The 115,343-nt window shown below is 48.3% G+C and carries 112 protein-coding genes (2 of these 112 cut by a window edge); 40 read left to right on the top strand and 72 right to left on the bottom strand.

The window, feature by feature from the left end:
* The 23 genes from RSC70_RS07450 to RSC70_RS07340 form a co-directional block, all read right to left on the bottom strand.
* Positions 1-349, bottom strand: partial view of a zinc ribbon domain-containing protein gene (locus tag RSC70_RS07450; RefSeq protein WP_332542130.1) — the 5' portion only. Its footprint begins 290 nt before the window's first position; the window shows 349 of its 639 coding nt (coding positions 1-349); the start codon lies at positions 347-349; its stop codon lies beyond the left edge, outside the window.
* Positions 350-367: 18 nt separating this feature from the next.
* The gene (locus RSC70_RS07445; protein ID WP_332542129.1) at positions 368-697 is read right to left on the bottom strand and encodes a phage tail protein; all 330 of its coding nucleotides are present in this window, start codon (positions 695-697) and stop codon (positions 368-370) included.
* Position 698: 1 nt separating this feature from the next.
* On the bottom strand, positions 699-3,770 hold the full coding sequence (locus RSC70_RS07440) for a phage tail tape measure protein (protein ID WP_332542128.1): 3,072 nt from the start codon (positions 3,768-3,770) through the stop codon (positions 699-701).
* A complete protein-coding gene (locus RSC70_RS07435) occupies positions 3,751-4,014 on the bottom strand; it encodes a phage tail assembly protein T (protein WP_046358682.1) in 264 nt (87 codons plus the stop codon). The genes RSC70_RS07440 and RSC70_RS07435 overlap by 20 nt, the downstream gene beginning before the upstream one ends.
* A 62-nt stretch (positions 4,015-4,076) precedes the next feature.
* Positions 4,077-4,577: a phage tail assembly chaperone G gene (gene gpG, locus RSC70_RS07430; RefSeq protein ID WP_442904262.1), complete on the bottom strand. Its 501-nt coding sequence runs from the start codon at positions 4,575-4,577 to the stop codon at positions 4,077-4,079.
* Positions 4,537-5,274, bottom strand: a complete 738-nt coding sequence (locus RSC70_RS07425; protein ID WP_046358684.1) for a phage tail tube protein — start codon at positions 5,272-5,274, stop codon at positions 4,537-4,539. The genes gpG and RSC70_RS07425 overlap by 41 nt, the downstream gene beginning before the upstream one ends.
* A gap of 11 nt (positions 5,275-5,285) precedes the next feature.
* Positions 5,286-5,687: a phage minor tail U family protein gene (locus RSC70_RS07420; protein WP_332542127.1), complete on the bottom strand. Its 402-nt coding sequence runs from the start codon at positions 5,685-5,687 to the stop codon at positions 5,286-5,288.
* Positions 5,684-6,250: a phage tail protein gene (locus tag RSC70_RS07415; RefSeq protein WP_046358686.1), complete on the bottom strand. Its 567-nt coding sequence runs from the start codon at positions 6,248-6,250 to the stop codon at positions 5,684-5,686. The genes RSC70_RS07420 and RSC70_RS07415 overlap by 4 nt, the downstream gene beginning before the upstream one ends.
* Positions 6,251-6,253: 3 nt before the next feature.
* Positions 6,254-6,529 carry a DNA breaking-rejoining protein gene (locus tag RSC70_RS07410; RefSeq protein WP_332542126.1) on the bottom strand — a complete coding sequence of 92 codons (276 nt, stop codon included), beginning with the start codon at positions 6,527-6,529 and terminating at the stop codon, positions 6,254-6,256.
* Positions 6,522-6,845 (bottom strand): DUF2190 family protein, encoded by a 324-nt coding sequence (locus RSC70_RS07405; RefSeq protein ID WP_193065814.1) that lies wholly within the window; start codon positions 6,843-6,845, stop codon positions 6,522-6,524. Before RSC70_RS07405 ends, RSC70_RS07410 begins: the two co-directional genes overlap by 8 nt.
* A gap of 90 nt (positions 6,846-6,935) precedes the next feature.
* Positions 6,936-8,990 carry a ClpP-like prohead protease/major capsid protein fusion protein gene (locus tag RSC70_RS07400; RefSeq protein WP_332542138.1) on the bottom strand — a complete coding sequence of 685 codons (2,055 nt, stop codon included), beginning with the start codon at positions 8,988-8,990 and terminating at the stop codon, positions 6,936-6,938.
* On the bottom strand, positions 8,953-10,476 hold the full coding sequence (locus tag RSC70_RS07395; RefSeq protein ID WP_332542125.1) for a phage portal protein: 1,524 nt from the start codon (positions 10,474-10,476) through the stop codon (positions 8,953-8,955). The genes RSC70_RS07400 and RSC70_RS07395 overlap by 38 nt, the downstream gene beginning before the upstream one ends.
* On the bottom strand, positions 10,473-10,679 hold the full coding sequence (locus RSC70_RS07390; protein ID WP_279204328.1) for a primosomal replication protein PriB/PriC domain protein: 207 nt from the start codon (positions 10,677-10,679) through the stop codon (positions 10,473-10,475). The genes RSC70_RS07395 and RSC70_RS07390 overlap by 4 nt, the downstream gene beginning before the upstream one ends.
* A complete protein-coding gene (locus RSC70_RS07385; RefSeq protein ID WP_332542124.1) occupies positions 10,676-12,808 on the bottom strand; it encodes a phage terminase large subunit family protein in 2,133 nt (710 codons plus the stop codon). Before RSC70_RS07385 ends, RSC70_RS07390 begins: the two co-directional genes overlap by 4 nt.
* Positions 12,777-13,313, bottom strand: a complete 537-nt coding sequence (locus tag RSC70_RS07380; protein ID WP_332542123.1) for a DUF1441 family protein — start codon at positions 13,311-13,313, stop codon at positions 12,777-12,779. The genes RSC70_RS07385 and RSC70_RS07380 overlap by 32 nt, the downstream gene beginning before the upstream one ends.
* Before the next feature lie 498 nt (positions 13,314-13,811).
* Positions 13,812-14,366: a hypothetical protein gene (locus tag RSC70_RS07375; RefSeq protein ID WP_332542122.1), complete on the bottom strand. Its 555-nt coding sequence runs from the start codon at positions 14,364-14,366 to the stop codon at positions 13,812-13,814.
* 79 nt (positions 14,367-14,445) lie between these two features.
* Positions 14,446-14,703 (bottom strand): hypothetical protein, encoded by a 258-nt coding sequence (locus RSC70_RS07370; protein WP_332542121.1) that lies wholly within the window; start codon positions 14,701-14,703, stop codon positions 14,446-14,448.
* Positions 14,687-15,016, bottom strand: a complete 330-nt coding sequence (gene lysC / locus RSC70_RS21025) for an Rz1-like lysis system protein LysC (RefSeq protein WP_442904260.1) — start codon at positions 15,014-15,016, stop codon at positions 14,687-14,689. Before lysC ends, RSC70_RS07370 begins: the two co-directional genes overlap by 17 nt.
* A 192-nt stretch (positions 15,017-15,208) precedes the next feature.
* On the bottom strand, positions 15,209-15,823 hold the full coding sequence (locus RSC70_RS07360) for a glycoside hydrolase family 19 protein (RefSeq protein WP_332542120.1): 615 nt from the start codon (positions 15,821-15,823) through the stop codon (positions 15,209-15,211).
* Entirely contained in the window at positions 15,820-16,101 is a 282-nt protein-coding gene (locus RSC70_RS07355; RefSeq protein ID WP_193065818.1) for a phage holin family protein, read from the bottom strand. The genes RSC70_RS07360 and RSC70_RS07355 overlap by 4 nt, the downstream gene beginning before the upstream one ends.
* Positions 16,098-16,466: a phage holin family protein gene (locus tag RSC70_RS07350; protein ID WP_193065819.1), complete on the bottom strand. Its 369-nt coding sequence runs from the start codon at positions 16,464-16,466 to the stop codon at positions 16,098-16,100. Before RSC70_RS07350 ends, RSC70_RS07355 begins: the two co-directional genes overlap by 4 nt.
* 142 nt (positions 16,467-16,608) lie before the next feature.
* Positions 16,609-17,664, bottom strand: coding sequence for a DNA-methyltransferase (locus RSC70_RS07345; RefSeq protein WP_332542119.1), 1,056 nt, complete (start codon positions 17,662-17,664; stop codon positions 16,609-16,611).
* Positions 17,665-17,822: 158 nt separating this feature from the next.
* On the bottom strand, positions 17,823-18,020 hold the full coding sequence (locus tag RSC70_RS07340; protein WP_193065821.1) for a hypothetical protein: 198 nt from the start codon (positions 18,018-18,020) through the stop codon (positions 17,823-17,825).
* A gap of 163 nt (positions 18,021-18,183) precedes the next feature.
* Between RSC70_RS07340 and RSC70_RS07335 the strand changes: the two genes are divergently transcribed.
* Together RSC70_RS07335 and RSC70_RS07330 are read left to right on the top strand one after the other, a co-directional pair.
* Positions 18,184-18,444: a type II toxin-antitoxin system RelE family toxin gene (locus tag RSC70_RS07335; protein WP_046358698.1), complete on the top strand. Its 261-nt coding sequence runs from the start codon at positions 18,184-18,186 to the stop codon at positions 18,442-18,444.
* Between the two features lie 63 nt (positions 18,445-18,507).
* Entirely contained in the window at positions 18,508-18,876 is a 369-nt protein-coding gene (locus RSC70_RS07330) for a helix-turn-helix domain-containing protein (RefSeq protein WP_046358699.1), read from the top strand.
* A 120-nt stretch (positions 18,877-18,996) separates the two neighbouring features.
* Here the strand turns inward: RSC70_RS07330 and RSC70_RS07325 are convergent, their stop codons facing one another.
* The 12 genes from RSC70_RS07325 to RSC70_RS07270 all read right to left on the bottom strand — a co-directional run bounded on the left by RSC70_RS07325 (position 18,997) and on the right by RSC70_RS07270 (position 28,352).
* Complete coding sequence (locus RSC70_RS07325) at positions 18,997-19,650, bottom strand: bacteriophage antitermination protein Q (protein WP_332542118.1); 654 nt, start codon at positions 19,648-19,650, stop codon at positions 18,997-18,999.
* Positions 19,647-20,666 carry a DUF968 domain-containing protein gene (locus RSC70_RS07320; protein WP_332542117.1) on the bottom strand — a complete coding sequence of 340 codons (1,020 nt, stop codon included), beginning with the start codon at positions 20,664-20,666 and terminating at the stop codon, positions 19,647-19,649. Before RSC70_RS07320 ends, RSC70_RS07325 begins: the two co-directional genes overlap by 4 nt.
* Positions 20,667-20,795: 129 nt before the next feature.
* On the bottom strand, positions 20,796-22,685 hold the full coding sequence (locus tag RSC70_RS07315) for a replication endonuclease (RefSeq protein ID WP_332542116.1): 1,890 nt from the start codon (positions 22,683-22,685) through the stop codon (positions 20,796-20,798).
* Entirely contained in the window at positions 22,682-23,530 is an 849-nt protein-coding gene (locus RSC70_RS07310; protein ID WP_332542115.1) for a DNA adenine methylase, read from the bottom strand. The genes RSC70_RS07315 and RSC70_RS07310 overlap by 4 nt, the downstream gene beginning before the upstream one ends.
* A gap of 1 nt (position 23,531) precedes the next feature.
* Positions 23,532-23,804 (bottom strand): hypothetical protein, encoded by a 273-nt coding sequence (locus tag RSC70_RS07305; RefSeq protein WP_332542114.1) that lies wholly within the window; start codon positions 23,802-23,804, stop codon positions 23,532-23,534.
* A gap of 322 nt (positions 23,805-24,126) precedes the next feature.
* Positions 24,127-25,161 (bottom strand): phosphoadenosine phosphosulfate reductase domain-containing protein, encoded by a 1,035-nt coding sequence (locus RSC70_RS07300; RefSeq protein ID WP_332542113.1) that lies wholly within the window; start codon positions 25,159-25,161, stop codon positions 24,127-24,129.
* Positions 25,161-25,739, bottom strand: a complete 579-nt coding sequence (locus RSC70_RS07295) for a hypothetical protein (RefSeq protein ID WP_332542112.1) — start codon at positions 25,737-25,739, stop codon at positions 25,161-25,163. Before RSC70_RS07295 ends, RSC70_RS07300 begins: the two co-directional genes overlap by 1 nt.
* 173 nt (positions 25,740-25,912) lie before the next feature.
* Positions 25,913-26,494 (bottom strand): 3'-5' exonuclease, encoded by a 582-nt coding sequence (locus tag RSC70_RS07290; protein WP_279204256.1) that lies wholly within the window; start codon positions 26,492-26,494, stop codon positions 25,913-25,915.
* Between the two features lie 191 nt (positions 26,495-26,685).
* Positions 26,686-27,513, bottom strand: coding sequence for a ParB/RepB/Spo0J family partition protein (locus RSC70_RS07285; protein WP_332542111.1), 828 nt, complete (start codon positions 27,511-27,513; stop codon positions 26,686-26,688).
* The gene (locus RSC70_RS07280; protein WP_046358709.1) at positions 27,513-27,788 is read right to left on the bottom strand and encodes a hypothetical protein; all 276 of its coding nucleotides are present in this window, start codon (positions 27,786-27,788) and stop codon (positions 27,513-27,515) included. The genes RSC70_RS07285 and RSC70_RS07280 overlap by 1 nt, the downstream gene beginning before the upstream one ends.
* On the bottom strand, positions 27,782-27,967 hold the full coding sequence (locus RSC70_RS07275) for a hypothetical protein (RefSeq protein WP_193065725.1): 186 nt from the start codon (positions 27,965-27,967) through the stop codon (positions 27,782-27,784). Before RSC70_RS07275 ends, RSC70_RS07280 begins: the two co-directional genes overlap by 7 nt.
* Before the next feature lie 10 nt (positions 27,968-27,977).
* A complete protein-coding gene (locus tag RSC70_RS07270; protein WP_193065726.1) occupies positions 27,978-28,352 on the bottom strand; it encodes a hypothetical protein in 375 nt (124 codons plus the stop codon).
* Positions 28,353-28,449: 97 nt separating this feature from the next.
* On the opposite strand from RSC70_RS07270, the gene RSC70_RS07265 reads away from it, so the two are divergent.
* The 3 genes from RSC70_RS07265 (at position 28,450) to RSC70_RS07255 (ending at position 30,339) form a co-directional block, all read left to right on the top strand.
* Entirely contained in the window at positions 28,450-28,740 is a 291-nt protein-coding gene (locus RSC70_RS07265) for a helix-turn-helix transcriptional regulator (protein WP_193065727.1), read from the top strand.
* Positions 28,737-29,039, top strand: coding sequence for a helix-turn-helix domain-containing protein (locus RSC70_RS07260; RefSeq protein ID WP_193065728.1), 303 nt, complete (start codon positions 28,737-28,739; stop codon positions 29,037-29,039). Before RSC70_RS07265 ends, RSC70_RS07260 begins: the two co-directional genes overlap by 4 nt.
* A 289-nt stretch (positions 29,040-29,328) precedes the next feature.
* Positions 29,329-30,339: a phage integrase gene (locus RSC70_RS07255; RefSeq protein WP_046358714.1), complete on the top strand. Its 1,011-nt coding sequence runs from the start codon at positions 29,329-29,331 to the stop codon at positions 30,337-30,339.
* Between the two features lie 112 nt (positions 30,340-30,451).
* Here RSC70_RS07255 and serC read toward each other — a convergent pair whose 3' ends face one another.
* The 3 genes from serC to ansB form a co-directional block, all read right to left on the bottom strand.
* Positions 30,452-31,540, bottom strand: coding sequence for a 3-phosphoserine/phosphohydroxythreonine transaminase (gene serC / locus RSC70_RS07250; protein ID WP_282806745.1), 1,089 nt, complete (start codon positions 31,538-31,540; stop codon positions 30,452-30,454).
* 285 nt (positions 31,541-31,825) lie between these two features.
* Entirely contained in the window at positions 31,826-32,518 is a 693-nt protein-coding gene (locus tag RSC70_RS07245; protein WP_282806746.1) for a DUF421 domain-containing protein, read from the bottom strand.
* Positions 32,519-32,609: 91 nt separating this feature from the next.
* A complete protein-coding gene (gene ansB / locus RSC70_RS07240; RefSeq protein ID WP_025800963.1) occupies positions 32,610-33,656 on the bottom strand; it encodes an L-asparaginase 2 in 1,047 nt (348 codons plus the stop codon).
* 143 nt (positions 33,657-33,799) lie between these two features.
* Here ansB and ycaO point away from each other — a divergent pair, with 143 nt between their 5' ends.
* The 5 genes from ycaO to RSC70_RS07215 all read left to right on the top strand — a co-directional run bounded on the left by ycaO (position 33,800) and on the right by RSC70_RS07215 (position 41,327).
* A complete protein-coding gene (gene ycaO / locus RSC70_RS07235; protein ID WP_332542110.1) occupies positions 33,800-35,560 on the top strand; it encodes a 30S ribosomal protein S12 methylthiotransferase accessory factor YcaO in 1,761 nt (586 codons plus the stop codon).
* A gap of 518 nt (positions 35,561-36,078) precedes the next feature.
* Positions 36,079-36,936, top strand: coding sequence for a formate transporter FocA (gene focA, locus RSC70_RS07230; RefSeq protein WP_025800961.1), 858 nt, complete (start codon positions 36,079-36,081; stop codon positions 36,934-36,936).
* A 61-nt stretch (positions 36,937-36,997) separates the two neighbouring features.
* Positions 36,998-39,280: a formate C-acetyltransferase gene (gene pflB, locus RSC70_RS07225; protein ID WP_332542109.1), complete on the top strand. Its 2,283-nt coding sequence runs from the start codon at positions 36,998-37,000 to the stop codon at positions 39,278-39,280.
* Between the two features lie 298 nt (positions 39,281-39,578).
* Complete coding sequence (gene pflA, locus RSC70_RS07220; RefSeq protein WP_025800959.1) at positions 39,579-40,319, top strand: pyruvate formate lyase 1-activating protein; 741 nt, start codon at positions 39,579-39,581, stop codon at positions 40,317-40,319.
* A 552-nt stretch (positions 40,320-40,871) separates the two neighbouring features.
* Entirely contained in the window at positions 40,872-41,327 is a 456-nt protein-coding gene (locus tag RSC70_RS07215) for a PTS sugar transporter subunit IIA (protein WP_025800958.1), read from the top strand.
* 75 nt (positions 41,328-41,402) lie between these two features.
* Here RSC70_RS07215 and RSC70_RS07210 read toward each other — a convergent pair whose 3' ends face one another.
* The 11 genes from RSC70_RS07210 to lrp form a co-directional block, all read right to left on the bottom strand.
* Positions 41,403-42,542: an MFS transporter gene (locus RSC70_RS07210; RefSeq protein ID WP_040045898.1), complete on the bottom strand. Its 1,140-nt coding sequence runs from the start codon at positions 42,540-42,542 to the stop codon at positions 41,403-41,405.
* Between the two features lie 116 nt (positions 42,543-42,658).
* A complete protein-coding gene (locus RSC70_RS07205) occupies positions 42,659-43,246 on the bottom strand; it encodes a 4Fe-4S dicluster domain-containing protein (protein WP_282806749.1) in 588 nt (195 codons plus the stop codon).
* The gene (gene dmsD, locus RSC70_RS07200; protein WP_130997779.1) at positions 43,246-43,860 is read right to left on the bottom strand and encodes a Tat proofreading chaperone DmsD; all 615 of its coding nucleotides are present in this window, start codon (positions 43,858-43,860) and stop codon (positions 43,246-43,248) included. Before dmsD ends, RSC70_RS07205 begins: the two co-directional genes overlap by 1 nt.
* Positions 43,861-43,997: 137 nt before the next feature.
* The gene (locus RSC70_RS07195) at positions 43,998-44,858 is read right to left on the bottom strand and encodes a dimethyl sulfoxide reductase anchor subunit family protein (protein WP_063587453.1); all 861 of its coding nucleotides are present in this window, start codon (positions 44,856-44,858) and stop codon (positions 43,998-44,000) included.
* A gap of 1 nt (position 44,859) precedes the next feature.
* Positions 44,860-45,480, bottom strand: coding sequence for a DMSO/selenate family reductase complex B subunit (locus RSC70_RS07190; RefSeq protein ID WP_025800953.1), 621 nt, complete (start codon positions 45,478-45,480; stop codon positions 44,860-44,862).
* A gap of 10 nt (positions 45,481-45,490) precedes the next feature.
* The gene (gene dmsA / locus RSC70_RS07185) at positions 45,491-47,935 is read right to left on the bottom strand and encodes a dimethylsulfoxide reductase subunit A (RefSeq protein WP_332542108.1); all 2,445 of its coding nucleotides are present in this window, start codon (positions 47,933-47,935) and stop codon (positions 45,491-45,493) included.
* Positions 47,936-48,418: 483 nt separating this feature from the next.
* Entirely contained in the window at positions 48,419-49,711 is a 1,293-nt protein-coding gene (gene serS / locus RSC70_RS07180; protein ID WP_025800951.1) for a serine--tRNA ligase, read from the bottom strand.
* A gap of 108 nt (positions 49,712-49,819) precedes the next feature.
* Positions 49,820-51,163, bottom strand: a complete 1,344-nt coding sequence (locus RSC70_RS07175) for a replication-associated recombination protein A (protein WP_040045894.1) — start codon at positions 51,161-51,163, stop codon at positions 49,820-49,822.
* A 26-nt stretch (positions 51,164-51,189) separates the two neighbouring features.
* Positions 51,190-51,801, bottom strand: a complete 612-nt coding sequence (gene lolA, locus RSC70_RS07170) for an outer membrane lipoprotein chaperone LolA (RefSeq protein WP_040045893.1) — start codon at positions 51,799-51,801, stop codon at positions 51,190-51,192.
* Between the two features lie 289 nt (positions 51,802-52,090).
* Positions 52,091-55,888, bottom strand: a complete 3,798-nt coding sequence (locus RSC70_RS07165; RefSeq protein ID WP_332542107.1) for a DNA translocase FtsK 4TM domain-containing protein — start codon at positions 55,886-55,888, stop codon at positions 52,091-52,093.
* Positions 55,889-56,088: 200 nt separating this feature from the next.
* Entirely contained in the window at positions 56,089-56,583 is a 495-nt protein-coding gene (gene lrp / locus RSC70_RS07160) for a leucine-responsive transcriptional regulator Lrp (RefSeq protein WP_008812989.1), read from the bottom strand.
* Positions 56,584-57,375: 792 nt separating this feature from the next.
* Between lrp and trxB the strand changes: the two genes are divergently transcribed.
* The 5 genes from trxB to infA all read left to right on the top strand — a co-directional run bounded on the left by trxB (position 57,376) and on the right by infA (position 63,211).
* Entirely contained in the window at positions 57,376-58,341 is a 966-nt protein-coding gene (trxB, locus tag RSC70_RS07155; protein ID WP_040045891.1) for a thioredoxin-disulfide reductase, read from the top strand.
* A 268-nt stretch (positions 58,342-58,609) separates the two neighbouring features.
* Positions 58,610-60,382 (top strand): heme ABC transporter permease/ATP-binding protein CydD, encoded by a 1,773-nt coding sequence (cydD, locus tag RSC70_RS07150; RefSeq protein ID WP_130997783.1) that lies wholly within the window; start codon positions 58,610-58,612, stop codon positions 60,380-60,382.
* Positions 60,383-60,384: 2 nt separating this feature from the next.
* Complete coding sequence (cydC, locus tag RSC70_RS07145; RefSeq protein ID WP_282814875.1) at positions 60,385-62,106, top strand: heme ABC transporter ATP-binding protein/permease CydC; 1,722 nt, start codon at positions 60,385-60,387, stop codon at positions 62,104-62,106.
* A 59-nt stretch (positions 62,107-62,165) separates the two neighbouring features.
* Positions 62,166-62,897 (top strand): leucyl/phenylalanyl-tRNA--protein transferase, encoded by a 732-nt coding sequence (gene aat, locus RSC70_RS07140; RefSeq protein ID WP_332542106.1) that lies wholly within the window; start codon positions 62,166-62,168, stop codon positions 62,895-62,897.
* A gap of 95 nt (positions 62,898-62,992) precedes the next feature.
* The gene (gene infA, locus RSC70_RS07135) at positions 62,993-63,211 is read left to right on the top strand and encodes a translation initiation factor IF-1 (protein WP_002211347.1); all 219 of its coding nucleotides are present in this window, start codon (positions 62,993-62,995) and stop codon (positions 63,209-63,211) included.
* A 174-nt stretch (positions 63,212-63,385) separates the two neighbouring features.
* On the opposite strand, the gene clpA is transcribed toward infA, so the two are convergent.
* Both clpA and clpS read right to left on the bottom strand, forming a co-directional pair.
* A complete protein-coding gene (gene clpA / locus RSC70_RS07130) occupies positions 63,386-65,662 on the bottom strand; it encodes an ATP-dependent Clp protease ATP-binding subunit ClpA (protein WP_332542105.1) in 2,277 nt (758 codons plus the stop codon).
* A 26-nt stretch (positions 65,663-65,688) separates the two neighbouring features.
* Positions 65,689-66,012, bottom strand: a complete 324-nt coding sequence (gene clpS, locus RSC70_RS07125; protein WP_004095820.1) for an ATP-dependent Clp protease adapter ClpS — start codon at positions 66,010-66,012, stop codon at positions 65,689-65,691.
* 587 nt (positions 66,013-66,599) lie between these two features.
* On the opposite strand from clpS, the gene cspD reads away from it, so the two are divergent.
* Positions 66,600-66,821 (top strand): cold shock-like protein CspD, encoded by a 222-nt coding sequence (gene cspD, locus RSC70_RS07120; RefSeq protein ID WP_025800942.1) that lies wholly within the window; start codon positions 66,600-66,602, stop codon positions 66,819-66,821.
* A 360-nt stretch (positions 66,822-67,181) separates the two neighbouring features.
* Positions 67,182-68,132 carry a VirK/YbjX family protein gene (locus RSC70_RS07115; protein ID WP_130997786.1) on the top strand — a complete coding sequence of 317 codons (951 nt, stop codon included), beginning with the start codon at positions 67,182-67,184 and terminating at the stop codon, positions 68,130-68,132.
* Between the two features lie 61 nt (positions 68,133-68,193).
* Here RSC70_RS07115 and RSC70_RS07110 read toward each other — a convergent pair whose 3' ends face one another.
* Positions 68,194-69,864, bottom strand: coding sequence for an ATP-dependent endonuclease (locus RSC70_RS07110; RefSeq protein WP_040045886.1), 1,671 nt, complete (start codon positions 69,862-69,864; stop codon positions 68,194-68,196).
* A gap of 223 nt (positions 69,865-70,087) precedes the next feature.
* Between RSC70_RS07110 and RSC70_RS07105 the strand changes: the two genes are divergently transcribed.
* The 7 genes from RSC70_RS07105 (at position 70,088) to RSC70_RS07075 (ending at position 80,040) form a co-directional block, all read left to right on the top strand.
* On the top strand, positions 70,088-70,987 hold the full coding sequence (locus tag RSC70_RS07105; protein ID WP_040045885.1) for a lysine exporter LysO family protein: 900 nt from the start codon (positions 70,088-70,090) through the stop codon (positions 70,985-70,987).
* Between the two features lie 212 nt (positions 70,988-71,199).
* Positions 71,200-72,852 (top strand): hydroxylamine reductase, encoded by a 1,653-nt coding sequence (hcp, locus tag RSC70_RS07100; protein ID WP_234618996.1) that lies wholly within the window; start codon positions 71,200-71,202, stop codon positions 72,850-72,852.
* A 66-nt stretch (positions 72,853-72,918) separates the two neighbouring features.
* Positions 72,919-73,920, top strand: coding sequence for an NADH oxidoreductase (hcr, locus tag RSC70_RS07095; protein ID WP_234619167.1), 1,002 nt, complete (start codon positions 72,919-72,921; stop codon positions 73,918-73,920).
* Between the two features lie 260 nt (positions 73,921-74,180).
* Entirely contained in the window at positions 74,181-75,902 is a 1,722-nt protein-coding gene (gene poxB, locus RSC70_RS07090) for a ubiquinone-dependent pyruvate dehydrogenase (protein WP_234618997.1), read from the top strand.
* A gap of 245 nt (positions 75,903-76,147) precedes the next feature.
* The gene (gene ltaE, locus RSC70_RS07085) at positions 76,148-77,200 is read left to right on the top strand and encodes a low-specificity L-threonine aldolase (protein ID WP_063587462.1); all 1,053 of its coding nucleotides are present in this window, start codon (positions 76,148-76,150) and stop codon (positions 77,198-77,200) included.
* Between the two features lie 87 nt (positions 77,201-77,287).
* The gene (locus tag RSC70_RS07080; protein WP_332542104.1) at positions 77,288-78,733 is read left to right on the top strand and encodes a DUF2867 domain-containing protein; all 1,446 of its coding nucleotides are present in this window, start codon (positions 77,288-77,290) and stop codon (positions 78,731-78,733) included.
* Positions 78,734-79,020: 287 nt separating this feature from the next.
* Positions 79,021-80,040 (top strand): NAD-dependent epimerase/dehydratase family protein, encoded by a 1,020-nt coding sequence (locus RSC70_RS07075; protein WP_025800933.1) that lies wholly within the window; start codon positions 79,021-79,023, stop codon positions 80,038-80,040.
* Here the strand turns inward: RSC70_RS07075 and RSC70_RS07070 are convergent.
* On the bottom strand, positions 80,034-80,894 hold the full coding sequence (locus RSC70_RS07070; RefSeq protein WP_130997791.1) for an N-acetylmuramoyl-L-alanine amidase: 861 nt from the start codon (positions 80,892-80,894) through the stop codon (positions 80,034-80,036). The genes RSC70_RS07075 and RSC70_RS07070 overlap by 7 nt on opposite strands.
* A gap of 174 nt (positions 80,895-81,068) precedes the next feature.
* Between RSC70_RS07070 and RSC70_RS07065 the strand changes: the two genes are divergently transcribed.
* On the top strand, positions 81,069-81,389 hold the full coding sequence (locus RSC70_RS07065; protein WP_025800931.1) for a heavy metal-binding domain-containing protein: 321 nt from the start codon (positions 81,069-81,071) through the stop codon (positions 81,387-81,389).
* Between the two features lie 44 nt (positions 81,390-81,433).
* Here the strand turns inward: RSC70_RS07065 and RSC70_RS07060 are convergent, their stop codons facing one another.
* The 3 genes from RSC70_RS07060 to RSC70_RS07050 form a co-directional block, all read right to left on the bottom strand.
* A complete protein-coding gene (locus RSC70_RS07060) occupies positions 81,434-82,834 on the bottom strand; it encodes a M24 family metallopeptidase (RefSeq protein ID WP_234618998.1) in 1,401 nt (466 codons plus the stop codon).
* A gap of 162 nt (positions 82,835-82,996) precedes the next feature.
* Positions 82,997-83,365, bottom strand: a complete 369-nt coding sequence (locus RSC70_RS07055; RefSeq protein WP_040045877.1) for a helix-turn-helix domain-containing protein — start codon at positions 83,363-83,365, stop codon at positions 82,997-82,999.
* Positions 83,366-83,390: 25 nt separating this feature from the next.
* Positions 83,391-84,005 (bottom strand): FMN-dependent NADH-azoreductase, encoded by a 615-nt coding sequence (locus RSC70_RS07050; protein ID WP_234618999.1) that lies wholly within the window; start codon positions 84,003-84,005, stop codon positions 83,391-83,393.
* A gap of 135 nt (positions 84,006-84,140) precedes the next feature.
* Between RSC70_RS07050 and RSC70_RS07045 the strand changes: the two genes are divergently transcribed.
* The 7 genes from RSC70_RS07045 to RSC70_RS07015 all read left to right on the top strand — a co-directional run bounded on the left by RSC70_RS07045 (position 84,141) and on the right by RSC70_RS07015 (position 90,026).
* Positions 84,141-85,058: a LysR substrate-binding domain-containing protein gene (locus RSC70_RS07045; RefSeq protein ID WP_234619000.1), complete on the top strand. Its 918-nt coding sequence runs from the start codon at positions 84,141-84,143 to the stop codon at positions 85,056-85,058.
* Positions 85,059-85,268: 210 nt separating this feature from the next.
* Complete coding sequence (gene artP, locus RSC70_RS07040; protein WP_234619001.1) at positions 85,269-85,997, top strand: arginine ABC transporter ATP-binding protein ArtP; 729 nt, start codon at positions 85,269-85,271, stop codon at positions 85,995-85,997.
* A gap of 70 nt (positions 85,998-86,067) precedes the next feature.
* Positions 86,068-86,799: an arginine ABC transporter substrate-binding protein gene (gene artJ, locus RSC70_RS07035; RefSeq protein ID WP_025800925.1), complete on the top strand. Its 732-nt coding sequence runs from the start codon at positions 86,068-86,070 to the stop codon at positions 86,797-86,799.
* 248 nt (positions 86,800-87,047) lie between these two features.
* Entirely contained in the window at positions 87,048-87,764 is a 717-nt protein-coding gene (gene artQ / locus RSC70_RS07030; protein WP_063587469.1) for an arginine ABC transporter permease ArtQ, read from the top strand.
* A complete protein-coding gene (gene artM / locus RSC70_RS07025) occupies positions 87,764-88,432 on the top strand; it encodes an arginine ABC transporter permease ArtM (protein WP_040045874.1) in 669 nt (222 codons plus the stop codon). Before artQ ends, artM begins: the two co-directional genes overlap by 1 nt.
* Before the next feature lie 230 nt (positions 88,433-88,662).
* Positions 88,663-89,394: an arginine ABC transporter substrate-binding protein gene (gene artJ, locus RSC70_RS07020; RefSeq protein WP_046358732.1), complete on the top strand. Its 732-nt coding sequence runs from the start codon at positions 88,663-88,665 to the stop codon at positions 89,392-89,394.
* A 143-nt stretch (positions 89,395-89,537) separates the two neighbouring features.
* The gene (locus tag RSC70_RS07015; RefSeq protein ID WP_234619002.1) at positions 89,538-90,026 is read left to right on the top strand and encodes a methylated-DNA--[protein]-cysteine S-methyltransferase; all 489 of its coding nucleotides are present in this window, start codon (positions 89,538-89,540) and stop codon (positions 90,024-90,026) included.
* Here RSC70_RS07015 and rlmC read toward each other — a convergent pair.
* The 7 genes from rlmC to RSC70_RS06980 form a co-directional block, all read right to left on the bottom strand.
* Complete coding sequence (gene rlmC, locus RSC70_RS07010) at positions 90,014-91,147, bottom strand: 23S rRNA (uracil(747)-C(5))-methyltransferase RlmC (protein ID WP_332542103.1); 1,134 nt, start codon at positions 91,145-91,147, stop codon at positions 90,014-90,016. The genes RSC70_RS07015 and rlmC overlap by 13 nt on opposite strands.
* A gap of 108 nt (positions 91,148-91,255) precedes the next feature.
* Positions 91,256-91,747, bottom strand: coding sequence for a YbjO family protein (locus RSC70_RS07005; protein WP_282814881.1), 492 nt, complete (start codon positions 91,745-91,747; stop codon positions 91,256-91,258).
* Between the two features lie 110 nt (positions 91,748-91,857).
* Positions 91,858-92,703 (bottom strand): putrescine ABC transporter permease PotI, encoded by an 846-nt coding sequence (gene potI, locus RSC70_RS07000; RefSeq protein ID WP_332542102.1) that lies wholly within the window; start codon positions 92,701-92,703, stop codon positions 91,858-91,860.
* Positions 92,703-93,665, bottom strand: coding sequence for a putrescine ABC transporter permease PotH (gene potH / locus RSC70_RS06995; RefSeq protein ID WP_130997798.1), 963 nt, complete (start codon positions 93,663-93,665; stop codon positions 92,703-92,705). The genes potI and potH overlap by 1 nt, the downstream gene beginning before the upstream one ends.
* Before the next feature lie 10 nt (positions 93,666-93,675).
* Positions 93,676-94,809 (bottom strand): putrescine ABC transporter ATP-binding subunit PotG, encoded by a 1,134-nt coding sequence (gene potG, locus RSC70_RS06990; protein ID WP_130997799.1) that lies wholly within the window; start codon positions 94,807-94,809, stop codon positions 93,676-93,678.
* A 153-nt stretch (positions 94,810-94,962) separates the two neighbouring features.
* Positions 94,963-96,069 carry a spermidine/putrescine ABC transporter substrate-binding protein PotF gene (gene potF / locus RSC70_RS06985; RefSeq protein ID WP_442904258.1) on the bottom strand — a complete coding sequence of 369 codons (1,107 nt, stop codon included), beginning with the start codon at positions 96,067-96,069 and terminating at the stop codon, positions 94,963-94,965.
* A 400-nt stretch (positions 96,070-96,469) separates the two neighbouring features.
* Complete coding sequence (locus tag RSC70_RS06980) at positions 96,470-96,961, bottom strand: YbjN domain-containing protein (protein WP_025800914.1); 492 nt, start codon at positions 96,959-96,961, stop codon at positions 96,470-96,472.
* A gap of 142 nt (positions 96,962-97,103) precedes the next feature.
* Here RSC70_RS06980 and RSC70_RS06975 point away from each other — a divergent pair, with 142 nt between their 5' ends.
* Complete coding sequence (locus RSC70_RS06975; protein ID WP_234619005.1) at positions 97,104-97,298, top strand: DUF4250 domain-containing protein; 195 nt, start codon at positions 97,104-97,106, stop codon at positions 97,296-97,298.
* Here RSC70_RS06975 and rimK read toward each other — a convergent pair.
* The 3 genes from rimK to RSC70_RS06960 are packed head-to-tail and all read right to left on the bottom strand — an operon-like array spanning position 97,295 to position 99,222.
* Entirely contained in the window at positions 97,295-98,182 is an 888-nt protein-coding gene (gene rimK, locus RSC70_RS06970; protein WP_115103120.1) for a 30S ribosomal protein S6--L-glutamate ligase, read from the bottom strand. The genes RSC70_RS06975 and rimK overlap by 4 nt on opposite strands.
* A 27-nt stretch (positions 98,183-98,209) precedes the next feature.
* Positions 98,210-98,932 carry an oxygen-insensitive NADPH nitroreductase gene (gene nfsA / locus RSC70_RS06965; RefSeq protein ID WP_040045863.1) on the bottom strand — a complete coding sequence of 241 codons (723 nt, stop codon included), beginning with the start codon at positions 98,930-98,932 and terminating at the stop codon, positions 98,210-98,212.
* Positions 98,929-99,222, bottom strand: coding sequence for a DUF1418 family protein (locus tag RSC70_RS06960; RefSeq protein WP_130971517.1), 294 nt, complete (start codon positions 99,220-99,222; stop codon positions 98,929-98,931). Before RSC70_RS06960 ends, nfsA begins: the two co-directional genes overlap by 4 nt.
* A 155-nt stretch (positions 99,223-99,377) precedes the next feature.
* Between RSC70_RS06960 and RSC70_RS06955 the strand changes: the two genes are divergently transcribed.
* Positions 99,378-99,641, top strand: coding sequence for a GrxA family glutaredoxin (locus RSC70_RS06955; protein WP_004095905.1), 264 nt, complete (start codon positions 99,378-99,380; stop codon positions 99,639-99,641).
* A gap of 71 nt (positions 99,642-99,712) precedes the next feature.
* On the opposite strand, the gene ybjM is transcribed toward RSC70_RS06955, so the two are convergent.
* A complete protein-coding gene (gene ybjM / locus RSC70_RS06950) occupies positions 99,713-100,105 on the bottom strand; it encodes an inner membrane protein YbjM (RefSeq protein WP_040045861.1) in 393 nt (130 codons plus the stop codon).
* A 331-nt stretch (positions 100,106-100,436) separates the two neighbouring features.
* On the opposite strand from ybjM, the gene RSC70_RS06945 reads away from it, so the two are divergent.
* The 6 genes from RSC70_RS06945 (at position 100,437) to RSC70_RS06920 (ending at position 109,549) form a co-directional block, all read left to right on the top strand.
* Positions 100,437-102,125 carry an aspartate:alanine antiporter gene (locus tag RSC70_RS06945; protein WP_025800908.1) on the top strand — a complete coding sequence of 563 codons (1,689 nt, stop codon included), beginning with the start codon at positions 100,437-100,439 and terminating at the stop codon, positions 102,123-102,125.
* 456 nt (positions 102,126-102,581) lie between these two features.
* Positions 102,582-103,826, top strand: a complete 1,245-nt coding sequence (locus RSC70_RS06940; RefSeq protein ID WP_332542100.1) for an MFS transporter — start codon at positions 102,582-102,584, stop codon at positions 103,824-103,826.
* Between the two features lie 342 nt (positions 103,827-104,168).
* Entirely contained in the window at positions 104,169-104,777 is a 609-nt protein-coding gene (ybjG, locus tag RSC70_RS06935) for an undecaprenyl-diphosphate phosphatase (protein ID WP_063585529.1), read from the top strand.
* Between the two features lie 258 nt (positions 104,778-105,035).
* Complete coding sequence (gene deoR / locus RSC70_RS06930; protein WP_040045855.1) at positions 105,036-105,800, top strand: DNA-binding transcriptional repressor DeoR; 765 nt, start codon at positions 105,036-105,038, stop codon at positions 105,798-105,800.
* Positions 105,801-106,721: 921 nt separating this feature from the next.
* Positions 106,722-108,011, top strand: a complete 1,290-nt coding sequence (locus tag RSC70_RS06925) for an HAAAP family serine/threonine permease (protein WP_040045854.1) — start codon at positions 106,722-106,724, stop codon at positions 108,009-108,011.
* Positions 108,012-108,181: 170 nt separating this feature from the next.
* Positions 108,182-109,549, top strand: coding sequence for an L-serine ammonia-lyase (locus RSC70_RS06920; protein ID WP_282814906.1), 1,368 nt, complete (start codon positions 108,182-108,184; stop codon positions 109,547-109,549).
* Between the two features lie 113 nt (positions 109,550-109,662).
* Here RSC70_RS06920 and RSC70_RS06915 read toward each other — a convergent pair whose 3' ends face one another.
* The 5 genes from RSC70_RS06915 to RSC70_RS06895 form a co-directional block, all read right to left on the bottom strand.
* Complete coding sequence (locus RSC70_RS06915; protein WP_332542099.1) at positions 109,663-109,815, bottom strand: Hok/Gef family protein; 153 nt, start codon at positions 109,813-109,815, stop codon at positions 109,663-109,665.
* A gap of 400 nt (positions 109,816-110,215) precedes the next feature.
* Positions 110,216-111,424 carry a serine hydrolase gene (locus RSC70_RS06910; protein ID WP_040045852.1) on the bottom strand — a complete coding sequence of 403 codons (1,209 nt, stop codon included), beginning with the start codon at positions 111,422-111,424 and terminating at the stop codon, positions 110,216-110,218.
* 261 nt (positions 111,425-111,685) lie between these two features.
* Entirely contained in the window at positions 111,686-113,014 is a 1,329-nt protein-coding gene (locus RSC70_RS06905) for a c-type cytochrome (RefSeq protein ID WP_130997803.1), read from the bottom strand.
* A gap of 12 nt (positions 113,015-113,026) precedes the next feature.
* Positions 113,027-114,811, bottom strand: coding sequence for a GMC family oxidoreductase (locus RSC70_RS06900; protein ID WP_234619014.1), 1,785 nt, complete (start codon positions 114,809-114,811; stop codon positions 113,027-113,029).
* Between the two features lie 3 nt (positions 114,812-114,814).
* Positions 114,815-115,343, bottom strand: the 3' portion of a protein-coding gene (locus RSC70_RS06895) for a gluconate 2-dehydrogenase subunit 3 family protein (RefSeq protein WP_025800877.1). It continues 209 nt past the right edge of the window; only the last 529 of its 738 coding nucleotides appear in the window; the start codon falls outside the window, past its right edge; it ends in the stop codon at positions 114,815-114,817.

The following is a 115,343-nucleotide window of genomic DNA, read 5'->3' as shown; positions in this document are numbered from 1 at the left end:
TACACTTGATAGCGTCTTTATTGATTAATTCCGCACAGAATGGGCACTTTGCTTCGTTATCTGTTGCTGTTTGTTTCCCTTTACTCAAGAGAACCATAAGTAAACCACACACAATAACTATGCCGCCAACAATTGTGCTATTTTGCCTTGCAGACATTAACCCAATATTGTTAACCCTATCTCCGTATGACGTCAAAACGCTGACATTCATGTTTAAAGCATAAATTATCAATATTGCGCCTACTATCAACAGCAAAAATCCTATAAACCTCATATCTATTGCTCCATCGGTACGATTTTGACTATATCGTAACAAAGCCTGCAATTTAGTTATTGGGATATCAATCAAAAAGTGACCATTATCAAATCACAAAATAACTTGCTCAAATGTCGTTGTGAATGTCACGTTCAGCATACCAACTTTCGATGACCACTTACGACAAACTACCTTTATAGGCTGGTAGCTGTAAGGCGGTGTCCATATAAATGATTTAACCCCAGCATGCCGATTAAGAAAATCGCGTAAATACCTCACTTCACTTCTCTTAACTCGGATCGTTACACTGTATTTCTCCAAGTTGTTATTCAATCCGGCTGGTCTTCGCTGTTCATATCCATCACCGAACTTTGCAACACTAACTAGAGGTTCAGACTCAACGCCCATGTCAGGATCTATTTTCCAACGGAAAGTTTCCATATCAACGCGCCCCGCTCATTTGCCCGCCATCTCGACGCTGCTGCTGAAAGAAGTCCGCCGCTGCCTTTTTTCCTACTGCATAAACAGCTTTTAGCGCCTCTGGACCGACCTGCCCATTGCTTCCGTCATTTTGAATATTGACGTTATATTGGGGCGCAAACATAGCTAATCCCTGTCCACCAGCAGCAACTACGCCCAACTTGCCATCACTACCACGCTTAAGGGGTAAAATGGCCTCTGGACCTGCCTCTCCCATCACTCCTGCACCTTTTGCAAAGGCAAAGTATGTCGGGCGATCAACAACCTGCCCGCTGTAAGCGCTAAGACTTGAAGAAGTGTAAACACCCCCTAACGCATTTTTTTCCCCACCAAACCCAAAGGCACTGCCGATCCCCTTAACCGCCTGCATCATTGCCATTTGCGCCATGATTTTAGCCAGATCGGAGAGGAGGGAGGCAGTAAAAGATTTAAAGTTCAGCTTTCCAGTAGTAACGAATGTCGCCAGACCATTACTCATACTATTGAATGACGACATAAACGCCTGTTCCGCAGTCCCAGCAGCATCGCCAGCATTTGCAGCAATATTCTGATATGCACGGATAATACCGTTCATCCAATCACCTTGCGCGGCATCTAACTGTGCATCGAACCCTCTCTTACTAGCCAATGCTCTATCAAGATTCTCCTGATTAATCTTTATCGCCTCGTCATACTCAGGTGAACCCTTCGTTCCCTTAGCAGCACTATCTCGATCAAGCTGTGCCATTTTTTCATGATAGTACTGCTTGATAGTAAACTCTTCCTCATAGCGCGTCCTGAGTTTGTCCCCCATCCCTATTGTATCCAGTGTTAACGCTTGTTTTTTCTTAGTGTTTAACTCTTCCTCCGCATATTCCCGTGACAGTTGGACACTTTTTTTCTTAAGTTCATTGATGGCGCTTTGTCGATTAAACTCTTTTTCTTTCTCAATATTTGCTTTAAGCGCTAACTCTAGCTCCTGTCGATGAGCCAAAATACTTTTATCAGACGAGGTAAGTGTTTTGCCCTTCATCAGGCTAATTCGCTCTTCCAAGGCCAGATATTGTTTTTCTGACTCCGTTAATTTCTCATTAACACTGAGCTTTGATGCGTCAATCTGTCCTTGGAGCTGGGCTTGCTTCTGGCGATACTGCAAAAGTAACCTTGTCGCCTCATCATCCTGATAGGCTTTTGGCTGCTTGGGTTTAGCTGGCGGTTTATTGTCAGCGTTCACCTGTGCGACAGCACGTGTTCGCTGTTCTTGGCTCCAGTCTTTCGGAGCAAGACGAACTTTCTGCCACAGCTCGGTAAGCGCTGCTGAGCGCTTTTGTTGCCATGACATATTTTTAGACAGAATGTCATTTTGGTAAACAAGTGATGTAGTGCGCTTTTCGTCAGCTTTACGAGCCTCATCTACCGCTACGGTCATGTCATTTTGCAACTGTAAAGCTTGCTCATTGACCTTAATTTTTGCTACCAGCCCATCCTTATCGACAAGTGAGGCATTATTTTTAAAGCGCCCCCACAACCCTCCACCGCTATTTTGCTCTATGTCTTTTAATAGTGCTTTCTGTTCAGAAATCACAACTTCTAAGGCTCTGGCTCTTCCAATATCTAATGCGGCATCCCAAAACTTACCCCACCACCCGATAGCCGCCTTTATGGCTTTCTCGATAGAGCCCAAATTCTCTACAACTCCATCAGAACGCTTAGCCATTGCCTCGCTATAAGCTTTTGATGCTGCCTCACCTGCCGCCTCTTTATAACCACGGCGCTCTAGGGAAGAAATATATTCATATTGTGATGATGTGAGATAGTGAAGCTGCTTATTAAGCTCAATGGAGCCTTGCGTTGGATCTTGATATAACCGTTGGAAATTTTTTATTGTCTCACTAACGGCCTGCCCCGTTGCTTTCTGCATCGCAAGGGCTGCTTTTGTGACCGATTCAATTTGATTAGATTTAAATGCGCCTGAACCAATAACGGCGGCTAATGCACCAGCTGCGTCATGTTCAGTTATACCGTTCCCCGATAGAGATTTGGCAAGTTCCTGAAGCTGCCCTGCCGTTTTTCCCGCATAGCTACCCGTTAGAATGAGCTGCTTATTGAACTCAACAGCCTCTTGCGAGCCTTCATACCACGCCTTACCTACTCCATAAATCGCGGCAGTAATTCCACCAATAACACCACCAATGGCTAGACCTCGCAGGGACATAAGTTGCTCAATCCACCCCGCACGGTTTGCCAGCGTGATACTCGATCCCCGCAATGCACCGAGGTTCCCTCGCGCTAGCTCGCCAAATAACACCCCAAGCTCACGTCTGGCCGCTGCACTCTTTAATCCGAACGCCTGAGTGCTTTTCGTCGCCCCCTCCATCTTACGAATATAGATATCCGCCGCATCTGATACACCAAGCTGAGTCGCTTTGTATCGCAGCATTTCTGTATTGGAAAGTTTCTGCTGTGTAACCTGTGCTTTTAAGCGCTGGAGAAATTGCGTCTTTGCTGCTTGTGATTTGTTCTCCGCCTGCGTTAACTCATTGACTCTAGCGCGAGTAGTCGTCAACAGTGTTAAATAATCCCCCTGAGAAATATTACCCGCGTCTCGGGACTGGCGAAGTTGAACCTGAATGTTATTGAGCTTTTGCAGCCCCGTATCAAACTCTTTCACCCCTTCAATTTGACGAAAAAATGATTGCGCGGCCTTATCCTGAGCAACGCCAACGGCGCGAGTTTGTACCGCCTCCTCTTTAAGTCGTTTACTGTATTGTTCAACTTGTTGATGCGCCTGAGAGACAAGTGCACTTGCCGCCGCCATTCTGGTATTGAGTGAATCAGCGAGCGCTTTTTGCTGCGTCACAGAGGAAGCACTAGCACTTTCAACACCCTGTGCGCGGGCGATCCCCTCTTGTACCAAGCGACGCATTCGGTCTGCATCACTCTCTCCCTTCTTCACCACCTCGCTCAGGCCATTACTCACGCCTGAGAGTTTTTGATTGAAGGTGGCAGTATCAACGTCCATGCCAATAACGATATCAGCTACTTTCTGGCCCAAATCTCACCCCCCCACATATTCCGCTACCCGCTTCAATCAACTCCTCGCCGCTTTTCTCTCGCAAGGGTTCCGAGTCATCTATAAAGCTGAAATCCTCCACCGGAACTTTTTCACCTGTTACCAGCGACACCATTAAGGATTTAAGCGTTGCAAAGTGTGCATCCATCAACGCATCACTCATGCTATTTTTCGTAAAGAACCGCCCCCAATCGGACAGCTCTGATGCACTCATTTCTGAGAGCATTCGACGCCAATCAGGACGTTTAAATTCATGAGCGAGACGTTGGGCAAACAGAATTTCGGAGGCTAAGGCTTTTCCGGCGATAATGCTTCTGTTTGTTCTTCTGAGGTTTCAGATTCAGCATTATTACCGAGTGGAATATTCATCCCACTAAGTTCCAGCACCTTATCAGAACCAAAACTGATAGCAGCATAAGACCATCCACTTAACACCTGTTGATAAAGCGTGTTTTCATCTTTCGACTGATCTAGATGAAACAAAGATCGAGAAACTAACCATGCATTAATCTCAATATTGAGACGCATAAAAGCGCCTGCATATTCCTGAGTTTCTGCATCCTTAAATTCGCTATCAAAGGCCTCCGTTTTCTGCGTAACAAATGACAAATAATCAATACGCTGTAGCGCTGATAACTCAGAAAGCTCGACCTCTTCACCGTTATAATTAAAGACTTCTTTTTTCAAAAACATGATTTTTACCCATAAAAAAGCCCCGTTTCCGAGGCGCAAAATTGGTGTGTTGGAATTACTGGACGGTAATATCTGAGCTGGCAACAAAATCGCCATCGCTGGTCATACCGATGACCTTTACAGCACCCGCTTTAATCCCTTTGATTGTCGCAACGTTATCCACCAGCGTGACAGTTGCAATAGCCTTATCCGAAGAGGCAACCCGCAATGTTTTATCCGTGGCATCGTCAGGTTTTACCGTAAACGTCACCTTAGTCGTTGCACCAACAGCAACATTAGCCGAGGCGGGACTTGCCGTAATTCCCGAAACACTCACGGGTGGAACGGTATCTTCTTCCGCTAAACGAGGACGGCCTACGCCAGTGATTTTTACTGATCGTGTGATCTCTTCTTTTGCTTGTACCGTTTTCCCTAGAGAGCTAATCCAACCATTAAAAAGGTCGACCGTGCCATTTGGGTACTTAATTTTGTAGGTACAAACTTCACCGCTATCAAATAACGTTAAAAGTTTTTTCTGTACATCCTCTCCCGGTTTCCACGCGAGCGTCACTGTGGTATCGCCAGCTGATTTTTGCCCCTGAGCGGTACTCTTCCAGTCGGCGTTTTCATCATCAAGATAATTGTTATCTTCGGCGTCTGCGCTCAATTCTCCCGGCTGCAGGTCTTTGATATTCGCCATTCGCGACCAGTCGATATCAACGAGCGGATTGGCAAAAGGGTCGCCATTCCCTGCATACAGCCAAAGCGTCGTTTTTGCGCCCTTCACGGGCTTTAATGGGTTTGGTGCTGCCATAATAGTTTGCCTCACATTTTATAAGTGATGCCGTAGGTGAGATCGGCTGATCCCCACGTCACCATATCGTTGTCACGTTGATAATCGTAACCCTGCTGAGTCATTGTATTAATCAATGCATCAAGTTCAGGGACGCTCTGTAACGCGGGATATATTTGATTCTCCATCCATTCGTCCAGCGCACTATCTGGCTGATTGGCTTTTAGAAAGACCTCAACATGGAGCGTGGCCTCCCACGAATCGCCATCAAGGTCTTCTGCCGTATACTGCGCATCGGTGAGATAAACCGCTACAGCAGGTAAATCCGCCGCCTCAATAAAAACGGGACGCCCGTCAAAGTAGGTTGCATCGATATTGGCCCCCTCTTTGATTCGGTTAATGATGGCTTTACGTATTTCACTGTGTCGATTCATCGTACTTGCAGCCCTCTCAGCTGATTATTTAAGGCATACCCCAATTCCTTTGGCATTTCGCTTTTCATCTGCTCGGTGGTTTGAGCGACGAATGTTTCACTCAACACTTGAGCAACATCAATCTTAATGACGCGGATCGGATTCCTCGCCTGCCCCACACGTTCGAAAACCTGCCAATATCCGTTGGGTGCCTGTGCGATAAAGCCTGCTTTAAATCTATAAGGGCCAATTTTAAGCGCCTTACCTCGTTTTCCTCTCATTGGCATCGATGGGGATTGGCTCATCAGATTAATAGCCGGTAGGGGTTGGCGGTTGACAAAAATATGAGCGCGAGGCTTCGCTAAACTAGCCTGCCTTAGCCGCGCTCTACGCCTAATAGTTCGTAACGGTATCCCTTTGCGTTCGTTGTCCCCCGCCACAATGTCTTTCGCTGCCACACGTAATGAACGACTGACAACACGCTTTGCTACTCGATTGACCGCTTGGCTTTTTGCCTGTGGTACGGCAAATCTGCTGATACGTTCAAGAGCGGCAACGGCCTCTTTCAATCCCTTCACACTCATGGCTTACTCCAACGTAATTTGGGGTTTTCCGTTAAACCACTGAATGGTAGCTACCACATAATCCTTACCATCCATAACGACCTGATCATTACGCCGAGGTCGGTAACTTGACGTAAACACAACAAGCCTAATGGCATCACCACTTAACTCCCCCATCTCAGCAAGATAATGAAACTCCACCACCGTGCATGGATTGCCATTAATTTCTATAGTTTTGCCAAAACGTGACGCAGTGAGCGCATCCATGCGCGAGGACAACCGATCAAATGGACTAGCCATTGATTTTAACCGCAACAAATTCGGTATTTGCTGCCGCATCTGCCCATGTCACTCCGACAAGTGGCAGGTTTCCGGTAGCATCCAACTGCACCTTTCCATCTTTGAGATAGACTTTTTTACCTGCTGCCATCTTGTCACTGGCAAGTTTTGGCAGAGTGAATACACCGCCTGCGAATCCGTCTCCGATGGCTCCGGTGGCAATATCGGTAATAGCAACGGTGAAGATGTCGCCCACTGCCACCAGATCGCCGCTCTTTACCTCGGCAGTTGCCTTAATCTCGATGGTGTCACCCGCTTGAACGTAATTTTTAGCCACAATGATGCTCCGCTGGCTCCAACGAGCCAGATTTTAGGTATAAAAAAAGCCCGATAGGGCCGTAGGTTGGGAATGTGAACTAAAGAGAGGTTAGCCTGCGCATTTCACCAAGCCACGATAGTCAATAGGGGAAACACCCGCATCGATGCGAACCTTGGTGGTTACACCGTCCGATTTAAAGCCCTCCTGCTGGTCGATGTATGGCGTATCAACACCGTTTAAGTACGCCACTTCGATGGTATCTGTGCCTTTAGCTGCTGCCAGATAGAAGGTTGTAGCACTCTTATCATCCAAGCGCGGCTCGGCAATGACGGTGGCGAAGTCTTTCACGGGGTTCATAATACCCGCGTTAATATCCGCACCCTTGACACTAACTGACTTGATTACTTGGTTGGTGGTCGCTTCCAATGCGGTTGGAACCAGCACGAATGCAGGACGAATATTCAAGTGGCGATCACCTTCTTTTTGCTGGCGCATCATCTGTCGGGCCTTATCAAGTGTCGCCACATCCATCACCACACTGTTGTCGAGTACGTTACCGTGTTTGGCCTTATCAAACAGCGCAATACCATCCGTGCTCATTTTGTTGTTGTCGATCAGGATGGCATATACCAAGTCGGCAATGGTCGCCTTCGCCGCTTTGCCTAACTTCATCGGCACGTCAGTGAGCATGCTCAAATCATCATTGATAATAGCCTGACGGGTAATGCTAAACAGCTCGCCGTAAGTGGCTAGCGCAATCGTGGCCTGTTTGTCATTGAGAGTGACATATTTATACTCCGCCCCCTCACGAACCTGACGCAATGACTGGAAACCACCCAAGCCAACACGATGCGCGGTTTTGAAGTCTGATAACTGCCCCTTTTTAGTCCATTCCTCAAAGGTTTCAGGTGCTTCTTCCCATCCTTGCAAAATGGATTTATTGGCAACATCCAGCAGAATATTGCCAAAGTCCGAGGTGCTGTGGGTGAATGCCATGCCAACCATCTGCATTGGGTTATAGGAGGCAACGCCCACACCACGTTCGGTTAATGACATACGCGCCATTTCACGCAATGTCATGGCATTGTACGGATTATCACGCTGGGACTCTTCGTATCCTGCTCGCGCCATCAGTGAGGCGCGGATACCATCACCCGCAAAGTTACCGTTACCTGCATAGATGTGAGAGAGCATCGGGTTATGAGTGTTTTGTGTGCCGCCATGCGTGTTGCTTGGCGTAGAATTTTTCCCCAGCGCTTCCAGCAGCTTATCTTTTGCGATATCAACCGAGCACTCAACATCGACGATACAGGCGTTCATCACATCACCATGACGATTGCCAAACATAGCAAACAGATTTTGAATATCGCTAACACGCTTTTTCTGCGCCTCACGTTCTTGAGCGCGAATAGCATTCTCATCAATAGCGACAGGCACTGGCTGTGTCACAACTGATTGAACAGGCGTTTGTGCAACAGGCAGAGCTGGCGCTGCAGGTTGATTAATCGCGTTACCACGCGGTGCGGTGATCATATTCTTGATGCTATTAGGCATATGGTTAAATTCCTCTAAACGTTTTGATTGTATTTGTGCCATCGCCTTCACAGGTGATAACACTTTGTCTGCAAATCCCATCTCGACACATTCACTGCCGCTCATCCACGTTTCAGCAGCAAGCATGGCGGCTATTTCCTCCGGTGTTTTTCCTGTTTTTTCTGCATACGCAGGGATCATTACTGTTTCTAATTTTTCCAGTAATGCCGCGTAATCGCGCATATCTTCCGCATCGCCGCCCGCAATCCCCCACGGTCGGTGGATCATCATCATCGCGTTTTCAGGCATGATTACCGGATTACCGACCATTGCGATAACGGACGCCATCGATGCAGCAAGGCCATCGATATAAACCGTTTTAGAGGCGGTGTGATTTTTAAGGAGGTTATAGATGGCGATACCATCAAAAACGCTACCACCTGGAGAGTGAATATGCAGATTAATACTGGTGACATTGCCTAGTGCGGTGAGTTCTTCAGCAAACTGGCGAGCACTAATCCCCCAGCCACCAATCTCGTCGTAAATGCTGATATCAGCGGTACTATTGGCACTTGCTTTAATGCTATACCAGCTACCATCCCCCGCGCTGACGGGTACGGTTGCCCCCATCGGGTTTATCGTCAGGCTTTTCTTCCCCATATTGAGGTACTCCTTTGTCGTTGGCGGGATCGGTATCAAACACCAAGCCCTGTTTGCGGTTTTCATCTATTTCCGCCTTTCGGCGTCGCTTCACTTCCGCAGGCGCACCACTCCGAGCCCGAACCCAATCACTCTCGGTTGCAGCACCACCACGGATCAGCACTTTCCACGCATTGGCCTCTTTAAGCGGGTCAATCCACGGCATAACGGGACCGGAATATACCGCGTTAAAAAGCGTGTTTTTATCAATATCAGGAGGAACATCAATCACGTTGGCTGCAATAGCAGCCGCTAGCCAGCGCCGATACAGAGGGCGAGTAATAGCCGCAATAAAAGCATCCTGCATAATGGCGTACCCTTCCTGCGCCTCCACCAGCTCTTGTCTCTGTGCGCTATAAGTGCCATCGTAATTACGCGCGACTGAGGAATAGCTGCTGCGCAATCCTGCCGCTACAGCGCGAAGCTGCCCCATGCGGAAGCTTTCAAGGTTGGTATTGGGACGCTCTGATTTAATCATGCCCACATCTTCACCCGGCCTCAGTCCATCAAAGACCGTTCCGGGCTGAATATCTAAGACACGCTCCTTATCTTCATCAAACTTGGTTTCATCGTAGGTCGTCGCGTCGCCACGCTTGATGTACATACCAAATGCAGCAGAGATCCTAGCTTGTACTCGCTCACTGTCTTCATAGTCTTTCAAGTCAGACAACCGAATAATGACTGGGGCCAGTAGAGACACCCCGCGCACCTGATTGAGACGCCTAGTAAATTTCAGATGCAGCATATTTTCGGCGGAAACATCTTTTGTTTCTCCAGTAAGCGTCCCTAACCCCGGAAAGCTTTTATAGACCGCATAGGCTTTAGGCCGACGCCACCCATCAAAGGTGATGCCTTGGACAAGGTTTTTACTGTCATCGGTATCCATCGGCACAAAATCAGGCTCTAAGGCTTCCACCCAAAACGGGACTCCCGAAGTCGGTGTGATCCCTGCGGCCTTACCCTCAATGGTTTGAGAAAAAACCTCTCCATCGCGCAACCACGTTCGTAACATCAAACGTTCAAGTACGGGGCGTGTATATTGTCCGGTAATATCGGGGCTTACCGACCATGCCGCCCATGCGCTGCGTATTTTTTCAGCAAAAACACTATCAAGCTGTCCTGCTATCGTGAGTGGCTGGGGTTCAACGATGATCCCTTTTGCACCAATAATGCGCTCTTCAAGCTTATCTAACGCCCCGACCACTAAATCGTGATTATTGTCTAGCCATCGCGCCTGCTCACGTAGTGATTTTCCGCCAAACTGAGTCAACTGGTTGGCATTACGGTTTTCACGTTTGGTCTTGTGTGTTCGTGTTGGCGTGGCGGCCTCATATGCCATAATTTTATAACGCGCCCGCGCACGAGATTCGCCCCACACTGGCATCACGACGCTAATCGCTTTTTCAATCAGATTCATGTGAACCTCGCAAGCGAGAACAGACGCCGTGGCCTGTCCAGCGCAGATAATCGCTCGTCAATGTCCTGCCGACCTTTGCGGATATCCGATAAATTCTCCATCGTCATGGTCTGCCCGTTCAGCGATATTGATTTCCCTTTCAATACAGCTAATTCAGCCTCGATATAGGCTTGTTGTAACGTCAGTAGCTCTTCTCGCGTCATAGCCACCCCCCGCCAGATTGCCCACCCCAAGGCGTAGGCTTGTGCCTTTCCTCTACTTTCATCGTATCCTCGCTTCCCTCTCGGGGAGTAACTGGTGCTTTAGGCTCTTTCTGTATGCCTACAGTCTGAACGTCGTCTTCATCCGGTAATCTGGCCCATGCTGGCGGCTTATCCCAATTGATGCGTTCATAGCCGCGCAATATCACTAATGCGTGGGCATAACACATCAAATCCAACGCTTCGTTTGCTCCTTTACCGGGTTTGCGCCATTTGCCATCGGTGCCACGCTCTTCGTAAGTCAACTCTTCATAGAACCATTCACCCAACCAATCAGGAAAATGCACATAGTTCGGCCCCGCATCTTGACGCCCAAGAGCAGAGGCGATCCGGTCTTTCAACGCATTTGTTTGTAATAAATAGAGAGGAACATCACCACGAGCACGGGCACGGCGCTCAGAACGCTCGGTATTATCGGGGTAGGTTTTATTTATCAGTTTCCCTTTAGCTAAACCGTCACCTTTAAACAGATAAACACGATTTCCTACCCCATCTTTGCGGCATTGCCGCCAAAAGGCATAGGCGTTATCGGTGACGCCATCTTCCCCACCGCTATCGACCGCCATCGCCAGTATTGGCATTACCTGATTGTCACTTCCTTCTAATGGGTAAACTTTGTCTAGGACATCGGTGCGCAGCAGTTGCCAATCCTCAAGGTATGATGCTGGATCGATAGGGAAACTTTCACCATCCCCATTTGTGCGCAGGGAGCGACGAATGTTGTAGCGGTCAATTATCCATCGCTCCCCGTGACTGCCATATCCCATTATCTGCACCACAAAGCGTCGATTCTTTCCACCCTGCACATCCACCGTGGCAACCATAAAACGAACACCAAGAGGTACATTGCATTTATTGGTATGCTCTGCTCTTTCCATCAAGACATCGCCGCGACGCCCTTCCAGTGATAAGCGCGGCTGATAAGGTAACCCCCAGTCAGTATTGATCACCGCTTTGAGCGTTTCCTCACTTCCTGTACGCTCATACTCCTCTTCAGCTGCAAGTAAGTTAGAAACCAGCTTGTACCACGTCTGATAGCCCGCAGCAGGACCTTCAAACCAAAATGATGCGATGCGTGAGCGCCTAGCCTCTCCGGTAATATTGCCAGTTTTATCAATATGCATTCCTTCCTTTAGCCATACCCCGAGATTATTCAGATCACGCTTTTGGCTAGGCTCAATGAGAGTCAAACAATGAGGACACTGCAGCCTCGCTGCTTCGCTGGCGGCTTCATGATCGGAGTTATCACGGTAGCCTGTCATATTTTCCATGCTAGGCTGAAAATACTCACCACACTGTGGGCAAGGCCAATACCAGCGACGCCGATCGCCTCGATTGTAAAGCGATAAAATACCCGTGGTGGGTGGTGCCTCATGAAGAGACGAGCGTTTCCATTTTGTATCTACAATTTCACGCCCCGGAGAACTCTCCACCAGCGTCATGCCTGCCGACATAAATGTAGTTGTACGCTTAGACGCCAGTGAAAACGCATCCCCCTCACCATCAACATCAGAGGGGAAACGATCATAATCGGTGAGCGCAACACGCTTATAGTCCGATGATGAAAATATACTGATCGAGGGCCAGCCAATCTTAAGAAATGACCCATCACGAAACATTTTATCGTGAACGTTATTATCATTTCGTCGTGGGCTTAGCCGCTTCTTCACTTCACGGCTAGCACGGAATGTTCGAGCAAGACGTTTTTTTGAATGTTCTGCCGCTTTCTCTTGAGTCATTTGCACTAACAACATATCGCCCGGATCGCATGTGATGCTGTAGACAATCCAGCCATCAACGAGCGCTTGAGTTTTTCCGGTTCGTGCTGGAGAAACAAATACCACAGCATCAAATTCACGCGAAGAAAGCAGATCCATTGGCTCTATCAAATAAGGTGTTAAATCAGGCTCCCAAGGCACGGAGTTTGCTGCGCCTTTAGGGACGCGCATGAATTTCTCTACCGCTTTTGATATTTTCATTCGTCTGGGAGGTCTAAATAGTGCGGATACATCCAACCCAATCTTTATGGCTGATGCATATTTATTCTTCACTCTGGTTTTCCTCTTCCCCATTCATTGCCGACAAACAGGCTTGATAAGTGCTTTCAGCAAGCTCAACACGGAAATCATCGACAACCTTCTGCACAACCTCGACGGCCTTTGGGAGCATTCCGGCATCACGTTCCAATTTGTCAGGCAAGGTTTCTAAGAGTTGAACCGTTGTTTTTACCGTTGCCGCATAAACCCCAAAAACCTCACTTTCTGGTATAAGCAGTCGTTGCTTTTCCTCCAACCAGATACGCCCCTTTTCAGAGTCGAACCAATCCTTACGTTCCTTTGGCATCATTTTTTCTGGATCTTGAAATCCTTCAACACCGTCACTACACCCTTGTGGGGCAAACAAAGCTGGCCCAACATCAGATAATGCGTAGACAGGATTTCCTCGCATTTTTCCAGCTACCGGAATATTTGCTTCAAGAAGGCGCTTCTTTACCACCTTGCGATCAAGCCGAAATGCTTCAGCAATCTTGGCGATGCTCCAGTGATAAACGTCGCCAATATTGCTGATATTTGACACATCATGCTCCTTGGGACAGGTCTACTTCCCAGCTCAAATCGCTATAAATTGTTTATTTTCATTGGGTTAAGCTGACCTCACCTGTCCCATTAATTCGAAATCTCCCCATATGAAATAGGTTTTTTATATTTTAATTCAATGAGTTAGAACAGGAGGTGGTGTCCCATGAAAAATCAAAAATGTGCCGAATCCCGCGTGGCCAAGTCCCCCGTGGGGAGGCCCCCTTCCGGGAGTACCTTTTGATAATGATTACCATTTAGCTAATCGAGATGAAAATTGTCGTTCAATTCACGTCGGTTGGCGCTGCTGGCATTATGAGGGCAAGCTTTTGAAGTATGATCTTGAGCACCACAGAACCCGCACCGCAAGTTATGGCGGCGTGTTGAGCCGCCCCACGTCTCTGGGCAATTGGCAACAGTGCGCAGTCGTGAGCCGCAATAGGTACAGCGTTGATAAGCCATTCTCTTTTTCCTGCAACAAAAAACCGCCCGTAGGCGGTTACTTTTGCTCAAATACAAATCTAGTTTCCGTAATCATTTTAAGTAATTCAAGTGATGATGATCTGCTAGCATCTCCAGAAATGTATTTTTCAAAGTCTTTTTGAAATGATATCCAGATTTCAGCTAATTCTGTATTGTCAAATAAATGCTCTGTAGCGAGCCAAGAAGACTGACAATTATCATATAGACTTATGAGTTCATCATACCTTTTAACATTTTTCTCTCCAGCTTCAATTTTCTCAAACAATACATCATCATCTTTAAAAACCCACTTTGCAATTACCTGCTCTCTTTCCTGCTGAATCTCTTTTGGGTCAATCCTTAAAGGCATAAAAATTAGAGCCGACTTCAATTTCTTTAGTGCAATTCTAAAATCTAATTTGACTCTTATTTTCTCTTGCTCTCTCCATGTGGATAATGCTCGATAGGCAAAACATAAAGTAATAATCGTTGCTAATACACTCATCCAAGATGCAAGCATTGTCCAAAAAGCCCAGTCAGCCGCATCCCTGCTGGCTACAAGAGTTTCATACACGATGTAGTTAGCGTCCATTTTCCCCCCAATTATTTATGAGGGGATTGTAGCTTAAAGCATTATCACAGGCACTTAGTGAATGCCTGCTATAACGCGTTTAACCTTCCACTACTGCACCGTCTGGCAATTCCGTAGCAGCATAGACAGGACAACCGGGGTGAGCATCATCTTTAACAGCTTCCAGATCGGACTCATCAAACCACTTACTAACTGCTCGCCCATCCGCTGCCTTATAGTGCACAAAGTAACTGTTTTCATGCGTGGAGTATTCAGCGCGTCCCTTGACCTCACCGAATTCATTACTAACACGAAGTTCAACTAACTGATTAATTCCAAATTTAAAAGCTGATTTCATTTTTTTCCTTTTCGGCTTTGCGGATAGAGGCTTTATCTTTATTGCAATCCCCTAGCGCAGTTAATAGCCTCTCATTGAGAAGCAAAGAACCAGCCCACGTTAATGGGTTCGGTATTTCAGGATATAGACAATCAGCGGTTAAATCCGCTGGCAGTGGAACTACTGGTGCTGGCACGTAGACTATTCGCTCTTTCGTGCAACCGCTTAACTGCGCCAAGAGGCACAAGCCGATTAGCACAATCATCATTCGCAACAGCAGCTTTGATGTCAGTCTGGGCTCTCTGTGACTCCAGTGCGTCCTGAGCTTTTGCATTCTGGTTGGCCTCGGAGATTTGGTTGAATATTGCCACTGTGGAAAGTACGTTCTTCGTAATGGACTCCGTGGCGTTAAGTTCTTTCTGTGCTTGGTGGTATTTATCGCGGTAATGGCTCACCATTTTCCCAGCAACGACCAAAGCCACCAGCAGCCCCCCTATTGCCATAATTCGCCAGCTAAAATTGATATTCATACCAATAACGCGGCCCGCGCTTTTTTGTAGCGTAAATTGCGGTCATCAAGCCCATTGATACCGCCATTAATTAGCTGTGTTACCTTCACAAGGTCGCTTGGTGAACGCCCGCAACCATATGAACGCCATACCCATCCTGCCGAACGCGCAGCATGTAAATCTTGCTCTAAGAGTTCTGGCTGTGACACAAGGTCAATCCCAAGCGCGTTGCCGCAATTTAAGTAGTTATTGAGAAACGTCACTTGAATAAGGCCACGACCGCGATATTTCCATCCATCACCAGCCGATTTATTACCGTAGCGATTGGCATATACCAGATTAGCAATCGCCTTGTAATCCGCTGGGCGGTTTTTAGTACGCCCTAACATTTCAGCCTGATAAGGAGATAAACGTTTTGAAAACGTTTTTTTCAAACCTTCAACGCTATAATCGAATGACTCCACCAGCTTAGTAAAACCGGAAGATTCATGTCCTACCTGAGCAATAAACATCGCTTGTGCTACAGGCTCATTAATTCCAAATTCATTCATTGCAGTGGTCATTGGCTGAAACCAACGCGCAGCTAATCCGGCGCTTAAATTAGCCGCCGTTTGAAACTGATCTAGGTTCATAAAATAGGATTCCTGAATAGTTGCATGAAATTACCACGGGCTCTTAATACAAGACCGCAGAACATCATATTAATAAGAGTTTCCGATATATCCGCTGAGACGTATGTACCTGTAATAATCCGAATAGGAACAGAAGCGGCAGCAACAATAAGAATATAAGCGCCAAGAGCACCAACCCATTTATGTTGCGCCCCTTCTCTTTTGAACAACATAAGCCGTAACGCAATAACACCACATACAAAAGCATTGATATGAAGTAAAACGATCTGGAGTGTCATTTGTCACCCCCTTTAAAGTTCAGCGTCGGATTGCTGGACTTTGAGATAATAAACATCAGGATTCGTACTACAGATGCAGAAGCTACCAAGGCTCCAATTGGTTTTTCTACTGACACTGAATCCGGTGTCACCGTACTTATCATCGATGCTGCGAAGCCTGCCGTCAGAACGCCTAAAACAAATGAAATACCGAAAAAAACTAAACGCTTCCAGATAGGGAATTCAGATGCAGACAACACAAAAACCACTGCACCAGCAAAAGAACCAATCACAACACCAGCATCCAGTCCAGACAACAGGCCTACTAGCGTTACACCTGTGACAGCAAGTGTCCCTGCTCCTACGCCAGTAGTCGGCTCTAACATTGGGTTTACTCCATTTTATTAGTGGAATAGCGCCCAGCCTTACCTATCTCAGTAAGAAAGCTTTTATCTGGTCTGGTTTGGATTAAGCGCTAAACATAAAAAAACCACCGAAAGGTGGCCTCATTGAAATGAGATATCAGCATTAGTTACGCCTCACTACCGATATCTCGGATTGGGTCTGCTTAAAACGTTCCTCTTCTAATTCAACACCTAAAGCTCGACGTCCTAACTTTATTGATTCTTTAATAGTTGAACCCGAGCCCATAAAGAAGTCTGCGACAACATCACCCGGTCGACTACTCGCCGCAATAATATCGCGCATCATTTCAGCAGGTTTTTCGCAGGGGTGTTTGCCGGGGTAAAACTGGACGGGCTTGTATGTCCAAACGTCCGTATAAGGCACTAAAGCAGTAACAAAAAATTGGCGGCGTAGCGCTTTGAACTCTTGCGATAGCTCCAAATATTGCCGTGATAACGTTTTATACTCAGCTACGAGATTGTGATGCGGATCGTTTAATTCATTACGCTTGTGTTTCTCTTTCGCTATACGCTCAAACAGCGCCTGAAGCTTTAAATAGTCCTGCTCGTTAGGTAACTGCCATTGGCTGGCGCTAAACCAATGTGACGCCATGTGCTTACCCGTAGCGGCATATATTTCTTTACTTGATACCCCTAAATCTTTTCTAGCATCGCTAAAGTAATCAATTAAAGGTTTTAAAACGTTTTGTTTTAGCTCAGTGCATTTCAGCGCATACCCGTCTTGCTTCGGTTTATACGGCCCTTGATAATGCTCCGCAAACAATACGCGCTCGGTAGCAGGGAAATAAGACCGTAAGCTTTCTTTGTTGCAGCCGTTCCAACGCCCCGAAGGTTTAGCCCACACAATATGGTTCAGCACGTTAAAGCGCTGCCGCATGAGTATTTCAATGTCTGAGGCAAGACGATGCCCTGAGAACAGGTACAAGCCCCCTGCTGGCTTCAATACACGCCAAAACTCTGACAAACAGCAATCAAGCCACGCTAAATAGTCCTCATCACCACGCCACTGATTATCCCAACCATTAGGCTTTACTTTGAAGTATGGCGGATCTGTAACAATGAGGTCTATGCAGCTATCTGGAAGGGTTTTAATAAACGCTAAAGCGTCGTCGTTAATCAGTTTTACATTCAGTCCATCTAAAAAATTATGTTCGGTCATATAGATCGATCACCACATTTTTGATAGGCTCCACCTGCTTTGTGCACACAAGCGGTGGGCCTTGGTGCGTCCGTGACCTATGCTACGGGCGTGTGATGTGTTGAGTGTTGACGCACTCAACACATCGCCCATTCCCAGCAAGAAAGCCACCAGCGGCGCTAGCAGCGTTTAAATTTGTTCTCTGTCTTATCCTCTTCAACTAAACCCGCCATCGCCAATTGAGTCAAAATAAACTCACAGCGTGCTTCGCTAATCTTTAACAAGTCCCCAAGGTAAGCCGCTGACCACCAACTTAGACGGCTCAGACAAGCAAGCACTACTGATGCCTCTTGTGTCATATCATTCTGATTTAGCATGTCTTTTTCCTCTTTTAGCCTATAGCTACAGAGATAACTCTTGTCGGCGGCGATAGCAAGAGAAAAATGATTAGATAATAAGATTATTTGCTTGCATAAATCTAATATAAATCTTATTATCTAATCATCCCAAGCGGATATGCTCTTTAAAAAGTGAGGAAACATGGTAGCGGTTCAATGGACTAAGAAAGCAACGAAGCAGCTGCTTTCGATTGACACCAGATACCGGAAAGCCATTAAAGAGAAGGTCGATAAACTGATAGCCTTCCCCGCCGTTGAATTGGATATCAAAAAGCTCAAAGCTACTGACAACCAATACAGGATGAGGGTTGGTGATTATCGGGTTATCTTCCAGATTGAAAACGGTGAACCGGTTGTTTGCACGATACAAGAAGTTAAGCGCAGAACATCAACAACCTACTAGGCGGGGAAACCCGCCAGTTTCCTTGTGACATTAGCCGCGACTCTTAGATACCCGGAACGATACATGTCAAAAATTCAATACATAAACGATAATGCAGGAAAACCACAATTTGTGGTGCTCCCTATCGGTGAATACCAAGCCCTGATCAGCGAAAGCGATCAAGGCTGGGAGGATGTGCCGTATACAGCTGGTGAAGATGATGATGTAACAATCCCCAACGATGTTGTTGGGATCATGGTCAATCAGGATGTTAGCTTGCTGGCAGCATGGCGCATACATACAGGCTTATCTCAATATGATGTAGCTGAGAAGTTAGGAACGACTCAATCAGCCGTATCGCAATGGGAAGCCCAAGGCTCAAAACCTCACAAAAAAACCCGTGAGCGCCTTGCTGCAATTTATGGCTGCAAGCCTGAACAGATGATTCCATAAATGACAAAACCCGCTCAAAAGGCGGGTTTATTTTTATCTTTACAATTTTGGCAACATATCAAATTAGCTCTTAAAATACGCCATTTAGTTGACTTTTGCAAGAAGTATGCAGTTAACGTGCTATAAATCACATTTTACCAAAATGCTTTTCAATGCCTCCGCATCTAATTCTTCACTTATCCGATGGAGCATCCACCAATATTTTTTGTAATTCTTAGACCAATTATCGAGCGCTACCCCGATCTCTTTAGCTGCATCAATTGGTTCGTAAGCTATAGGGTTTTCTGGGTTTCTGCATTTCTCCTCCGTATTTTCTACGGCTAATTCCACTAGCCTAATAAGTCTTTCAACCATCTTATGACTTACCCGCTTACCTGCTAGCCGCTGCCGCATCCTTTCCCAAACCATCTCGCATATTAATAAATAGTGATCTAGCCCCATATCATAACCATAGCACCGCAAAACCCATGCCCTTTCGGGCGCTCGCAGTTCGTTAATAACTCTTCGCAATCCTGCTGTTTCGTATGTTTCTGGAGTTATAGGTGTGTATTGGTTTTTACGCGCCATTGTTGGCGTCACATGTACCGGATCGCTTGCTCGACAGTAAAGTCTTCCGTCAATATTTACCGCTCTTGGACGCTGCCTACCGTATCTCGACGTTCTAGCCAGTGCGAACCCTTCAAAGCCCTCTAGCTGTCCCTTAGCTGTCTGAGCGTTGCAAGTAAGGGCGAAAATGACATTGGTTCGAATACATACGATTTCTAAAGGTGTCATTTTTCAGCCCTCCCAATTACGCCTAATGCCGCCGCTTTGTTCTGCGTCTTTAACACCCACGATGTTTGGCTATCATGCTTGGCCTCCCAGCCCTTGACGTCCCTGTGTAACTCTTCGTGGCATATCCTACATAGTGGCATCACTAACAAATCATTTGCTTTAGTTCCCATCCCACCAAACCCGTGATTGATAATGTGGTGTGGATCGTCTGCTTGCTGACCACAGCCACAACATGGCTGCGTCTTCACCCATTGCAAATATTCAGGCAGTTCCAAACGTATCGCTTTAGGTTTCAGCATAAAACTCGCTGGTGGTGACTTATCCTCGACCAATTTAAAGGCAGGCTTTATTAACTCAACGCTGTCAGCAATAACTTTTGCTGGGTCGGTCTGCCACGGATTAATATCTGCCTCTTTCATCACGCCTTTCAACGCTGGTGGTTTTGGTGTATTGGTAACTCGATAATCAATGTCATTGGGTAAAAGGTGAGTTAAGTGTTTACGCGTGGCCCACCAGCACAGCTCAGGGAGAGTAAGTTGATGGCCTTCATTAAACCCCAACGAACTCCTGATGGCCTCAGTTAGCCATTCAGCTCGGTTCGTTTCTGCTATGTCGCCTAATGATGGGTGAAATTGTGTAGAGTGCAGATTGTCACAGCGCCAGCACAATCTCACGGCCCCGTTCTCATGCTCTACGGTTTTAAGGTTTCTATCGTGATGATCCCGCTTCCATTGGCAGTTCGGAATTTTATCCACCCATAGCTCAAGTGCTTTTTCAGAACCTGCCGCCTTGATAACTTCATGATGAGAAAAAAACGGGCGCAGGGCTAAGTCGTTTGCAATGTCTTGTGTTTGTGCTGGTAGTTCGCCCACAGGCAGCGTTGCAAATTCCTCGGGGGCTTCGGTAACGATCAACCTCATCTCTCTATAAAATTGATGAGTTAATTTCCCTGTCTTTAATAAGACCACCCCTGCATCCTTCTGTGGGAACGCTGTAAGAATCATTCGTACACTCATTTTTCTACCCCCTGCGGCACCATTTCTAAATCAGCGATCACTTTCTCAAGCTTGGTGGAAACACTAAAAAATTTATCGTTCACATCCCCACCCTGCGTTATTTTCTTGTGGTGTCTGTTCATAAAATTTTTATTTCGCTTCTTTGAAGTTAAATTCCAATTGAATTGGTATTTTTAAATACGGTTCTGGATCATTTAGCTGCTGGTCTGGATCATTTAAACCAGCGCTTTTTCTGTTCGAAATGCAGTTATTGACACGGTTCCAAGGCGTTAAAGCTGGCTTTCTATCAATAAATAGACGGCCTGATTTAGCGTCTTTAGTAACAACGTTAAAAGTGCGTGTGCGCGTAATAATCGGCGGGGTATTAACTCCCGGCATAAATACCCCTTTAATTACGAGCGGGGTTTCGCCGTAGTCGTTTTGGTCTTTTTTAGGCTGACGCCAGATTCTGACAATTAAGTTTTTGCGCAGAACCAATGGCCCACCCTGCAACTGGATGTAGCTTTTCCAATCTCCAGCATTAGCCGCTTGGCGTATCTGCTCGATGGTTTTATCGGTAGGATTTGGCTGAGGATGATTACTCAGGTTGCGGAGTTCCCGCCATACAGTGACGGGTGCGCCACCGACAAACTGAAACTGCCGAATACCCCACATTGAGGCCCATGCGCAGGCATTCTTGGCTAACTCAGATACAGGAAGCCCCGTTTCTTTATCGATATCCCCCTTTTCAGCGCACCCTTCGACATTCAGCGCAATGTGCCGTGCTATATACGCGGAGGGGCTCCCGATATTTTCATCTATCGGCTTTATATCGAAGCGTGGGTGATTGCCGTGCTGCCCTTTCAATTCATCGCTATCTTCACGCGTTGCGTAGAATTCAACGATCTCGCAAAACTGCTCAAACTGGCTTTCATGGACAAATAACATCGCATGCCAGTGTGGTGTTGCATCGTGGTGAGGCTGGGATACACGTAAGCCGAATGTACCTATCTGGCGACGGCGGAGAGTTGCACCGATCTGACGCCACAAGTGGCTTAAATATCCTTGAGTGTCTTTTGGGCTGGCACCGCTGTACTTATTATTGCGATGACCAGTCACTTTATAAGCATGGTATTTTGATGGGGCATTGAGCGTCACAAACAAGCCAACATAGCCGTTCTCTTGGCCCAATCCGTCAAGCTTCGCTAATTGCTCAAAGCCTTTAACACGAACCATAAGCTCTGCTATGCGGTTTTTTCCCGATAGGCTTTTGTCGACAACATCAAGAAGATTTAAAACCTCGCCTGTTTCTTCATCTTCCAGCTCTGTGCCGCTCATAATATCTCGGCCCCGTTTGCGTCTATTCTCCCATTCAGCAAGCCATGCATTACTGCAATAAGGCGTTGACTGGCGACGAACGCCACCAGCGGATATATGTAGGTGTTCACGCCACCGTCTAGCGTATTTACGTAGATGGTTAAGCCACCAGCGCTCACCAATCATCTTAGCGATAGCGCTCTTTGCATCATCAATATTGAGTTTATTGCGCGTGAAGTTCGGGTATTGCGGGGGCTCCTGCTTGAAGTGCAGAGTAAGATTTGCAGCCACGCTATAAAATTGCGGAGCAACCGTTATTACGTCTAGCCCTTGGGTTGTAGCGTTAACAGACTCGACCGCATCACCGATCAAACGGCTTATATCCTGAGATAAAAGCTCTATATCGGCATCGCCAAAATCAGGCATATCATTAAAGCGGTCTATAACATCGCGTAATAGCTCGCTGTTTATATGATGTAGGTGACCTGCCAGCTCATCAGAGGCACTAGCTGTATAGCGAAGATACACAGGCTCTATAATCGGAAGGTCACGCCTTAATAAATCATTGAAACAGATCTTGGCAACATCAATGCCCTTGAACCTGTAAGCGCTACTTACCCGCTCAAATAAGCGGCGAGAAGCGACTATTGGGAGATGTGCGAATGCCTGACAGACGCTATCAAAGAAAGCTTGTTCATCACTGCAGCTCGCATGCTTAGTCATGCCAGAACACCAATTAACTCACTGGCCTTACCTCGCTTATTGCCATTTGCTGCAACAGCGCGATGTGCCTCAGTCGTATTCAGCTCAAAATCACGGTAAATATCGCGGGTTCGCAGGTTGTTACTGGATGAAATAACAACTCGATAACCATGTTGGCGGTGCATTCGTCCCAATTGGTATGCCAGCAATATGTGATCGTTTTCGTTGAAACTTGTTCCGCTGTAAGTCGTGAAACCTTCCACGCCCTTAGCTGGTAAATAAGGCGGATCGCAATAAATGCCTAAGTTAGGCATGCCCTCAACTGCCTTTAGTGTCTTATGCCAGCAGCTATGCATCAGTTGAACGCTCACCGCATTCATACGTTCGGAAAAAGCGTATATCTCGCGCTCTGGTAAATAAGGTTGGCGCTCACCAATCCCACATGGTGAGTTAAATTCTCCTTTTTGGTTGTAACGAACAACACCGTTAAAACAGTGATAAATGAGGTAAATAAAGGCGGCGCTTTGCGCTAATCCTTTTTTCATCGTAGGGAATTGGCGGCGAATTAATTCAAAACCTTCCTTATTGCTAAAGTTTTGATAAAAATACCGCGCGTTAATGACTAAGTTTTCAGGGTAACGACGAGCTAAATCAAACAACCAAATCAGGTCTTTATTCGCATCAGCGAGAATATAGCGCTTATAGTTTGTATTCATGAGTAGCGAGCCGCTTCCCGTAAACACATCTACAATAACGTCGCACTCATGAGGATCTGGTAAATACTGCCGCAACACTGGCATTAGTTTTGTTTTATTGCCCGGATATTTTATAAACGGTCGTAATGACTGCGAATTAGTATTTCTCATGTTATTCCCCTTTATCACGACTGATACGAGTCATGTAAGAAACCTTTTGCGCACGAATGCGCTCACCATCCGTAGTTAGAATTACTGACTGTTCGTTACCATGCAGACGAATAACTGACATAGTTCTATTCACACAATCCATATCAATTTCGTATTCTTGCCCGCTGGGCGTTTTTATTTTTAATACATCGACCATTATAGTTTTCATTTCTTTAATCCTATTTTTTAATGCAGAAGCCCCGCCGCGCCAAACGGTGTATTTAATAAAAAACATGGCTATTTATTTACATTTTAATTCTGGGATCTGGTTTTCCTATTATTATTACCTTATGGTTGTAATCTATTTCGTTTGCTTTAATTTTCTTATTCCCCTCTATTCTTCTATTGTTTTTATTTACCTCCCTCCTACACTCAACACATGATCCATTTGATACATATCTCAAAGTATGACCATGTTCTTTGCACGGTCGCCCCATATAGGTGTTATCCCCTCGGTTCTTGGCATTAGTTTTTTCTAAACATTCAACTGGCATATCACCATCCTATTACCGCCATTCACCAACTCTGGCGCAGCGATTAAACCTCACCATCCATTTCTAGTCCTGTGCTGTTGGTGCTGCATGGCAAATAAATGCCTCGCAAGATTCAGAACATGAACCGGAGTCGTAACCACCTGTGCCGCGGATCGTGGCTGCGATTTCATCGCGTGTATGCTCTGCGTACATGGCACCTATGCTTTCTATTGAGTGATTACCGCGATACATGATTTTATTTGCTTGCTGCCTGCGTTCTACGACACGGACTGAATCAGACAAAATTACCGCCTTGAATTGCTCTGCCAGTTCCGGCTCATCACGTAATGCTAATGCAATTTTATTAATACCTTTCTTGACGCAAAACACACAGTTTCCAAGGTGCTCTGGCAAATCTAAATCGAATGGCTGTAACTTCCACCAGCTCAAAACATCCTGTTTTGTATAGTTTGAAATCTCAGATAGAAAGCGCTGTCTACTAGCTTGCAGCACTAGCATACGGTTAATGATCGGCTCGTACTGCCCATCTAAAAACGCATGTTCATAAACAAGCGAGGATTTTATCGATTCTTCTGAGTTTTCTTTACGTAACGCTGATAACAGATACTGCATTTCATGTGATTCATAGCCCATCTTCCTCAGCATCCTGTGTGCTTTTTCTCCCCATATACGGCTTTGTTCATCAGCGCGAATGCCAAGCCACGAAACAGCATTTGGAAAATGATCGCGGCAATAACGTTCAAACACTTCTATTTTCATTGTTCTTGTACAAAAAGCGCCGCGCACGTATGGAGTGCCATATTTCGCGCAAATATCACGCCACGGCTTCAAATTGAATCCAATTTCATCAATGTCAATAATTTCATAACCATTGGCTTTACCTAGTTCTGGATTTACAACAATGCGTAAGCAAGTGAGGTCGATATCCCAATGTTTTGCGACATTGCGAATAAATTCATAGGTTTTTGGATGCTCTGCGCCTGTTTCCATGAAGACATAGCGAACATCCATTTGTGCAGTTTTACGAAGCTGCTCTAACTGGTTAACTAAATATGCTGACGTTCTGCCACCAGAGAAGCTAACAATGTTAATCGTCATTATTCGTTCTCCTGCGCCACTGCTGGAGTAAATGCCTCTTCCGCATGTTTGCGCCAGTCATTGCCATGCTTGATGTATAGATTCAGCAGAACATGCAGGACAGCGGCTTGCTCGTATTCGGATTTTCGCTTTATGTCCTGCCCGCAATGGCGAAGATATTCGGCTAGTTTGGTGCATGTAAAATTTGGGCGACCGAGGATTTCAATCAGCTCATCGTTTAGCTCAGGAAGCTTGTAAGGCTCGCTTACAGGTTGTGCCGGAATATTTTGCGGTTCGTTTTGTTGTGCTTTAAGCATCTCGGCGCGGCAGGCGTTCCACGCCAGCAATGCGGCTTCCTCATAAGATATCGGCTTATATTCTGCAATAAACGATACAGCGTTGAAGATAGTCCACTCACGCGGTATTACAGGTTGTGCGTGGTAGTTGCCGCCTAAAATGGTGTTAGCCATGCAAGCGCTTTCTAGCTTTGTTGCCTCGGAAATTCCATCTCTAATCAGCTCCAGACCTTCTTTAGATATCAGTTCACTGCCCATGTATAAAACAACAGGCTGCTTAGGTAATAATGACATGTTAGGCATGGTTAATACCTCTTGGTCTACTAATTGATAAACGTCCGTAGTAATCGCCTATATTCCACATAATAGGTTTATCGTTTAATCTCCGAACATTTAGCGGTATTGATTTTGTTGTCATCCATACTAAAGAAACCTTTAAAACATGGAGATTTCTAACTTTATGGGTATGCATGCTGTCACTCGCTAATTTCTTCTAGTGCTAATGAAATACTTCTATTTACCGTACAAACATTACTTATCTGTCCCAATACATCACTCATTGCATGATGTTTTACGTCAGCCTTGGTATACGGTAATGTTATTGCGTTTATTTTTCCCGTTGCCTCAATAGTTCGAACGTCCCGCTCATTCCAGAAATTCCACGGAAGCCCACCTAATTCATAGCGTTCGAAAGCTTCTCTTAAGATTACAAAATCAAACGAAGGCGACTTAGACCATGCATATAACTGGCATCCCTTTAAATGATGTTTTTCTATAAAATCGTTGAAGTTTTGCAGAACAATATCAGTGAACTCCCCTAAACCATCCTGATCTAGCAATTCCATCCTTGCTTCCGTTGATTGGGCCAACCAAAATTTAATCGTGTCAGGCTCTATATGCGCACCATGAGAGTTACAATCACTTTGCCAATCAATCAGCTCATAAAATTTTGGGCCAACATCCCCTGTGATTGGATCGAAAAATGCAGCAGCAATAGAGAAAATAACCGCATTACGTTTAGTGCTTAGTGTTTCAATATCAACCATTACGTTATTCAATTTAGCCACCTTTATTTACATTGAGCTAAGGCCCAAGCAGAACCGATATAGAAGTTATAAAAACCTTTAAATTCATCACCACGAAAAAAGACCCAAAAATCATTTACTCGGATATACATATAGCCTCCTGATTTAGATTGCAGGATACCCGCCGCGTTAGCGGTGAAATAATTGTGTACTTTAATTAATTCTTAATTACTAAAATCAGCCTGCGATAATTGACGGTAATCTTCAATGATGGTTTTGATTTCTTCCATTGCTTCTGGATAACAGTTTATGCTTTCATCAAGCACCGTCGCTTCTGACAATAATTGCAAAAGGCGACGAACCTTAATTACTGGTAAATTTTTTTGCACCATTGATTTTGTGACTTTCTTTTTCCCCTGCTCCTGTGCCTTCTTTACATCCTCCTCAAGTATCTGTCCTGCGTCCTCACCATGTTCTTTAACTCGTTCAACTGCAGCATCTAATGCAACCTGACCGCCTCTTACGGCTTCTTGTACGTCGTGGTTCGACGTTGCAAGAACTATGAGCTTGTCAACATGTGGACGGCTACGGTGCATGTGCTTTGCTATTTCATCAGGCGTTAGATTGAAAGCCATCAAATCTTTTGCAACCATCGCCTCTTCAAACTTTGTTAACGCTAATTGACGACCGTTACTTGTTGATATTCTGGCTATGCGATCAATGTCAGACCCTTCAAACGGTACAATAGCAATCCACTCAACTGGCTTGCCAGCCTCTGCACAACGCTGATATGCCCGAGTGCGACGATGGCCTTCAACAACCCAAACCCCACCTTCAGTTCTTGCCTCAACCTCCAGTGAAGGAATGACCCCACCCTGCATCATATATTGAAACAGATCATCATCTGCTTCACGCAAGCGTTCGTCCTCAACGCGTTTATTGAACCCCTCACGGATATGAATATCTTTTAAACGAATAAACATCCCACGATCACGGCGAAGAATTGTTCCATTTCTGCTCATGTCACGAAATGAGTTTGATTTTCCAGCCATCATTTATTCCTTAAACGCTCTTGTCGTTTCGTTATTTTTTGATGTGTGTTCTCAACTCGTACACCGATATATTCACCAATTCTTACTAAAACTTTTTCAGGCTCTCGGTGTTCACTTAATGCGGATATCAGTGTCTTTAAAGACTCCATTTCTATCAACGTTTGCCGCTCACGGGCCTCGGCAAACTCATCCATTATCTCAATATCATTTTTTACATTGGATAATCTTATTGAATTGACATGCTCAACCATAGTTACCTCTATAGTTTTTAACATCCGTTCTTCTGTGTGATATTGACTTCCAATTCATCAGCCAGCGCAGTCAATTCTCTAATTTGATAACGAAGCTGATTTAAAGCCCAATCACTATTTCCTTCTTCTAAACGTTTTTTTACACCACCTATTTCCGCCCTGCTTCGGCTAAGTTTTTTACAAATCTCACGCATTGAAACCATGTAGCCTCCTTCACTGAGCTTTTTTCACTGAAACTGATTCATCCGAAGCTAAAGCAACAGCCACTAAGTCTAATGTTGGTAAAGACATATCCTCAGCCAGCTTTTTCGCTCTTTTTAGCCATGACTCTCTCCACCCTAGGCGCTCAAACGGTGGCACTTTGTTTGTTGCTTCATAAATCATTTCTAAATATTCATTCCACATGATCATTAAGCGGAAATCGGTGAAATCGCCACCGTATAACTGTTTTTCCGTTCTGATTGGTAAGCGACGACGATCCACCAGCTTGCGTGTACTGCTCTCACTCTTACCAGTACGACGAGAAAACTCACTGACAGTGATCGGATCAGGGATTTTGAACAGCAACTCTAAAAGCTTTTCATTCATATGCTAAAGTCTCCACTTTAGGGGTATTTCCTCAAATATTTACCCCAAACCAACACCTTTTGTTTCAATTCTGCCCTTAATAGTTGAGAACTGCAATATGAAAATCAGTATTGGTGAGAAGTTATTACTCATTCGAGAAAGCGAAAGGCTCAAAAGCCGCCCAGAAGCCGCTGAAATGATTGGAATTCCTACAAATGCTTTGTGGCGATATGAAACAGGTAAAACTACTCCAGATGTGGATATAGTCACAAAAATTCTAAGTCATCCCCGTTTTGAGAAGTACGCGCTTTGGTTTGTGACTGGTAAAACAGCCCCGGAAGTAGGCCAAATTGCACCTGCTCTTTACAACCCAGATGATTATCAGGATGAGAACGAGCAATCAGCATGAAACTAACCGTTGGTGAAAAGATAAAAGTAATGAGAGAGAGTGAAAGGCTCAATAGTCGTCCCGCCGTCGCTAAAATGCTTGGGATAGGCAACGATGCACTCTGGAGATATGAGGAGGGCAAAAGTGTGCCTAACGCAGAGATCGTGTTGCGACTGCTAAGTCTTCACCCTTTCGAAAAGTACACCCTTTGGTTTGTCACCGGAAAAACCATACCCAGCGAGGGACAAATTGCGCCCGCGCTCTATAACCCCTCGAATTACAACCCCACAGAGGAACATGACCATGAACATAAGCGATAAGCTTTGTGCAATAGTTCAAGCAGAAAGAAGCGACCACCAAATAGAATCAACACAAAGCTGGTTATCAATATCAAACCTCTTGAACCAGCCCAGATATGAGAAATATGCCGTTTGGATAACGACTGGAAAGATTGCCCCTGAATCCGGGCAAATTAGTCCGGATCTCGCACACTATGGGCAGCGCGTAACAATGTATTAATATTTAAACATGTTAATTGGCTAAGTATTTATAACGCTTATGTTTTTGATACTGGAATAGAATTACCCCGTTTAACCGGAGGGCGTACTCATGATTAAGACGCTTGAAGGTGGACGTTATAAGGTGGATGTAAGACCTCGTGGAGCTGCTGGACGCCGTATCCAACGAGTATTTATTAAGAAAGCTGATGCTTTGGCGTTTGAAAAACACGTCATGATGACAGCCAATAGCGAAGAGTGGAAAGGTAACTCCCGTGACTATAGAGAGCTAAGTGAGCTATTCAGCTTATGGTGGAAGTACGAAGGGCGAAACCTTGAATACGCGGAGAAGAGGAAAAAGGCAATGGAAACCATTATAAGCCATATGGGAAACCCACCAGCCTATAAACTAACTCCAAAATTTCTTTCTGAGTTCCGTTCTCGTCGGCTGTATTCTGGTGTGAAGGCATCAACCATCAATAGAGACATTACGATGATAAGCAGCATGTTTACTGTACTTATCAGCGTAGATGAATTTAGTGGTGAAAATCCCTTCCGAGCCATCAAGCCGCTGAAAGAAATTACCCCTGAAATGACCTATTTGACACACTCAGAAATTGAAGCACTGCTCAGTAAAGTTAGTGATGATGCTTTGAGAATGACGCTCTTATGTCTAAGCACTGGCGGGCGGTGGGGAGAGGTTCTTCACGTTAAGGCTGAACACATACAGCATAATCGGGTGACATTTTTCAAGACGAAGAATGGGAAGCATAGAACTATTCCATTATCCGATGATGTAATTACAGCAGTGAAAACTAAAGAGACTGGCATGTTGTTTTCTGTAGATTACGCCGAATATAGAAAAATCCTTAAGTCTGTGAAGCCAGACCTCCCAAGGGGGCAAGCCGTGCATGTTTTGCGTCATACCTTTGCAGCACATTTTATGATGAACGGAGGGAACATCCTAACGTTACAGAAAATTATGGGCCATGCATCGATACAGCAAACTATGACATATGCACATCTCTCACCTGACTATCTACAGGACGCAATTTCCTATAATCCATTGCGAGGCGGGATCAAATGTCATCCACATTCTATCCATGACTTAGGGGTTAAATGATGCACCATAGTACCCCATGAATATTTTAATGCATTGATAGATAAGAGAATACCCCGAATTTAGGGGTATAAAAAACCCCGGCATGCCGGGGTTTAAAACCGATGCAGCCTCATTAGCCATGGCGACGTTCAAAATCTGCCATAAAGTCGGTCAGTGCTTTAACACCTTCAATCGACATCGCATTATAGATAGACGCTCTCATACCACCCGCCACGCGGTGACCTTTCAAAGCAACTAAGCCAATTGCTTTCGCTTCCTGCAAGAACAACGGATCTAATGCAGGATTTGCCATCTGGAACGGCACGTTCATACGTGAGCGATTTTGTAGTGCAACGCCGTTACGATAAAAATCACTGCGATCAATCGCGCTATAGAGCAAGTCGGCTTTGGCTTTATTGCGTTTTTCCATTTCAATCAAGCCACCCTGCTCTTTCAGCCATTTAAATACCATGCCTGAGAGATACCATGCAAAGGTCGGTGGTGTATTGAACATAGAATCGTTTTCAGCCAAAACGGTGTAATCGAGAATCGATGGCAGTTCTTGGCGCGCTTTGCCCAACAAGTCTTCACGCACAATCACTACGGTGATCCCCGCGGGACCGATATTTTTTTGCGCGCCAGCATAAATCACGCCATAGCGGCTAACATCAATTGGGCGAGAAAGAATGGTGGAAGAGAGATCGGCAACAACGATTTTATCACCAAAATCAGGCTCTTCATCGATGGCGATGCCATCAATAGTTTCATTTGGACAATAGTGCACATAGGCAGCATTGTCACTCAGCGTCCAATCACGCATTGGCTTGATCGCTTGAAGGCCGTTGTCGTCGGTTGTCTTTATATTAACAACATTGGGCGTGCAGTATTTCTGGGCTTCATTAATAGCGCTATGTGCCCAGTAGCCACCATCCATGTAGTCAGCTGAGTTGTTATCACCCAGCAGATTTAACGGAACTGCCGCAAATTGCGCACGCGCACCGCCGTGGCAGAATAAAACTTTATAGTTATCAGGAACCTTCAGCAGAGAGCGCAAATCTTGTTCAGCCTGCGCCGCGACCTGCATAAACTCTTTGCCGCGGTGGCTGATTTCCATGACCGAAGTGCCTAGGCCATTCCAGTTACACAGTTCTTGTTCAGCACGACGCAATACCTCTACCGGCATCATTGCTGGGCCAGCACTAAAATTGTACACCTGTGTCATTTCGCCTCACCGCTCTTCGCTATATTTAGTCAATTGTTTACATGCTGGCAAACCCATCTATAAGGATGATCAGCCCACATTGATATCGAATTTATTCACATCTAATTTACTTTATCATTTGGTTTTATCATTCACGCGCTCAGGCTGCAACGGTTATTGGTCACTGTCCCCAACGCGCTAAACTATGTGCCACCAAGGTGCCACCAAGCCACTATAGGCGTTTTAAAAATAAAGTTCTGCGTCGGCGTAAGACCAAAAAACTTTCATTCTTTTTTGCGTTTATTTTTAGTTTACCCGACTGTTATTTTTAGCCTCTATCCAGCATTGATTTCCACATCGCGAACAGACCGGTGAGTCCCCAACGGCTTGATGCTCAATCAAGCTACATTCGCTGCACGCGTATGTACCTCTATCTAAAATTTTATCTACTTTTTTAATGCAGCAGTTGGGCAAAACAGGCAGTCCATAACGAACATTATCGTCATCAAAAAAATAGACGCTGATAGAACCATTAACTTCAAGAATGGCCAGCCGCACTTGCCCCAAGTGTTCAACGCCCTCTTGCCTCAACTCCATAAAGAACTCATCGTGAGTAATATTTTCACGGTTTAGGGTTTCCCAGATAAACGTACCGTCACGGATAATGATCAGTGGTTTACCCTCCATCCAAGTCTGAATTCTTTCACTTTTAGACATCAAGAACGTTGAAAAACGATAAAGCAGCATGATGCAAATAAAAACGGTAAACACCGGCAGCATAGGAACATCATCATAAAACGCCACGTCGCCCGCTGCAGAACCTAACGTTAAAATGACAACTACTTCAAACAGTGACATTTGCCGTACGCCGCGACGCCCTGTCATTTTGAGAAAAATAAATACCAGAAAGAATGTGAATAAGCAGCGCACCGCGACTTCCGCAAGAAAATCTGGCGGTACCTTATCAAAGGCCATACGTTTTAAATCAAAGGATTGCATCAGAATGGATGTCCATTTGCCTTAAGTGGTGAATATAGCTTAGTCGGCAAAAGACAAAGGGGAGCCGGAGCGCTCCCCTTTAAGATAGAACTTAGTACTGATTAAACATCTGCTGGATCTGTTTTGGATCCTTAGTTTGTGTCAGAGCCAATTGAAGCAAGACACGTGCTTTTTGCGGATTGAGCGTACCTGATGCAACAAAGCCATATTTCACGTCATCAATTTCGGCGTCTTCCGTGGTTGACCCTGAAGGAACGCGTGATGAACGCACGACGGCTACACCGTTATGTGCCGCAGTGGCTAAAGTATCAAAAATAGATTTGTACAGATTGCCGTTACCAACCCCCGCACTCACAATCCCTTGATAGCCCGCTTCAAGCAGCGCTTTCGCAGGCAGATCCGACGCGTTGGCGTAGTTGTACACAATGCCAACTTTTGGCAATGAGGTTAACTTGCTCACGTCAAATGGTGTTTGTGTCGTGTGTTTACGCTCAGGAGAGCGCTGGTAGTCCACTTTGCCATTGTGAATGTATCCCAATGGGCCGTAGTTAACCGCTTGGAATGTTTGCACGCCGGTGGTGTTCGTTTTGGTCACGTCACGACCATCCAGCACGGTATCGTTCATCGCCACCAGTACACCACGTTTGGCTGAAGCCGGATCGGCGGCAGTCACAACGGCGTTATACAGGTTGAATGGGCCATCGGCGCTCATGGCGGTTGATGGGCGCATCGCGCCAACCATCACCACAGGCTTGTCGCATTTTACGGTTAAATCGAGGAAATAAGCCGTCTCTTCCATAGTATCCGTGCCGTGAGTGATCACGAATCCATCGGTTTTATTGCAATCAGCGTTGATTTTTTTGGCAAGTTTTAGCCACACATCGTCATTCATATCCTGCGAACCGATGCTGACCACCTGCTCACCTTTGATGTTAGCGATATCTTTCAGCTGAGGCACCGCATCAACCAAAGATTCTACGCCCACTTTCCCGGCGGTATAATTTGATTTTGTTGCTGAGTCACCGCCCCCGGCGATAGTCCCGCCCGTTGCCAAAATGGTGACATTAGGCAACGCAAAAGCCGCGCCACTAAACCCTGAAACCAACAGCGCTAGCAAACTTACTTTAACCAACTTCATTCGATTTCTCCTATTAGATAACTGCATGAATTATCTTTTATATCCATAAAAAAAATGTGACATTCCCTATGGATATGGAATTCATGGAGGAATAGGCTAAAAAAACGTATCATGCCGTTTTTTGCAGCTAACAAGTGACTCAAATGACGCAGACCTATATTCCCGGCAAAGATGCCGCGCTGGAAGATTCTATTGCACGCTTCCAACAGCAATTGACCGATCTTGGGTTCAATATTGAAGAAGCCTCTTGGCTAAACCCTGTTCCGCATGTTTGGTCTGTACACATCCGCGACCGTGATTGCCCGCTTTGTTTTACCAACGGCAAAGGCGCTAGCAAAAAAGCCGCGCTGGCATCGGCGTTAGGTGAATATTTTGAGCGCTTGTCGACCAACTATTTCTTTGCTGATTTCTACCTTGGCCGTGAAATTGCGCAAGGGGACTTCGTTCACTATCCAAATGAGAAGTGGTTCCCTGTTCCTGCCGACGACAGCCTGCCAGAAGGCATCTTAGATGAGCGTTTGCATGCGTTTTACAACCCAGAAGGTGATGTAGGCGCGCAGGATCTTATCGATCTGCAATCCGGTAACGTCGATCGCGGTATCTGCGCGCTGCCGTTTACCCGCCAGTCCGATCAGCAAACTGTTTATATCCCAATGAACATCATTGGCAACTTATACGTTTCAAACGGCATGTCTGCGGGCAACACGCGCAACGAAGCGCGCGTACAAGGCCTGTCTGAAGTTTTCGAGCGTTACGTAAAAAACCGTATCATCGCAGAATCTATCAGCCTGCCAGAAATTCCTGCCGACGTGTTAAACCGCTATCCTGAAGTGGTTGAAGCTATTGCAAAATTAGAGCAGGAAGGCTTCCCTATTCTGTCCTACGATGCTTCGCTCGGTGGTCAGTATCCAGTTATCTGCGTTGTACTGTTCAACCCAGCCAACGGCACCTGTTTTGCCTCGTTCGGTGCCCATCCTGACTTTGGCGTAGCCTTAGAGCGTACGGTGACTGAACTGCTGCAAGGCCGCAGCCTGAAAGATCTCGATGTCTTTACCGCGCCAACCTTTGATGACGAAGAAGTCGGCGAGCATGCCAACCTTGAAACTCACTTCATCGATTCAAGCGGTCTGATTTCTTGGGATATGTTTAAGCAAGACGCCGATTATGCCTTTGCCGATTGGTCGTTCAAAGGTACCACCGAGGAAGAGTTCAGCACTTTGATGGGTATCTTCGAACAAGAAGATAAAGAAGTTTACATCGCAGATTATGAACATCTTGATGTCTATGCCTGCCGCATCATCGTTCCGGGCATGTCCGATATCTATCCTGCCGAAGATTTGCTGTTAGCCAATAACAGCATGGGCGCGCACTTACGCACTCAGTTGCTTCAGTTACCGGCTTCCAATCTGACCAAAGAAGAGTATTTACAGATCATCGAACAACTCGATGACGAAGGCCTCGACGATTTCATCCGTGTCCGTGAACTGCTTGGTATCGCAACCGGCAAAGACAACGGCTGGTATACCCTGCGTGTGGGTGAATTAAAGGCGATGTTGGCATTAGCGGGCGGTGATTTGGAGCAAGCGCTGACATGGACCGAATGGACTCAGGACTTCAATGCCTCAGTATTCAGCCCTGAACGCGCCAATTTCTATCGTTGCCTGCAAACCTTGCTGTTGTTAAGCATGGAAGAAGAGCGCGATCCTGCGCAGTACTATCAGGCATTCAGCCGCATGTATGGCGCAGAAACGCTCGAAGCCGCTTCGGCGATTATCGCCGGAGAAGAACGTTTCTATGGACTTCCTGCGATTGACGACGACTTGAAAGCCCTCCCTGCGCATCAAGCGCTGCTGCAGGCGTATCAAAAACTTCAGGCAGCAAAACGCCGTTATTGGTCTAAATAATAGGCTTGTTGAGCTAAGCGAACGTCTGCACGCGTACACCGGTGCAGACGTTTTCGATCAATAAACGCGCGAATCTGGTAAATCCCTCTTCTAAACGCATTTATCATCACAGTAAAAATGGCACAACGACTATGATAGTTGTATGCCCTTATGCAGTAAGTTTGGAAGGCGGGCTTTTCTACTATATGTATGAATATCTACAACCGTCATTCATATGTAATTTAATTGTTGTATATAAGTAGTCTTATTGCTGGCATTGAAAAATAATATCTTCAATTTGATCGAATTCTTAAGTTATTTATTTACCTTTTACACTATCTGTTAGCGTGCTCATTCAACTTAGCGTGTAAAATTTAAAAAATATTTTTCCTTTTGAATTCAACGAGTTTATTATTTAACTTACTGTTTTTAGGGGTATTTTGGGTAGGCTAGTTCTGCGCATCATGATCCAGATCAATTTTTGCCGTATACTGCTTTGTTAGTATCTCCACGCTGATTAATATTAAGAGAGAGTTAGTGTGAAAGCTGACAACCCCTTTGATCTACTACTACCAGCAGCAATGGCCAAAGTGGCCGAAGATGCTGGCGTTTATAAAGCCACTAAGCACCCGCTGAAGACTTTTTATTTAGCGATCACGGCTGGTGTCTTCATTTCTATTGCTTTCGTTTTCTACATTACCGCGACAACCGGCACTGCTGGTGTACCTTTTGGCTTTGCCAAGCTGGTTGGTGGTATCTGTTTCTCTCTTGGCCTGATGCTTGTTGTGGTTTGCGGGGCTGACCTGTTTACTTCAACCGTATTAATTGTCGTTGCCAAGGCCAGTGGGCGTATTACCTGGAGACAGTTAGGGCTCAACTGGTTAAATGTTTATGTTGGCAACCTGATTGGTGCACTTTTCTTTGTGGCACTGATGTGGTTTGCCGGCGAACACATGACAGCGAATGGCGCATGGGGTCTCAATGTGCTGCAAACAGCCGATCACAAATTGCATCATACGTTTGTTGAAGCCGTTTGCCTGGGGATCTTGGCCAACTTGATGGTTTGTCTCGCAGTTTGGATGAGCTATTCCGGCCGTAGCCTGATGGACAAAATGTTTGCAATGGTTTTACCGGTGGCCATGTTTGTGGCGAGCGGTTTTGAACATAGCATTGCAAATATGTTCATGATCCCATTAGGGATTGTGATTAAGAATTTCGCAGCGCCGGAGTTTTGGCAAGCCATTGGTGCTGCACCAGAACAGTTCTCAAACTTGACCGTTAGTCACTTCATTACCGATAACCTGATCCCTGTCACGATTGGGAACATCATCGGCGGTGGCTTACTGGTTGGTCTGACATACTGGGTTATTTATCTGCGCGGTGGCGATAAGCACTAATTACGTGCTTTACCACAGCGCCGGGTTTACAAAGAAATCCACACTAGAAGGTAGGTGTTAAATGTCCGAGCTTAATGAAAAACAAGCAGCCGCATGGGAAGGTTTTACTAAAGGCGACTGGCAGAATGAAGTCAACGTTCGTGATTTCATCCAGAAAAACTACACCCCGTATGAAGGTGACGAATCCTTCCTGGCTGGCGCTACTCAAGCGACGACCAACCTGTGGGATAAAGTCATGGACGGTATCAAAATTGAAAACCGTACCCATGCGCCGGTTGATTTCGATACCAACGTAGCTGCAACCATCACCTCTCATGATGCTGGCTACATCAGCAAAGACCTGGAACAAATCGTTGGTCTGCAAACTGATGCGCCTCTGAAACGTGCTCTGATTCCGTTCGGCGGCATCAAGATGGTTGAAGGTTCATGTAAAGTTTACGGTCGTGAACTTGATCCAATGATCAAGAAAATCTTCACCGAATACCGTAAAACTCACAACCAGGGCGTGTTTGACGTTTACACCAAAGACATCCTGAACTGCCGTAAATCTGGTGTTCTGACTGGTCTGCCAGATGCGTATGGCCGTGGCCGTATCATCGGTGACTACCGTCGCGTTGCGCTGTACGGTATCGACTACCTGATGAAAGACAAGTACGCTCAGTTCGTCTCTCTGCAGTCCGATCTGGAAAATGGCGTAAACCTGGAAGCGACTATCCGTCTGCGTGAAGAAATTGCTGAACAGCACCGCGCACTGGGTCAGATCAAAGAAATGGCTGCTAAATATGGTTGCGATATCTCTGGTCCGGCTACCAACGCTCAGGAAGCTATCCAGTGGACTTACTTCGGCTACCTGGCCGCGGTTAAATCTCAGAACGGTGCAGCAATGTCCTTCGGTCGCGTATCCACCTTCCTGGATGCCTACATCGAACGTGATATCAAAGCAGGCAAAATCACCGAACAAGACGCTCAGGAAATGATTGACCACCTGGTCATGAAACTGCGTATGGTTCGTTTCCTGCGTACACCTGAATATGATGAACTGTTCTCCGGTGACCCGATTTGGGCAACTGAATCTATCGGTGGTATGGGCGTTGACGGCCGTACTCTGGTTACCAAAAACAGCTTCCGCTTCCTGAACACCCTGTACACTATGGGTCCTTCTCCGGAGCCGAACATCACCGTTCTGTGGTCTGAAAAACTGCCTCTGAACTTCAAGAAATTCGCCGCTAAAGTGTCCATCGACACCTCTTCTCTGCAGTATGAGAACGATGACCTGATGCGTCCGGACTTCAACAACGACGATTACGCTATCGCTTGCTGCGTAAGCCCGATGGTTGTTGGTAAACAAATGCAGTTCTTCGGTGCGCGTGCAAACCTGGCGAAAACCATGCTGTACGCAATCAACGGCGGCGTTGATGAAAAACTGAAAATGCAGGTTGGCCCGAAAGAAGCTCCAATGATGGATACCGTACTGGACTATGACAAAGTCATGGAACGTATGGACCACTTCATGGACTGGTTGGCTAAACAGTATGTCACCGCGCTGAACATCATCCATTACATGCATGACAAGTACAGCTACGAAGCTGCTCTGATGGCTCTGCATGACCGTGACGTATATCGTACTATGGCATGTGGTATCGCAGGTCTGTCTGTTGCTGCTGACTCCCTGTCTGCAATCAAATATGCAAAAGTAACCACTATTCGTGACGAAGATGGCTTGGCTGTCGACTTCGACGTTGAAGGTGAATACCCGCAGTTTGGTAACAACGACCCACGCGTCGATGACATCGCTTGTGATCTGGTAGAACGTTTCATGAAGAAAATTCAGAAACTGACTACTTACCGCAACGCGGTTCCTACTCAGTCTGTTCTGACCATCACCTCTAACGTGGTTTATGGTAAGAAAACAGGTAACACCCCAGATGGTCGTCGCGCTGGCGCTCCATTCGGTCCAGGTGCTAACCCAATGCACGGCCGTGACCAGAAAGGTGCTGTAGCCTCTCTGACCTCCGTTGCTAAACTGCCGTTTGCTTACGCTAAAGATGGTATTTCTTATACCTTCTCTATCGTTCCTAACGCTCTGGGTAAAGACGACGAAGTTCGTAAAGCTAACTTGGCTGGTCTGATGGATGGTTACTTCCACCACGAAGCTAGCATCGAAGGTGGTCAACACCTGAACGTTAACGTTATGAACCGCGAAATGCTGTTAGACGCGATGGAAAACCCTGAGAAATATCCTCAGCTGACCATCCGTGTATCTGGCTACGCTGTACGCTTCAACTCTTTGACCAAAGAACAGCAGCAGGACGTAATTACTCGTACTTTCACTCAGTCCATGTAATTACCTGCCAGCTTAAAATGGCATAAAATAAAGGCTCCACTTAGGTGGGGCCTTTTTATTAAGTGTGAGATAATGACTGGGTCGTTTCGGTGAGCGAACAGCTCTACGAAAATAATTCAGTGATAAAACGACACCCTTTAACTGTTTTGCCGGGTTGCTATAGCGCCCCCTATACTCAAAACATACATGCCGATGGACATCAGGCAAAACAGTTATCAGCAAGGTATTGATGCCCGCTGTCTATATCATTGCCTTTTTAGACTGCTATTGATCAGTCAATTTTGGAGAAAACCCCGCAATGTCACTTAAAGGTCGCATCCACTCTTTCGAATCCTGCGGTACCGTAGACGGCCCAGGTATCCGCTTTATTACCTTCTTCCAAGGCTGCCTCATGCGCTGCCTGTATTGCCATAACCGGGATACTTGGGATACGCACGGCGGTACTGAGATTACCGTTGAAGATTTGATGAAAGACGTCGTGACCTATCGTCACTTCATGAATGCTTCAGGCGGCGGCGTAACCGCATCCGGCGGTGAAGCTGTCCTTCAGGCTGAGTTTGTTCGTGACTGGTTCCGTGCGTGCAAAGAAGAAGGCATTCATACCTGTTTAGACACCAACGGGTTTGTACGTCGCTATGACCCAGTAATTGACGAACTGCTCGACGTTACCGATCTCGTCATGCTGGATCTCAAACAGATGAACGATGATATTCACCAGAATCTGGTGGGTGTTTCAAATCATCGTACGCTGGAATTTGCCCGCTATTTGGCAAAGCGTAACCAGAAAACCTGGATCCGTTATGTCGTTGTCCCTGGTTGGTCAGATGATGATGCTTCTGCCCACCTGCTAGGCGACTTCACGAAAGACATGAAAAATGTCGAGAAGATTGAGCTGTTGCCTTATCACGAATTAGGCAAGCATAAATGGGAAGCCATGGGTGAGGAATACAAATTAGGTGGCGTTAAACCACCGACTCACGAAACCATGGAACGCGTAAAAAATATTCTCGAAAGTTATGGGCATAAAGTCATGTATTAATGATTTATGTCTTTTGGGCTGGTAAAAATACCAGCCCAATTAATTATTCCGCCCGTGATAATTTCTTTTGGTTCCCTGCTGCAATACTCCTTACCGCCCTTCATATTGATATTTATTATTATTTGAAACATTCCTGACTGAATACAAACACAAAGAAATAGGCATAAATCGCCTCAGTAGTCATTTTTTATGAATATTTAACATTCAGAGTTTTATACTACTCCACAAGTACCCAGCTAAATTATTTTCCTAAAATTCCTAACAGAATTTAAGTAATGTGATGAGATGGGGTGGATTATTAGACTTTCTTCTAAGCAGTGACTTCCCTGATTTGCCCCGATACACTGCCCATACACCCGCAAACGATAGGTGTTAAATGATAGGCTTTTAATTTCAGTCTATTGCGGAGTTGTGAATACTTTTTTTCATACTGACTTGTGCCTGCACATTGCTGCAAACACCAGAGGTGGATGAATCAAATAAACACTATGGATAGCCTTTATTTAATTTTTCAGGCGCCCCATTTACAGGTGCAATGTTACCGGAGGTTTTATGTCAATTGATGCAATTCTCGACCAACGCTGGCAGTACTGCCACCAGCCACTGAGCTGGCGCCACGCGATCCATTTAGCCTGCCAACCGCTAATTAGCGAAAGCAAGGTGAATGCAAGCTACCCGCTGCATATCATCGATGCGCTTAAACAGGATAAACAGGATTTCGTGGTTAGCGAAGGTGTATTACTGGTGTTTGCCCAACCTGAAAACGGGGTAATCAGTAAACGTGGAGAAGCATCAGTGCTGAAGTGCGATAAACCGGTTGTGCTGCAAAATGGCAGCGAAGTTAGCCTGATTATCGTGCTCTCTGCGGGAACGCAAACCGAGATGAACACTCTGCATCAGCAGATTGAAGGCTGGTTAGAGATGAATAACTGCCGTGAGCATCTAATGCAAGCAACCAGCCAGAATATGCTGGGCTCTCGCATCCAAGCTGGAAGCCGCATGCACTAATTGCAGGCTTACAATACAGATACAAAAAACGCCCACTCGGGCGTTTTTTTATGGCTTTTTATGACGACTCAAAAATCATGCAGCAGGCAATGCATGATGATGATCGGTCTTCTTCATCAGCATCAGCAGATACACCAGCGCAATTCCCGCAATCATCACAAACAGCACATTATCAGAGTATTGCTGCATCAAAGCGGCAACCGTCGCCGGGCCGGCAAGGCTCCCGATGGTATAGCTCATCAGTAATGCCTGATTCATCGCGACTAATTCATGTGCTGCTGCTGTTTCGCATGCCCACGACATAGCCACTGGATACAACGTGAAACCCGCACATCCCAGCGTGAATAAGGCCGGCACAATACCGTAGTTGCCCAGCATCGCTATACTGCCGATAATGACCAAACTCACCTGCACACGCAGCACCGCCAAACGCCCAAAGCGGTCGGCTAAGCGTCCAACCGGCCACTGCCCCATGATGCCAGCGCTGACCAACAATGCCATCCAAAGTCCGACATTCGCATCGCTCATGCCTTTATGGGCCAGATACAAAGGTAGTAGGCCATATAAAGACCCAAGCACCGCACCAGATATAATACAGCCATGGATACCTAAGCGCGCGCTACGACGACGCAACATCGCCCACATCGGTACTGAGGTATGCGCTTCTGGCCGCGTAAAGCGAGCAAACAGCAGCGGCAGCATAGCTAATACCATCAGCGACGTTGCCCATGGCAACACCTGCAATACGGCGGTCGGCACAACGCCCAGCATCAGTTGTCCCAGCACGGTTCCCAAATAATAAACCGTCATATAAGCAGCCAGCAGCTGGCTACGATTCGCGTTCGTTCCACTACGCAGTAATGCGCTTTCAACAATCACCCACACCATGGCACAGCCAACGCCCGCGAAGAAACGCAGGGCCAACCAGCTCCAGATATCGGTTGAAAAGCTCAGTGCAGCGGTCGAAATCGCAAAAATGGCACAAGCATAATGATAGCTTCGGTTAAATCCTGAATGCATGATTACTGAACCAGCAACCAGCGTCCCCACCAGATTCCCCATAAAATACGAGGAACTCACCAAACCGACTTGCCAAGTCGGTAGCTGCTCATGGCTCAGCCACAATGGAACTAAAGTATTTAAAACCGCCATAGCAACGGTCAGCAGCAGGAGCCCGCAGAGCAATAAAAGCACTGGGCGAGAATATGAAAACATGTGAATTTAAAACCGAACCGCATTGAGAAGTGGCGGCATCATGCCACTGGTGAATTAAAAGTCAATCGCCCATAGATTAGATATAGCACGATTTGTTAATACGTAGGGGGATAAACTTATTTTTCTGACAAACTGGCTAATTTTGGACTTCCTGCCACCAGCAAAATATGCCCATGATAACAGGCCGTTTTACACTGCCCACATCCGTCACAGCGGGCTTCTGTAAAGCTTGGCTGATCGTATTCATCAAACTGAATCGCCTGTGAAGGACACGCACGAACACATAAACGACAATCGTCATTTCCCCGCCCAATGCAACCTTTGCCGACAGCTGGCCTTAATGCCGTATCCGAAGGAATTAACGAAGACAGCGCCCCCGTTTTGCATGCCGCAGTACAGTAGTTGCACTTAGCCGTATCGCAAGATGAAAAATCAATCTGTACCGTCGCCGCACCCTCTTTAATTTCAATTAAACCGTAGGGACATGCACCCACGCAGTCCCCACATGCTGTACATAATGCCAGAAAAAGACTTTCCGCTACCGCCTGCGGCGGCCGGCCCACGGCTCGTTGCACCGTTTCTTGTGCCACCTGTAACTGAGCCTGCTTACCTGCCCCTAGCAAACCACGGAAAAGTCCGCGTCGGCTAACGGTACGATGAGACATCCAAGCGCGGTAGTAGTCTTGATCCTTTTGCTCACTCATTAGCGATAAAGCTCACACGCAACAGGCATAATCGCTAACTGTTGCTGCCAACTAGATAGCGTTAACATCGCAAGCTCTGCTAGCCCCTGATAAAACGGGTGTTGAGCATCCTGTATCATGAGCGCCAAATAGCGTGAGCTCCATGGCAAAAGGTGAACAGACAAAAACTCGCCAAGCACCTGAGGCTGTGTCTCAGCAAGCCATGCGGCCATCATCAGCATCAAACCAAACTGATCTTCCGGCTCTTTTTGCCCACTTTGCCCTTCAATATGATGCTGACGCATCCACTGACGCAGCGCCAGCGTTGAATCACCAAAGAGAACGCTCTCTTTGTCCAGATACACCGAGCCCCAAGGGGGAGCAGGTAGCGCATGTGGCCCGATAAACAAACGCTGGTACGCATCTTCCAGAGATTCATTCGTAGCAGCCGCCAACTGAGTCATACACTGCGCTAACTGCGGTTCCGAACCATACGGCCATTCACTGCACCATTCAGATGAAGTGAAGATTTCCACCAGCGGCGTACAAGCTTCACTTTCTGGGGAATAATAAAAAAGGGCGCCTAATGAGCGGGCCGAAATGGCAATATCTTGAAGCTGTTGTGGTTGTAGCATGAGAATACCAAATCAATTTTGTCGCGATGCAAATAGCAGTGCTAATAACAACACTAATAACAATGCTAATAACATAGCAGATGTGAACTGACAGATAGTGGGGCTCGATTCTGAGCCCCACTCAGCGATAACCGCACTTATCCTGCGATTGCCATGCCTACTGTCATATGTAAACCATAGAACATACCGCGGCCAATCAGCTCACCGGCGACAACCAGTAAGAAACCAATCACCAGCCATGCAACGGATGGCGCTCTGCCTTTGATCATTGGACAAATCCAGCAACCCAATCCAAGCACCAGCAGCGCCAAACGCCATGCTAGCAACGCACCAAACGATGGAATAAGCGCAGAAGCCTGTTGGACTGAGCTATGAATTTCAGCCAAACCGAAGCCCTGCATCGCTACAGAGGCAACGCTGATAAGCACCGCCAATACGCTAACAACGGGCAAAATACGCATTGCACAGCCGCACACACCGGCAGCTCTCAGCAGCAAGAAGCCCAGCAATGGCCCGCCGATAAACACCGTCAGTACGAAGCCCAGCGTGGTGTAGCCGTTATGCCACGTAGGTACGGTATCAATCTGGTACACACGGCACATGGCGTAAACAAAGAACAGGCCTAACACCATGGTCACAGCAAGCCAAAGCTTACCCAGCGCAGCAGGCATTTTGTTTAATACCGCCAAAAGCCAGTAGATACCGCCAACGGCAAAGAACACCGAACCGCTAGCAATTTCGTTACTCAGAGCGGATTCGCCGATGCGGTTAAGCGAATTAAACGCCCTCATTGGCGAGCCCAAATGCATCACCGAGGCGATAAACGCTATCCCCATCAGCACCCAGAGAAAAAACATACTCAGATGAACGCGTCGTGTGCGATCGTTATCCAAACGCCCAGATATTAATGCCAGCGCCAGTACGATGAAACCACCGACAACACACTGCCCTAAGACCGTAAAAATCATTAACGGCCATTCATGCCATCCCATACCCATCTCAGACCTCCTTCGGATTTGCCAGATAACCGGTGGTATCTCCGACCGGGCGGCTGTTGGCGTTAGGTTTTAATACGATATTCGGCTTCGTAAAGTGCGCAGCAGGAAGCGGCGCAATTTCAGCTAAATCACCGTATTTAGCACGCAGTTCCTCGATAGGTGCTAAATCCAATGCACGCAGCGGGCAAGACTCAACGCAGATCGGTTTTTTACCTGCTTCGACTCGTTCATAGCAGCCATCACACTTGGTCATATGCCCTTTCTCCTCATTGTATTGAGGAGCGCCATACGGACAGGCCATGTGGCAATAGCGACAACCGATGCACACTTCTTCGTTGACGACGACAAAGCCATCTTTCTCGCGCTTGTGCATCGCACCGCTTGGACACACTTTGGTACAAGCCGGATCGCTACAGTGGTTACACGAAATCGACAGGTAATAAGCAAACACGTTTTGGTGGTAAACACCGTTGTCCTCTTGCCAATCACCCCCTGCATATTCATAAATGCGGCGGAAACTCACATCAGGCGTCAAATTTTTAAAATCTTTGCAGGCCAGCTCGCAGGTTTTGCAGCCGGTGCAACGACTAGAGTCGATATAAAAGCCGTATTGCGTTGTCATCAGCTACTCCTTATGCCTTGGTGACTTGAACAAGATTCGAATGCGACGGATTCCCTTTCGCCAACGGCGATGGGCGCTGAGTGGTCAGCACGTTAATTGAGCCTGCATGATCGACACGGTTTGCATCAGGGCTATACCATGCCCCTTCACCCAGTGCGACAACGCCCGGCATCATGCGAGGTGTCACCTTAGCGTTAATACGAACTTCGCCGCGATCGTTGAAAATACGCACGATATCGCCGTTGGTGATGCCGCGTTTTTTCGCATCCATTGGGTTAATCCACATTTCTTGGCGACACGCAGCCTTCAACAGATCAACGTTGCCATAGGTAGAATGCGCACGTGCTTTGTAGTGGAACCCCGTTAACTGCAGAGGGAATTTCTCAACTAGCGGATCTTCATAGCTTTCAAAACCAGCGCTGTAGATTGGCAGAGGATCGATAACATCATCCTTGGCTAATTCCCATGTCGCAGCCTTTTCAGCCAATTGCGCAGAGTAAATCTCGATTTTGCCTGATGGTGTGGTTAACGGATTAGCAGCCGGATCTTCACGGAACGCTTTGTAGGCCACATGGTGCCCTTCAGGATCGCGCTGCTTATAGATCCCCTGCTGACGGAACTCTTCAAACGACGGCAGACCTGGCATGGCTTGCTGAGACTGTTTGTACAGATGACGCAGCCACTCTTCCTGATTGCGTCCTTCGGTGAACTGCGCCTCCACGCCCATGCGTTTCGCCAATTCACTGGTCATCTCGTAAATATTTTTGCATTCAAAACGAGGCTTAATCACCTGATCGGCAAAAATGACGTATGACATGTTGCCCGCAGACGCATCCAAACAGAAGTCCATCTGCTCTGATGCCGTGCAGTCTGGCAGTAAAATATCGGCATACTTCGCCGATGCGGTCATGTGGTTATCGATCACCACAATCATTTCACACTGCTTATCGTCTTGCAGAATTTCATGCGTACGGTTGATTTCAGAGTGCTGGTTAACCAAGCAGTTACCTGCGTAGTTCCAGATCATTTTAATCGGCACATCCAGCTTATCTTTACCGCGCACGCCATCGCGTGTCGCCGTCATCTCAGGGCCGCGCACGATGGCATCGGTCCATAAGAACATCGAAATACTCGTCTGAACTGGGTTTTCAAGCGTTGGCATACGCACGAAATCAAGATCGTAAGAGCCTTCGCGCGCGCCGCTATTTCCGCCGTTGATTCCGACGTTACCCGTTAGGATTGCCAACATAGAAATAGCGCGTGAGGCTAATTCACCGTTTGAGTGGCGCTGTGGCCCCCAGCCTTGTGAAATATACGCAGGTTTTGCTGCACCGATTTCACGGCCGAGCTTAATAATTTTATCGGCTGGAATGCCGGTGATCTTTGAAGCCCATTCAGGCGTTTTAGCAATGCCATCGGCACCTTCGCCTAGGATGTAGGCTTTATAGTGACCGTTCGCTGGCGCACCGGCAGGCATGGTTTTTTCATCATAGCCGACGCAATATTTATCGAGGAATGGCTGATCAACTAAATCTTCGTTGATCATCACATAGGCTAGCGCCGAGGCCAACGCCGCATCGGTGCCGGGACGAATAGGAACCCACTCATCTTCACGACCAGCGCCCGTATCGTTATAGCGCGGATCGATGATGATCATACGCGCATCAGATTTCTGGCGAGCCTGTTCCAGATAGTAAGTCACCCCGCCGCCGCTCATTCGCGTTTCGCCAGGATTATTACCAAACAGCACGACCAGCTTGCTGTTTTCAATATCCGACGGGCTGTTACCATCTGCCCAACCACCGTAGGTGTAATTTAACCCTTCGGCTATTTGCGCCGTGCTGTAGTCGCCATAATGATTCAGGTAGCCACCGCAGCAGTTCATCAGACGCGCTATCAACGTTGAGCCTGGTGGCCATGAGCGAGTCATGGTGCCGCCCAGCGTCCCTGTGCCGTAGTTGAGGTAGATGGCTTCATTGCCATAATCTTTGATGATGTGCTGCATACTTGCCGCAATGGTATCGAAGGCTTCTTCCCAGCTAATACGCTTGAACTTACCTTCACCACGTGCACCAACACGCTTCATCGGATATTTCAGGCGGTCGGCGTTATAAACACGACGACGCATTGATCGCCCACGCAGGCAGGCACGTACCTGATGCAGACCTTCGTAGTTATCATCACCGGTATTGTCGGTTTCAACATACTTAATTTCGCCATCCACAACGTGCATGCGTAATGGGCAACGGCTGCCGCAGTTTACGGTGCATGCGCTCCAGATAACTTTTTCATTGGTGTTAGCAGATGCTGTGTTTGATTGGGCTACTGCCTTGCGGGCAAATGGCAAAGATAATCCACCGCTTGCCGCAACTAAACCGCCAATGGCACTGGATTTTACCAGTTTGCGGCGGCTTACCTGCGCAGACAATAAGCCTGTCTCTTTCGTATTTTTCATACAATACCCACTCAGTTTGCTTTCAAAATCAAAAATGTGACCGTAAAAGGCGCTAACAAAAGTCAGCGTTTTTTTAGTCAGCAAAAAAGAAAGTGGCCTATTACGTAATTGATCATCCTGCGTGTGCTCAAAACACTAAGGAAAATAGTCAACTCGCAATTAATTAGAATGAAATGATATGGAATGGAAGGTCATTAAATATCAGCGTCCACTTTCTCAAATGGATAATACTTCTTTGGGAGTAATCCATATTGTTTGATGTCAATAAAGGCACGCGCAAGCAGGCCGCTAGCGGTTTATGTGATGGAATTAGCAACTTATCAAAATCAAAAACTTACGATTGAGAATAGCTATCAGTCAACTTAAATGCTTTTAAACTGAATTAATACAGCCGCAACAATATTAAAAATAGGATCTGAATTTATATTTGAGTTTATAAACGAAAAAAGCGCCCGTAGGCGCTTTTATTAAACATATTAGGAATTAACCAATATATTCTAAACCATTCATATACGGACGCAGAACTTCTGGTACCTGAATTCGGCCATCAGCTTGCTGATAGTTTTCTAATACGGCAACCAGAGTACGACCCACAGCTAAACCAGAACCGTTCAGTGTATGCACCAAACGCGGTTTTTTGTCGGTCTTGTTACGGCAGCGAGCCTGCATACGACGAGCTTGGAAGTCCCACATGTTTGAACATGAAGAGATTTCGCGGTAAGTGTTCTGCGCAGGAACCCAAACTTCCAAATCATAGGTTTTGCTTGAGCCAAAGCCCATATCACCGGTGCACAGCAGCACTTTACGGTATGGCAGATTCAGTAGCTGCAACACTTTCTCGGCGTGACCAGTCAGTTCTTCCAGAGCATCCATTGAATCCTCTGGGCGAACGATCTGAACCAACTCAACTTTATCAAACTGGTGCATACGGATCAGACCGCGTGTATCACGACCATAAGAGCCCGCTTCGGAGCGGAAACACGGCGTATGTGCGGTCATTTTCAACGGCAGAGATTCTTCTTCCAGAATTTCGCCACGCACCAAGTTGGTAACTGGGACTTCTGCCGTTGGGATCAGCGCATAGCTGCTGGAATCCGCTTCTTCTTCCAGTGGACGCGTGTGGAACAGATCGCCACCGAATTTAGGTAACTGACCTGTACCGTACAGCGTGTCATGGTTAACCAAATAAGGAACATAGGTCTCAAGGTAGCCATGCTGTTCAGTATGTAAATCAAGCATGAACTGCGCCAATGCACGGTGCATACGCGCCATTTGGCCTTTCATCACGACGAAACGCGCACCGGTCAATTTAACTGCGGCAGCAAAATCCAGCCCGCCAGTCATTTCGCCCAGAGTCACGTGATCGCGAACTTCGAAATCATACGTACGAGGCTCGCCCCAGCGGCTAACTTCCAGATTGTCGTTTTCGTCTCTACCGACCGGCACAGAATCATCTGGCATGTTAGGAATGGACAACGCCAAATCGCGGATGTCATTTAGCAACTGATCCAGCTCTGACTTGGCCGCATCCAGCTTTTCGCCCAATTCGTTGACTTCAAGACGCAGTGGCTCAATATCTTCCCCACGCGCTTTAGCCGCACCGATGGATTTGGATCGCGAGTTACGCTCTGCTTGCAGGCTTTCAGTTTCAACTTGCAGCACTTTGCGGCGTTCTTCCTGCTGACGCAAAGTGTCAACATCCAGTTTAAAGCCTCGACGAGCCAGCTTTTCGGCGACTGCGTCTAGCTCATTACGCAGTAGATTGGGATCTAGCATGCTAATCCTGTGATTATATTGAGGGAGTTTTAATGAGCAATACATTGAGCACAAGGCGCTCAATGTAAAGCGTATTTTATCAGGGATAACCTTACCGCAATGGGAATATTAGCGGTAGCGTTTTGTCGGGCTATTTTGATCCTGCTCAGCCAACCATGCCAGTTTTTCACCAATTTTGCCCTCTAAACCACGCTTAGTGGGCACATAATATCGGGTTTGTGACATTTCAGGCGGGAAGTACACTTCACCCGCAGCGTAGGCATTAGTTTCATCATGCGCATAACGATACTCTGCCCCCAACCCCATTTCCTTCATGAGTTTGGTTGGCGCATTGCGCAGATGGTCAGGAACATCATAGTCAGGGCGCTCTTTGGCATCACGCACCGCGGCTTTAAACGCGGTATAGACGGCGTTACTTTTCGGCGCACAGGCCAAGTAAACAATGGCTTGTGCAATCGCACGCTCGCCTTCTGCAGGTCCTACACGGGTAAAACAATCCCATGCGGAAATTGCAACCTGCATGCCGCGCGGATCGGCGTTACCCACATCCTCGGAGGCAATCGCCAGCAAACGTCGGGCAACGTAAAGCGGATCGCCACCGGCGGTGATAATACGCGCATACCAGTACAGCGCGGCATCCGGAGAAGAACCGCGCACTGATTTATGCAACGCTGAAATCAGGTCGTAAAAACGATCGCCTTTATTATCAAAGCGCGCACTGCGCTCGCCGGACACTTCCTTCAGCAGACTTGCGGTTAAAACACGATGACCGCTGGCGTCTACTTCCGCCATATCGGCCATCATTTCTAACGTATTCAGCGCACGGCGGGCATCGCCCCCCACCAGCTCAGCGATCATATCGCGCGTGTCATCAGGCAAAACAATATTTTGCCCACCGTATCCGCGATCTTTATCGGCCATCGCCTGATTAAGCACTTCAACGATATCTTCGCTGGTTAACGCCTTAAGTAGGTAAACTCTGGCACGTGAAAGCAACGCAGAATTAAGCTCAAACGAAGGGTTTTCCGTGGTAGCACCAATGAACGTGATGGTGCCGTCTTCAATATGCGGAAGGAAAGCATCTTGCTGACTTTTGTTAAAACGATGGACTTCATCAACGAACAGGATGGTTCGACGACCCGCATCACGATTATTACGCGCTCGTTCAATCGCTTCGCGAATCTCTTTGATCCCAGAAGTCACCGCCGAAATGCGCTCCACGTCGGCATTACCGTAGCGACCAATCAATTCAGCCAGCGTGGTCTTCCCTGTCCCTGGCGGTCCCCACAAAATCATTGAATGCAGATGTCCGGCTTCAATTGCACGCGGCAGAGGCTTGCCCTCAGCCAGCAAATGACGCTGTCCGATATACTGCTTCAATGTTTCTGGCCGCATACGCGCGGCCAGTGGTTGAAATTCATTCTGCGAGAAGTCGAGGGACAGATTACTCACTGGCTTTTCCCATTCATCTATTTTGGCTATTGGCGTTGATCGTCCACCGTCACGCCCTTAGGCGGTGTGAACTGGAATTTGCTGGCATCAACCACGCCGCTTTGCTGGCTTTTCAGCTTATAAGCACTGCTTTGTCCGTCTTGTTCAACGGCGGTAAAGCTATTGATGGTGCCCGCTGGCGATACGCTGATGGTAAATTTCTTCAGATTGTTTTTCTGGCTTTTCGGTGTCAGATCAAACGTATCACCGGTTTGTTTCACATTATACTGGTTCCACTCTTTTGCATCGTTACGCGTAATCAGCATAAATGGCGTATTGCTGGTGGCGCTGTCTAGCCAAGTCGCGGTTACCTGCTCAACGAACGGGTTATAGAACCACAGCGTTTTACCATCGGAAACTAAAACGCTCTCATCGGGTGAGGTCATATGCCAGTTGAACAGGTTAGGACGTTTTACCCAAAGCTCACCTTCGCCCTGCTGTACAGCAGCGCCGTCGGCCGTTGTTACGGTTTGAGTAAAGCTTGAATGGAAACTGTTGACCTTATTCAGGCGACTCTGCAAATCGCTGCTTGGCGTCGCCAGCGCGGCGGTCGATGCAAAACCAGTCATTAAACAGCACGCTAATAACAGCTTTTTCATTATTTTCTACACCTTTTGTCGGTCATGGTTAGCTGCAAAAACAGATAACCTCGGCTGATTTTTATCATCTGGTCAACGGCACGCTAGCCGTTACACCACGCTTTATATTGAACAATATAATACGCTAACTTTAGCCAATAGACATGGAGTTATCATCGGTAACATTCTGAATGACCGTGATTTACACATCTTTTCGCTGACAGACATTCGTCTATTTTTGCATCTCATCGATAAATAAAACGGGCGGTGAAATCACCGCCCGCAAACATGACATCATGCAATGACGAAATTACATATCATGCGATGGCGGCGCTAGTACCTCGCGGTTACCATTATTACCCGGTGAGCTCACGATCCCCTGAGCTTCCATCTGCTCAACGATACGCGCAGCGCGGTTGTAACCGATACGGAACTGACGTTGAACGCCTGAAATTGACGCTCGACGCTTATCCACCACGAAAGCAACGGCTTGGTCAAATAGCGGATCAAGTTCTTCGTCGCTATCTAACCCAAATCCACCTTCGCCCTCTTCAGAAGAACTCAGGATGCTATCGATAAACTGTGGACGTCCACGCGCTTTCCAATCCTGAACCACCGCATGCACTTCCTCATCGCGAACGAATGCGCCATGCACACGAACCGGCATTGACGAGTTAGGCGGCATATACAGCATATCACCCATCCCCAGCAACGATTCCGCACCGCCTTGGTCAAGGATAGTACGGGAGTCGATTTTGCTCGAAACGGTAAACGCGATACGCGTTGGAATGTTCGCCTTAATCAAGCCAGTGATAACGTCAACCGATGGACGCTGAGTCGCCAGTACCAAATGGATACCCGCCGCACGCGCTTTTTGAGCTAAGCGTGCAATCAACTCTTCCACTTTTTTACCGACGGCCATCATCAGATCGGCAAACTCATCGACTAACACCACGATGTAAGGCAGTTTTTCCAATACCGGTGGTGTCATATCCATGCTGTCACCCGGTTTCCAGAACGGGTCTGGAATTGGACGCCCCATGGCAATCGCCTGTTCAACGCGCTCGTTGTAGCCTGCAAGGTTACGCACGCCTAATGCCGACATCAGCTTATAGCGACGTTCCATCTCACCCACACACCAACGTAGCGCATTGGCTGCGTCTTTCATGTCGGTGACCACTTCGGTCAGCAGATGTGGAATGCCTTCGTAAACCGAAAGCTCCAGCATTTTAGGGTCAATCATGATGAAGCGAACTTCATCCGGCGTCGCCTTATACAGCATGCTGAGGATCATGGCGTTTACGCCAACTGATTTACCGGAGCCGGTGGTACCAGCCACCAACAGGTGAGGCATTTTTGCTAGATCGGCAATCACCGGCTGACCGGCAATATCTTTACCCAGCACGATGGTCAGTGGAGATGGACTTTCACGGAACTTGGTGCAGTCCAAAACCTCTCGTAGATAAACCGTTTGGCGATGCTTGTTTGGCAACTCCAATCCAACATAAGGCTTACCCGGAATAACTTCCACCACGCGCACGGCAACCGCAGACAGTGAACGCGCCAAGTCACGCGACAGGTTAGAAATTCGCGCCGCTTTAACGCCTGGCGCTAAATCTAACTCAAAACGGGTGATCACTGGGCCCGGCGAGATCCCAACCACTTCGGCTTTAACTCGATAATCCGCCAAACGTGACTCGACTAAATTCCCCACCTGTTCTAGCGCAAACATGTCCACAGGTTCGGAGTTTGAAGGAGGTTCAGTCAACAGATCCAACGTTGGCAACGGCGTAGTTGGTTTTTCCAGCGGCTGCTCATGACCACGCATCAAGAATGGGTGAATTAAACCATCCATAGCGGGATGCTGGCCAGCTGGCTGTTGAGCTATAGGCTGCTGCACTGCCGCAGTTTGAGCTGCATACTGTGGCGCGACAGGTTGCTGCACGCTCGGCGCTGGCTGGCTATTATGCTGACTATTATTATGCTGACCATATTGAGGCTGAGGTGCTTGCGGCGCAGCTGGCTGCTGTTGCACAGGTGCAAAGCGAGGATCTTGCTGACGCGGAGCATACTGCACTGGCTGTTCTGGCTGTTCTGGCTCATCGTAGCGACCAAACGGAACATCGTACGCATCATCTTCACGCGCAGCGCTCTCTTCCTGCTCAGGCGTAATAGTAAATAACGGCTCAGAAGGGCCATCATCCACTAAGTCTGAAACCGGGGTAAAGCTGAAAGCATTAGGGTTAGAAGCCGCTGCTTCGCTCAACGCCTTCGCCGGAGAGAAGTCCATCAGGTCATTGCGCGAGGCGGTCACGCCGCTTAATGCTGATGCATGGTCATCTGCGACAGGCTGTGACTGATAACGTTGCTGTTGCTGAACAGAAAACTCGCTCTGCAACCGTGCCATTTCAGCGGCCTGTTCATCTTCTGCCTGATGCGCATACTGTTGCTCACCGTAGCGCTGCTGCTGTCGTTCAGCAAAGGCCTGACGTAGGGCAAGGCTTTCCTCATCCATCGGCTGAGTAATGCTTTGCTCCGGCTCTGGAGATGGAGATGCTTCCATTTGCTGGCGTAGAGCTTCGGCTTCTTTCTTCGCCTGCTCTTCAGCCATTCGCTGTGAAGGAAGTTTAATGCCCAAGGAAGCTAACTCACGCCGCGTTGGGATACGCACAGGATTCGGACGCGGCAATTCAGGTCCAACACCCTGTTTCACCTGCAAGCTGCTGTCTTCGGTTGCGCTAAACGCAGGCATAAACATCGAGCCCGCGGCAGCAGCCGTTGATACGGTTGCAGGAACAACATCGTTACGCGAGGCCGCGCCAAACGGAACCGTATCCGACGATAGGCCAGGATTAATATATGGCGTCGCAGGCGACTCATCACGATCAAAATGCGAGGCGGAGAAATTCATCCCCGATGAAGATGTCCCTGTTTGTGATGCAGGAGTTTCAGGCTCAAAACTACCAATACGTGGACCGTCATCATCCCAAGCAGAACGCGTTGGGCGCGATGAGTGATTAGCCACGTTAGACGGTCTATCTTCGGGCACTTCAAAGGAGTAAAGCGGAGGCATGCTCGGCTTAACTTCTGCTACAGGCTCTGGTTCTGAAGCACTGAAAGTCATCGGCTGAGTTGCAGCAGAAGCCACCGGCTGAGCGGCGGCAACCGCAGCCCCAACGGCAGAAACAGCGGCAGTTGGCGCCATCGTCGGTGTAACCGCTGGCTGAGCTATATCATTTAGCGAGCTTTCAGCTTCGTGCAGCGGACGGAGTTTACCCAACAAAGGATCGTCGTCTTCTGCATCGACATCAGCAACAGGCACTTCAACAGGCTGTTTTACTGGTTTAGCCAAGAGAATATCGTCATCGTCCTCAACGGCGGAGGTATTAAGCAACACATCATCTGCGCCCTCACCTTCTGAACGTTCACGCTCGGCAGTGGCCACTTCTCGGCTATCGTCTTCATAGTCGTAGTCATCATCTCGATCGCGGCGAGAACGATTACTCATAAACGTCATGCCACCGAGAAGAACACCACCGATTTTTTCAGCAATCGTCAGCCAAGACCAGCCGGTAAACAGCGTCAGACCCACCGCCCAAACGCCCAGCAGAAGCAGTGTTCCGCCCACGCTACCCAGCAAAGGAATAACACCATTCGCGAGAAGGCTACCAATCACGCCGCCTGAGGCGAAATAGTAAAGGTCGTCGACGTTCAGCGACGCTAAGCCACACGATGCCAGCACCAATGCCAACATACCGATAAGCTTGAGCGAAATAGAGAAATAATCGACATAGCCACTATCGTCGCGTTTGCGATACGCAAACCAGCACAGAACGATAATGACGGGAGGAATGGCGTAACCCATCACTCCGAAAACAAAGAATAAAGTATCAGCCAGCCATGCTCCTGCGCCGCCGCCGATATTATTGATAGGCTCGTGCCATGCCGTTTGTGACCAACTCGGATCCGAGGGGTCAAAACTCAGCAACGAAACCATAAGATAAATAGAAAACAACGCTACTACGATGAGTAACGCCTCGTATAACCGACGTCCACTGCTCATTCGTTTGAGAGTAACGTCCTTCTCTTCTGTGTATTCCTGGCTCAAGAAAGGCTCTCCAGGTTCCTGTTTTTCACCATAGCACTATTATTGCCTATTGCCGCTTTAGAACAACGCATTGCCACGTAATATTATATTTCAGTAGAACTCATACCAATAACAACGCCGAGAGAGTCTACCCTCGGCGTTGAAACTGTATAGATACACAGGAGTGTAACCAAATTAATCAGGTTTTGCACCTGCTACCGTTATCGTGTTTTGATAACCAAGCGATTGCTCTGTTTGACTTCTTCCATAACCACATAGGTACGGGTGTCATTAACGCCAGGCAGGCGTAACAGCGTTTCACCAAGCAATTTACGATAAGCGGACATGTCAGGCACACGCGTTTTCAACAGATAGTCGAAATCGCCTGAAACTAAATGACACTCCTGAATTTCTTCCAGTTTCTGAACAGCCGTATTGAACTGTTCAAACACATCTGGCGCTCCACGATTCAAGGTAATTTCTACAAATACCAGTAAGGATGCATCCAGATAGTGCGGGTTCAATAACGCAGTGTAACCTTGAATAAAACCCTGACGCTCAAGGCGACGCACACGTTCTAAACATGGAGTTGGTGATAAACCAACTCGCTTTGAAAGCTCAACGTTCGAAATTCGTCCATCCTTCTGCAACTCATTCAGGATGTTACGGTCGATACGGTCGAGATCTTTACCGGGGCGCTTTTTATTGTCTGCCATCTTATTGTCTCTCTTATATCCTTCCCTGCTCGCCATCCCCTCAACAAGTTCAATTTGTTAAGGATTTGTCCCAAACGAAAACCCCATGCCTGCAGTCAATCAGCAATTCCCATTGCTTATGATGACGAAAACAACCGGATAAATCCGCCGAAGCTAGCTTTCAACTTCATCTGTTTTCGCAGATTGCACTTAATTCACATGCGAGGGCTCGCATAATTGCTTTGCTCTGATTCCAAATCAATGCACATAGAGGTTCATCGTAAGACCACGATCCCTAACGCCACTCATTGAAGCCAATCTAAGCACTACACATTTCTTTTCGTATACGCGGTATTTCTTACATCAGGAGAAGAAAGCGCTGTTTTAGTTCAATAGGCTATTTGTTGCCTTCAAGCAGATAAAAATTCTGCTAAATGCCTTTCAAGCCACAAAAACCAAAGACAAGTTCTTCCCTACATCCATGTTTTCGCAAATGCACAGGCGATTGTCAAAGCAAAAGAAGCAAAATCAGACGAACATGCCAACTATTCTAAAGAAGACTTTCGAGGCGACAACAAAATAAACCGTCAAAACAGACGAATAAGCGTCGCTAAGAAGCGCTATTAGGGGGCTTTCTCGGCAAGAATGTTATCGGAATAGGTTTAAAAAAAATAATCTGCTGCCATGATTTTTACTAATCGATAGCTAGCCACTATCAAACAAATTGATAACATTTTTTTTGCACGCTTTTTTTCAGGCGCTAACTTCCCTACAATCGAGTTATTGTCCGGTAAAATTGGAAAAGAGGAATTCATGGGCACAGTCAAACACAGCAAACTCCTGATCTTGGGCTCAGGCCCTGCGGGATATACAGCGGCGGTCTACGCGGCACGCGCTAACTTGAACCCAGTATTAATTACCGGCGTTGAAAAAGGCGGTCAGCTCACCACCACGACAGAAGTCGAAAACTGGCCAGGCGATCCCGAAGGGCTCACCGGTCCTCTGCTGATGGAACGTATGCATGAGCACGCGGCCAAATTTAATACCGAGATTATTTTCGACCACATCCAGCGCGTCGATTTGCAGAACCGTCCATTCCGCCTGTTTGGCGATTCTCAGGAATACACCTGTGACGCACTGATTATTGCAACTGGCGCTTCCGCGCAATATCTCGGCCTGCCTTCTGAAGAAGAGTTCAAAGGCCGTGGCGTATCTGCCTGTGCGACCTGCGATGGTTTCTTCTATCGCCAACAAGAAGTTGCGGTGATCGGCGGCGGCAATACTGCGGTTGAAGAAGCACTTTATTTATCTAACATCGCCTCCAAGGTTCACTTGATACATCGTCGTGATACATTCCGCGCCGAAAAAATCTTGATTGGACGCATGATGGATAAAGTTGCGAGCGGCAACATTGTGCTGCACACCAACCGCACGCTTGATGAAGTTCAAGGCGATGCCATGGGCGTAAACGGGTTACGTTTAAAAGCGACCGACAGCGATACCGTTGAAGAGCTGAGTGTGACAGGTTTGTTTGTGGCTATCGGCCACAAACCAAACACGGCCATTTTTGATGGCCAGCTCGCGCTGGAAAACGGCTATATCAAGGTTCAATCTGGCCTGAGTGGCAACGCCACCCAAACCAGCATTCCCGGCGTTTTCGCCGCGGGTGACGTCATGGACCACATCTATCGTCAGGCCATTACCTCAGCGGGCACTGGCTGCATGGCGGCGCTTGATGCAGAGCGTTATTTGGATGGGCTGTCTGCCGCCAATCAGTAAATCACTCTCGATTTAAATCATAAGGGCTACTTCGGTGGCCCTTACTTTTTAGTAGCCACCGTGTTTTTTCACCTATTTGTGCTCAAATTGTCACTTGTTATCTGAACTCCCCCACAGTTGTTAACAGAATTTACCTTCCTTTGGTTTCATGTCCCCGCAGGCCGTTGTAATATCAGCGCTTACGCGTGAACCGGTGAGTAAAGATAAAATAGGCCGGCCATCAGCACTCTTTTCGACGCTTCATCTGCTTTAGAAACCATCGCAACACATGAATAAAAACAGACAACGCGAATTAACCCAATGGCTCAAACAGCGCAGTTCGCTTGCTCGCCGTTGGCTTCGAATTTCTATGATCCTCGGTTTGATATCCGGACTTCTGATCGTCGCTCAGTCGTGGATCTTAGCGAAACTGCTGCATGATTTGATCATTGAGCAGGTACCGCGCCAATCTCTCCTGCTGCCTTTTGGCCTATTGATCGCCGCCATTGTGCTACGTTCAGCCTTAAGCTGGCTGCGTGAACGCGTTGGTTTTAAGTGTGGCCAAGTGGTACGAGTTCAAATTAGAAACTTGGTGCTCAATCGGCTCGATGAACTGGGCCCTGCTTGGATACAAGGAAAACCAGCCGGACATTGGGCAACGTTAATTCTTGAACAAATTGAAGACATGCAGGAGTTTTACTCTCGCTATTTGCCGCAGATGTATCTGGCAACCATGATCCCGCTGTTGATTCTGATCACCGTATTCCCGATTAACTGGGCCGCAGGCATGATCCTGCTGGTTACCGCGCCGCTGATCCCGCTGTTTATGGCGCTGGTTGGTATGGGTGCCGCCGATGCTAACCGCCGAAACTTCTTGGCATTAGGACGTTTAAGCGGCAACTTCCTCGACCGCTTACGTGGACTAGATACGCTACGCCTGTTTAACCGCGCCGCCGCCGAAACCGACAATATCCGCCGTTCATCGGAAGATTTTCGCAGCCGCACTATGGAAGTGCTGCGTATGGCATTTCTTTCCTCTGCGGTGCTTGAGTTCTTTACCTCCATCTCAATCGCCGTGGTAGCAGTCTATTTTGGTTTTTCCTATCTGGGTGAACTCAATTTTGGTAGCTATGGCACCAGCGTGACGCTTTTTGCTGGTTTTCTGGTGCTTATTCTGGCGCCAGAATTCTTCCAACCGCTGCGTGATTTAGGCACTTTTTACCACGCGAAAGCGCAGGCCGTGGGCGCGGCGGAATCTCTGGTGACTTTTTTAGCGGAAGATGCAGAAAGCCCAACGCAGGGCCAAGGCAAAGAGCAGTTAACAGGTACGCATCCCGTTAGCATTGTGGCCTCAGAGTTGGAAGTATTATCTCCACAGGGAAAAGTGCTGGCTGGGCCACTGACGTTCAGCATTGAGGCGGGGCAGAGAATTGCGCTGGTAGGCTTTAGCGGCGCAGGGAAAAGTTCGTTGATTAACGTGTTGCTCGGCTTCCTACCCTACCGCGGTTCCCTCTTAGTTGATGGAAAAGAGCTACGTGAATTAGCGCCAGCGAGCTGGCGTCAGCTCCTTGGCTGGGTTGGGCAAAACCCCAATCTGCCAGAAACCACGCTGCGCGCTAATGTGCTGCTGGGCGCTCCTCAGGCTACTGACGCTCAACTAGCCACCGCGTTAGAACGTGCACATGTCACCGAGTTTTTACCTCTGCTAAACGCTGGCGTTGATACAGAAATCGGTGAGGGTGCCGCTCGCCTTTCGGTCGGCCAAGCACAGCGTGTCGCCGTAGCGCGCGCCCTGCTTCGTCCATGCCGCCTTTTGTTGTTAGATGAACCCACCGCCAGTTTGGATGCGCACAGCGAGCAGCTTGTCATGCAGGCATTGTCTGAAGCGTCACATCAGCAAACCACGCTGATGGTGACTCATCAGTTAGATGATGTGAGTACCTACGACCAAATTTGGGTGATGGATAATGGCAAGCTGGTTCAGCGCGGCGCTTATGCCGAACTCAGCCAGCAAAAAGGGCCTTTTGCCGATCTGCTTGCAACCCGTAGTAAGGAGCTATAACCATGCGCGTACTATTGCCGTTTTTAGCACTCTATCGTCGCCACTGGTTCCTCATCTCACTGGGCGTAGTTCTGGCTATCGTTACCCTTCTCGCCAGCATTGGGCTTTTGATGCTTTCGGGCTGGTTCCTTGCTGCATCGGCGCTGGCTGGTCTTGCGGGGCTGATGACGTTTAACTATATGCTGCCAGCCGCTGGCGTACGCGGAGCGGCGATTATCCGTACCGCAGGGCGCTACGCCGAGCGCGTTGTCAGCCATGATGCAACGTTTCGCGTGCTTTCCCATCTGCGCGTATTCACCTTTAGTAAAATACTGCCGCTGTCGCCGGGAGCCATTGCGCGTTTTCGTCAGGCGGAGTTACTCAACCGTTTGGTTGCTGACGTAGACACACTTGATCATCTCTATCTCCGCGTAATATCTCCGCTGATTAGCGCCATCGTGGTGATCGTGGTCGTTACGGCCGGTTTATCTTGGTTCGATCCTACGCTAGCAATCACGCTGGGCGGCATCATGTTGTTGCTGCTGTTTTGCTTGCCGCTAGGTTTTTATCAAGCAGGAAAGCCCGTTGGGATTGCGCTCACTGAACTCCGTGCCGACTACCGCACTTTATTAATTACGTGGATTGCAGGGCAAGCAGAACTCGCCATCTACGGCGCTGCCGATCGTTTCCGTCAGGCGCTAGACGCCAAAGAGCGCGACTGGCAACAGCAACAGCAGAAACAAGCGTCTTTAACCGGTGCCGCGCAGGCTTTGATGATTTTGGCATCGGGGCTCACTTTCACCTTAATGCTCTGGCTCGCCGCCGGTGGCGTTGGGAACTATGCCCAGCCAGGTGCGCTGATAGCGCTGTTTGTCTTCTCCTCTCTGGCCGCTTTTGAAGCCTTAGCTCCGGTTGCTGGCGCCTTCCAGCATTTGGGACAGGTCACCGCATCAGCAACCCGCGTAGCGCAAATGATTGACCAAAAACCCGAGGTGACATTCCCTCTATCAGGCCCCGCACTGAGCGAACAGATTGCCGTTAACATTGACCACGTTAGCTTCAGCTATCCAAATCAGCCGGTTTCAGTACTTAACGATATTTCCCTTTCGGTGCAGCCTGGAGAGAAAATCGCCCTGCTCGGACGTACCGGCTGTGGCAAATCGACCCTGTTACAGCTGATAACACGCGCATGGGACTGCTCTCAGGGCGAAATTCGCCTGAATGACATGCCGCTACCTGCCTTTGATGAAGCAACGCTGCGACAAGCTACTGGCGTCGTCAGCCAGCGCGTACATGTTTTCAGCTCAACGCTGCGTGATAATTTAAAAATCGCCAATGACCAAGCGACCGACCTGGAGCTAAAAACCGTATTGGAACAGGTAGGCTTAGGCAAATTGCTTGAAGATACAGGGCTAAATGCATGGCTCGGCGACGGCGGTCGACCGCTTTCAGGCGGCGAACAGCGTCGCTTAGGTATTGCTCGTGCGCTGCTACATCGCTCACCGCTGCTGCTATTGGATGAGCCTACTGAAGGCTTAGACGCCGACACAGAGAAGCAAATCCTTGAGCTGATCATGCAGCACTGCCAGCACAAAACACTGATCTTAATTACTCATCGCCTGCAAGGCTTGGATAAAATGGATCGGGTCTGCGTGATGGAAAATGGCCAGATCGTCGAACAAGGGCATCACGCTAAACTTCTTGACGAAAAAGGCCGATATTATCAGCTGTGCCAGCGGCTATAGTTAATACGGGTAATAATTAACAGGCCAATGATGTTTTTCATTCAGATTGGAATATTTTGATGCGCATCATGCAACTGGATCGGCAATCAACGTTATTTCCCCCAACGGATCTCGCACTGCGTGAACCGAACGGGCTGCTGGCCATTGGTGGGGATTTACGCCCTGCCCGTCTACTTGCCGCCTACGGTGCGGGGATCTTCCCGTGGTTCACACCGGGGGATATCATCCTCTGGTGGTCGCCCGATCCCCGTGCGGTTTTATTCCCGCATGAGTTGCACATTAGCCGTAGCATGGCGAAATTTTTACGTAAGCACGATTTTGAAGTCACGATTAATCAGGCGTTTGCCGATGTTATTCGTGAATGCGCCGATCAACGCGAAGAAGGTACATGGATTGGCGAAGACGTGCAGCAAGCTTATTTAAAGCTGCACGAGCAGGGCCATGCGCACTCCGTTGAAGTCTGGCAGGGAAATAGGCTCGTAGGCGGCCTGTATGGCGTGTTACAAGGCTCTCTCTTTTGCGGCGAGTCGATGTTCAGCCGCGCCACAAACGCTTCCAAAACGGCTCTGATTGCGTTTTGTGAGCATTTTGTGTCGTTTGGCGGAACATTAATTGACTGTCAGGTGCTTAACGCGCACACTAAGTCGTTAGGTGCGCGTAATATCCCGCGCAGTGATTATTTACACCACTTACGGATTGACCAGAATAAGGTAATTAATCCCGCCTGCTGGAAACCCCAAACTATTATTTCACGCGAGTTTGCGATAAAACCCCATCAAAATTGCCCGTAATGGATGAAGAACCACCGACACTCCTTTACATAATCGGGGTTTTTCGGCATTATCTTGCCGATTAAAAAATATGGTACTCATACCTAGAGGATTCGATGGCCAAAGAAGACAATATTGAAATGCAAGGTACCGTACTTGATACGTTACCAAACACGATGTTCCGCGTTGAATTAGAAAACGGACACGTCGTTACCGCTCACATCTCCGGTAAAATGCGTAAAAACTACATCCGCATTCTGACGGGCGACAAAGTCACTGTAGAGCTGACCCCGTACGACCTGAGCAAAGGCCGCATTGTCTTCCGTAGCCGCTGATAGGCTCACCCTGCGCACCTGCGTTCACGCATCTGCGGCATAAATTATACTCGCGGTGATATGACGGTCTGACGAGACACATGAATATCACTGAGAGTTAGCTGAAAACTTAAATTTCAGCCATAAAAAAAGAGCGCCTTTTGGCGCTCTTTTCTTTTACTTTTTCAACGTTGGTTAATGCAGGGCGTCTTCAGCTTTACGCTTCTGTGCGCTGCAAAATTCATACGTTAACTGCTGCTTATCTTCGCTCAAATCAACAGTGACTGAGCCACCGTCCACCAGCGAACCAAACAGAAGTTCGTTCGCCAACGGTTTTTTCAGATTTTCCTGCACCACACGTACCATAGGACGAGCGCCCATCGCGTGATCGTAGCCTTTCTCTGCCAGCCACAAGCGCGCTGCTTCGCTCACTTCCAACGAAACGCCTTTAGCATCTAGCTGAGCCTGCAGTTCGACGATGAACTTATCCACCACCTGCTGAATAATGTCAGTCGACAGATGGTTGAACCAAATGATGTTATCCAGACGGTTACGGAATTCTGGTGTGAACACCTTCTTGATCTCTTCCATCGCGTCGGTGCTGTTATCCTGCTGCGCAAAACCAATTGATTTACGCTGAGTTTCACGCACACCGGCGTTGGTCGTCATCACCAAAATCACGTTACGGAAATCGGCTTTACGGCCGTTATTATCCGTTAAGGTGCCGTTGTCCATCACCTGTAACAGCAGGTTGTAGACGTCAGGATGCGCTTTTTCGATTTCATCCAGCAACAGAACCGCGTGAGGATGTTTGATCACCGCATCCGTCAGCAGACCACCTTGATCAAAACCGACGTATCCCGGAGGCGCACCAATCAAACGGCTAACGGTATGACGTTCCATATATTCGGACATATCAAAACGCAGCAGTTCAATATCCAAGGCTTTCGCCAATTGAACGGTGACTTCGGTTTTACCTACGCCCGTTGGGCCTGCAAACAAGAACGAACCGACCGGCTTATGATCTTGACCTAAACCAGCACGACTCATTTTGATCGCTTCGGTCAGCGCGCTGATGGCTTTATCCTGTCCAAACACCAACATTTTCAGACGATCGCCTAAGCTTTTCAGCACATCACGATCGCTGGCTGATACGGTTTTCTCTGGAATACGCGCAATGCGAGCAACCACAGATTCAATATCCGCTACGTTGACGGTTTTCTTACGCTTGCTCACCGGCATTAAACGGCTACGAGCGCCCGCTTCATCAATAACGTCAATGGCTTTATCTGGCAAATGACGGTCATTAATGTATTTAACCGACAGCTCAACCGCCGCGCGAATCGCTTTCGCGGTATAGCGCACGTCATGGTGAGCTTCATATTTTGGTTTCAGACCATTAAGGATCTGTACCGTTTCATCTGGGGTTGGCTCAGTAATATCGATCTTCTGGAAACGACGCGCCAAGGCACGATCCTTTTCAAAGATATTGCTGAACTCTTGATAGGTCGTCGATCCGATCACGCGGATCTTGCCGCTAGACAGCAGCGGTTTGATCAGGTTAGCCGCATCAACCTGCCCACCAGATGCCGCGCCCGCACCGATGATGGTATGAATTTCATCGATGAACAGGATGCTATCGGTATCTTGCTCAAGCTGTTTGAGCAACGCTTTGAAGCGCTTCTCAAAGTCGCCGCGGTATTTTGTACCCGCCAGCAACGAACCAATATCCAGTGAATACAGGGTGCAATCCGCCATCACCTCAGGCACGTCGCCCTGCACAATACGCCAGGCCAGTCCCTCAGCAATCGCGGTTTTACCCACGCCGGATTCCCCAACCAATAACGGGTTGTTTTTACGACGACGGCACAAAACCTGAATCGCACGCTCCAGCTCTTTATCGCGGCCTATCAACGGATCGATACCGCCAACGCGTGCAAGCTGGTTTAAGTTCGTGGTGAAGTTCTCCATACGATCTTCACCGCTAGCAGGCTCTTCCGGTGCTGGATTTTCGGCATTTGGCGCCTGCCCAGTTTCGTCTTTGCGTGTGCCATGCGAGATGAAGTTCACGATGTCCAAGCGGCTCACGTCGTGCTTACGCAGCAGATACGCAGCCTGAGACTCTTGTTCGCTGAAAATCGCGACCAGTACGTTCGCGCCGCTGACTTCATTGCGGCCTGAGGACTGAACATGGAAAACAGCACGTTGCAGAACGCGTTGGAAACTCAGCGTAGGCTGAGTATCACGTTCGGCTTCACCGTTAGGTAACGTGGGTGTGGTTTGTTCAATAAAGGTTTCGAGTTCTTGACGCAAAGCGGCTAGATCAACAGAGCAAGCCTCCAGCGCTTCACGCGCAGCAGGGTTACTAAGCAGTGCCAGCAGCAGGTGCTCCACGGTCATAAACTCATGGCGATGCTCGCGCGCTCTGGCGAACGCCATGTTGAGACTGAGTTCCAGTTCTTGATTGAGCATAGGCACCTCCCCCATTTAAGCGGCCGTTAACCGGCCTTTTCTAACGTACACAACAGTGGATGCTCGTTCTCCCGCGCATACCGATTGACGTGAGCGACTTTTGTTTCCGCCACCTCAGCGGTGAAAACACCGCAAATCGCTTTTCCTTTATAATGCACAGTAAGCATCAACTGCGTTGCACGTTCAATATCATATGAAAAAAACTTTTGCAGGACGTCAATCACAAATTCCATCGGTGTGTAATCGTCATTGTTAAGTATAACTTTATACATTGACGGCGGTTTTACCTCATCGATTTGTTTGCTGTCGGCTAATTGTTCGAAATTCAGCCAGTCGTTTTGGTTTGCCATGTCCTGCCCATTCTCTGTTAACAATCATGCGATACAGACTACGATCGCATAACTACATGTCTTTCTTGCTAGTGACTTAACTGTGACACAAATCTTCACAGTTGTGTTATTTGCGTTGCATTAAGTGATTAAATTTCGCCCGATTCATCTAAATAGCGTTATCTGCTTCAAACTTTCATCACAATACACTGTGTTAAAAATAGCCATTGCTTGACGAACTAGCGGCATACACTAGAGTGTAAATTTGTAAGCTGGTGACGATTCATACAAATCGATGCCGTTTCGACCGATAAGCCTCTGTTTCAAACTGAAGATATTAATCGCTTGATTAACAGATCTTTTCGGCACCCGTAGGGGGTGTTCCTAAGCTGTTCAGCACCGCTTGTGGGTGCGTTAATCGAACATCTTAAGAACACGTCCTGTATCTGCCCTAGCAATCAACCGAGGTTTCGAACTCATCAAAACCCACGGTATGAGGAATACAAAGGGCATCAATCTTATCTCATAACATACATAACGAGCTTTGCCGACGACTCTGGGTTAATCGTGCAAATCTCTTATCACAGCATGGCGAGGGTTGTATAAGCATGGAGACGGGTACTGTTAAATGGTTCAATAATGCTAAAGGTTTTGGCTTTATCTGTCCTGTGAATGGCGGCGAAGACATTTTTGCTCACTATTCTTCAATTCAGATGGAAGGTTACCGCACACTGAAGGCTGGGCAACAGGTCCAATTTAATGTGCAAGAAGGCCCTAAGGGCAACCACGCCAACGCCATTGTTCCCATCGAAGTAGAGATGACAGCCTAACGTCCCCTCTGCGCACGATGGAACCACTGTTGCCCCATGCCAGCCCCGCGCTGGCATTGTTTTGATAGCACTTCTCATCATGGCAATACGCTATCTTCCTCTTTGTTAGATAGTGGCATTTCCTTTTTTTTCAAGGGCAGCTCACTCTCCTTCCGCTTATGATTAATTAACCGTCTAATAATTAACGTTAATAGTAATTGGTCGCTCAATGCGTTCATTCACTAAATAAATCATAAACGACAATCAAATAATTATTTAAAATACGTTCACCTAGCGCGCTGATTTAATTGCCGTTGAGGTTTAGCCTGTTTAACTACTTGATAGAAATTAAATACAGCAACGTTCTATCAGGTATATCGTATGTCTCAAATCAGCGTCGAACGCACAGCAGATTCATCCATGACGGGTTTCCAACTCTTTAATTCTCTCGTGAAAGGAGACTTAAAACCGGGGCGTCTTTGGCATGCGAAAAATTACCGCGTGAAATTTGCGCTCAGAACGTTGCTAGCCCCAATCACAACGATAAAGCTGCTGGAAAACATTGCGGCTATCCCGAGCTGTCAGGACGTGCTTTTAGCCCAGCCACGCCTGCCGTGTAAGCTTCATCATCCCTATCTGAATGTTCACTTCAAGCGCCAAGATGCCGTTAAAGCCATTGGCGAACATTACCAGATGATGGATGACGCGTTGCCGCAAAGCGTTTTGCGCAAAATATATAATGCCAAACCCTATTATCTGTGTGAAATGACAGGCAAAAACGGCCAGCTATTCCGTATCGGGGTCAGCCCAATTGATAGTCTGAATAAGGAAGGCGAGCTGTCGTTATTATTTTATAACGATGATGGCACCATGCTTTCTGAATGCACCTTTACCTTGCTCACCTATTTAGGTAAAAAAACGCTATTCGTCGGTGGATTACAGGGGCCAAAACGTTCGGTCCCACATGAGCTTATTCAAACCGCCACCAAAGAATGTCATGGTTTATTTCCTAAGCGCCTTTTGATGCAGGCACTTTGCTTATTTGCCAACAGCGTGGGATGCGAACAGATATTAGCCGTGGGCAATGACACCCATATCTATAAAAACTGGCGCTACAACAAAAAGAAAAGCAGCAAGATGATGTCAGACTACGACAGCTTCTGGCTCTCAATCGGCGCAGAGACAACGCAGGAAGGTTATTTCCGCCTGCCACTCACGATTGCCCGAAAATCGTTGGAAGAAATCGCCAGCAAAAAACGGGCAGAATATCGTCGCCGCTATCAGTTGCTAGACGATCTGGAATCCGCAGCTCACTCGGCACTGAGTCGCTAAATCTCACACAGAATCCGCCATTCTGAATACGAATGGCGGCTATCCTGCTACTCTGCCTTAGCTACTCTGCCTTACCGCGGGCCAACCAAATCACCCGTGAAAACATCCCCTTGATAAGCGCAGGCACAGAATCTCTGCCCCAAACTTCTGCTTGTGCCGCCACAGAAATAGCTAAGTCGGGTTTAGATGAGCGGTGTATCGCTTTGGTAATCACCTTACGCGCTGACAACGGCACGTTGCTCGGTAGGCCTGCGATATCGTGATACACCGACGCAAATCCCTCACGGTACATGTAATGCTCCATATCCGGCGCAGGCAATGCGGTAAGACGATCGCGTTCATTCTCCTTGGCATGCTCGGTCAACGCACGTACCGCGGCGGCATACTTGCGCCCCGCATCGTCGCCGTCCACCAGCACGTGCCACTCTAGTCCCATATGCCGTGCGAATTTCACCAGCGGGCGAATACCGCACTGGGCAAACTCGATAACTTTGATCCCTTCAGTTTCGAAATGGTAGCCACACTGGCGCGCGAGCTCATTGAGCAACCAAACTTCTGTCTCGCCCTCAACAAGCAGCCAGCAACGAGCAAACAGCGTCGATGCCCGATTAAATCGAATATGAAATGCAATCCGCCGGCTATCTTCAGGTGACATTCCCTGCGGGCCAATACGATAGGTTGCCACGCGGTTTGACTGGCGCACCAAACGACATACGCGATCAACCGGCACCAGCGAAAGTAGTTCGCCAGAGTTGGTGGTGGTGATTTTTTGCAGCGGTAGCTGATTGAGCAGTCCCCACGCTACCGACAGCATGATCGGATGCAGGCGAGTTTCAGGATCTTCCACCAGCAGCAGCGGACGCGCATGGGGATCGAGCGTGATCGCGCCTTTAGCCTGTAATAAGGTCGAGAACAGCCCGAGTAAAATCAACCGCATGTTTCGGCTACCGGATTCAGCCACCATTTGGTTCATATTTTCGAGCGAACGCCACGCCTGGCGCCCGTGAACTTCGTCACTATGACGCCTGCGGCGGCGCGAGTTCTGCGGCTGTTGTCCCTGTTCAGCAAAATAGTGTTCCAGCAGCAACTGCATGGCATTCAAGCCCTGACGCAGTTCGCTGTTGCTCAGTTTCTGCGGGTTACGCACCATTTCACGCGTGAGGTCATCTAGCTGCTGAGCCACTTCAGTCTGATCGGGGATCTGGCGTTCTGCCAATACGTTCGGACGCAGTCGGCGAATAAAGCGCGCATCACGCAGGCGCAGTACCGGATGTAATCGAACAATCTCACGCGCAAGTTTATCGACGTGATGCAGTTGAAGCGGCTCGCCATTTTGATCGAGAAAAGAACGCCACGTACACACCGTGCCATCGTCACACAGCTCACCTTCCTGACGAAAATAGATGCGTTGAAAACGGTCGTCCCCATTTTGCCAAAGTGACGAAAGGGGTCGATAACGGGGCGCATTGTGGTGCCCCACATCCGATTCACAGAAGACGAAAATAATTTGCAGATAGCGCTCTTTTGCGCCTTCATCGCCGGGAGGAAAATAGAAATCTTGCGATTCGAAGTGATAGAGATCGGCGTTAGGTGAAAGACACAGCGTCAGCGCATCCAAAAGGCTCGATTTCCCCCACGCATTTTCGCCGATGAGAACCGTATTCTCATCCAGCGTCAAAGAGAGGCGGTTTATCCCTCTGAATCCGACAATTTCGATCCGTTCTAGATACATTGCTACTCTCCCTTACGGATGCATTCATCTGAGAATGAAAAAAAAACGCTGTCTGGTCAAGCACTCACTGAGATGTGATGCCCGATTTTCTTCTGCCTATTCATATCGTGAAGAGTAAAACGCCAAACCATTCGGCTTGTTTTATCAATTCCTCTGCCAAGCTTTACTCACCAAACCCTTTTGGGTAGCGTATCGCCATTATTCTCCGCAATTTAGGTTTTCCATGTACTCGGGACTGCTCATTATCTTGGTGCCGCTTCTGCTCGGCTACCTAATCCCTCTACGCCAAAAGAGCTTAGTGGTATTAATCAACCGTCTGCTTAGCTGGATGGTTTACGTTATTCTGTTTTTTATGGGCATCAGCCTCGCCTTTCTCGACAACCTCAGTGAAAATCTGTGGCTTATTTTTCAGTATGCTTCGGTATTCTTTATTTGCATCATCGCTGCCAACCTTATTGCATTACTGCTGCTGGAAAAAAAGCGCCCTTGGGTTGTGCCCCATAAACAGGAAGAGCTCCCTTCACGTCTCCACATGGCGCTGGAATCGCTCAAGCTGTGCGGCGTAGTCGTCGGTGGTTTTGCGCTCGGTTTAACACAGTGGTCATGGCTCAGCTACGCCTCTCACGGCAGTGAATATGCGCTGATCTTCCTGCTGTTGCTGGTCGGGTTGCAGCTGCGTAATAGCGGCATGTCACTCAAGCAAATCATTCTTAACCGCCGCGGCATGATTATCGCCGTGCTGGTGTGTGTGAGCGCGTTGGTCGGCGGTGCTATCGCGGCCCTATTGCTGGGTCTGCCGATAAAAACGGGGTTAGCCATTGCGTCTGCCTACGGCTGGTACTCTCTTTCAGGGATCATGATGACCGACGCGTTTGGCCCGGTGATCGGCAGCGCGGCCTTCTTTAACGATCTGGCGCGTGAATTATTTGCCATTATGATGATCCCAACGCTGGTACAGCGCAGCCGTTCATCCGCGTTAGGCCTGTGCGGCGCAACATCTATGGACTTCACGCTGCCGGTTCTACAACGCAGCGGTGGCTTAGAATTAGTGCCTGCTGCCATCGTTCATGGCTTTGCCTTAAGCCTGATCGCACCGGTTCTGATGGCCGTTTTCTCCTCATAACTCTCGCCTAAAAAAGTATGTCATGGGGTCAATAACCTCATGACATACCTAAAAAGTTTTAGTCTTTTCTCTCTGAATAATTCTCACTTACAACTTAATTTGCGCTACATCAAACAAAGCTAAAGTTGCCTCAAAAATTCCTTTTTTACCTCACTGGACGGGACTACTCTTAAAACAAGCATAATAAATGCAACTTTAAAAGGAAGCCCAGAATGTACTGTGTCCAATGTGAACAAACCATCCGAACGCCTGCGGGTAATGGCTGTTCTTTCGCCCAAGGTATGTGTGGCAAAACTGCTGAAACGTCTGACCTACAAGATCTGCTGGTTGCAGCATTACAAGGCCTGTCTGCATGGGCACTGAAAGCACGTGAGCTGGGCATTATCGACCACAATATTGATAACTTCGTGCCTCGCGCCTTCTTCTCTACGCTAACTAACGTTAACTTCGATTCAGAACGTATCGTCGGTTATGCACGTGAAGCGTTAGAAATGCGCGATGCGCTGATGGTAGCCTGCCGCGCGGTTGACGCTAACGCACAGGTGGATCATCCATTAGCTGATTTACAGCTGGCAGGTTCAGACCTTGCTACCCTGCGCAAGCAGGCTGAAGAATTCGCGCTCAACAACGATAAAGCAGAAATCGGCGACGACGTTCACGGCCTGCGCATGCTTAACCTGTATGGTTTGAAAGGCGCTGCGGCCTATATGGAACACGCCCATGTTCTCGGCCAGTACAGCGATGATATTTATGCTGAATTCCACGCCTATATGGCATGGTTAGGTACTCAGCCACGCGATGTTGATACCCTGCTGAATAATGCCATGGGCATCGGCAAAATGAACTTCAACGTGATGGCGATTCTGGACAAAGGTGAAACCGACGCTTACGGTCATCCAACGCCAACCTCCGTTAACGTTCGCCCTGTTGCAGGCAAAGCCATTCTGATTTCAGGTCACGACCTGAAAGACCTGCGTATGCTGCTGGAACAAACCGAAGGGACTGGCGTAAACGTCTATACCCACGGTGAAATGTTACCCGCACACGGCTACCCTGAACTGAGAAAATTCAAGCATTTGGTCGGTAACTACGGCAGCGGCTGGCAGAACCAGCAAACCGAATTCGCTAAGTTTCCTGGCCCAATTTTGATGACCTCTAACTGCATCATCGATCCAAACGTCGGTAACTACACTGACCGAATTTGGACCCGTAGCATCGTTGGCTGGCCAGGTGCGCGTCATTTAGAAGGTGACGATTTCAGCCAGATCATCGCTCAGGCTCAGGTGTGTGAAGGTTTCCCATACAACGAAATCGAACACATGATCACCGTCGGCTTTGGTCGCCAGACCTTGCTGAACGCGGCAGATACCGTCATCGATTTAGTGTCACAGAAAAAACTGCGCCACGTCTTCTTGGTGGGTGGCTGTGACGGTAGCCGCGCTGAACGTAGCTACTTCACCGATTTCGCTCGCGCCGTGCCTCAAGACTGCCTGATCTTGACGTTAGCCTGCGGTAAATATCGTTTCAACAAGCTGGACTTCGGTACTCTGGAAGGCTTGCCACGCTTGCTGGATGTCGGTCAGTGTAACGATGCCTACGGCGCAATCATGCTCGCGGTGAAACTGGCTGAAACATTAGGCTGTGGCGTGAACGATTTGCCACTGAGCTTGGTTCTGTCTTGGTTTGAGCAGAAAGCCATCGTGATCCTGCTGACCTTACTGTCTCTGGGTGTGAAGAATATCTACACCGGCCCAACGGCTCCGGGCTTCTTAACCGACAACCTGATGGCCATTCTGAATGAAAAATTCGGCATGCGTTCTATCTCTACGGTTGAAGCGGATATGACCGAAATTCTGGGCGCGTAATCGCATTTGATGTCACCTTAAAGCCGCAGTCCTTCGGGTCTGCGGCTTTCGAATTGAGAAAACATGATGACAATGCCAACTCCCCTCTGCCCTAATCAGATGCAGGTGCATTCCATTCATCAGGAAACGCCGGACGTCTGGACAATTTCTCTTATTTGCCACGATTTCTACCGTTACCATCCGGGGCAATATGCGCTGGTGAGCATTCGTGATAGCGAAGAAACGCTGCGCGCTTACACGCTGTCTTCGTCTCCGGGGCAAAGTAAATTCATTACGATCAGCGTGCGTTGCTTACCCGACGGCGCAGGCTCGCGCTGGCTGACACAGGAAGTTCATCCGGGGCAACAGCTGTGGCTCTCCGATGCGCAAGGCGAATTTACCTGCGCTAATGCACCTGCCGATCGCTACCTGATGCTTGCCGCTGGCTGTGGTGTGACGCCAATCATGTCTATGACCCGCTGGCTATTGGCGAATCGCCCAGAAGCCCATGTGCAGGTTATTTTCAATGTGCGTACCCCACGCGACGTGATTTTTGCCAATGAGTGGCGCGATCTTGATGCACGTTATTCACAGCTGAAGCTAACGCTAATGGCTGAAAGCGAAGCTACCACAGAGTTTTTGGCCGGCAGAATTACGCGTGAAACGCTGGAGCAGATTTGCCCTGATATTGCTAGCCGCACCGTGATGACCTGTGGCCCTGCGCCTTACATGAAAGCGGTCAAACAGCTCGCCCTCGATCTGGGTGTTCCAGCAAAAAACTTCTATCAAGAACAGTTCCAAGTGGTAGCCGATAACGATGCCGATGGTGCAACGCTCAAGCTCACCACCAACACCCCGTTGCACACCTATCATGCACCGGTGGGCGCTACGCTGCTGTTCGCGATGGAACAAAACAAGCTTCCTATTCAGGCGGCTTGCCGTGCAGGGGTTTGTGGTTGCTGTAAAACCCGTATTCTTAGCGGCGATTACACCACCAGCAGCACCATGACGCTGACGCCGGACGAAATCGCGCAAGGGTATGTACTTGCCTGCTCTTGCCAGCTAAATAGCGATGTGGTTATTGCTTAAGATTATTGCCTAACAAGTCGGGTCGTCCTGTTTCCTTTATCAGCTGATGACCCGCTTATTCGCCCTACCTCCCCCATTCTAATATCTTTCAGTAATGCCTCATTGCGATAACATTTCTACAATATTTATAATACAAAATGTATAGTGGTCTTCTCGATGGCAGACAATGCACTCGGCATTGCCGACAGCAACGTGACTTTCACTCGCTCAATGAAAGCGTCAATGAGCGAGCTACCTGAATTCATTTAAGGGAGGTGTTCATGAAGCAAACTGTTGCAACCCTAGTCGCTAAAACACTCGATCAGGCTGGCGTAAAACGTATTTGGGGCGTCACCGGCGACTCCTTAAACGGCCTCAGCGATAGCCTGTTAAGAATGGGAACCATACGTTGGATTGGCACACGCCATGAAGAAGTCGCGGCTTTCGCCGCAGGTGCCGAAGCACAACTTACCGGACAGCTCGCCGTCTGCGCGGGTTCCTGTGGGCCGGGCAACCTTCATCTAATCAATGGCCTGTTTGATTGTCACCGCAACCACGTTCCGGTACTCGCCATCGCGGCGCACATCCCTTCCAGCGAAATCGGCAGCGGCTATTTTCAAGAAACACATCCACAAGAACTGTTTCGTGAATGCAGCCATTACTGTGAATTAATTTCCAACCCAGAACAGCTCCCTCAAGCGCTTGAAGTGGCGATGCGTCAAGCCATTCTTAAGAAAGGCGTTTCGGTCATTGTGCTGCCGGGAGATGTTGCGCTGCGTCCCGCACCGGAAGATGCCAACCCCGTTTGGCACACGCCTTTGTTGCCTCGCGTTTTGCCACCGGAAAGCGAGCTGGAAGCCTTTAAAAACATTCTGGAAAGCGGCAAAAAAATCACCCTGCTGTGCGGCAGCGGCTGTGAAGGTGCCCACGACGAGCTAATCCAGTTTGCTGAAAAGATTAAAGCGCCGATTGTTCACGCGCTGCGTGGCAAAGAGCACGTTGAATGGGATAATCCGTATGATGTTGGGATGACAGGGCTTATCGGATTCTCCTCCGGCTACCATGCCATGATGAACGCCGATACTCTGATTTTGCTCGGCACCCAGTTCCCCTATCGTGCGTTTTACCCGACTAACGCCACCATCGTGCAGGTGGACACCAATGCGGCCAGCATCGGTTCGCACTGCGCCGTCAATTTACCGTTGCTCGGCGATGTGAAATCAACGCTCCAAGCGCTGCTGCCTATGCTTGACACTCGCAGCGATCGCCAGTTCTTGGATCAAGCGCTAGAGCACTACCACAAGGCGCGTAAAGATCTGGATGCACTGGCGACGTCCAACGATGACCAGCCGATTCATCCACAATATTTGGCACAGCAAATCAGCGAACTGGCCAATCAAGATGCCATCTTTACCTGCGACGTCGGCACACCAACCGTATGGGCTGCGCGCTATCTCAAAATGAACGGCAAACGCCGGTTGCTGGGCTCGTTTAACCACGGTTCTATGGCTAACGCAATGCCACAGGCCCTAGGCGCACAAGGAAGCCACCCGGATCGTCAGGTTATCGCCATGTGCGGTGACGGTGGATTTACTATGTTAATGGGCGATTTCCTCACGCTAGCTCAGCAAAAATTGCCGGTCAAAATCGTTATTTTCAACAACAGCGTGTTGGGATTTGTGGCGATGGAAATGAAGGCCGGTGGCTATCTCACCGATGGTACCGACCTGCATAATCCCGATTTTGCCGCCATTGCGAACGCTGCGGGGATTAAGGGAATTCGGGTAGAAAAAGCCTCGGAGTTAAACAGCGCGCTGGCTGAAGCTTTCGCCCACGATGGACCGGTCGTCGTCGACGTAGTTACCGCCAAGCAAGAGCTGGCTATGCCGCCGCAGATTAAATTTGAACAGGCAAAAGGCTTCAGTCTTTATATGCTACGCGCCATTATCAACGGTCGTGGGGACGAAGTGGTGGAGTTAGCCAAAACCAACTGGCTACGCTAACCCCTCACGTCCTTCTCTTTCGAACTCACTCATCCGGCGCAGAAATTCTGCGCCGTTTTTTCATCTAATTTGCGGTCATTGCCGCAGATCATTCGCTATCCGCCATTTTCAGTTTTGAGTCTACAAACGCGCATGCTACAAAGAATAAGGTTTATAAAAATCCTATTCTAATCACTTAATAATCTACACCCCACGTTGAAGCCAAGCGTCAGCCAGCGCAAAACCAAGGGATTAAGGAGCAGTACGTGATCGATCTTCGTAGTGATACCGTTACCCGTCCAAGTGACGCCATGCGTTTAGCCATGTCTCGTGCCGAAGTCGGCGATGATGTTTATGGTGACGATCCCAGCGTTAACCTGCTTGAACAAGAAGCCGCCGAGCTTACCGGTAAAGAAGCCGCACTGTTTTTGCCAACGGGTACACAAGCAAATTTAGTGGCGCTGCTGACACATTGCCAGCGTGGTGAAGAGTATATCGTTGGACAAAAAGCGCATAACTATCTGTTTGAGGCGGGCGGTGCTGCTGTTCTCGGTAGTATCCAGCCACAGCCCATTGATGCCGCAGCCGATGGCACGTTGCCGCTCGACGTCGTCGCCAGCGTTATCAAACCCGATGATGTTCATTTTGCGCGCACCAAGCTGCTGTGCATCGAAAATACCCATAACGGCAAAGTTTTACCGCTCGACTATCTGCAACAGGCATGGGTATTCACGCGTGAGAAAGGCCTTGCGCTGCACGTTGACGGCGCACGTATTATGAATGCCACGGTGGCGCTTAACGTACCGCTATCGACGCTGACACAGTATTGCGACACCCTGACTATTTGCCTCTCCAAAGGACTGGGCGCGCCGATTGGTTCGCTGTTGTGCGGCAGCGCTGAATACATCAAACAAGCGCGTCGCTGGCGCAAAATGGTCGGTGGCGGCATGCGTCAGGCCGGTATATTGGCCGAAGCGGCACGCTATGCGTTGCTCAACAACGTTGAACGTCTGCGAGAAGACCATGATAACGCGCAGTGGCTGGCAAATGCGCTCAGCGCGATTGGTGTCGAAGTTTTGGCGCCAGGAGCACAAACTAACATGCTGTTCCTCAAAGTCCCCGCACATGAAGCTGCTCAATTAGGCGGATGGATGAAAGAGCGCGGCGTACTGATGAGCGCAGGCCCGGTCACGCGTATTGTGACGCATCTCGACGTCTCACGTTCAGATCTAGAAAAACTAGTTTCCCTATGGAAAGAGTTTAAACAATCTATCAATACTCAGAGCAGTACCACAGCCACCAAGGCGATTTACGGCTAACATAAGTCATAGCCCGCACGCTTATCCCAGCGATGCGGGCATCATCCTAAAATAATAAAATATATTCTCATCTGCTTAGGTTTAACTATGACCCCACAAAGGATTTTAGTGCTGGGTGCCAGCGGCTATATCGGGCAACACCTGATTCCCAAATTAGTTGAAGAAGGCCATTCAGTCAGAGCCGCCGCGCGCCGAATTGACTGGCTACGTGAACAGGCTTGGCCGCGTGTCGAATGCCAGTACGTCGATCTTCATAAACCAGAAACCCTGCCCGCTGCCGTGGCTGATATTGATGTCGTTTATTATCTGGTTCACGGCATGGGTGATAGCCATGATTTCGTGACCGGTGAAATTAACGCAGCCAAAAACACCTGCGAAGCACTGCGCAATTCGGGCGTGAAACAAATTATTTTTCTCGGCGCCCTTCAGCCCAACGGCGAGTCATCACGCCACTTAGTGGCACGCAAAGAAACCGGTGATGCACTTCGCGCCAGCGGAATTCCGGTGACGGAACTGCGGGCAAGCATCATCATCGGGCCAGGCTCAGCCGCTTTTGAAGTGATGCGTGATATGGTTTATAACCTGCCGATCCTCACGCCGCCACGCTGGGTGCGTTCGAAAACATCGCCGATAGCCCTTGAGAATCTGCTGACCTATCTCACCGAGTTACTCAATCATCCCGCCATTGGCAACCGCGTGTTTGACGTCGCAGGCCCCGAATACATCAGCTATCAAACGATGTTTGAGCGGTTTATTGCCTTGAGCGGCAAAAAGCGTTGGATGATTCCGCTGCCAATCCCAACGCGTTGGGTCTCGGTCTATTTTCTCAGTATGATCACGTCGGTTCCCACCACGATTTCCCGTGCGTTGATCGAAGGTTTGAAACACGATCTTCCCGCACACAGCACCGCCATTGAACGGCTCATTCCCCAAACGCTGATCAAATTCGATCAGGCGGTACAAGACACGTTGGATAAAGAGGCCGAAGTCGTCAACTCCGCTGACTGGGGTTACGATCCTGAAGCCCGTGAACGCTGGCGGCCGGGCTACGGTTTCTATCCAAAGCACGCCGGATATGAGCAAGAAACCAGTGCCTCTCCAGAAGCCCTATGGCATGTGGTGCAGCAAATCGGCGGCAAAGAGGGCTATTTTTATGCCAATATTCTCTGGGCTATTCGTGCCAGAATGGACGATATGATCGGCAATAAAGTGGCCTATGGCCGGCCTGATACTGACACTCTCGGGCTGGGAGATCTCGTGGATGGCTGGAAAGTTATCACGGTAAAACCCCTGCGCCAGTTAGCCATGATGTTTGGCATGAAAGCTCCCGGGCTTGGTCGCCTCACTTTCACTATTGAAGACAAAGGCGACAAACGCGTTCTGGATGTACGTGCGTGGTGGCATCCCGCAGGATTCAGCGGCCTGTTGTATTGGTTTGCCATGATGCCCGCTCATCTGTTTATTTTCCGTGGCATGAGCAAAAAAATAACCAAGCTTGCCGAAGCCTACGATCGTGAAAATAAGCAGCGATAGTTAACCCCACCTCAGCATGACTTGGCATAATAAGTCCTGCTGAGGCAACGGCTCGCATCTATCCTAAAACGCGTACCCTGTGAGCAACTAAACAATTGTTACGCTCTCTCTCCGTAATCTGATTGCATGTAGAGTAAATTCACGGAAGAATGGCACCCTTGTTGCTAGTCGCGGTCAAATTAGCGATGAGAGCGCCCTTTCCATTTGAGTCAGGGCAATGAACTAGCTGGCTGAAATCAGCCATAAAACGCCTATTAACCTAGGCACACTGCGGATTCGGATAAGTTATGAAAGTATTGGTGACCGGTGCAACCAGCGGTCTCGGACGTAATGCGGTTGAGTTTTTACGTCAAAAAGGGATTAGCGTTCGCGCTACTGGACAAAATCAGGCCATGGGCGACCTATTGAAAAAAATGGGCGCGGAATTTATTCATGCCGATCTCACCAACCTCGTATCATCACAGGCCAAGGCCATGTTGAATGATGTGGATACGCTGTGGCATTGCGATGGTTTTACCTCCCCGTGGGGCTCAGAAGAACTCTTTGAAAAGGCCAACGTACGCTCAACCCGCCGCCTCGGCGAATGGGCTGCCGCCTACGGCGTTCGCAACTTTATTCATATTTCCTCGCCCGCCGTCTATTTTGATTATCGCCATCACCGCGATATCAAAGAAGATTTTGTGCCAAACCGCTACGCCAACTACTACGCACGCAGCAAAGCAGCCGGTGAAGACGTTATTCAGAATCTGGCGTTATCTAATCCACAAACACATTTCACCATTCTGCGTCCACAAGGGCTGTTTGGCCCACACGACAAAGTATTACTACCGCGTTTACTTAACGCAATGCGTAAGCACGGCACCTTGCTGCTACCGCGCGGCGGTGATGCATTAGTTGATATGACCTATGAAGAAAATGCGGTGCATGCCATGTGGTTGGCAACGCAGATCGAAAGTACGCCATCGGGCAGAACGTTTAATATTTCAAACCATCAGCCACGTCATCTGCACACTTTGTTGCAGCATTTAATTGACGAGCTAGGTGTGAAATGCAAAATCCGCTCAATTCCTTATCCAATGCTGGATATGATGGCTCGCGGAATGGAGAAAATTGGTGCCAACAGCCCCAAAGAGCCTGCGCTAACGCACTATGGCGTAGCAAAACTCAACTTCGATATGACCCTCGACACCACGCGTGCGCAGCTTGAATTAGGCTATCATCCGATTGTTTCCATTGATGAAGGCATTATTCGCACTGCGCATTGGCTCAAAGATCATGGACGCCTGCAAAACCGCGATCGTCATTGATCCACGCTGCCATATTTTTCAATTAGCGCATCGACAATCGCCTCTGTTTCAGCATCCGGTTCGCCCTGATAGTTTGCGGGTCTGAAGTGCATTTGAAACGCGGCGATCGCGTTGCGCGAGACTGAATCATTATTGCCGCTGAGCGCGATATCGTAGCCATAAGCGGCCAGCTTCTTCTGTAGCGTTAATACATCGACCGGTGTCGTTTTCGCTCTGCCCGCCAAATAATAATCTACCCTGTTTTGATCCGGCCATGCGCCAATACCCTGTTCAGCCAGCTGTTGCCACGGAAATAACGGCCCCGGATCAAGCTTGCGCTGTGGAGCGATATCCATATGCCCCACCACATTTTGTGGCGCAATTGAGTAACGTTGCACAATGTCTTTACTAAGCGCAGCCACCAGCTCAATTTGCTGCGGCGTATAGGGTGCCCAAATCTTGCCTAACATGCCTTGCTGGTAGCCTTTGTTCACGATTTCGATACCAATCGATGTGTCATTCAGGCTCGTTCGTCCGCGCCAAAAACTGGCTCCCGCATGCCATGCCCGTTGCGATTCCGGTACTAACTGCCACACCACGTATTTACCGTTCTCCGCAGGCGGATGCGCGGGTACCAAATAATGCGCACTCACGTGTTCATCGGTTAGGGTTTTTAGCGATGAGTGAAAATCTTCTGCCGTGTAGTGCAGCACTAAAAACCGGATGCGCTGATCGACGCCCTGAGCCTGATGACGATCTTCAACCAGATAGGTGCCTCGATTGACCAGTTGATGCTGTGACGGCGCGCTTTGGCACCCAGCTAAGCCGATTGCCAACAATATTGCCATCGCTGCGAACCCAATCCGTTTTGGCATGTCTTAAACTCCAGTATGCAATTTCATTTAATTTTAAAGGGACTATACCCAAAATAATTGGAGTTGCATCAAGGCGGCAAGCGAATGAATCCCAATGAGCTTACTCAAGTAAGTGATTTGGGTGAAAGAGCGCAGCCAACGCAGCGGCAACTTCAAGTATGAAGGGTATATTTCATGCGTAATAGCACAACTCCATCCCTAGAAGGCCTTACTATCGTTGACTACTGCGGCGTTGTCACCGGAGAGGCTATCCTCGGCGCCAATATTTTCAAAGATTTCTTCGCGGGTATTCGCGATATTGTCGGTGGTCGTTCTGGCGCTTATGAAAAAGAGCTGCGCAAAGCACGAGAAATAGCTTTTGCTGAAATGAACGATCAAGCCAAATCGCTTGGCGCCAATGCGGTCGTCGGCATTGATATTGATTACGAAACCGTAGGAAAAGACGGCAGCATGTTAATGGTTAGCGTGAGTGGTACCGCGGTGAAAGTGAAATAAATGAATGCGTGAGGACTGAAATATTCCGTCCTCACGCGTTCTCATCACTCGCAGCAAAGGCTCATGTCTTTATTCAGCAAATAAGGCCGTAAATAACCCACCAAATTAGACAACGGTAGAATATCCTCGCCTAATGCAATGTTGAGATGCTCAATAATATAGGCTCTGCGCTGTTGAATACGCTCCCAGACCAGAGGATATTTACATGCAATCTGCTCGCGCAGTTCGGCATTCGCGATAGCCACACACTCCTCGGCGCTGGCACCGGCATAGCCCGCAACCGAGGGAATAATATCGATTTGCAGCAACATACCGCTGTGTATTTTAGCCTGTGAACCCGAATAGATTGGCGAACTCATCCACTCTTCATCAGCAACCAGATGGCCTGGATTAAGGTGCCAGCCGTATTGCGCTTTAGGTAGCACAGTCTCAATGCGCTGATAAATATCATCCCCTGTTACGCCAATCGCGATATATTCAAGCCATGCAACAACGGCGCGATAATAAGGTTTTGCCACGGCACTGAGGTAATCCTGTTGGCCATGTGGCAAATCATGTTGATCATGTGCAACGTAGCCGCCACGGCTGGATAAACCGCCTTTGTAGCTGGTCGTCAACGAGGCACGATCTGACAGCGTAATACGATTCTCACCTGGATATAAGCGCGCATTTTTAAACCGCTGACCGAACGCGGCAATCGTTACTACGTTATTTGGCTGTCCGTCCGCCGTGAGATAATGCCCAATCTCTTTTTCTGTTTTATTCAGTTCTATCGCATTCATCGCCTGCAACATGCAGGTTGAGGCTAAATTTGCGCCGTATTCGTAATGGGCAATTTCGTTGGCCGAATTGATGACTCGCGCCCCGCTGTCTCCGCCAATAAATAAATGCGTCGCGTTGCAAATCTTAGCTTGAGGAGAAACGACGCGCTGAATGGCGTTCATCATGAAATAAGGCAGATCAAAAATCTGCTCGTTATTTTCCGTTGGGCTGGTGAACATTTTCCAACCCACAATGCCCACTGAAGACGCGTGATGAATTCCGGTATCTTTCAGCGCCTGAGCCAACGTCATCGGGTTATCCATCGGCTGATTAGGCAGTGAGAAATGAGGTACACAGATGGCCTTATTGGCAATTCGCGCATGCTGGGACATTTTCATGTTTTCATTGCCCAACAATAAAAAAGCCTTCCCTGACGCAGCAAGCACTAATAACGCTTCTTCAAATCGAGGGATAAACCCCGTCAGATATTCAAAATTAGCCCCGTGCTCTTTGTCGGCATAAATCACCAGATAGTCATGTCCAGATGCTTTCATGCGCGCCAACACACGATCTAAGCGAAGCTGGAGGGTTTCATCCAGAAGCTCTACCTGCTGAGCATCTGGAAATACCTGTGGCTGAGGTACAGATTTTAAAACGATACTCTTCTCTTTTAGTGGTTCCATGCCGACTCTCCCTTTAGCTTGCGCAGTCATCATCTAAGTCACAACAATAACCGAGATAATAACGGAATTAAGTCAGGGAGAGAGAACGCTGTTCTGAATAGCTGAGCTCGCCTGCAAAAATCATCGTAGTTCGAATAATGGTTTTCTTTGCGTTTAACTTATTTAGATTGGATAGATGAAATTCTGAGCAGAGGCATCAGCGCTTGCGCGATATGACCCTGGCGCAATACCAAATCGTTTGCGGAACATCCGGGTAAATGTCTGCTGATTATCAAACCCACAGGACAACGCAATATCCAATACGCGACGATCGGTTTTACGCAGCGCCAGCGCCGCGCGTGTTAGTTTGCGGTTGCGAATATAGCTGGCAATGGTTTTGCCGGTGACGGCTTTAAATTTACGCTGAATATGCCATTTGGAATAACCCGACTGGCGTGAAACATCATCAATTAACAATTTGTCGTCGATATGGCTTTCAATCCAATTTACCAGATCGGTTACGATGAGATGGTCGTATTGTTGTGTTGTCATTATTCTCTCCCTTTCGAATGCGGTATTAATCGATAAAAACGGTGTTTTTTATCTCTTCCAACGCCATACGCTGAGCTTCCGAGCGACCCGGATACGTTTTATCGACGCCCTCGGCGCGAATAATTTTGACGTTTTTTAACCCCATCAAAGACAGCGCCGACACTAAATAAGGCTCCTGAAAATCCATCGCTCGGTGTACATCGTCGGCGTAGATGCCGCCTCGTGTTGAAGCAATAAATACCGGCTTATCAGCAATCAGCCCTTGCGCACCTTGTGAGGTAAAAGCAAAGGTTTTCCCCGCCTGACAGACCTGATCGATCCAAGATTTGAGATTAGTCACGATGGAGTGATTAAACATCGGTGCGCCAATCACCAACGCATCGCACATTTTGAGCTCTTCAATCGCCTGATTAGCGGCATCAACCGCGTAAATAACTTCGTCGCTGCATCCAGCAACCCCCGTTCGCATCGCGTTGAATACGGCTTCGGTTAAATGTGGCGGCGGTGTGAGCCCGACATCACGGTAGATGACGGATTGAATGCGGTGGTTTTCCTGCAATTGGGTCACGATAGCGGCGCTCAGCACGCGCGAAGTCGATTGGGTAGTAAATGGACTTGAATCGATATGCAGCAGTTTCATTCTGATTCCTAAAGATATTCTGTTTTTAAAAAATACATTTTTTAAAAAAAATTAACTGCTGCTAGATTAATGGTTGCAATTACAGAGCGAAATATCTAATTTTCGGAAACATTGTTGCAAAAACGAGACAATAAAATGAAATGCGATCTCAACGATATGCTCTACTTCGTTCATGCCGTCGATCATCAGGGCTATACCGCCGCAGCTAAAGCGCTCGGGGTTTCAAAATCGCTGCTCAGTCGTCGCATCGCGTCGCTGGAGGACAGCCTTGGCGTTCGCCTGCTGCAACGTTCAACCCGTAGCTTTAACGTCACGGATTTAGGGCTTAAGTTTGCCGAGCAGTGCCGTCTGGCTGTGCAGCAGGCTCAACTGGCCGAAGATTTGGTGAGCAACGCGCTAGCCTACCCAAGTGGTAAACTGAAAATTGCCGCGCCGGTGATGATGACGGAAGAGTTTATGGCGCCGGTGGTGTGCCGCTTCATTCAAAAATATCCCGATGTGGAAATTGAGCTGTTAGCGATGAACCGAGACGTTGATTTAACGACGGAAGGTATTGATATTGCGATTCGCCCAGAGCCACTCCCGCTGCGCGATTCTAGCCTGCACGTCAAACCCCTGTGCATTGAGCATCAAATATTAGTGTGTAGCCCAGATTATATCGCGCGTTTTGGCATGCCGAGCGATGTTTCAGAGCTCGCACAGCATGCAACAATAATCAAAAAAAGCGATGACAATAACCGCCAATGGCGTCTCATCAATCTGCATAAAGAAAAGGTGACCCTCAACGTCATCCCACGCCTGATTACCAATAACATGCGCGCAGTAGTTTATGCGGCGATTAACGGTGTAGGCATAACCTGCCTGCCGCGGTTTATCTGCTTAGATCATATTGATTCCGGTGAACTGGTGCATATTTTGCCCGAGTGGACTAACGAGCCTCACTCAATTCACGCCTTATATGAGTCTAAACGTGGGCAGACGCTGCTGTTCAAGACCTTTTTGGACTATCTCAGCCAGTCACTGAATGAAGTGCGCCGCATCAATAAAACCTAATGCCGTCTCTTATTCATTCACTTTGTATGCATTCAGCCAAGAGGATTTAGTCGAGGCTGGGCGAATGTGCCAGTTTTCCGGTAAAAAGGTGATATTGTGCTAATCTTAAGCGATTAAGGGGTGCGGTAATAAATTTTAACGCACAAAGATTGCATAAGTATTCTGTGGAAGTTAACATTTGCCCTATCAATGGCTATTCAGTAAACGCGCATGAGTATTCAAATAAACGGCATTAATTGCTTTTACGGCGCACATCAAGCGCTGTTCGACATCACACTGGAATGTCCTGCGGGCGAAACCTTGGTATTACTGGGGCCGAGCGGTGCAGGTAAAAGCTCTCTGTTGCGGGTATTAAACCTGCTGGAGATGCCTCGTTCTGGACAACTTTCTATTGCGGGTAATCAATTCGATTTCAGCCAAACACCGGGTGAAAAAGAGATCCGCGAACTGCGTCGTAACGTCGGAATGGTGTTCCAACAGTACAATCTGTGGCCACATCTGACCGTGATGCAAAACCTGATTGAAGCACCGTGCAAAGTCTTGGGGCTGAGCAAAGCTCAGGCCGTAGAACGCGCGCAAAAATTGCTGCAACGCCTGCGTCTAACAGACTATGTGGATCGTTTCCCGCTGCATCTTTCTGGCGGTCAACAGCAGCGAGTGGCCATCGCTCGTGCTCTGATGATGGAACCTCAGGTTTTACTGTTCGACGAACCGACTGCGGCACTTGACCCAGAAATTACCGCTCAGATCGTTAGCATTATTCGCGAGCTGTCTGAAACCGGCATCACACAGGTTATCGTGACTCACGAAGTGGAAGTGGCACGTAAAACCGCCAGCCGCGTGGTGTATATGGAACAAGGCAGAGTGATTGAGCACGGCGGCGCCAGCCATTTTGCTCACCCGCAAACCGAAGCGTTTGCCGGTTACCTGTCTCACTAATGGGCTAGATTGACACGTTAACAGGGTCGTTTTTGACCAAACTATTAGCTAACAGAAGTTGGAGTCTGCGATGAAAAAAATCATAATTGCCACAGTATTAGCCGGTATCAGCGTCTCTGCATCAGCGGCGGAAACCATTCGTTTTGCTGCCGAAGCTTCTTATCCTCCATTTGAATTCATGGACGCCAACAACCAGATGCAGGGTTTTGATATCGATCTGGCCAATGCCATCTGTAAACAGATGAAAGCGACCTGTACATTCACCAATCAGTCTTTCGATAGCCTGATCCCAAGCCTGAAATTCAAACGTATCGATGCGGTGATTTCCGGTATGGATATCACCCCAGAGCGTCAGAAACAGGTTGCTTTCACCGCGCCATACTATGACAACTCTGCGCTGTTCATCGCTGAGAAAGGCAAAGTTGCCGACATCGCTGCGCTGAAAGGTAAACGCGTTGGGATGCAAAACGGTTCAACTCACCAAAAATACCTGCAGGAAAAACATCCTGAAATTACGCCAGTTCCGTATGACAGCTACCAAAACGCCATTCTGGATCTGAAAAATGGCCGTCTGGATGCGGTATTCGGTGACACTGCGGTGGTGAACGAATGGCTGAAGCAGAATGCGACCTTGTCCGCCGTGGGCGACAAAGTGACCGATCCGAACTACTTCGGCACCGGTCTGGGCATTGCCGTGCGCCAGAACAACGCGGAACTGTTGAACCAATTTAACACCGCGCTGAACCAGTTGAAGCAAGATGGCACCTATAAAACCATCTATAGCAAATGGTTCCAGCAGTAATATCGCTTAGGTTTTTAGTGGTGCAGGCAATCCACGGGTTCAGAGAATATACCCGATAGATTTCAAGATGCAGGAAGGCGGCAAACGAGAGAATCCCGATGAGCTTACATAAGTAAGTGATTCGGGTGAACGAGAGCAGCCAACGCACCTGCAGTTTGAAAGATGACGGGTATAGTGCCTATCTTTGTAGGCGTAATAAAAAGTATCATTAAGGCGTGTATAGCGCCTGATGGGATAGGCTCCAAGCAATGATTGAATTTCAACCTTTATTAAGCGCAGCGGGTATGACCGTTGGCCTCGCGCTTTGTGCATTAGTTCTTGGGCTGATATTAGCCATGATTTTCGCCGTATGGGAATCGTCACACGTTAAACCGGTAGCTTGGCTGGGCACTGCATGGGTAACGCTGGTGCGTGGGCTACCTGAAATTCTCGTCGTGCTGTTTATCTATTTCGGTTCAGCGCAGCTTTTGATGGTGCTTTCAGACGGTTTTAATCTGAATCTGGGCTTTATCCAGATCCCTATCCAGTTGAATATCGAAAACTTTGAGGTGAGCCCCTTCATTTGCGGCGTTATTGCGCTGGCGATGTTGTATGCGGCCTACGCCTCTCAAACCCTGCGTGGCGCACTGAAAGCCGTTCCTGAAGGCCAGCGCGAAGCCGGTCAGGCATTAGGATTAAGCCAAAGCGCCATTTTCTTCCGTTTGGTCATGCCGCAGATGTGGCGTCATGCGCTGCCGGGACTGGGTAACCAATGGCTGGTACTGCTGAAAGATACCGCTCTGGTTTCATTGATCAGTGTGAATGACTTAATGTTGCAAACCAAAAGCATTGCCACCCGAACTCAAGAGCCGTTTACGTGGTATATGGTTGCCGCGGCGATTTATTTGATTATTACCCTTTTCAGCCAATATATTCTGAAGCGAATCGAACTGCGTACCACGCGCTTTGAGCGGGGGAATGCCTAATGTTTGAGTACATTCCCGATATCATTCAAGGGTTGCCGACCAGCCTGACGTTAACCGTGGTTTCCTTGTTGGTGGCTTTGGTGTTGGCTTTGCTGTTCACCATTGTATTGACCTTGCGCCCAGTCGTACTGACTCAGTTGGTTCAGGGCTATATCACGCTGTTTACCGGCACTCCGCTGCTGGTGCAAATCTTCCTGATCTACTATGGCCCTGGCCAGTTTGACTGGATAAAGCAGACGCCGTGGTTGTGGAGTATGCTATCGCAGCCTTGGCTGTGCGCCATGGTTGCCTTGGCGTTGAACAGCGCGGCGTATACGACTCAGCTGTTCTACGGCGCGGTGAGGGCGATTCCATCCGGTCAGTGGCAATCCTGCGAAGCCTTAGGCATGTCACGCAGCCAGACACTACGTATTTTGCTGCCGTTCGCGTTTAAACGCGCACTGTCGTCCTATTCCAACGAAGTGGTGTTAATTTTTAAAAGCACCTCTTTGGCATACACCATCACGTTGATGGAAGTCATGGGCTACAGCCAGCAGATGTATGGCCGTACTTACGACGTTATGGTGTTCGGCGCAGCGGGCGTAATTTATCTGTGCGTAAATGGTTTACTCACGTTAATTATGCGTATGGTTGAACGCCGTGCACTGGCCTTCGAACGCAGAAACTAACCTAATCATTTAGAATACTTACTAAAAGCCAGCCATCGCGCTGGCTTTTTTGTGTCTATAAAAAACACAAAATAAATATTTAACCAAATATATTGCATATAAATTCACTTAGTGGCAAAGTCAATTCTGTTCACTTAGCCGTCATTGCGCATGAACGTCGTTCCGTTCGCGCGAGTACCTCAAAATAAAGACGGTCGCCTAAAGATACTACTTCAGACAGGAGTTTTACGATGAAAAAGCTGATGGTTTGTGCATTACTGGCAGGAATGAGTTTTACCGCAACCGCAGCGGAAACGATCCGCTTTGCCTCTTCTGCCACCTATCCACCGTTTGAATCGATGGATTCAAACAACCAGATCGTTGGCTTTGACATGGATTTGGCCAAGGCACTGTGCAAACAGATGCAGGCAACCTGCACATTCACCAATCAGGCCTTTGACAGCCTGATCCCTGCGCTGAAATTCAAACGTTATGACGCCGTTATTTCTGGCATGGATATCACGCCGGAGCGCCAAAAGCAGGTCACCTTTACCCAGCCCTATTACGCTAACTCCGCCATTATCATTGCGGACAAAGGCAAATATAAAACCTTCGCCGATATGAAAGGCCTGCGCGTAGGAATGGAAAACGGCACCACCCATCAGAAATATTTACAGGATAAGCATCCTGAAATTAAAACCGTGGCCTACGACAGCTATCAGAACGCGATTTTGGATCTGAAAAGTGGTCGTTTAGACGGTGTATTTGGCGATACCGCGGTCGTCAATGAATGGCTGAAAAGCAATCCTAATCTCGCCGCCGTGGGCGATCACGTGACCGATGCACAATATTTCGGTACCGGCTTAGGGATTGCCGTTCGTCCTGAAAATACCGCTCTGCTGGCACAGCTCAATAAAGCGCTGGACGACATCAAAGCCAATGGCACATACAAAAAAATCAACGACCAGTGGTTCCCGCAATAAATAAAATCCCCTCTCCCACATCGGGAGAGGGTTCGCTGAAATTCTGAATTTTATCCCTTATCCTTCATGGTAATACCCTCCCTCGCCGCGTTTTGCTACCTTAGCCCAATTAACGTGGACTAAACCAAACTCAGGGAGACTTCATGTACCACGCACTTTATTCCTCGCCCGTTGGCATGCTCAGATTAGTTTCGGATGAACAAGGGTTGCGCCAGCTGTGGCTACCCAATGAGATAGAAGAAAAGGTCTGCCCTTCCGAATGGATTGAAGATGAGGATTTCAGCATCAACCGCCAGATCCGCGACTGTTTAGATGCCTATTTTGCGGGGGAAAAACGACGTTTTGATAACCTGCCGCTTGCGCCCGTTGGTACAGCGTTTCAGCAGTCGGTATGGCAGGAATTACTTACTATCCCATACGGCACCATCAGCCACTACTCGGTCATTGCCAATGCGTTAAACAATCCGAAAGCCGTGCGTGCCGTGGGCGGCGCAGTGGGAAGAAACCCCATTTCGATTCTCATTCCCTGCCATCGCGTGCTCGGCAAAGATCTCTCTTTGACCGGTTATTCAGGCGGATTACCGATCAAAAAAGCCTTGCTCGATCTCGAGAAAATCAGCTACCGATCCTGACGAACCAGCAGGGTTAACACTTCGTAATGTGCCGTATGCGGGAACATATCGAAGAGCTGTACTTGTTCGATGCGGTAATTTTCCAAGCGCGCAATATCTACAGCCATAGTCTGCGCATTGCAGCTTGAGTAGAGAATGTATTGCGGAGCCATGGTGCTGAGATAAACGCAAAGCTCAGCACCGATTCCCCGACGCGGCGGATTGACTAATACCAGTTCAGGCACTTCGCCTTCGGCGGTGGCAAAGCGCGTTGAATCCAGTGCGGCGAATTGGACGTTATGCAGGCCAATTTGCTGTGCAGAACGCGTCGCGCAGGCGATGGCTTCGGCACTAATCTCAATGCCGGTAAGTTTCATCTCAGGCGTTGCGCAGTGCAATCCAAAGCCCCCCACGCCACAGAACAGATCCCACATGCTGCTGACATTCAGCTCACGCACCCAGTCACGCGCGGTGGCATACAGCGCCGCGGCAACCTGAGGATTGGTTTGGAAAAAACTCTGCGGGCGAATATACAGCGGGATTTGGTTAAACGACTCTTCAAGTGCCTGCTGTTCGGTGAGAAAGATTTCCGTCTCCCCTTCCAAAATAGCCATATGCACCGGTTGAATATTGGCCGTGATCACTGCGAGCTGAGGCAGCTGCTGCTGTAACCAAGGCAATGCCTGACGCAGCTGCACCAACTTAGTTTCCGAGCGCAATACAAAGCGCAGCATAAGTTGGCCATTTTTCTGACTTTCGGTTAACAGTAAATATTTTAGCTCACCGCGTTTACGTTCTACGTTGTAAGGCGTTAATCCGGCCCGAGCGATAAATACTTTGAGCGTATCGAACACCGCGGCAAAAGCGTCGGGATAGAGTGGGCATTCGCATAAATCAACCGCCGTTCCATCACGATGCAGCATGCCTAACAGCGGGCGCTCTACGCTGCCGCTAACAACCATCTTAGCTTTATTACGAAATGCCTGTTCTGCACTGCTGACAACGGATAGCCAACGCCCGACCGGCAAGGCAGACATCAGCGCTTCTAGTTGCTGCTGTTTTTGGGTAATTTGTTGGGCATATGGCGTTTCAAGCCACTGACAAGAGCGACAGGTTCCCGACTGATACAGGGCACAGTGCATATCACAAAGACTCTATTGAATAAGAAAAGATGGGGTTACGGCGGCGCGGATTGTAGCATAAAGGCCTAGGTTCTGGCGAAACACCGACGGTAAATAACGCCGGTGAGTTTACCTGCGGCGATTCTGCAACCCAAAGTAACGGCGGCTAGCGAGGGGAATAAATAGCAGGGCTAAGATCATGATTTCAGGAATTTTTAAACGCAGCAGCTCAGCGAAAATTTCGCTGCCGGTTTCTCCGTTTACGCTGAACATTTCAGGATGGAACCAGCCAAGGGAGGCCAGCAACATATAGCCAATCACCGTAATCTGACAGCTCAAATATCCCCAGCGTCCCCAGTTTTTTCCCTGAATGACGGCAAGCCCACAGGCAATCTCAATACTCAGTAACGCAACGCTTGCGATACAAAGCAGCATGGAATCCCAATTTTGTACGCTATCTGAAATAAACGCGCTTAAACCGTCAAAGCCCAACTCATGGAGTAACAGCAAAAATCCAAGCGTATGAATACCGATCATTGCCGTGCCGGCAATTAATACAGGTACCGGGGCCAAAGCCCATTTTCTCAGCATTTCATGCCGGTTACGCAGTATTTCTGACATCTTATTCCATAAGCTAGCCTGAAAAACTCATGATAGGACAAATTATGTTGTTCAGGCTAGCGGTTTATGATCTTTATGTTTCAAATGAACGCGTTACACGCTCTATTTAGTTAACCACCTGCGGCTTTTCTGATCTCTTTCAACCGCTGTTTTTCCGTTCTCGCCATAAACCACCAGGCAATCAGGCCAATCACCCCCACCACCAGCAGAATAATACTGGCCAGCGCGTTAATTTCTGGGTTAACGCCCATGCGCACGCTGGCAAACACCAGCATCGGCAACGTCGTTGATCCCGGTCCCGCCACGAAACTGGCGATAACCAGATCGTCTAACGATAGCGTAAATGCCAAAAGCCAGCCGGAAACCAGCGCGGGGGCAATCATAGGAATGGTGATCACAAAGAACACTTTCAGCGGTGTAGCGCCCAGATCCATTGCCGCCTCTTCCAACGATTTATCCAGCTCACGCAAGCGGGAACTGACCACCACGGTGACATAGGCCGTACAAAAGGTCACATGCGCCATCCAAATCGTCAGCATGCCGCGCTCTGCGGGCCAGCCGATCACGTGTCCCATCGCCACAAACAGCAGCAGCAGTGAGAGTCCGGTAATGACATCAGGCATAACCAGCGGAGCGGTCAGCATGAATGCAAAGCCGTTAGAGCCACGAAAGCGGCCAAAACGCACCATCACTACCGCCGCCATGGTGCCCAGAATGGTCGCCATCGTAGCCGCCGCAGCGGCAATAGTTAGGCTTAATCCCACTGCGCTAATCATTACTGAATCATGGAATAACACGCTATACCAGCGCGTTGACCACCCTGCCCACACGGTAACTAGCTTGGAACTGTTGAAGGAGTAGATAACCAACAGTAGCATCGGCGCGTACAGGAAGAAAAAACACACCGCTAAAATCACAATACGCCAGGGCGAGCGCACAACCGGTAAAGTATTCATCAGTGTGCCCCCAGTTCTTTATTCTGATATTTATGGAACAACATGATCGGCACGATCAACAGTAACAACATCAAGATCGCCACTGCCGAAGCAACGGGCCAATCGCGATTGTTAAAGAACTCCTGCCATAGCACGCGCCCAATCATGATGCTGTCCGGCCCACCCAACAGCTCAGGGATCACAAACTCACCCACGGCAGGAATAAACACCAGCATAGAGCCCGCGATAATTCCGCCTTTGGTTAAAGGGACGATGATTCTAAAGAAGGTTTTCATTGGCCTCGCGCCGAGATCCAGCGCCGCTTCCACCAGCGAGTAATCAATACGCGTTAGCGCAGTGTAAATAGGCAGAACCATAAAAGGCAGATAGGAGTACACCACGCCGATATACACCGCCGTGTTGGTGTGCAGAATAATCAACGGATGATCGATAACGCCGAGCCATAGCAGCACGTTATTCAGCACGCCGTTCTCTTTGAGTATTCCCATCCATGCATACACGCGGATTAGAAACGACGTCCAAGACGGTAAGATCACCAGCAGCAGCAAAATATTGCGCGTCGATGAACTGCTGTGCGCCACCGCCCACGCCAGCGGATAGCCAATCACTAAACAGCATATCGTTGAGACAGCGGCGATTTGCAGCGATTGAAGGTAAGCATCTATATAAAGCGGATCGTCAAAGAGCTGAAAATAGTTGGCAAAGTTCAGCGCAATATCCAGCTTGTCGTCCGCCCAAGTCATTAAATCGGTGAACGGCGGGATGGCTCGTGCCATTTCGGCCAGACTGATTTTAAACACCGTCAGGAACGGCAGTAAAAATAGGCAGATCAGCCATAGATAGGGCAAGGCAATAACCAGTTTACGGCCATGCACCCCACGTAAACGGTAGAGCCACGCAGTGAATTTTCCCACCCGCTGAACCGGAGGGCGATCGCTGCGACTTGTAAACAATGTAGACATCGCTATCTCCTCAGACGGTGAGAACCACGCAGCTATCGGCATCCCAACACAGCTTGATTTGGTCGCCCCAGGTTGGCATGCCTTTACGGAAACGGTGACCGTTCTGTAACTGGGCGCTTATCATTTGCCCGCTGAGCAGCTTGACGTGATAAATAGACAAATCACCGAGATAGGCAATGTGCACCACTTCTCCCGTTGCATAATTGCAGCCGTCTTCCGGCGGCTCTTCACACAGCAGAATTTTCTCTGGGCGCAAAGCAATTTGCACCGGAACGCCCTCAACCACGGCGGCATCGAGATCCACTTTGAGTGGATTCAACAAGCCGGGGCTTTGGATCAACAACGCATCGTCTAACTGTTCTTTTAAGATGCCGTCAAAGACGTTGACCGAACCGATAAACTCCGCGCTGTAGCGGCTGTTTGGGTGCTCATAAATCTCTTCAGGCTCACCGATTTGCACGAATTTACCGCGATTCATAATGGCAATGCGCCCCGCCATCGTCATCGCCTCTTCCTGATCGTGCGTCACCATTACGCAGGTCACGCCCACGCGCTCTAAGATATCAGCCACTTCCAACTGCATGCGCTCACGCAGTTTTTTATCTAATGCTCCCATAGGCTCATCCAACAGCAGCAATTTTGGCCGTTTAGCCAAACTGCGCGCCAACGCAACACGCTGACGCTGCCCGCCTGAAAGCTGATGCGGCTTACGTTTCGCATATTCTTGCATATGCACCAGCGACAACATTTCTTCCACGCGCTGGCCGATTTCGCCGCGGCTCAAGCGATCTTGCTTCAAACCGAAGGCGATATTTTGCTCCACGCTCATATGGGGGAAAAGCGCATAGGATTGGAACATCATATTGATTGGGCGCTGATAGGGAGGCACATGGGCTAAATCCTGCCCATCGAGGACAATTTGCCCGCTGGTGGGCATTTCGAAACCGGCCAACATGCGTAGCAACGTGGACTTTCCACAGCCGGATGCGCCGAGCAGCGCAAAAATTTCGCCTTTATAAATTGTGAGATTGACGTCATCGACGGCGAGCTGCCCGTCAAAGGTTTTACTGAGATTGCGAATTTCCAACAGCGGCGTAAACGCTTTATGCACCTTAGGTGCCTGACGGGGGATAATATCATTCATTCGGGACGTCCTCGCTCTCGTACCTGATACAGACCCGGCTGCATCGACACATACCGCTCAACGAGCAGTGTAAAAGCACACAGGCAAAGAGGTTTTCTCTGCCTGTGTATTCAGCGTAGCCACATTATTTATCTACGTAACTGTTTCGCTGATTTATTTTCCGGTTTTCACTTTGGTCCAAGCTCGGGTGATCACGCGGTCAATTTTTGGCGATTGCACTTTAAGCGTGAACATTTTTGCTCTCACGTCCGGCGGAGGATAAATTCCCGGATTATCCCGCACCTCTGGATTCACCAGCGGTGTCGCCGCTTTGTTGGCGTTAGCGTAATAAACGTGGTTGCTGATGTTCGCGATCACTTCAGGGCGCAATAAGTAGTTGAGGAACTGATACGCCTCAGGAGTGTTTTTCGCGTCAGCGGGCATCGCAAACACATCGAAGAAGATCAGTGCACCTTCTTTCGGAATGCTGTAGGCAATATCCACGCCGTTTTTAGCTTCTTTGGCACGATTAGCGGCCTGCATCACGTCGCCGGACCAACCGACCGCGACGCAAATGTCACCGTTGGCTAAGTCGTTGATGTACTGAGAGGAGTGGAAATAACGAATATTTGGACGAAGTTTTAACAGCAAGTCGTTCGCCGCACCGTTGTAGTCGTTGGCGTCTGAACTGTTAGGATCTTTGCCAATGTAGTTCAGTACGGTGGCATAAATTTCAGCGGGTGCATCAAGGAAAGAAACGCCGCAGCTTTTTAGTTTTTCCAGATTCTCAGGCTTCAACACCAGATCCCAGCTATTCACCGGCGCATCTTTGCCTAACGCAGCTTTCACTTTTTCGACGTTATAGCCAATGCCGGTGGTCGCGAAAGTGTACGGAATCGCATATTTATTATCTGGGTCGTGCTTAGCCACCAGCTTTAATAGCTCAGGATCGAGGTTTTTGTAATTACTCAGTTGGCTTTTGTCTAAGGGTTTAAATACGCCCGCACCGACCTGACGTTCGAGGAAACTGGCGGAAGGAACAACCAAATCAAAACCGGTGCTACCGGCCATCAGTTTACCTTCCAGCACTTCGTTGGAATCGAACACGTCGTAAACCACCTTGATGCCGGTTTCTTTAGTGAAATTCGCCAAGGTGTCTGGTGCAATATAGTCAGACCAGTTATAAATATGCAGCGTTTTCTGATCGGCGGCCGTTGCCGCTGTAGCCATTAAAGCCCCAGCGATAGCGCCTACCAGCCATTTTTTATGCCCGTTGATCATCGTCAATCCCTCCAAATAATGTAGAAACGGCGCGCACTAGCCCGTTTACCAGCAGTGATGGCATGCGACAGCAGATCGTTATGCATATAAAATCAGAAAAAGTGGTTATTTCTTCATTTAAATGTTGAGTAATAATATGAGGAAAATCTGGGCTGTACGCTGCAAATCAAGCATAACTGCTGATAGCCTATCCAGCCACTGAGCGGTGGAAAAAACGTCAATTATCGATTTTCTATGCAATAGCATCTATGTCGTGCGCCATTCAAGCCTCTAATGGCGTCAGATATCGGGGAGATTGATTGGTTTGCAGAATATTTATGAGGTTTTTATACAAAAACTAACGGCACCATAAAGGTGCCGTTGAACCATGTCAGCGCAGTGACTGTCAGGCGCGTTATCACTAATGTAGCAGAGGCCCGCTCATGGCGTCGGGGTCGTAATCGGCGTCGCTTTCTTCGCCTTCGCCGAGAAACAACATGCCATTGGCACGCGTCTCCATCATGATCATCGAAAGCTGTTCTTCGCCCTGTTTCATGAACTCAGCAAACTGCTCAAGCGTCACACCGACGCTGCCGTTCAATGAAAGGCAGGCAATCAGCTTCGGTAAATTGTCATCCTGAATATCAACAAAGACTTTCACTGCTAACGTGCTGGCGTTCATTTGACTGAGATCGGCAACCAAGGGGATCAGCGAGGTCGGGCGTATTTCAGCCAGCGCGCTAAACAAAATCGTTTGATCGATCATGTCGACTTTGGCGTCAAATACACCGTCAAAATTCTGCATATGCGGCAGATGTAGCGCTTGGCAGGAGTCACACTCAAAAAAGGTGATGCCCAGTTGATCCAGCCAGCGTCGTAAAAGATCCAGATCCGGGACGATTAGCGAATCCATAGTGGCCTACCTTACAAAAATGATAAAACAGGAGATAATAAGCACAGACGTAGAAAAGGGGCATAGCTTACGGAAAATTGCCCGTTTTATCTATGCTCAAAGACAATTAATTCATCAATCTTGGCGGAAAGAGGAGTACACAATGTCGCTGACGCGCTATGCCACCATGGACCCATTGATGCTGATGAGCATCGTCAACATGAAACTCCGCGACGAGTGCCCATCCTTAGAGGATTTAGTCCGCCGTTTTGATATTTCGCAGAGTGGATTACAGGAACGATTGGCGCAGGCGGGATATCACTATCAGCCTGCAACCAACCAGTTTGTGCAAGTTTAGTGTTTTTTACGCGCAATCGTGCGTTCAATGTAGTCGATCATCATCCCTGCAATATCTTTGCCCGTGGTGGTTTCAATGCCTTCCAACCCCGGCGAGGCATTAACCTCCATCACCAACGGGCCGCGCTCAGAGCGTAGAATATCAACGCCTGCCACGCACAACCCAAGCGTGGCAACGGCTTTCAGCGCCACCTCGCGTTCTTGTTCGGTGATAACCACCCGTTTAGCGGTACCACCGCGATGCAAGTTAGAACGAAACTCACCCGGTTTAGCCTGTCGTTCGATGGCCGCCACTACCCGCTTACCGATCACCAAACAGCGAATGTCTGCGCCCTGAGCCTCTTTGATATATTCCTGCACCAAAATGTGCGCATTCAAACCACGAAAAGCATCGATTACGCTTTCCGCAGCCTGACGCGTTTCGGCAAGAACCACGCCGATCCCCTGCGTGCCTTCTACCAACTTAACCACCAATGGAGCACCGCCGACCATTTCAATCAAATCGCTGGTATCGTCAGGGCGGTGCGCGAATCCTGTGATGGGCAGATCGATGCCCTGCTGAGCCAATAGCTGTAATGAGTGCAGCTTATCGCGGGCTTTGGCAATCGAAGCGGCGTTGTTCAACGGAAAACTGCCTAGCATTTCAAACTGCCGTAAAACCGCCGTGCCGTAGAAGGTGATGGCCGATCCAATACGTGGGATCACGGCGTCATAGCGTTCTAACTGACGTCCTTTTTCATGCACGCTGGGTGCCGCGCAGTTGATGTTCATATAGCACGAAAGCGGATCAACAATGTCAATGTTGTGACCACGTCGCTGCGCCGCCTCTTTCAAGCGTTCACATGAATAAAGGGAACCATCGCGGGAAAGTATGACGATATTCACGGCCAACCTCTTAAGCCAGTAGGCAAACTATCTCAGGATCCAACCTTGCTTATGCAGATACTCCAGCATAAACGGACGGCTCTCTTTCGCCAGCGTGCGCTTAATCTGCTCGCTCCAAGTATCGCTGCGCGTGTTACTTCCGCGGCTTTGATAATAGGCGCAAATATGGGCGTCGTACTGCGCCAAAAGTTCACGATCGAGTGGCTGATAGTAATTTTCATGCACCACCATCGCCTCGGGTAAACGCGGCTTTTGCGCCGGGTTTGCGGCCGGATATCCAAGGCACAATCCCATCAGCGGCAATACATTTTGTGGCAGCTTTAATAACTGGGTGACTTCCTCAATATTGTTGCGCAGCCCACCAATATAAACCCCACCCAGCCCGAGCGATTCTGCCGCGGTAAAGGCGTTCTGTGCCATAAGCGACGTATCAACGGTGCCTAACAGCAGTTGCTCAGCCAGACCTAATTCCGCTTGAGGAAAAATTTCTTTATGGCGATTAAAGTCCGCGCAGAAAACCCAGAATTCGGCGGCATCGGCAACATGCTGTTGGCCTCCGGTTAGCTCTACCAGTTGCTCACGCAGTGAAGGATCGGTAATACGAATAATCGAGCTGCACTGTAAAAAGCTGGAGCTAGACGTTGCTCGTGCCGCAGCAAAAATTGCCTCCCGCTCTGCGTCACCGATAGGCTGTGGCGTAAACGCACGGACAGATCGATGTGAACACAGAAGATCAATGGTTGGCGTCATTTTTTATGCTCCTCAGATTTTGTTTCAGGTTTTGCCGCTGACGCATCTGGTTTTGGCGTTAAGTTAAACAGCGGTGTTTTACTGTGCGTCAAACTCCAAATCAGCGCCACGGCAGCCGGTATCATCAACGCAACACCGGCAAAAATCATTAAGACCGCTGCGAACGGTGTCGCGAGCAGATCGGGTAGATGAATATAATCGTGAATACTGAGATAGGCTACCACCAGCAGCACCATTCCCAGCGCCTCACAGATTAGAACAGGTTTAGGTAAATCACCTAAAGCCTTCATGCGCACTCCCTAAATAGGCAAAATTTATCAAAGTAACAGGCAAATCCTACTTTTTTTTAACTGCCGTAGCAGGCATAGTAAACGCAGTTAAAGTGAGTCGGCGCTAAACATTATCAAGATTTAGTGAATAAGCTCAAATCAATCAAGGAGTTCTTATGTTTGCAGTAATTTTTGGGCGTCCGGGCTGCCCGTATTGTGTCCGTGCTAAAGAGTTGGCTGAAAAACTGACCGAAGAACGCGATGATTTCAACTTCCGTTATATTGATATCCACGCAGAAGGTATCACTAAGGCCGATCTGGAAAAAACCGTCGGTAAACCTGTTGAAACCGTTCCACAGATCTTCATCGATCAGAAACACATTGGCGGCTGCACTGATTTTGAAGCCTACGCCAAAGAAAATCTGGCTCTGTTCCAGTAATCGTTTTTGCTTCGAAAAAAGGGCATCCAAATTGGATGCCCTTTTTTTATCTATCAGAATGTGATGTGTTTCTAGCGATAGCGCTCAACGCCAATCGAACGCTTCTTCTGCCAAGAGAGCGCGACAAACCAAAAAAGAAACGCGCCTGAAGTTGACCAGAAAAGCGCACTGGTTCCATACGCAAACATCTGTAATCCGTTACGTAGCTCTGTTCCATAAAACAAGTGAATCAATGTTGAAACCAGCACGGCACAAAAGGTGCCAAGAAATGGATAAAAAATGCGGCCGCTAACGGAAGCATAGCTCGCAATAAATCCTGGAATAACGAACCAAAGCAGGCTGATTTCACCTTTCATTACAATATTGGGGCCGTCTGCGTGAACCCACGGCTTTAATACCATGAAGAGCAAGCTGACCAAGACAAAAGCAACCATCGCGCCCAACCAACGCCGATACATTGTCATCAAAAATCCCTCTTTCCTTAGAAGCGATATTTAATACACCCGCAGAGACCTAACACTTTCACCGCCCTTGGCGAAACAGATAGTCCTGCGAGCCCACGCATTCCCTAGCGCGATAACGTGCAAAAGACGCATTCCCACGTGTTTCGGCTTTTTGTTGGCCGAACACACAAGTCGCGTCTAAAATAGCTGCCAATACATCGTTCGTATTGGGGTTTCATCTATTACTGGGGATAACCGAGTTAAAGATGAAATTTATTATTTTGTATGGTTGAATGTATCTCCAATAGTCAATCATATCAAGCGCAAGCTAGTTAACGATAAGTTATTCGCCGTGAACATTGATGTCGCAAGTTTGTTAACAGGAAATTACATCCTGCTGTTGTTCGTTGTCTTGGCGCTGGGGCTATGCCTCGGTAAATTACGCTTGGGTTCCGTTCAGCTCGGTAACTCCATTGGCGTTTTAGTTGTCTCTCTTCTTCTCGGACAACAACATTTTGCCATCAACACGGAAGCACTGAATCTCGGCTTTATGCTGTTTATATTCTGTGTGGGCGTGGAAGCCGGCCCCAATTTCTTCTCTATTTTTTTCCGCGATGGAAAAAACTATCTCATGCTAGCCCTCGTGATGGTTGGCAGTGCGTTAGTGATGGCGCTGGGCTTTGGCAAACTTTTCCACTGGGATATCGGTTTAACCGCCGGGATGTTGGCAGGTTCAATGACCTCTACGCCAGTGCTGGTCGGTGCGGGGGATACGCTGCGCCAAACTTTGGCTAACAACCCTAACCTTCCCCATCTGCAAGACAACCTAAGCCTCGGCTATGCCCTGACTTATCTCATCGGTTTAGTCAGCCTGATTTTTGGCGCACGCTATTTGCCGAAGCTCCAGCATCAAGATCTGCCGACATCGGCGCAGCAGATTGCGCGTGAACGCGGTTTAGATAATGAAGTGCAGCGCAAAGTTTTCCTGCCAGTGATTCGCGCTTACCGCGTTGGCCCTGAGTTAGTATCTTGGGCTGACGGCAAAAACCTGCGCGAACTGGGCATCTATCGCCAAACCGGCTGTTACATTGAGCGTATCCGCCGTAACGGCATTTTGGCCACACCAGACGGCGATGCGGTTTTACAGGTCGGTGATGAGATTTCACTGGTTGGCTACCCAGATGCTCATGCCCGTTTAGATCCAAGTTTCCGAAATGGGAAAGAAGTTTTCGACCGCGATTTGCTGGACATGCGTATCGTGACCGAAGAAATTGTGGTCAAAAACAACAATGCAGTAGGTAAACGCCTCAGCCAAATCAAACTGACTGACCACGGTTGCTTCCTTAACCGCGTGATACGCAGCCAAATTGAAATGCCTATTGATGACAACATCGTGCTCAACAAAGGCGATGTACTGCAGGTCAGCGGCGATGCGCGTCGCGTCAAAAGCGTGGCAGAACGCATCGGGTTTATTTCCATCCATAGTCAGGTCACCGATCTTTTGGCTTTCTGCGCCTTCTTTATCATTGGCTTGATGATTGGTTTGATTACCTTCAAGTTCAGCAATTTCTCCTTTGGCATCGGTAACGCCGCTGGATTGCTGTTCGCCGGCATCATGCTGGGTTTCCTGCGTGCCAACCACCCTACTTTCGGCTATATCCCGCAAGGGGCGCTGAACATGGTGAAAGAGTTTGGCTTGATGGTATTTATGGCCGGTGTTGGCCTGAGTGCAGGCGCAGGCATGAACCACGGTTTGGGACAAATCGGTGGGCAAATGCTGCTCTCCGGCCTAGTGGTCAGCTTGTTACCCGTTGTCATCTGTTTCCTGTTTGGTGCCTACGTGCTCCGCATGAACCGCGCCCTGCTGTTTGGTGCCATTATGGGCGCCAGAACCTGTGCTCCCGCCATGGAAATCATCAGCGATGCCTCACGCAGCAACATCCCAGCGCTCGGCTATGCTGGCACTTACGCGATAGCCAACGTACTGCTTACGCTTGCGGGGACGCTTATCGTCATCATATGGCCCGGCATCGGTGGATAATAAAGTCTTAGAATTCAGGCAAAAAGAAAAAAACTGTGATTTTTTTCACTTTGCCTGAAACTTTCTACCCGCGACAAAGTCTTAATTAGTGCCACTGCTTTTCTTTGATGTTCCCCATATTGAGGAGCCCGATAGTCCCGCCTTCTTAGGTTCAAGACTACCGGGTTTTTTATTGCCTGAAATAAATACAGCCCTAAAATCAAATAGTTAAATTATCTATGCTAATTATTCTTTATACATAATTTCATTCAATAACCCCCTCATCCTTAATGTTGGCTTAAGCAACTCCTTATACTCTAGCCATATCCTGTCTATCAGATCTCGTCGATGCTCTTTTTTGCACCGAAATAGATTTGAACCCACAGTGATTTAACGCCGTTCTCATGATGAGTCGGGTTGAGGCCATCTTCTATCAAGATGGTACCTAATGGACTTTCACTCATTATTGGTAATGCTATGAAGACTCAAAATAAAATTATCTCAATCCCTCTGTATGCAAACTCGCGCGACCTTATCACGAGCCAGTCGCTCTTTAGCAGCGCCTTTTATCTCGTTATCCCTTTCCTTGTGCTGTTTATGCATGACTCGCTGCGTTTGTCTGGGGAGGTCATCGGGTTTGTAGTTGGGCTGCGCTTTTTTGCCCAACAGATGATGTATATGAAGAGCGAACAGCTCGCTCACTCTATCGGTGGGAAAAATCTTTTGCTGCTCGGGTGCTTGACGCAGGCAAGTGGTTTTTTGTGTTTGGCATTCGCTAATCAGCCCAACCTGCTCATCGCAGGAGTACTACTCACGGGAGTTGGCGGTGCGTTATTTGCGCCAGCCAAAAGCCTGTTGATGAACGAAGCGGGCGAAGGCGATCATAAGCTGAAATCAGGCAAGGTTTTGGAACTTGGGAATTCAGTGGCTATCGCGGGCGAAATAGGTGCTCTCGTAGGGCCATTACTGGGATTTTGGTTAGTCAGCCTTGGTTTTCATGTTCTTGCATGGGGTGGCGCTTTAGTGTTTGTCGCCGCCATGATTTGGTTAGCGCATAAACTCCCCGCTAGTTTCTATTACCCTGCGTTGCCGAAGCAAAAAGGCACGTGGCAAAACGTGTTGCAAAATCGCCGCTTCTTGGTGTTTGTATTAGCCTATAGCAGCTATTTGCTCAGCTACAGCCAGCTATTTTTAGCCCTTCCTCTGACGTTGCGTCATTTGGGTGGGGAGAGCGAATACATTGGCCTGCTGTTTGCGTTTTCCGTATTGATTTCAATGCTGATCCAGAAAGGTCTACGTAGCTTTACGAACAGAAAAGAAAGTCAGCTATTGGTGATGGGATTTTCAACCCTCTCGCTCGCTTTCATCTATATGGCATTTGTCGCAATACGCCATCAGACCACCGGATGGCATGGCTATTTGCCGCTGTTGATGTTTGTATTCCTCATCAACTGTGGGCAGCTCCTGATTGTGCCAACAACCAAACGCCTCGTGAGCTACTTTGCAAATGGCAATGATACAACGCCATATTATCAGGCGTTGGCGATGAGCGGCGGCTTTGCGGTTCTAGTGGGAAGCCCAATCATAGGGGAACTGATGGAAGCCACTCGCCACAGCCTAACACTCGCCGGCCTACCTTGGTTTGTAATGGCGTTATTCCCTGCGCTTAGCGCCATGGCTATCGGGTTGATGTTCCCAACCACACCGGCAAGAGCCTACTAGTCGCTGACAACAATCATTCACAAACAATCATTCGCAAACAACCGTATAAAACGAATGGTGCATCGCCCCTTAATGTTCCCTTAAGCTGTGATTGTTAAGGTAACGACATGGGATGAGGCACCATTTTTTGCTTCAAATTCTGAATACCACACTTTTTGCTAATTTTCAGATTAATGGCCTTTACTCCCGCGATGCCGGCTTTTATTGTACGCGCTCTTTTGCCGCTACTGATGTGGGCCAATGTGGCCTTACTGCTCGGCTTTGTTAGGGCGTCATTCGATAAAATAGCTGCTATTTCATTGAGATGCCTATTTTGGTTTTGTTAGAAGAGTAAGACGTTATATGGAACAGTTTAACCAAGCGCTCTTTATGCTTGTGAACGCCACGCCAAATTCTCCGGCTTGGCTGATTGCGTTAGCCAAGTTTTTTGCCAATGATTTGATCGCCATTGTGCCAATACTGATCGTGAGTTTCTGGCTATGGGGTCCACGTAAGGCAATGGCAGAGAACCGCACTCTGGCGACCAAAGCCACCTTTGCTCTGATTTTTGCCCTACTCGCCTCGCGCGTCATTGGCATGATATTTCCTCATGCTCGGCCGTTTGTTGACGGTATCGGCTATCAATTTATCCCGCACGCCCCCGACAACTCATTCCCGAGCGATCATGGTACTGGCATCTTTACCTTTGCTCTGGCATTTTTGTTCTGGTATCGCCATCTGCTATTCGGTGTAATCTTGTTGGCATTAGGTGTGTGTATCGCTTGGTCTCGCGTCTATCTTGGCGTGCATTGGCCGCTAGATATGGTTGGGGGGCTGCTCGTAGGACTCATGAGTTGCGCCGTGACACAGTTGCTTTGGGGCATGATCGGCCAAAGCATCGTGAGCCGCTTACATCAGATTTACTCCTTCAGTTTTGCTCTGCCGATTCGACGAGGCTGGGTGAGACAATAAGCTCAATGAGATGATCAGCCCGTTTTGCGGGCTTTTTTGTATCTACTAGACTACATTCACTCAATCACGAATTTGCGCCACGGCAGGCGCAGAGGTAAGATGAAAGGCCTCGCGAACGATTGAATTCGTTGAAAGTAGTCGCATTTATCTCATCCAACATCACGTTGGAACGTTGTTCCTTATCCGGAATCTCATGGGAAAAGGCATCCCGATTATTCTTGCCCGGCTTAAGTACCGGTCACTTTACTGAGAGAAACTATGGAAACCCGGCGTTACGATCGTATTAACCGCTTGTCACAGGCGCTCAAACGAACAGATAAACTACATCTCAAAGATGCCGCCGAGTTACTTAATGTCTCAGAAATGACGGTGCGCCGCGATTTAGCCTCACAAAGTAGCGACGTGGTCTTACTGGGGGGTTATGTGGTGCTAGACCCAAAAATCCATCAAAGCGCTCGCTACTTCGTGACCGATCAGCAGGAAAAACGTGTCAAAGAAAAACGCCACATCGGCACACTTGCTGCTCAGCTGGTGCAAGAAGATGACGTAGTCTTTTTTGACTGCGGTACCACGGTTCCTTTCATCATTGATGCTCTTGATGAATCACTGAGCTTCACCGGCGTCTGCTACTCATTAAACACATTTATGGCATTGCGCACCAAGCCAAACTGCCGTGTGATCTTATGCGGCGGCTCATTTAATCCAGACAGCGCCATTTTTGTTCCTAACGGGATTTGCAGCGAGTTGGATAACCTTTGCCCAACGCTGGCCTTTATTTCCGCCGCAGGTATCACCCAGAAACAGGGCGCAACCTGCTTCAATCTCGATGAGATCGCACTTAAGCAAAAAGCAATTCAGCGTGCACGCCGTTCGGTGCTGATCGCCGATGCCAGCAAATTTGGTGAGATCAAACCGGCTTGGATTGCGCCACTTTCCGAGTTTTCCACGCTGATCACCGATCAGGCGCCGAGAACGGAAATTTGCCAGTTTTTGATCCTAAAAAACGTACAACTTTTGTGCTAATTGCTATTTAATAATCATTATCACTTTGATAATCCTATTTATGAACTACAGTTTCAATATAATTGAGGCTGTAGCTATTTCACCGCTATATTCGTTTCTTTATTTACCAATCTTTTTTTCTCTATTCATCATTTCCTTTCTCGCCAACGAGTTAATTAATCATACTTAATAGCCAATTTCATTCACTGAGGTGAATATTGCTTATTAGTTACGCTCAAGGAATAATCAGTTTCAATCTAATTTCTCATTTAAAATGCATATATTTTCGTCATACAAAAAACAATACCACTACATAGATAAATCCATATAAAACAGAAAGTTAAAATATCATCACTTATAATACACATGTTGACTATAACCAAAGTGATAAGAATATTTGTTTTTTGGAATTCAGTTAAATCGTGTTTTTTATTTCATATAAGAAACGAATTTTTACTATTTTTCCTATCACTGTTAATTAGCATGAATTTCCTTGTTAATTTTGTGTGTTTATTTTAGCCTGAAAATCAGAAAAAACGCGATAAAATCGAGTGAATATCGCAATTGAGAGCCGGATCACGGACGTTTTAACTGTAAAAATATATCTTTCCCGCCGAAAACAGCTGCAACTCACCAACAATTTAAAAGAGCATTTTATGAACGGACTATTATTTGTTCGCTTTTTTTGTTTTGGCTGAGCAGGACAAAGCAAGCTCCATGAAAAAGTAAGCTTTATGCGTTCCTTTTATACACAGTTGTTTTTATACACTGGTGTATAGTGCAGCCGCTTTATTTAATGGAATGAATCCATTTTTATAACCAGGTAATTAGCAACACACGCAGTACGTTGAATTGAATAAAGTTCTTTCGTTGAACATCACGACTGAACAAAGAATTGTTTTGATAAGAAACTGTTTTAAACGTGTTCACTTCGGAGACCCTATGGACACTACTCAGACTAGTACTATTACTTCTACTTCTGGTTCCGCAACGGCCTGGCGCAAGTCAGATACCATGTGGATGCTGGGCCTGTACGGCACAGCGATTGGTGCAGGCGTACTGTTCCTGCCAATCAACGCCGGCGTCGGTGGTTTAATTCCACTGATCATCATGGCAATCATCGCTTTCCCTATGACTTTCTTTGCGCACCGCGGCCTGACCCGTTTCGTGCTGTCTGGTAAAAATCCAGGCGAAGACATCACTGAAGTTGTAGAAGAACACTTTGGCGTGGGCGCAGGTAAACTGATCACCCTGCTGTATTTCTTCGCTATTTACCCAATTTTGTTGGTATACAGCGTTGCAATCACCAACACCGTTGATAGCTTCATTACTCACCAGTTGGGTATGTCTTCACCACCACGTGCCATTCTGTCTCTGATCCTGATTCTGGGTCTGATGACTATCGTTCGTTTAGGTGAACAGTTCATCGTTAAAGCAATGAGCATCTTGGTATTCCCGTTTGTTGCGGTACTGATGATGCTGGCTCTGTATCTGATCCCTAACTGGAACAGCGCTATCTTCGAAACTTCAGCAATGACTCAGTCAATGAACGGCAGCGGCCTGTGGATGACCCTGTGGCTGGTAATTCCAGTTATGGTGTTCTCTTTCAACCACTCACCAATCATCTCTGCGTTCGCTGTGGCGAAACGTGAAGAGTACGGTGTAGACGCTGAGAAGAAGTGCTCTAAGATCCTAGCTTACGCACACATCATGATGGTTCTGACCGTTATGTTCTTCGTGTTCAGCTGCGTACTGAGCCTGTCTCCAGCGGATCTGGCTGAAGCTAAAGCACAGAACATCTCCATTCTGTCTTACTTGGCTAACCACTTTAATACTCCAGTTATCGCATACATGGCGCCAGTTATTGCCTTCATCGCGATCACTAAATCCTTCCTGGGTCACTATCTGGGTGCTCGTGAAGGCTTCAACGGTATGGTTATCAAGTCTCTGCGTGGCAAAGGCAAAACCATTGAAACTAGCAAACTGAACAAAATCACTGCGCTGTTCATGCTGCTGACAACTTGGGCTGTTGCAACGCTGAACCCAAGCATTCTGGGTATGATCGAAACCCTGGGTGGCCCAGTTATCGCGATGATCCTGTTCCTGATGCCTATGTACGCTATCCATAAAGTTCCAGCGATGCGTAAATACAGCGGCCACATCAGCAACGTATTCGTGGTCATCATGGGTCTGATTGCAATCTCTGCAATCCTGTACACCCTGTTCGGTTAATCGCTGTAAGAGTTCATGTTCTACCGGCCAGCGCACTTCTTCTCTTGCGCTGGCCGTATCACTCCCCTTCTCTGGCAGCACCATTCTTTATATCCACAGTAATTGGAATTGCAGCACGGTAGCAGCTTCAAGTACGAAGGATATAGCCCTGTTTAACGTACGGAGGCGACATGATTAGCGTATTTGATATTTATAAAATTGGCATTGGCCCATCCAGCTCCCACACCGTGGGCCCAATGAAAGCCGGTAAAGAATTCTCTGACGATTTAATTCAAAAAGGCATCCTGAACGATGTCACCCGCGTAGTTGTTGACGTTTACGGTTCACTTTCACTCACCGGTAAAGGCCACCACACCGATCTCGCTATCATTATGGGCTTGGCGGGCAACATGCCTGACAGCGTTGATATCGATATGATCCCCGCTTTTATTAAAGACGTCGAACAACGTGGACGCCTGTTGTTGGCCAAAGGCCAGCATGAAGTGGATTTCCCGCTGGAAACCAGCATGAATTTCCACCAAGACAACCTGTCGCTGCACGAGAACGGCATGCGTATCACTGCGCTGGCTGGCGACACCGTCGTTTATAGCAAAACCTATTACTCTATCGGCGGCGGCTTCATCGTTGACGAAGAAAACTTTGGCAAACAGTCTGAAAACGAAGTGCAGGTACCCTATCCATTCAAGAGCGCCGCTGATTTGCAGGAACATTGCAAAGCATCTGGGCTGTCTCTGTCTGGGTTGGTGATGCAAAACGAGCTCGCTTTGCACAGCAAAGAAGAGATCGAAGCCCACTTCACTCGCGTTTGGGATGTCATGCGTAGCGGCATTGAGCGCGGCATGAATACCGAAGGCATTTTGCCTGGGCCATTACGCGTTCCACGCCGTGCATCTGCGCTACGTCGCATGCTGGTGACTCACGATAAAATGAGCGTTGACCCAATGGCCGTTGTTGACTGGATCAACATGTACGCCTTTGCCGTTAACGAAGAGAATGCGGCGGGCGGTCGAGTGGTCACAGCACCTACCAACGGTGCATGCGGGATTATCCCTGCGGTATTGGCCTACTACGATAAATTCATTCGTGAAGTTAATACCAACTCGTACTCTCGTTACTTCCTAGCCTCTGGCGTTATTGGCGCGCTGTACAAAATGAATGCATCGATCTCCGGTGCTGAAGTTGGGTGCCAAGGGGAAGTTGGGGTTGCCTGTTCAATGGCTGCGGCGGGTCTGACTGAGCTGATGGGCGGAAGCCCTGCGCAGGTTTGTATGGCCGCTGAAATCGCGATGGAACACAACCTTGGTTTAACCTGTGATCCAGTTGCTGGGCAGGTTCAAGTGCCTTGTATCGAACGTAACGCTATCGCCGCTGTGAAAGCGGTCAACGCTTCTCGTATGGCAATGCGCCGTACCAGCGACCCACGCGTTTGCCTAGATAAAGTGATCGAAACGATGTACGAAACAGGCAAAGATATGAATGCCAAATACCGTGAAACCTCACGCGGTGGTTTGGCACTCAAGGTTCTGACCTGCGGTTGATTCTGCATTGTATAAGTGCTTAGCATGGGTGCTTAGTGACTGATGCTAACACCACAAGATTGAGCCAGAGTGTCTCAACAAGCGGGGAGTCTCCTCCCCGCCGTTGAGTCAGCTTACCGTTTGGATGCGTAGGCCAAAACAGCCGCCACTTTTTTATCACCGTTTTTTATATGTATCTCACAAAGATATCCGTGAGTGATTCTGATAAACGCCAGTAGAGTTAGACAGACGATCAATACACAATAAATCACCGTTTTTTGCGGCATCTCCGGCCTCCTTTTCCTTGCCTTGCGGCGGGTAAGAGACTAACCTCATGTTGTCTTGCATAAGATTGAGCCTCACTTCGATTTATAGTCGGGTGGGGCTTTTTTCTATCTGCTTTCAGCTAGTGCATATACCCAAAATAGTTCGAGCGGCATTGAGGCGGCAAATGAGTGAATCCCGATGAGCTTACTCAAGTAAGTGATTCGGGTGAACGAAAGCGGCCAACAAAAATGCCGCTTGAAATATGAAGGGTATAAAGCAAACAGCCCTAAGCACCCGCAGCCAAACTAACGGTGATTTTTCGGTGAGAAAAGCGGTATTTCATACTGCGATGAAGACTTGCGAAGAGAATTGCATAAAGCATGAATCAGCGTGCATGTTGCACGCTGATATCTGGATGAATTAGCCAAACCACGAACCGAACAGCTGATGAATCTTCATCATCACAAAGTCGATGATGCGGCCAAAGAAGCCGGCTTCTTTCACTTCGTTAAGCACCACCAGCGGACGCTGCTCAATGGTTTTGCCGTTTAATTGGAAATCAATCGTCCCCACCACTTGCCCTTTAGCTAACGGCGCTTCCAACTGAGGTTGATTCAGGGTGAAGCTGGCCTTCAGGTTTTTCAGCTGCCCGCGTGGGATAGTAACACCGGCGTTTTTATCAACGCCCAGTTCCACTTCGCTCTTATCACCAAACCACACTTTTTCAGTGGTAAATGCCTGCCCGACTTTAATTGGTGTGACTGTTTCATAAAAACGGAAGCCCCACGTCAGCAGTTTTTTGCTTTCTTCAAAACGAATTCGATCCGTTGGTGCACCAAGCACGACCGAGATCAAACGCATTGGGCCATCGGTCGCCGACGAGACTAAGTTATGACCAGCACCAGAGGTAAATCCGGTTTTAATTCCATCCACGTTCAGGCTGCTATCCCATAGCAGACGGTTACGGTTAATCTGACGGATTTTATTAAAGGTGAACTCTTTTTCTTTGTGCAACGCGTATTCATCGGGCACATCAGCAATCAAACGTTGGCTGATCAGCGCCATATCGCGCGCCGAGCTGTATTGCCCTTCAGAATCTAACCCGTGAACCGTTTTGAATGAGGTGTTTTTCAGTCCCCAAGCTTCAACGTATTTGTTCATAAGGCTAACGAACGCATCCTGACTGCCAGCAACATAGTCGGCCAGCGCAATACTGGCATCGTTACCCGATTGAATAACCACGCCTTTATTCAGTTCAGAAACAGGAACCCGATCGCCGGGTTTAAGAAACATCAGTGACGATCCGCGTAAAACGGGGTTGCCCGTCGCCCAAGCATCTTTACCGACCACAACCATATCGTTAGGTGTGATTTTACCAGCCTTAATTGACTGACCGATCACATAGCTTGCCATGATTTTCGTCAGGCTAGCTGGATCCAAACGCTCATCGGCGTTGGCCTCTGTAAGGATTTTCCCGCTGTCGTAATCCATCAGCACATAGGCTTTGGCATTGATTTGTGGGGCCGCCGGAGCAGCCTCATCAGCATAGGTCATCGGGATTGCCATTAACGTCAGGCCTGCCCCGAGAGTGATTTTTTTGATTAACGTAGTGAGTGCGATTTTCTTCATGATGATGCCAGCGTATCCATTCAGATAAATAAAAATTACTCTTTACCTTCGCAAAGGGTGTTTATCCCCTGCTTGGAACCATAACGGCTTTAACTTAAAGAATAAACCCTAGATTATTAACCCTTTAAATATAATCCAACCTCACAAACTCGCTAATCAATTTTTTGCTTAATCATTGTGCTGCATTCGGTCAGATTTTTAGCGATTCAAGGCTACTTCATCGCGGCTGACAAAAAACCCCGGACTCGCCGGGGTTGATTGTTATTGCTGTGTGACCTGTAGCTTTTCAATTTCAGGGCTGCCTAGCAGTTTCGGATCGGGAATGATGTCCTTGTCCTCACGCACTTTGGCAACGTCTTTAGCCGTAATTTCTGGGGCTTTATTCCCCCAACTGGTACGAATAAAGTTAACCACATCAGCCACCTGCTGGTCGTTCAAACGCCAGCCAAATGCAGGCATCGTGATTGACGATGGAGCCCCTTTCACGCCCGGTAATGTATTCCCCGTTAATACTACATGGATCAGCGAAGTAGCATCATCGGTCATCACCACCGGATTGCCGCGCAGTTCAGGGAAGAAACGCGTGTAGCCGCTACCGTCAGTTCGGTGGCAAGCCGCGCAGTTATCAACATACACCGCCGCGCCTTTTTTACTGTCATCGCCCTTCCACAGCGCATTAGCGACGGTTTTGTCCTCTTTAAAGGCCGGCTGATCTTTATCTTTTGCCGGAAGCGACTTCAGATACCGCGCAATTGCCGTGGCGTCTTCTGGCGTTAAGTACTGCAAACTATGTTCAACGACATCGGTCATGCCGCCAAACACAGCGGTACGATCGTTTCGCCCTGTTCGCAGGAACTCAGTCAGATCTTTTTCACTCCAACTGCCTAAGCCATCTTTGTTATCACCACGCAGATTTGAAGCAATCCAGCCATCAATCGGTGCACTGCCGGAAAGGTAAACATCGCCTTCGGCGTTGTTAAGCGCTTTTTCCTGCATGGTGATACTGCGTGGCGTATGGCAAGCACCGCAGTGCCCTAAACCTTCCACCAGATAGCGACCACGTGCTAGCACCGGATCTTCACCCTGTGCGGGTTTGAAATCCTGCACATCTGGCGCAAACATCCCGCGCCAGATAGATAACGGCCAGCGCATCGACAGCGGCCAAGGAATATCGCTGTCTTTGTTTGCCTGATCGACCGGTTTTACGCCCTGCATGAAATACGCATAAAGCGCGCGCATGTCCGGTTCAGTCACCACGGCATAAGAAGGATATGGCATCGCCGGATAAAGCGTACTGCCGTTCTTCGCCACGCCGTGGCGCACTGCTTGGTCAAAGTCCTCAAAAGAGTATTCACCAATGCCGTGCTTCTTATCCGGCGTGATGTTGGTACTGTAAATCGTGCCGATTGGCGTTGCCATCGGTAGCCCACCTGCAAACGGGGTTCCGCCTTTGCTGGTATGGCAGGCCACGCAGTCTCCGGCGCGGGCCAGATATTCACCGCGTTTAATCAAATCTGCGCCGCTCATTTCCTGAGCCAATGCGCTCATGCTAAACGCGCCAAATACCAGCACTGAGAGTATTTTTTTCATGTTCTGGTTTCCTTAAGCCTGCACCAACGGTCCTGGATTTTTCAAATACTGCTCGCGAATAGCACGAGCAGACCAGTAAGTCAGAGCCGCTAAGGTTCCGGTCGGATTGTAGCCCAAGCCCTGTGGGAATGCCGATGCTCCCGGTACAAACACGTTTGGCACATCCCAACTTTGCAAATAGCGGTTAATGGCGCTGGTTTTCGGATCGTCACCCATAATCGCCCCACCGTTCATATGCGTGGTTTGGTAGACGGTGGTATCGAAATGCGTCCCTTCACTTTTAGGCGAACCGCTAATCACCGTCGGGTTCATGGCCTCGGCGATTTTATGCATACGTCCATGCATAAACTGCGACATTTTGATGTCATTTTCCTGCCAGTCGAACGTCATACGTAGCAATGGCTGACCATAAACATCTTTGTAATTAGGGTCTAAATCCAAATAGTTAGCACGATAAGACTGGTGCGCGCCATGCGCATCCATAGAGACATGATGCGGATAAACATCAGCGACTTCGGCTTTCCATTTACTTCCCCACGCTGGAGTTCCTGGGCGAGTTGGCAAACCTGAAATCGGTTTAGTCCCTGCCTGGTTCACCCAGAACGGCGATCCACCGACGAAACCATATTTGGCGTGATCAAAATTATCCGCGTTAAAGTCATCCACGCCGACACCTGCACCACCGGCACCAATAAAGGTATTAGTGAAAATATCTTTATTGAAGAAGGCCTTGATGGTCGAAATATTCTGGTACGCAAAGTTACGGCCTACCACCCCTTCATTAGTGATTGGGTTGTAAGGCTGACCAATACCAGACAGCAGCATCAGGTGCACGTTATGGAACTGGAATGCAGCCAAAATAACCAAATCAGCAGGTTGCTCAACCTGACGCCCTTGCGCATCCACATAGGTCACTCCGGTGGCACGCTTTTTATCATCTGTCAGATTAACGCGCAGCACATGTGAGTTGGTGCGCAGCTCGAATTTAGGTTCTTGGCGTAAAGCCGGCCACACGTTAACGTTCGGCGAGGCTTTGGAGTACATGTAGCATGCGTAACCACTACAGAATCCGCAGAAGTTACATGGCCCCATCTGAGCACCGTAGGTGTTTGTATACGGGCCTGAGGTATTTGCCGAAGGCAAATCATAAGGGTGATAGCCCACAGACTCCGCGGCTTGAGCAAACATCTGTGCAGAGAAGGTGCGTTTCTGAGCCGGTAACGGGAAATTGTCAGAGCGATCTGGCGCAAACGGGTTTCCCCCTTTGCCCTGACCAATCACTTTCCCCTTCACGCTCCACGGCGTACCTGAGGTGCCAAAAACTTTCTCAGCCTTATCAAAATACGGCTCAAGCTCTTCATAGGTAACGCCGAAATCCTGAATCGTCATCCCTTCAGGAATGAAATTTTTGCCATAGCGTTCTTCATAATGGCTGCGCATGCGCAATTCCATCGGATCAATACGGAAATGCACCCCAGACCAATGCAGGCCTGCACCACCGGTTCCGGTACCTGGCAAAAATGCCGCTAACTGACGGTAAGGTAACGCGGTTTGAGAGACGTTATGGCGGATGGTCACGGTGCTTTTGGATAAATCCTGAAATAGCTTGCGGCGCGTGTTATAGGTTAATTCATCAATTACCTGTGGATAGGCGCCATCAGGATAAGTATCACGATGCGGGCCACGCTCTAACACCACCACATTTAAACCGGCTTCAGTGAGTTCTTTCGCCATAATGGAACCCGCCCAACCGAATCCCACCACTACCACATCGACTTTCTTCATTGTATTCGCCATGATTTATCCTCTTTCTCCGCGAATAGACACCGGAGGGAACGGATAACGTTCACCGCGCTCTACCCAGTCCATAAAATCTGCACGTGCGCCGGGGAAGTTAATTAGCGTCCAGCCGACCATGCCTTGGTTACCGCCATGGATGGGATCGCTAAAGAAACCTTCACGGGTGTTTTGCAGTAAGAAAGAGAAGAAGATCTTGGCCGGAACCTGAGTAAATTCCGCTTTCCCGCCTTCCATTTGGCTTAACAGATCGTCCTGTTTATCCTGCGGTAATTCAGCAAAGATTTTGCCCGCCTGTTTTTTGGCGTAATCATTGGCTTCGGCTACGCCCAAGCGATAAATCTGCTGCGGCGTTAACGGCAGCTGATAGCCAAAATCATGTTCTGCATCAGGGTTGAATGGCCCTTGCATATACCACTGTGAACCTGTGGCATACGGGGTATTCATTTGGCGATCGATGAATTCAGGCACGCCTGCTTCTAGCGCGCCGGGGCCGCGATCGTCATTAGGGATCAGACGTGCAGCGGCTGCT

Source organism: Hafnia sp. (assembly GCF_036648275.1).
Lineage (GTDB): Bacteria > Pseudomonadota > Gammaproteobacteria > Enterobacterales > Enterobacteriaceae > Hafnia > Hafnia alvei.
Note: the sequence above shows the minus strand (reverse complement) of the source record. Positions and strands in the feature narration are given on the sequence as shown.

Excerpts from the sequence above, each read along its gene's own strand:
- lrp (WP_008812989.1), bottom strand. The coding sequence starts at position 56,583 with ATGGCAGACAATAAAAAGCGCCCCGGTAAAGATCTCGACCGTATCGAC.
- artJ (WP_025800925.1), top strand. The coding sequence starts at position 86,068 with ATGAAAAAAATCATAATTGCCACAGTATTAGCCGGTATCAGCGTCTCT.
- artQ (WP_063587469.1), top strand. The coding sequence starts at position 87,048 with ATGATTGAATTTCAACCTTTATTAAGCGCAGCGGGTATGACCGTTGGC.
- trxB (WP_040045891.1), top strand. The coding sequence starts at position 57,376 with ATGGGCACAGTCAAACACAGCAAACTCCTGATCTTGGGCTCAGGCCCT.
- serS (WP_025800951.1), bottom strand. The coding sequence starts at position 49,711 with ATGCTAGATCCCAATCTACTGCGTAATGAGCTAGACGCAGTCGCCGAA.
- RSC70_RS07370 (WP_332542121.1), bottom strand. The coding sequence starts at position 14,703 with ATGAAATCAGCTTTTAAATTTGGAATTAATCAGTTAGTTGAACTTCGT.
- clpA (WP_332542105.1), bottom strand. The coding sequence starts at position 65,662 with ATGCTCAATCAAGAACTGGAACTCAGTCTCAACATGGCGTTCGCCAGA.
- RSC70_RS07260 (WP_193065728.1), top strand. The coding sequence starts at position 28,737 with ATGAAACTAACCGTTGGTGAAAAGATAAAAGTAATGAGAGAGAGTGAA.
- RSC70_RS06910 (WP_040045852.1), bottom strand. The coding sequence starts at position 111,424 with ATGAAGAAAATCGCACTCACTACGTTAATCAAAAAAATCACTCTCGGG.
- RSC70_RS07050 (WP_234618999.1), bottom strand. The coding sequence starts at position 84,005 with ATGAAACTGCTGCATATCGATTCAAGTCCATTTACTACCCAATCGACT.
- serC (WP_282806745.1), bottom strand. The coding sequence starts at position 31,540 with ATGACACAGGTGTACAATTTTAGTGCTGGCCCAGCAATGATGCCGGTA.
- cspD (WP_025800942.1), top strand. The coding sequence starts at position 66,600 with ATGGAGACGGGTACTGTTAAATGGTTCAATAATGCTAAAGGTTTTGGC.
- ybjG (WP_063585529.1), top strand. The coding sequence starts at position 104,169 with ATGGAACAGTTTAACCAAGCGCTCTTTATGCTTGTGAACGCCACGCCA.
- ansB (WP_025800963.1), bottom strand. The coding sequence starts at position 33,656 with ATGAAGTTGGTTAAAGTAAGTTTGCTAGCGCTGTTGGTTTCAGGGTTT.
- RSC70_RS07055 (WP_040045877.1), bottom strand. The coding sequence starts at position 83,365 with ATGACAACACAACAATACGACCATCTCATCGTAACCGATCTGGTAAAT.
- RSC70_RS07005 (WP_282814881.1), bottom strand. The coding sequence starts at position 91,747 with ATGTCAGAAATACTGCGTAACCGGCATGAAATGCTGAGAAAATGGGCT.
- RSC70_RS07275 (WP_193065725.1), bottom strand. The coding sequence starts at position 27,967 with ATGGTTTCAATGCGTGAGATTTGTAAAAAACTTAGCCGAAGCAGGGCG.
- cydD (WP_130997783.1), top strand. The coding sequence starts at position 58,610 with ATGAATAAAAACAGACAACGCGAATTAACCCAATGGCTCAAACAGCGC.
- RSC70_RS07305 (WP_332542114.1), bottom strand. The coding sequence starts at position 23,804 with ATGTTTTTTATTAAATACACCGTTTGGCGCGGCGGGGCTTCTGCATTA.
- RSC70_RS07195 (WP_063587453.1), bottom strand. The coding sequence starts at position 44,858 with ATGGGTATGGGATGGCATGAATGGCCGTTAATGATTTTTACGGTCTTA.
- RSC70_RS07190 (WP_025800953.1), bottom strand. The coding sequence starts at position 45,480 with ATGACAACGCAATACGGCTTTTATATCGACTCTAGTCGTTGCACCGGC.
- RSC70_RS07420 (WP_332542127.1), bottom strand. The coding sequence starts at position 5,687 with ATGAATCGACACAGTGAAATACGTAAAGCCATCATTAACCGAATCAAA.
- deoR (WP_040045855.1), top strand. The coding sequence starts at position 105,036 with ATGGAAACCCGGCGTTACGATCGTATTAACCGCTTGTCACAGGCGCTC.
- RSC70_RS07205 (WP_282806749.1), bottom strand. The coding sequence starts at position 43,246 with ATGAGTGAGCAAAAGGATCAAGACTACTACCGCGCTTGGATGTCTCAT.
- RSC70_RS07255 (WP_046358714.1), top strand. The coding sequence starts at position 29,329 with ATGATTAAGACGCTTGAAGGTGGACGTTATAAGGTGGATGTAAGACCT.
- pflA (WP_025800959.1), top strand. The coding sequence starts at position 39,579 with ATGTCACTTAAAGGTCGCATCCACTCTTTCGAATCCTGCGGTACCGTA.
- RSC70_RS07210 (WP_040045898.1), bottom strand. The coding sequence starts at position 42,542 with ATGTTTTCATATTCTCGCCCAGTGCTTTTATTGCTCTGCGGGCTCCTG.
- artP (WP_234619001.1), top strand. The coding sequence starts at position 85,269 with ATGAGTATTCAAATAAACGGCATTAATTGCTTTTACGGCGCACATCAA.
- lysC (WP_442904260.1), bottom strand. The coding sequence starts at position 15,016 with ATGCAAAAGCTCAGGACGCACTGGAGTCACAGAGAGCCCAGACTGACA.
- RSC70_RS06960 (WP_130971517.1), bottom strand. The coding sequence starts at position 99,222 with ATGAAGGCTTTAGGTGATTTACCTAAACCTGTTCTAATCTGTGAGGCG.
- RSC70_RS06915 (WP_332542099.1), bottom strand. The coding sequence starts at position 109,815 with ATGCCGCAAAAAACGGTGATTTATTGTGTATTGATCGTCTGTCTAACT.
- RSC70_RS06955 (WP_004095905.1), top strand. The coding sequence starts at position 99,378 with ATGTTTGCAGTAATTTTTGGGCGTCCGGGCTGCCCGTATTGTGTCCGT.
- RSC70_RS07435 (WP_046358682.1), bottom strand. The coding sequence starts at position 4,014 with ATGCTCTCAGAAATGAGTGCATCAGAGCTGTCCGATTGGGGGCGGTTC.
- cydC (WP_282814875.1), top strand. The coding sequence starts at position 60,385 with ATGCGCGTACTATTGCCGTTTTTAGCACTCTATCGTCGCCACTGGTTC.
- RSC70_RS07395 (WP_332542125.1), bottom strand. The coding sequence starts at position 10,476 with ATGAATCTGATTGAAAAAGCGATTAGCGTCGTGATGCCAGTGTGGGGC.
- pflB (WP_332542109.1), top strand. The coding sequence starts at position 36,998 with ATGTCCGAGCTTAATGAAAAACAAGCAGCCGCATGGGAAGGTTTTACT.
- rlmC (WP_332542103.1), bottom strand. The coding sequence starts at position 91,147 with ATGCACTGTGCCCTGTATCAGTCGGGAACCTGTCGCTCTTGTCAGTGG.
- RSC70_RS07070 (WP_130997791.1), bottom strand. The coding sequence starts at position 80,894 with ATGCCAAAACGGATTGGGTTCGCAGCGATGGCAATATTGTTGGCAATC.
- poxB (WP_234618997.1), top strand. The coding sequence starts at position 74,181 with ATGAAGCAAACTGTTGCAACCCTAGTCGCTAAAACACTCGATCAGGCT.
- RSC70_RS07300 (WP_332542113.1), bottom strand. The coding sequence starts at position 25,161 with ATGACGATTAACATTGTTAGCTTCTCTGGTGGCAGAACGTCAGCATAT.
- RSC70_RS07360 (WP_332542120.1), bottom strand. The coding sequence starts at position 15,823 with ATGAACCTAGATCAGTTTCAAACGGCGGCTAATTTAAGCGCCGGATTA.
- RSC70_RS07045 (WP_234619000.1), top strand. The coding sequence starts at position 84,141 with ATGAAATGCGATCTCAACGATATGCTCTACTTCGTTCATGCCGTCGAT.
- RSC70_RS07425 (WP_046358684.1), bottom strand. The coding sequence starts at position 5,274 with ATGGCAGCACCAAACCCATTAAAGCCCGTGAAGGGCGCAAAAACGACG.
- RSC70_RS07345 (WP_332542119.1), bottom strand. The coding sequence starts at position 17,664 with ATGACCGAACATAATTTTTTAGATGGACTGAATGTAAAACTGATTAAC.
- dmsA (WP_332542108.1), bottom strand. The coding sequence starts at position 47,935 with ATGAAAAATACGAAAGAGACAGGCTTATTGTCTGCGCAGGTAAGCCGC.
- RSC70_RS07445 (WP_332542129.1), bottom strand. The coding sequence starts at position 697 with ATGGAAACTTTCCGTTGGAAAATAGATCCTGACATGGGCGTTGAGTCT.
- RSC70_RS07310 (WP_332542115.1), bottom strand. The coding sequence starts at position 23,530 with ATGAGAAATACTAATTCGCAGTCATTACGACCGTTTATAAAATATCCG.
- potI (WP_332542102.1), bottom strand. The coding sequence starts at position 92,703 with ATGAATACTTTACCGGTTGTGCGCTCGCCCTGGCGTATTGTGATTTTA.
- clpS (WP_004095820.1), bottom strand. The coding sequence starts at position 66,012 with ATGGCAAACCAAAACGACTGGCTGAATTTCGAACAATTAGCCGACAGC.
- RSC70_RS07065 (WP_025800931.1), top strand. The coding sequence starts at position 81,069 with ATGCGTAATAGCACAACTCCATCCCTAGAAGGCCTTACTATCGTTGAC.
- RSC70_RS07325 (WP_332542118.1), bottom strand. The coding sequence starts at position 19,650 with ATGACACCTTTAGAAATCGTATGTATTCGAACCAATGTCATTTTCGCC.
- RSC70_RS06980 (WP_025800914.1), bottom strand. The coding sequence starts at position 96,961 with ATGGATTCGCTAATCGTCCCGGATCTGGATCTTTTACGACGCTGGCTG.
- hcp (WP_234618996.1), top strand. The coding sequence starts at position 71,200 with ATGTACTGTGTCCAATGTGAACAAACCATCCGAACGCCTGCGGGTAAT.
- RSC70_RS06920 (WP_282814906.1), top strand. The coding sequence starts at position 108,182 with ATGATTAGCGTATTTGATATTTATAAAATTGGCATTGGCCCATCCAGC.
- RSC70_RS07075 (WP_025800933.1), top strand. The coding sequence starts at position 79,021 with ATGAAAGTATTGGTGACCGGTGCAACCAGCGGTCTCGGACGTAATGCG.
- RSC70_RS07320 (WP_332542117.1), bottom strand. The coding sequence starts at position 20,666 with ATGAGTGTACGAATGATTCTTACAGCGTTCCCACAGAAGGATGCAGGG.
- ycaO (WP_332542110.1), top strand. The coding sequence starts at position 33,800 with ATGACGCAGACCTATATTCCCGGCAAAGATGCCGCGCTGGAAGATTCT.
- RSC70_RS07335 (WP_046358698.1), top strand. The coding sequence starts at position 18,184 with ATGGTAGCGGTTCAATGGACTAAGAAAGCAACGAAGCAGCTGCTTTCG.
- RSC70_RS07410 (WP_332542126.1), bottom strand. The coding sequence starts at position 6,529 with ATGGCTAGTCCATTTGATCGGTTGTCCTCGCGCATGGATGCGCTCACT.
- RSC70_RS07270 (WP_193065726.1), bottom strand. The coding sequence starts at position 28,352 with ATGAATGAAAAGCTTTTAGAGTTGCTGTTCAAAATCCCTGATCCGATC.
- RSC70_RS07060 (WP_234618998.1), bottom strand. The coding sequence starts at position 82,834 with ATGGAACCACTAAAAGAGAAGAGTATCGTTTTAAAATCTGTACCTCAG.
- hcr (WP_234619167.1), top strand. The coding sequence starts at position 72,919 with ATGACAATGCCAACTCCCCTCTGCCCTAATCAGATGCAGGTGCATTCC.
- RSC70_RS07285 (WP_332542111.1), bottom strand. The coding sequence starts at position 27,513 with ATGGCTGGAAAATCAAACTCATTTCGTGACATGAGCAGAAATGGAACA.
- RSC70_RS07330 (WP_046358699.1), top strand. The coding sequence starts at position 18,508 with ATGTCAAAAATTCAATACATAAACGATAATGCAGGAAAACCACAATTT.
- RSC70_RS07015 (WP_234619002.1), top strand. The coding sequence starts at position 89,538 with ATGTACCACGCACTTTATTCCTCGCCCGTTGGCATGCTCAGATTAGTT.
- RSC70_RS07315 (WP_332542116.1), bottom strand. The coding sequence starts at position 22,685 with ATGACTAAGCATGCGAGCTGCAGTGATGAACAAGCTTTCTTTGATAGC.
- RSC70_RS07390 (WP_279204328.1), bottom strand. The coding sequence starts at position 10,679 with ATGACGCGAGAAGAGCTACTGACGTTACAACAAGCCTATATCGAGGCT.
- lolA (WP_040045893.1), bottom strand. The coding sequence starts at position 51,801 with ATGAAAAAGCTGTTATTAGCGTGCTGTTTAATGACTGGTTTTGCATCG.
- RSC70_RS07400 (WP_332542138.1), bottom strand. The coding sequence starts at position 8,990 with ATGGGGGCAACCGTACCCGTCAGCGCGGGGGATGGTAGCTGGTATAGC.
- RSC70_RS07105 (WP_040045885.1), top strand. The coding sequence starts at position 70,088 with ATGTACTCGGGACTGCTCATTATCTTGGTGCCGCTTCTGCTCGGCTAC.
- RSC70_RS07245 (WP_282806746.1), bottom strand. The coding sequence starts at position 32,518 with ATGCAATCCTTTGATTTAAAACGTATGGCCTTTGATAAGGTACCGCCA.
- nfsA (WP_040045863.1), bottom strand. The coding sequence starts at position 98,932 with ATGACGCCAACCATTGATCTTCTGTGTTCACATCGATCTGTCCGTGCG.
- RSC70_RS07110 (WP_040045886.1), bottom strand. The coding sequence starts at position 69,864 with ATGTATCTAGAACGGATCGAAATTGTCGGATTCAGAGGGATAAACCGC.
- RSC70_RS07115 (WP_130997786.1), top strand. The coding sequence starts at position 67,182 with ATGTCTCAAATCAGCGTCGAACGCACAGCAGATTCATCCATGACGGGT.
- RSC70_RS07295 (WP_332542112.1), bottom strand. The coding sequence starts at position 25,739 with ATGCCTAACATGTCATTATTACCTAAGCAGCCTGTTGTTTTATACATG.
- RSC70_RS07385 (WP_332542124.1), bottom strand. The coding sequence starts at position 12,808 with ATGGGGAAGAGGAAAACCAGAGTGAAGAATAAATATGCATCAGCCATA.
- RSC70_RS07280 (WP_046358709.1), bottom strand. The coding sequence starts at position 27,788 with ATGTTAAAAACTATAGAGGTAACTATGGTTGAGCATGTCAATTCAATA.
- artM (WP_040045874.1), top strand. The coding sequence starts at position 87,764 with ATGTTTGAGTACATTCCCGATATCATTCAAGGGTTGCCGACCAGCCTG.
- RSC70_RS06925 (WP_040045854.1), top strand. The coding sequence starts at position 106,722 with ATGGACACTACTCAGACTAGTACTATTACTTCTACTTCTGGTTCCGCA.
- RSC70_RS07080 (WP_332542104.1), top strand. The coding sequence starts at position 77,288 with ATGACCCCACAAAGGATTTTAGTGCTGGGTGCCAGCGGCTATATCGGG.
- RSC70_RS06940 (WP_332542100.1), top strand. The coding sequence starts at position 102,582 with ATGAAGACTCAAAATAAAATTATCTCAATCCCTCTGTATGCAAACTCG.
- RSC70_RS07415 (WP_046358686.1), bottom strand. The coding sequence starts at position 6,250 with ATGAGTGTGAAGGGATTGAAAGAGGCCGTTGCCGCTCTTGAACGTATC.
- potG (WP_130997799.1), bottom strand. The coding sequence starts at position 94,809 with ATGAATGATATTATCCCCCGTCAGGCACCTAAGGTGCATAAAGCGTTT.
- RSC70_RS07215 (WP_025800958.1), top strand. The coding sequence starts at position 40,872 with ATGTCAATTGATGCAATTCTCGACCAACGCTGGCAGTACTGCCACCAG.
- infA (WP_002211347.1), top strand. The coding sequence starts at position 62,993 with ATGGCCAAAGAAGACAATATTGAAATGCAAGGTACCGTACTTGATACG.
- RSC70_RS06905 (WP_130997803.1), bottom strand. The coding sequence starts at position 113,014 with ATGAAAAAAATACTCTCAGTGCTGGTATTTGGCGCGTTTAGCATGAGC.
- RSC70_RS07355 (WP_193065818.1), bottom strand. The coding sequence starts at position 16,101 with ATGACACTCCAGATCGTTTTACTTCATATCAATGCTTTTGTATGTGGT.
- RSC70_RS07265 (WP_193065727.1), top strand. The coding sequence starts at position 28,450 with ATGAAAATCAGTATTGGTGAGAAGTTATTACTCATTCGAGAAAGCGAA.
- ybjM (WP_040045861.1), bottom strand. The coding sequence starts at position 100,105 with ATGACAATGTATCGGCGTTGGTTGGGCGCGATGGTTGCTTTTGTCTTG.
- RSC70_RS07340 (WP_193065821.1), bottom strand. The coding sequence starts at position 18,020 with ATGCTAAATCAGAATGATATGACACAAGAGGCATCAGTAGTGCTTGCT.
- RSC70_RS07375 (WP_332542122.1), bottom strand. The coding sequence starts at position 14,366 with ATGGACGCTAACTACATCGTGTATGAAACTCTTGTAGCCAGCAGGGAT.
- potH (WP_130997798.1), bottom strand. The coding sequence starts at position 93,665 with ATGTCTACATTGTTTACAAGTCGCAGCGATCGCCCTCCGGTTCAGCGG.
- aat (WP_332542106.1), top strand. The coding sequence starts at position 62,166 with ATGCGCATCATGCAACTGGATCGGCAATCAACGTTATTTCCCCCAACG.
- dmsD (WP_130997779.1), bottom strand. The coding sequence starts at position 43,860 with ATGCTACAACCACAACAGCTTCAAGATATTGCCATTTCGGCCCGCTCA.
- gpG (WP_442904262.1), bottom strand. The coding sequence starts at position 4,577 with ATGGCGATTTTGTTGCCAGCTCAGATATTACCGTCCAGTAATTCCAAC.
- artJ (WP_046358732.1), top strand. The coding sequence starts at position 88,663 with ATGAAAAAGCTGATGGTTTGTGCATTACTGGCAGGAATGAGTTTTACC.
- RSC70_RS06975 (WP_234619005.1), top strand. The coding sequence starts at position 97,104 with ATGTCGCTGACGCGCTATGCCACCATGGACCCATTGATGCTGATGAGC.
- RSC70_RS06900 (WP_234619014.1), bottom strand. The coding sequence starts at position 114,811 with ATGGCGAATACAATGAAGAAAGTCGATGTGGTAGTGGTGGGATTCGGT.
- potF (WP_442904258.1), bottom strand. The coding sequence starts at position 96,069 with ATGATCAACGGGCATAAAAAATGGCTGGTAGGCGCTATCGCTGGGGCT.
- RSC70_RS07350 (WP_193065819.1), bottom strand. The coding sequence starts at position 16,466 with ATGTTAGAGCCGACTACTGGCGTAGGAGCAGGGACACTTGCTGTCACA.